At 61.1% G+C, this 115,343-nt stretch carries 100 protein-coding genes, 2 pseudogenes and 1 riboswitch (2 of these 103 cut by a window edge); of the genes and pseudogenes, 48 read left to right on the forward strand and 54 right to left on the reverse strand.

Features of this window, described 5'->3' with window-relative positions:
• Positions 1-319 carry the 5' end (the start) of a thiamine phosphate synthase gene (gene thiE / locus J2857_RS20065; RefSeq protein ID WP_210011875.1) on the reverse strand. 320 nt of this gene lie to the left of the window's left edge, so only the first 319 of its 639 coding nucleotides appear in the window; it begins with the start codon at positions 317-319; its stop codon lies beyond the left edge, outside the window.
• Positions 316-1,116, reverse strand: coding sequence for a hydroxyethylthiazole kinase (gene thiM / locus J2857_RS20070; RefSeq protein ID WP_432420173.1), 801 nt, complete (start codon positions 1,114-1,116; stop codon positions 316-318). The genes thiE and thiM overlap by 4 nt, the downstream gene beginning before the upstream one ends.
• A gap of 50 nt (positions 1,117-1,166) precedes the next feature.
• A riboswitch (TPP riboswitch) is annotated at positions 1,167-1,262 on the reverse strand.
• Positions 1,263-1,374: 112 nt separating this feature from the next.
• Here thiM and J2857_RS20075 point away from each other — a divergent pair.
• The gene (locus J2857_RS20075; protein ID WP_210011877.1) at positions 1,375-3,645 is read left to right on the forward strand and encodes a heavy metal translocating P-type ATPase; all 2,271 of its coding nucleotides are present in this window, start codon (positions 1,375-1,377) and stop codon (positions 3,643-3,645) included.
• Between the two features lie 228 nt (positions 3,646-3,873).
• Here J2857_RS20075 and J2857_RS20080 read toward each other — a convergent pair whose 3' ends face one another.
• Positions 3,874-5,568, reverse strand: a complete 1,695-nt coding sequence (locus tag J2857_RS20080; RefSeq protein ID WP_281068632.1) for a glycoside hydrolase family 13 protein — start codon at positions 5,566-5,568, stop codon at positions 3,874-3,876.
• Between the two features lie 143 nt (positions 5,569-5,711).
• Here J2857_RS20080 and J2857_RS20085 point away from each other — a divergent pair, with 143 nt between their 5' ends.
• Entirely contained in the window at positions 5,712-5,894 is a 183-nt protein-coding gene (locus J2857_RS20085) for a hypothetical protein (protein WP_210011878.1), read from the forward strand.
• 9 nt (positions 5,895-5,903) lie between these two features.
• Positions 5,904-6,131 carry a hypothetical protein gene (locus J2857_RS20090; protein ID WP_210011879.1) on the forward strand — a complete coding sequence of 76 codons (228 nt, stop codon included), beginning with the start codon at positions 5,904-5,906 and terminating at the stop codon, positions 6,129-6,131.
• Between the two features lie 76 nt (positions 6,132-6,207).
• Here J2857_RS20090 and J2857_RS20095 read toward each other — a convergent pair whose 3' ends face one another.
• The 6 genes from J2857_RS20095 to J2857_RS20120 form a co-directional block, all read right to left on the reverse strand.
• Complete coding sequence (locus J2857_RS20095; RefSeq protein WP_210011880.1) at positions 6,208-7,014, reverse strand: class I SAM-dependent methyltransferase; 807 nt, start codon at positions 7,012-7,014, stop codon at positions 6,208-6,210.
• 283 nt (positions 7,015-7,297) lie between these two features.
• Positions 7,298-8,068, reverse strand: coding sequence for a gamma-glutamyl-gamma-aminobutyrate hydrolase family protein (locus tag J2857_RS20100; RefSeq protein ID WP_210011881.1), 771 nt, complete (start codon positions 8,066-8,068; stop codon positions 7,298-7,300).
• A 77-nt stretch (positions 8,069-8,145) separates the two neighbouring features.
• Complete coding sequence (locus J2857_RS20105) at positions 8,146-8,475, reverse strand: DUF6665 family protein (protein ID WP_210011882.1); 330 nt, start codon at positions 8,473-8,475, stop codon at positions 8,146-8,148.
• 460 nt (positions 8,476-8,935) lie between these two features.
• Positions 8,936-10,009, reverse strand: a complete 1,074-nt coding sequence (locus J2857_RS20110) for an HlyD family secretion protein (protein ID WP_210011883.1) — start codon at positions 10,007-10,009, stop codon at positions 8,936-8,938.
• Between the two features lie 46 nt (positions 10,010-10,055).
• Entirely contained in the window at positions 10,056-11,807 is a 1,752-nt protein-coding gene (locus tag J2857_RS20115; protein ID WP_210011884.1) for an MFS transporter, read from the reverse strand.
• Complete coding sequence (locus tag J2857_RS20120; RefSeq protein WP_210011885.1) at positions 11,794-12,249, reverse strand: MarR family winged helix-turn-helix transcriptional regulator; 456 nt, start codon at positions 12,247-12,249, stop codon at positions 11,794-11,796. Before J2857_RS20120 ends, J2857_RS20115 begins: the two co-directional genes overlap by 14 nt.
• A gap of 267 nt (positions 12,250-12,516) precedes the next feature.
• Between J2857_RS20120 and J2857_RS20125 the strand changes: the two genes are divergently transcribed.
• Positions 12,517-12,720, forward strand: coding sequence for a hypothetical protein (locus J2857_RS20125; protein ID WP_046635934.1), 204 nt, complete (start codon positions 12,517-12,519; stop codon positions 12,718-12,720).
• A gap of 205 nt (positions 12,721-12,925) precedes the next feature.
• Here the strand turns inward: J2857_RS20125 and J2857_RS20130 are convergent, their stop codons facing one another.
• Positions 12,926-14,344 (reverse strand): DHA2 family efflux MFS transporter permease subunit, encoded by a 1,419-nt coding sequence (locus J2857_RS20130; RefSeq protein ID WP_210011886.1) that lies wholly within the window; start codon positions 14,342-14,344, stop codon positions 12,926-12,928.
• A 248-nt stretch (positions 14,345-14,592) separates the two neighbouring features.
• Between J2857_RS20130 and J2857_RS20135 the strand changes: the two genes are divergently transcribed.
• From J2857_RS20135 to pepT, 5 genes are all read left to right on the forward strand, one after another.
• A complete protein-coding gene (locus tag J2857_RS20135) occupies positions 14,593-15,402 on the forward strand; it encodes an IclR family transcriptional regulator (protein ID WP_245363611.1) in 810 nt (269 codons plus the stop codon).
• 239 nt (positions 15,403-15,641) lie between these two features.
• On the forward strand, positions 15,642-16,304 hold the full coding sequence (locus J2857_RS20140; RefSeq protein ID WP_245363612.1) for a gluconate 2-dehydrogenase subunit 3 family protein: 663 nt from the start codon (positions 15,642-15,644) through the stop codon (positions 16,302-16,304).
• A gap of 12 nt (positions 16,305-16,316) precedes the next feature.
• Complete coding sequence (locus J2857_RS20145) at positions 16,317-18,083, forward strand: GMC family oxidoreductase (RefSeq protein WP_210011889.1); 1,767 nt, start codon at positions 16,317-16,319, stop codon at positions 18,081-18,083.
• Positions 18,080-19,291, forward strand: coding sequence for a c-type cytochrome (locus J2857_RS20150; protein ID WP_210011890.1), 1,212 nt, complete (start codon positions 18,080-18,082; stop codon positions 19,289-19,291). Before J2857_RS20145 ends, J2857_RS20150 begins: the two co-directional genes overlap by 4 nt.
• 289 nt (positions 19,292-19,580) lie before the next feature.
• Positions 19,581-20,816 carry a peptidase T gene (pepT, locus tag J2857_RS20155; protein WP_210011891.1) on the forward strand — a complete coding sequence of 412 codons (1,236 nt, stop codon included), beginning with the start codon at positions 19,581-19,583 and terminating at the stop codon, positions 20,814-20,816.
• Positions 20,817-21,154: 338 nt separating this feature from the next.
• On the opposite strand, the gene J2857_RS20160 is transcribed toward pepT, so the two are convergent.
• Both J2857_RS20160 and J2857_RS20165 read right to left on the reverse strand, forming a co-directional pair.
• Positions 21,155-21,691, reverse strand: coding sequence for a flavin reductase family protein (locus J2857_RS20160; protein WP_210011892.1), 537 nt, complete (start codon positions 21,689-21,691; stop codon positions 21,155-21,157).
• A 49-nt stretch (positions 21,692-21,740) separates the two neighbouring features.
• The gene (locus tag J2857_RS20165) at positions 21,741-22,433 is read right to left on the reverse strand and encodes a FadR/GntR family transcriptional regulator (RefSeq protein WP_210011893.1); all 693 of its coding nucleotides are present in this window, start codon (positions 22,431-22,433) and stop codon (positions 21,741-21,743) included.
• 601 nt (positions 22,434-23,034) lie between these two features.
• Here J2857_RS20165 and J2857_RS20170 point away from each other — a divergent pair.
• From J2857_RS20170 to J2857_RS20230, 13 genes are all read left to right on the forward strand, one after another.
• Entirely contained in the window at positions 23,035-24,510 is a 1,476-nt protein-coding gene (locus tag J2857_RS20170) for a 4-hydroxyphenylacetate 3-hydroxylase N-terminal domain-containing protein (protein ID WP_210011894.1), read from the forward strand.
• A gap of 13 nt (positions 24,511-24,523) precedes the next feature.
• A complete protein-coding gene (locus tag J2857_RS20175; protein ID WP_210011895.1) occupies positions 24,524-25,558 on the forward strand; it encodes a leucyl aminopeptidase in 1,035 nt (344 codons plus the stop codon).
• A 65-nt stretch (positions 25,559-25,623) separates the two neighbouring features.
• Positions 25,624-26,553, forward strand: coding sequence for an ABC transporter permease (locus J2857_RS20180; RefSeq protein WP_210011896.1), 930 nt, complete (start codon positions 25,624-25,626; stop codon positions 26,551-26,553).
• Positions 26,550-28,580, forward strand: a complete 2,031-nt coding sequence (locus tag J2857_RS20185; RefSeq protein WP_210011897.1) for an ATP-binding cassette domain-containing protein — start codon at positions 26,550-26,552, stop codon at positions 28,578-28,580. Before J2857_RS20180 ends, J2857_RS20185 begins: the two co-directional genes overlap by 4 nt.
• A 103-nt stretch (positions 28,581-28,683) precedes the next feature.
• On the forward strand, positions 28,684-29,754 hold the full coding sequence (locus J2857_RS20190; RefSeq protein WP_210011898.1) for an ABC transporter substrate-binding protein: 1,071 nt from the start codon (positions 28,684-28,686) through the stop codon (positions 29,752-29,754).
• A gap of 116 nt (positions 29,755-29,870) precedes the next feature.
• Positions 29,871-31,004, forward strand: a complete 1,134-nt coding sequence (locus tag J2857_RS20195; protein WP_210011899.1) for an ABC transporter substrate-binding protein — start codon at positions 29,871-29,873, stop codon at positions 31,002-31,004.
• A gap of 82 nt (positions 31,005-31,086) precedes the next feature.
• Positions 31,087-31,749: an isochorismatase family protein gene (locus J2857_RS20200; protein WP_210011900.1), complete on the forward strand. Its 663-nt coding sequence runs from the start codon at positions 31,087-31,089 to the stop codon at positions 31,747-31,749.
• A complete protein-coding gene (locus tag J2857_RS20205; RefSeq protein WP_210011901.1) occupies positions 31,733-32,605 on the forward strand; it encodes a hypothetical protein in 873 nt (290 codons plus the stop codon). Before J2857_RS20200 ends, J2857_RS20205 begins: the two co-directional genes overlap by 17 nt.
• A complete protein-coding gene (locus J2857_RS20210; RefSeq protein ID WP_210011902.1) occupies positions 32,595-33,992 on the forward strand; it encodes an amidase in 1,398 nt (465 codons plus the stop codon). The genes J2857_RS20205 and J2857_RS20210 overlap by 11 nt, the downstream gene beginning before the upstream one ends.
• A complete protein-coding gene (locus J2857_RS20215) occupies positions 33,989-35,308 on the forward strand; it encodes an amidase (protein ID WP_210011903.1) in 1,320 nt (439 codons plus the stop codon). Before J2857_RS20210 ends, J2857_RS20215 begins: the two co-directional genes overlap by 4 nt.
• Positions 35,309-35,322: 14 nt before the next feature.
• Positions 35,323-36,366, forward strand: coding sequence for an AbrB family transcriptional regulator (locus J2857_RS20220; RefSeq protein ID WP_245363613.1), 1,044 nt, complete (start codon positions 35,323-35,325; stop codon positions 36,364-36,366).
• Positions 36,367-36,393: 27 nt separating this feature from the next.
• On the forward strand, positions 36,394-36,831 hold the full coding sequence (locus tag J2857_RS20225; protein WP_210011905.1) for a RidA family protein: 438 nt from the start codon (positions 36,394-36,396) through the stop codon (positions 36,829-36,831).
• A 25-nt stretch (positions 36,832-36,856) separates the two neighbouring features.
• Positions 36,857-38,440, forward strand: a complete 1,584-nt coding sequence (locus J2857_RS20230) for a gamma-glutamyltransferase (protein ID WP_210011906.1) — start codon at positions 36,857-36,859, stop codon at positions 38,438-38,440.
• Positions 38,441-38,503: 63 nt separating this feature from the next.
• Here J2857_RS20230 and J2857_RS20235 read toward each other — a convergent pair whose 3' ends face one another.
• The 4 genes from J2857_RS20235 to J2857_RS20250 form a co-directional block, all read right to left on the reverse strand.
• Positions 38,504-39,166 (reverse strand): SH3 domain-containing protein, encoded by a 663-nt coding sequence (locus J2857_RS20235; protein ID WP_210011907.1) that lies wholly within the window; start codon positions 39,164-39,166, stop codon positions 38,504-38,506.
• Between the two features lie 24 nt (positions 39,167-39,190).
• The gene (locus tag J2857_RS20240) at positions 39,191-39,454 is read right to left on the reverse strand and encodes a cysteine rich repeat-containing protein (RefSeq protein ID WP_210011908.1); all 264 of its coding nucleotides are present in this window, start codon (positions 39,452-39,454) and stop codon (positions 39,191-39,193) included.
• The gene (locus J2857_RS20245; RefSeq protein WP_210011909.1) at positions 39,451-40,377 is read right to left on the reverse strand and encodes a sterol desaturase family protein; all 927 of its coding nucleotides are present in this window, start codon (positions 40,375-40,377) and stop codon (positions 39,451-39,453) included. Before J2857_RS20245 ends, J2857_RS20240 begins: the two co-directional genes overlap by 4 nt.
• 80 nt (positions 40,378-40,457) lie before the next feature.
• Entirely contained in the window at positions 40,458-40,763 is a 306-nt protein-coding gene (locus J2857_RS20250) for a hypothetical protein (protein ID WP_245363614.1), read from the reverse strand.
• Between the two features lie 205 nt (positions 40,764-40,968).
• Here J2857_RS20250 and J2857_RS20255 point away from each other — a divergent pair, with 205 nt between their 5' ends.
• Both J2857_RS20255 and J2857_RS20260 read left to right on the forward strand, forming a co-directional pair.
• On the forward strand, positions 40,969-41,685 hold the full coding sequence (locus J2857_RS20255; protein ID WP_210011910.1) for a response regulator transcription factor: 717 nt from the start codon (positions 40,969-40,971) through the stop codon (positions 41,683-41,685).
• 188 nt (positions 41,686-41,873) lie between these two features.
• Positions 41,874-43,049 carry an ATP-binding protein gene (locus tag J2857_RS20260; protein ID WP_245363617.1) on the forward strand — a complete coding sequence of 392 codons (1,176 nt, stop codon included), beginning with the start codon at positions 41,874-41,876 and terminating at the stop codon, positions 43,047-43,049.
• 145 nt (positions 43,050-43,194) lie between these two features.
• On the opposite strand, the gene J2857_RS20265 is transcribed toward J2857_RS20260, so the two are convergent.
• The 5 genes and pseudogenes from J2857_RS20265 to J2857_RS20285 form a co-directional block, all read right to left on the reverse strand.
• On the reverse strand, positions 43,195-43,356 hold the full coding sequence (locus tag J2857_RS20265; RefSeq protein WP_210011912.1) for a hypothetical protein: 162 nt from the start codon (positions 43,354-43,356) through the stop codon (positions 43,195-43,197).
• Positions 43,353-43,547: a DUF2933 domain-containing protein gene (locus tag J2857_RS20270; protein WP_210011913.1), complete on the reverse strand. Its 195-nt coding sequence runs from the start codon at positions 43,545-43,547 to the stop codon at positions 43,353-43,355. Before J2857_RS20270 ends, J2857_RS20265 begins: the two co-directional genes overlap by 4 nt.
• Positions 43,544-45,760 (reverse strand): copper-transporting P-type ATPase, encoded by a 2,217-nt coding sequence (locus J2857_RS20275; RefSeq protein ID WP_210011914.1) that lies wholly within the window; start codon positions 45,758-45,760, stop codon positions 43,544-43,546. Before J2857_RS20275 ends, J2857_RS20270 begins: the two co-directional genes overlap by 4 nt.
• Positions 45,761-45,774: 14 nt before the next feature.
• Positions 45,775-47,241, reverse strand: a complete 1,467-nt coding sequence (locus J2857_RS20280) for a multicopper oxidase family protein (RefSeq protein WP_210011915.1) — start codon at positions 47,239-47,241, stop codon at positions 45,775-45,777.
• 666 nt (positions 47,242-47,907) lie between these two features.
• A pseudogene (locus J2857_RS20285) lies at positions 47,908-48,186 on the reverse strand (MBL fold metallo-hydrolase); the annotation flags it as partial.
• A 266-nt stretch (positions 48,187-48,452) separates the two neighbouring features.
• Here J2857_RS20285 and J2857_RS31505 point away from each other — a divergent pair.
• The gene (locus tag J2857_RS31505; RefSeq protein ID WP_210011916.1) at positions 48,453-48,677 is read left to right on the forward strand and encodes an exopolysaccharide production repressor protein; all 225 of its coding nucleotides are present in this window, start codon (positions 48,453-48,455) and stop codon (positions 48,675-48,677) included.
• Between the two features lie 256 nt (positions 48,678-48,933).
• On the forward strand, positions 48,934-49,665 hold the full coding sequence (locus J2857_RS20295; protein ID WP_210011917.1) for a hypothetical protein: 732 nt from the start codon (positions 48,934-48,936) through the stop codon (positions 49,663-49,665).
• Positions 49,666-49,687: 22 nt separating this feature from the next.
• Here J2857_RS20295 and J2857_RS20300 read toward each other — a convergent pair whose 3' ends face one another.
• Positions 49,688-50,764 (reverse strand): glycosyltransferase family 4 protein, encoded by a 1,077-nt coding sequence (locus tag J2857_RS20300; protein WP_210011918.1) that lies wholly within the window; start codon positions 50,762-50,764, stop codon positions 49,688-49,690.
• Positions 50,765-50,771: 7 nt separating this feature from the next.
• Entirely contained in the window at positions 50,772-52,190 is a 1,419-nt protein-coding gene (locus tag J2857_RS20305) for an NAD(P)-binding protein (protein WP_210011919.1), read from the reverse strand.
• A gap of 302 nt (positions 52,191-52,492) precedes the next feature.
• Between J2857_RS20305 and J2857_RS20310 the strand changes: the two genes are divergently transcribed.
• Complete coding sequence (locus J2857_RS20310) at positions 52,493-54,457, forward strand: hydrolase (RefSeq protein WP_210011920.1); 1,965 nt, start codon at positions 52,493-52,495, stop codon at positions 54,455-54,457.
• Positions 54,458-54,638: 181 nt separating this feature from the next.
• Positions 54,639-56,075, forward strand: a complete 1,437-nt coding sequence (locus J2857_RS20315; RefSeq protein ID WP_210011921.1) for a lipopolysaccharide biosynthesis protein — start codon at positions 54,639-54,641, stop codon at positions 56,073-56,075.
• A 4-nt stretch (positions 56,076-56,079) separates the two neighbouring features.
• Here J2857_RS20315 and J2857_RS20320 read toward each other — a convergent pair whose 3' ends face one another.
• The 4 genes from J2857_RS20320 to J2857_RS20335 all read right to left on the reverse strand — a co-directional run bounded on the left by J2857_RS20320 (position 56,080) and on the right by J2857_RS20335 (position 61,953).
• Complete coding sequence (locus J2857_RS20320; RefSeq protein WP_210011922.1) at positions 56,080-57,171, reverse strand: glycosyltransferase family 2 protein; 1,092 nt, start codon at positions 57,169-57,171, stop codon at positions 56,080-56,082.
• Positions 57,168-58,838 carry a Wzz/FepE/Etk N-terminal domain-containing protein gene (locus tag J2857_RS20325; RefSeq protein WP_210011923.1) on the reverse strand — a complete coding sequence of 557 codons (1,671 nt, stop codon included), beginning with the start codon at positions 58,836-58,838 and terminating at the stop codon, positions 57,168-57,170. The genes J2857_RS20320 and J2857_RS20325 overlap by 4 nt, the downstream gene beginning before the upstream one ends.
• A complete protein-coding gene (locus tag J2857_RS20330; RefSeq protein WP_348635699.1) occupies positions 58,835-60,865 on the reverse strand; it encodes a glycosyltransferase family 1 protein in 2,031 nt (676 codons plus the stop codon). The genes J2857_RS20325 and J2857_RS20330 overlap by 4 nt, the downstream gene beginning before the upstream one ends.
• Positions 60,866-61,233: 368 nt before the next feature.
• A complete protein-coding gene (locus tag J2857_RS20335; RefSeq protein WP_210011924.1) occupies positions 61,234-61,953 on the reverse strand; it encodes a sugar transferase in 720 nt (239 codons plus the stop codon).
• 286 nt (positions 61,954-62,239) lie between these two features.
• Between J2857_RS20335 and J2857_RS20340 the strand changes: the two genes are divergently transcribed.
• The 3 genes from J2857_RS20340 (at position 62,240) to J2857_RS20350 (ending at position 65,211) form a co-directional block, all read left to right on the forward strand.
• On the forward strand, positions 62,240-63,358 hold the full coding sequence (locus J2857_RS20340) for a glycosyltransferase (RefSeq protein WP_245363619.1): 1,119 nt from the start codon (positions 62,240-62,242) through the stop codon (positions 63,356-63,358).
• 127 nt (positions 63,359-63,485) lie between these two features.
• Entirely contained in the window at positions 63,486-64,718 is a 1,233-nt protein-coding gene (locus J2857_RS20345; RefSeq protein ID WP_245363621.1) for a polysaccharide biosynthesis/export family protein, read from the forward strand.
• A gap of 139 nt (positions 64,719-64,857) precedes the next feature.
• Positions 64,858-65,211 (forward strand): hypothetical protein, encoded by a 354-nt coding sequence (locus tag J2857_RS20350; protein ID WP_210011925.1) that lies wholly within the window; start codon positions 64,858-64,860, stop codon positions 65,209-65,211.
• Here J2857_RS20350 and J2857_RS20355 read toward each other — a convergent pair.
• Both J2857_RS20355 and J2857_RS20360 read right to left on the reverse strand, forming a co-directional pair.
• Positions 65,192-66,208, reverse strand: coding sequence for an NAD-dependent epimerase/dehydratase family protein (locus J2857_RS20355; RefSeq protein WP_245363623.1), 1,017 nt, complete (start codon positions 66,206-66,208; stop codon positions 65,192-65,194). The genes J2857_RS20350 and J2857_RS20355 overlap by 20 nt on opposite strands.
• On the reverse strand, positions 66,192-67,838 hold the full coding sequence (locus J2857_RS20360; protein ID WP_210011926.1) for an FAD-dependent oxidoreductase: 1,647 nt from the start codon (positions 67,836-67,838) through the stop codon (positions 66,192-66,194). The genes J2857_RS20355 and J2857_RS20360 overlap by 17 nt, the downstream gene beginning before the upstream one ends.
• Before the next feature lie 186 nt (positions 67,839-68,024).
• On the opposite strand from J2857_RS20360, the gene J2857_RS20365 reads away from it, so the two are divergent.
• The gene (locus J2857_RS20365) at positions 68,025-69,167 is read left to right on the forward strand and encodes a glycosyltransferase (protein WP_210011927.1); all 1,143 of its coding nucleotides are present in this window, start codon (positions 68,025-68,027) and stop codon (positions 69,165-69,167) included.
• A gap of 40 nt (positions 69,168-69,207) precedes the next feature.
• Positions 69,208-70,137 (forward strand): glycoside hydrolase family 16 protein, encoded by a 930-nt coding sequence (locus tag J2857_RS20370; RefSeq protein ID WP_210011928.1) that lies wholly within the window; start codon positions 69,208-69,210, stop codon positions 70,135-70,137.
• On the opposite strand, the gene J2857_RS20375 is transcribed toward J2857_RS20370, so the two are convergent.
• Positions 70,128-71,564 carry a hypothetical protein gene (locus J2857_RS20375; protein ID WP_210011929.1) on the reverse strand — a complete coding sequence of 479 codons (1,437 nt, stop codon included), beginning with the start codon at positions 71,562-71,564 and terminating at the stop codon, positions 70,128-70,130. The genes J2857_RS20370 and J2857_RS20375 overlap by 10 nt on opposite strands.
• A 28-nt stretch (positions 71,565-71,592) precedes the next feature.
• Positions 71,593-72,510, reverse strand: coding sequence for a sterol desaturase family protein (locus J2857_RS20380; RefSeq protein WP_210011930.1), 918 nt, complete (start codon positions 72,508-72,510; stop codon positions 71,593-71,595).
• 639 nt (positions 72,511-73,149) lie between these two features.
• Here J2857_RS20380 and J2857_RS20385 point away from each other — a divergent pair.
• Entirely contained in the window at positions 73,150-74,133 is a 984-nt protein-coding gene (locus J2857_RS20385) for a substrate-binding domain-containing protein (RefSeq protein WP_210011931.1), read from the forward strand.
• Between the two features lie 76 nt (positions 74,134-74,209).
• On the opposite strand, the gene J2857_RS20390 is transcribed toward J2857_RS20385, so the two are convergent.
• The 5 genes from J2857_RS20390 to J2857_RS20410 are packed head-to-tail and all read right to left on the reverse strand — an operon-like array spanning position 74,210 to position 79,255.
• Positions 74,210-75,475 carry an ABC transporter substrate-binding protein gene (locus J2857_RS20390; RefSeq protein WP_210011932.1) on the reverse strand — a complete coding sequence of 422 codons (1,266 nt, stop codon included), beginning with the start codon at positions 75,473-75,475 and terminating at the stop codon, positions 74,210-74,212.
• A gap of 25 nt (positions 75,476-75,500) precedes the next feature.
• Entirely contained in the window at positions 75,501-76,337 is an 837-nt protein-coding gene (locus J2857_RS20395; RefSeq protein ID WP_210011933.1) for a carbohydrate ABC transporter permease, read from the reverse strand.
• The gene (locus tag J2857_RS20400) at positions 76,334-77,254 is read right to left on the reverse strand and encodes a carbohydrate ABC transporter permease (RefSeq protein ID WP_432420174.1); all 921 of its coding nucleotides are present in this window, start codon (positions 77,252-77,254) and stop codon (positions 76,334-76,336) included. Before J2857_RS20400 ends, J2857_RS20395 begins: the two co-directional genes overlap by 4 nt.
• A 4-nt stretch (positions 77,255-77,258) precedes the next feature.
• Positions 77,259-78,428 carry an ABC transporter ATP-binding protein gene (locus J2857_RS20405; protein ID WP_210011935.1) on the reverse strand — a complete coding sequence of 390 codons (1,170 nt, stop codon included), beginning with the start codon at positions 78,426-78,428 and terminating at the stop codon, positions 77,259-77,261.
• Complete coding sequence (locus tag J2857_RS20410) at positions 78,425-79,255, reverse strand: metallophosphoesterase family protein (RefSeq protein ID WP_210011936.1); 831 nt, start codon at positions 79,253-79,255, stop codon at positions 78,425-78,427. The genes J2857_RS20405 and J2857_RS20410 overlap by 4 nt, the downstream gene beginning before the upstream one ends.
• Before the next feature lie 335 nt (positions 79,256-79,590).
• On the opposite strand from J2857_RS20410, the gene J2857_RS20415 reads away from it, so the two are divergent.
• A complete protein-coding gene (locus J2857_RS20415; protein ID WP_210011937.1) occupies positions 79,591-79,884 on the forward strand; it encodes a DUF982 domain-containing protein in 294 nt (97 codons plus the stop codon).
• A 345-nt stretch (positions 79,885-80,229) separates the two neighbouring features.
• On the opposite strand, the gene J2857_RS20420 is transcribed toward J2857_RS20415, so the two are convergent.
• Positions 80,230-81,303, reverse strand: a complete 1,074-nt coding sequence (locus J2857_RS20420; protein ID WP_210011938.1) for an ABC transporter ATP-binding protein — start codon at positions 81,301-81,303, stop codon at positions 80,230-80,232.
• A gap of 96 nt (positions 81,304-81,399) precedes the next feature.
• Between J2857_RS20420 and J2857_RS20425 the strand changes: the two genes are divergently transcribed.
• The 7 genes from J2857_RS20425 to J2857_RS20455 all read left to right on the forward strand — a co-directional run bounded on the left by J2857_RS20425 (position 81,400) and on the right by J2857_RS20455 (position 88,028).
• Entirely contained in the window at positions 81,400-82,077 is a 678-nt protein-coding gene (locus tag J2857_RS20425; protein ID WP_210011939.1) for a GntR family transcriptional regulator, read from the forward strand.
• Positions 82,074-83,057, forward strand: a complete 984-nt coding sequence (locus J2857_RS20430) for an alpha/beta hydrolase (protein WP_348635701.1) — start codon at positions 82,074-82,076, stop codon at positions 83,055-83,057. Before J2857_RS20425 ends, J2857_RS20430 begins: the two co-directional genes overlap by 4 nt.
• 25 nt (positions 83,058-83,082) lie before the next feature.
• A complete protein-coding gene (locus J2857_RS20435) occupies positions 83,083-84,282 on the forward strand; it encodes an ABC transporter substrate-binding protein (protein WP_210011940.1) in 1,200 nt (399 codons plus the stop codon).
• Positions 84,283-84,348: 66 nt separating this feature from the next.
• Positions 84,349-85,272, forward strand: coding sequence for a carbohydrate ABC transporter permease (locus tag J2857_RS20440; protein WP_210011941.1), 924 nt, complete (start codon positions 84,349-84,351; stop codon positions 85,270-85,272).
• Positions 85,269-86,099 (forward strand): carbohydrate ABC transporter permease, encoded by an 831-nt coding sequence (locus tag J2857_RS20445; protein ID WP_210011942.1) that lies wholly within the window; start codon positions 85,269-85,271, stop codon positions 86,097-86,099. Before J2857_RS20440 ends, J2857_RS20445 begins: the two co-directional genes overlap by 4 nt.
• A 55-nt stretch (positions 86,100-86,154) precedes the next feature.
• Positions 86,155-87,036: a sugar phosphate isomerase/epimerase family protein gene (locus tag J2857_RS20450; protein WP_210011943.1), complete on the forward strand. Its 882-nt coding sequence runs from the start codon at positions 86,155-86,157 to the stop codon at positions 87,034-87,036.
• Positions 87,033-88,028 carry a Gfo/Idh/MocA family protein gene (locus J2857_RS20455; RefSeq protein ID WP_210011944.1) on the forward strand — a complete coding sequence of 332 codons (996 nt, stop codon included), beginning with the start codon at positions 87,033-87,035 and terminating at the stop codon, positions 88,026-88,028. The genes J2857_RS20450 and J2857_RS20455 overlap by 4 nt, the downstream gene beginning before the upstream one ends.
• Positions 88,029-88,220: 192 nt before the next feature.
• Here the strand turns inward: J2857_RS20455 and J2857_RS20460 are convergent.
• The 10 genes and pseudogenes from J2857_RS20460 to J2857_RS20505 form a co-directional block, all read right to left on the reverse strand.
• Positions 88,221-88,571 (reverse strand): annotated as a pseudogene (locus J2857_RS20460) (DUF892 family protein); the annotation flags it as partial.
• Between the two features lie 30 nt (positions 88,572-88,601).
• A complete protein-coding gene (gene acnA, locus J2857_RS20465; RefSeq protein ID WP_210012439.1) occupies positions 88,602-91,241 on the reverse strand; it encodes an aconitate hydratase AcnA in 2,640 nt (879 codons plus the stop codon).
• Between the two features lie 30 nt (positions 91,242-91,271).
• A complete protein-coding gene (locus tag J2857_RS20470; RefSeq protein WP_432420169.1) occupies positions 91,272-92,606 on the reverse strand; it encodes an aspartate aminotransferase family protein in 1,335 nt (444 codons plus the stop codon).
• A gap of 42 nt (positions 92,607-92,648) precedes the next feature.
• A complete protein-coding gene (locus tag J2857_RS20475) occupies positions 92,649-94,088 on the reverse strand; it encodes a M20 family metallopeptidase (protein ID WP_210011945.1) in 1,440 nt (479 codons plus the stop codon).
• An 18-nt stretch (positions 94,089-94,106) separates the two neighbouring features.
• The gene (gene rocD / locus J2857_RS20480; protein WP_210011946.1) at positions 94,107-95,312 is read right to left on the reverse strand and encodes an ornithine--oxo-acid transaminase; all 1,206 of its coding nucleotides are present in this window, start codon (positions 95,310-95,312) and stop codon (positions 94,107-94,109) included.
• Positions 95,313-95,362: 50 nt separating this feature from the next.
• Positions 95,363-96,970, reverse strand: a complete 1,608-nt coding sequence (locus J2857_RS20485; protein WP_210011947.1) for a dipeptide ABC transporter ATP-binding protein — start codon at positions 96,968-96,970, stop codon at positions 95,363-95,365.
• On the reverse strand, positions 96,970-97,785 hold the full coding sequence (locus tag J2857_RS20490) for an ABC transporter permease (RefSeq protein ID WP_210011948.1): 816 nt from the start codon (positions 97,783-97,785) through the stop codon (positions 96,970-96,972). Before J2857_RS20490 ends, J2857_RS20485 begins: the two co-directional genes overlap by 1 nt.
• Positions 97,782-98,735, reverse strand: coding sequence for an ABC transporter permease (locus J2857_RS20495; protein WP_210011949.1), 954 nt, complete (start codon positions 98,733-98,735; stop codon positions 97,782-97,784). The genes J2857_RS20490 and J2857_RS20495 overlap by 4 nt, the downstream gene beginning before the upstream one ends.
• Positions 98,736-98,738: 3 nt before the next feature.
• Positions 98,739-100,310: an ABC transporter substrate-binding protein gene (locus J2857_RS20500; RefSeq protein WP_210011950.1), complete on the reverse strand. Its 1,572-nt coding sequence runs from the start codon at positions 100,308-100,310 to the stop codon at positions 98,739-98,741.
• A gap of 37 nt (positions 100,311-100,347) precedes the next feature.
• Complete coding sequence (locus J2857_RS20505; RefSeq protein ID WP_210011951.1) at positions 100,348-101,508, reverse strand: C45 family autoproteolytic acyltransferase/hydolase; 1,161 nt, start codon at positions 101,506-101,508, stop codon at positions 100,348-100,350.
• 104 nt (positions 101,509-101,612) lie between these two features.
• On the opposite strand from J2857_RS20505, the gene J2857_RS20510 reads away from it, so the two are divergent.
• Positions 101,613-102,488, forward strand: coding sequence for a GntR family transcriptional regulator (locus J2857_RS20510; protein ID WP_210011952.1), 876 nt, complete (start codon positions 101,613-101,615; stop codon positions 102,486-102,488).
• Between the two features lie 67 nt (positions 102,489-102,555).
• On the opposite strand, the gene J2857_RS20515 is transcribed toward J2857_RS20510, so the two are convergent.
• From J2857_RS20515 to J2857_RS20545, 7 genes are all read right to left on the reverse strand, one after another.
• Positions 102,556-103,434 carry an aldose 1-epimerase gene (locus tag J2857_RS20515; RefSeq protein ID WP_210011953.1) on the reverse strand — a complete coding sequence of 293 codons (879 nt, stop codon included), beginning with the start codon at positions 103,432-103,434 and terminating at the stop codon, positions 102,556-102,558.
• Positions 103,421-104,608: a galactarate dehydratase gene (locus tag J2857_RS20520; protein WP_037086004.1), complete on the reverse strand. Its 1,188-nt coding sequence runs from the start codon at positions 104,606-104,608 to the stop codon at positions 103,421-103,423. The genes J2857_RS20515 and J2857_RS20520 overlap by 14 nt, the downstream gene beginning before the upstream one ends.
• Before the next feature lie 11 nt (positions 104,609-104,619).
• Positions 104,620-105,852 (reverse strand): mandelate racemase/muconate lactonizing enzyme family protein, encoded by a 1,233-nt coding sequence (locus J2857_RS20525; protein ID WP_210011954.1) that lies wholly within the window; start codon positions 105,850-105,852, stop codon positions 104,620-104,622.
• Positions 105,849-107,609, reverse strand: a complete 1,761-nt coding sequence (locus J2857_RS20530) for an ABC transporter ATP-binding protein (protein WP_210011955.1) — start codon at positions 107,607-107,609, stop codon at positions 105,849-105,851. The genes J2857_RS20525 and J2857_RS20530 overlap by 4 nt, the downstream gene beginning before the upstream one ends.
• A gap of 7 nt (positions 107,610-107,616) precedes the next feature.
• Entirely contained in the window at positions 107,617-108,738 is a 1,122-nt protein-coding gene (locus J2857_RS20535; RefSeq protein WP_210011956.1) for an ABC transporter permease, read from the reverse strand.
• A 9-nt stretch (positions 108,739-108,747) separates the two neighbouring features.
• Complete coding sequence (locus J2857_RS20540; RefSeq protein WP_210011957.1) at positions 108,748-109,734, reverse strand: ABC transporter permease; 987 nt, start codon at positions 109,732-109,734, stop codon at positions 108,748-108,750.
• Positions 109,735-109,875: 141 nt separating this feature from the next.
• Positions 109,876-111,825: an ABC transporter substrate-binding protein gene (locus tag J2857_RS20545; RefSeq protein WP_210011958.1), complete on the reverse strand. Its 1,950-nt coding sequence runs from the start codon at positions 111,823-111,825 to the stop codon at positions 109,876-109,878.
• Positions 111,826-112,020: 195 nt separating this feature from the next.
• Here J2857_RS20545 and J2857_RS20550 point away from each other — a divergent pair, with 195 nt between their 5' ends.
• The 5 genes in view from J2857_RS20550 to J2857_RS20570 are tightly spaced (at most 45 nt apart) and all read left to right on the forward strand, a layout consistent with a single transcriptional unit that may run on beyond the window.
• On the forward strand, positions 112,021-112,440 hold the full coding sequence (locus J2857_RS20550) for a hypothetical protein (RefSeq protein ID WP_348635702.1): 420 nt from the start codon (positions 112,021-112,023) through the stop codon (positions 112,438-112,440).
• Positions 112,440-113,159, forward strand: a complete 720-nt coding sequence (locus tag J2857_RS20555) for a FadR/GntR family transcriptional regulator (protein ID WP_210011959.1) — start codon at positions 112,440-112,442, stop codon at positions 113,157-113,159. The genes J2857_RS20550 and J2857_RS20555 overlap by 1 nt, the downstream gene beginning before the upstream one ends.
• A 45-nt stretch (positions 113,160-113,204) precedes the next feature.
• Positions 113,205-114,035, forward strand: coding sequence for an NAD-dependent epimerase/dehydratase family protein (locus J2857_RS20560; protein ID WP_210011960.1), 831 nt, complete (start codon positions 113,205-113,207; stop codon positions 114,033-114,035).
• Complete coding sequence (locus J2857_RS20565; RefSeq protein ID WP_210011961.1) at positions 114,032-114,913, forward strand: SMP-30/gluconolactonase/LRE family protein; 882 nt, start codon at positions 114,032-114,034, stop codon at positions 114,911-114,913. The genes J2857_RS20560 and J2857_RS20565 overlap by 4 nt, the downstream gene beginning before the upstream one ends.
• Positions 114,914-114,923: 10 nt before the next feature.
• Positions 114,924-115,343 carry the start of a dihydrodipicolinate synthase family protein gene (locus tag J2857_RS20570; protein WP_210011962.1) on the forward strand. It continues 507 nt past the right edge of the window, so the window shows 420 of its 927 coding nt (coding positions 1-420); the start codon lies at positions 114,924-114,926; its stop codon lies off the right edge, out of view.

A 115,343-nucleotide genomic window follows, 5' to 3' on the forward strand; every position in this document is an offset into this window, starting at 1 on the left:
GGATCATGCCTTGGCCGGCGCGCTGCCGCGCCATCGCCGCGACCATGTCGCTCTGGCCGACATGCAGGCCTTCGGCGCCGACCGCGATCGCTGCCTCCACGTCGTCATTGATGATGAGAGGCACGCCGGTGCCGGCTAGCACTGCCTTCAGCGCCCGGCCGGTTTCGATCATTTTTGCCGTATCCGCCTGTTTGTCGCGGAGCTGGACGATGGTGGCGCCGCCGGCGACCGCAAGCCTTGTCGTCTCGACCATGCCGAACTCGCGGCAGAGATCCGGGTCGAGGACGAGATAGACGGAAAGGTCGAACATCTTGGTCATGCCGGGACGGTCCTTGCCTGGGCATCGAGCGACTCACCGGTCAAGGCCGCGAGGCGGTCAAGGAAGATGGGGGAGAAGAAGCCGGGGCCGGAGGCGGTAACGGCTGCTTCCTCGCCCGCGACGGCGAACATGGCAAGTGCGGCGACCGTTGCCTCGAAGGGCTTGTCCGTGCTGGCCGCAAAGGCACCGACAAGGCAGGTCAGCGAGCAGCCGAGCGCGGTGACGCGCGGCATCAGGGCCGAACCGCCCAGGATGCGGACCGAGCGGCCGCCATCGGTGACGAAATCCACCTCGCCGGTAACCGCCACCACGCAGGCCTTCCGCTGGGCGATGGCAATGGCCGAGCCTTCGGCCGCGATGACGCTGTCGCCGCTATCGACGCCGTGGCCGCTCGACTGGCTGCCGGCCAGCGCGATGATTTCCGAGGCGTTGCCGCGAATGACCGTGGGCTTCAGTTCCATGAGTTCGTTGAGTGCGGTGCGGCGATAGGCGGTTGCATAGTGGGCGACGGGATCGAGCACCCAGGGTCTGCCTGCATCGGTTGCGGCCGCGGCGGCGGCCTTCATGCCGGCCAGGAAATCCGGCGACAGGGTGCCGATATTGATCGTCAGTGCCGCTGCGATGCGGGCGAATTCGCCGGCCTCTTCCTTTGTGTGCACCATGGCGGGAGAGGCGCCGGCCGCAAGCATCACGTTGGCGGCGATATTCATTGCCACGAAATTGGTGATGTTCTGGACGAGCGGATTTTTGGCGCGCATCGCGGTCAACAGCTGGCCGGGGGTCTGTCCAAGGGGCATTGTCGTGTGCATGTCTGCCTCGTTCGGCGGGGCAGGCGCGGGGCGCAATGGTGAACGCCCGGACGACTCCCTCCGCCAGCATGATCTGGTTCAGGTTCTAAGGGTGCTTCTCAGCCCGGCTTTGCCGGACGCCCCTGTCTTCACCATGGCTTACAGCAAAGATAATGCGCTTCGCCAGTGATTTTTTCTGGATCGGGCCTTGCAGCTCTAGTCGCTAGAGGTTGTAGGGAGGAGGCTCGATCCAACGGGAATGAGACGATGAACGCGACGACACAGGCACGATACAAGGTCGGCGGCATGGATTGCGCCAGCTGCGCGACGAAGATCGATACGGCCGTGCGCCGCATGCCGGGCGTCGAGGAGGTGTCCGTTTCGGTCGCCTCGGGCACGATGATGGTGAAGCACGACGGCACGGGTGATTTCGTCGCGATCGAGAAGAAGGTGACGGGGCTCGGGTATACGCTGAGGGCGCTGGGGCAGAAGGCTGGAGAGGATGCGAGGCGGCGCGGCATGCTCCCTGCGATCTCCCCCCTTGAGGGGGAGATAGGCCAGCGGCGCGACCACCACCATAATCACGATGGCGGGCATGACCACGCACATCACGATCACCACCAGAGCCCGACAGAGATCGACGGCCTGCATGGCCACGATCACGGGTCGATGGAAGGTCCGTGGTGGAAATCGCCCAAGGGCCGGCTGACGATCCTGGCCGGCATTGCGTTGACAGCCGCTTACGGGATCGGTCATCTGGTGCCGGCCTATGACGCCTATATCTTCACGGCTGCAATGCTGATCGGCCTCGTGCCGATCGCGCGCCGCGCCATCATGGCCGCACTCGCCGGCACGCCGTTCTCGATCGAGATGCTGATGACCATCGCCGCTGTTGGCGCGGTCGTCATCGATGCGTCCGAAGAGGCGGCCGCCGTGGTCTTCCTGTTCCTCATAGGCGAATTGCTGGAAGGGATCGCGGCCGCCAAGGCACGGCAGAGCATCCGGAGCCTGACGGCACTGGTGCCGAAGAACGCGCTTCTCGAAGAGAATGGCCAGGCCCGCGAAGTGCCGGCGGAAAGCCTTGGCGTCGGTGCAATCATCCTCGTTCGTCCCGGCGATCGTATTTCCGCTGACGGCGTGATCGTGGCCGGCGAAAGCGCGATCGACGAAGCGCCGGTGACGGGCGAAAGCACGCCGGTCTCCAAGGGCATCGACGACACGGTATTTGCCGGCACGATCAACGGCGATGGCGCCCTGCGGGTTCGCGTGACGGCGGCGGCCGAAGACAATACCATCGCCCGCGTGGTGCGGCTGGTCGAGGAGGCGCAGGAGAGCAAGGCTCCGACCGAACGGTTCATCGACCGTTTCTCGCGCTATTACACGCCGGGTGTCGTTGCGGTGGCCGCTCTGGTCGCCATCCTGCCGCCGCTTGTCGCTGGCGCATCCTGGAGCGAGTGGGTCTACAAGGGCCTGGCGATCCTGCTGATCGGCTGCCCCTGTGCGCTGGTCATCTCGACGCCGGCGGCGATCGCCGCCTCTCTGTCGTCAGGCGCCCGCCGCGGCCTGCTGATGAAGGGCGGCGCGGTGCTCGAAACGCTCGGCAAGATCACCGCCGTCGCGCTGGACAAGACCGGCACGCTGACAGCGGGTAAGCCCCAGGTGACAGACGTCATCGCCTTCGGCCGCAACGCGGAGGACGTGCTGCGCTTTTCCGCAGCGCTCGAAACCGGCTCCAGCCATCCGCTGGCCGTCGCGATCCTTGCCCAGGCTGCCGATGACGAGGTGGAGGTTCCTGCCGCGATCGATGCCAGGGCGCTTGGCGGCAAGGGCGTCACGGCAGTCGTCGAAGGCCAGGAGGTTTTTCTCGGTTCGCCCAAGGCCGCAGCCGAGCGGGTGTCGCTGCCGATGGCCCATTCCCGGCGGATCACCGGCCTCAACGACGAGGGCAAGACCGTCTCGGTGCTGATCGTCGGCGAGGTTCTGGCCGGCGCCATCGCCATGCGCGATGAGCCGCGTCCCGACGCCAGGGCCGGCCTCAAGGCGCTGACCGATGCCGGCATCAGGACCGTCATGCTGACCGGTGACAATGCCCGCACCGCAACCGCGATCGGCAAGGATCTCGGCATCGAAGTACGCGCCGAGCTGATGCCGGAAGACAAGAGCCGCATCGTCGGCGAGCTGAAGCGCGAGGGTTACGTCGTCGGCAAGGTCGGCGACGGCATCAACGACGCCCCGGCGCTCGCCGCGGCCGATGTCGGAATCGCGATGGGGGGCGGCACCGACGTCGCGCTGGAAACAGCAGACGCCGCAGCGCTGCATGGCCGGGTCGGTGATATCGCGGCAATGATCGAGCTGTCGAAGCGGACGATGCGCAACATCTACCAGAACATCTCGATCGCGCTCGGCCTGAAGGCGGTCTTCCTGGTGACCACCATTATCGGCCTCACGGGATTGTGGCCGGCGATCCTCGCGGATACCGGGGCAACGGTGCTGGTGACGATTAATGCGCTGAGATTGCTGCGGGTGAGGAGGAGCTAGTCACCAGCCTGCCGGAGGCTGTGCAAGACACTGTCGTGTTGCAAGATAAGGCAGCGTAAATGGATAGGCTGACATGCGCACCAACAAATCCATCACCCTGACGCTCGGCAAACAGCAACAGGGTCTCGATGCCATGATGGAATCGGGGGACTACGAGTCCGCCAGCGAGGCGGTACGCGGGGCATGGATTTTCCCTCTGACTGGTCCGCGGATGACTGACGCGCCTTTTCAAGGCTCCCGCGCCAGAACCGCAAAAGCCTCATAGGGCTTCAGCGTCAGGTATTCGCCCAGCGCATCCACCAGTTCATAGTTCGAGATCAAGCACTCGCCCGACATCCTCAGTTCACCCGGCAGCTCGATCGTCACGTCGCGGGCCGCGAAATTGGCCACCACCACCAAGCGTTCCTTGTCGAGCGTTCGCGAATAGACGAATACATTCGGGTGGCTGTCGAGCCAGCTCTGATAGAGCCCGTAGACGATCACCTGATGGGCTTTGCGGAGTGCGATCAGCTTGCGGTAGTGGTTCCAGATCGACTTTTCGTCGGTCATCCCGCGTTCTGCGTTGATCGTCGAGTAATTGGGGTTCACCTCGATCCAGGGCACGCCTGTCGAGAAGCCGCCGTAAGGGGCGGCGCTCCATTGCATCGGGGTGCGGGCATTGTCGCGGCCGTTCTCGTTGGCGCCCTTGATGAATTCCTCCGGCGACAGGCCGGCCTCGACATGGAGGCGATGCATGTTGAGCGTTTCGATGTCGCGATACTGCTCGATCGTGGTGAACGGCACGTTGGTCATGCCGATCTCCTCGCCCTGGTAGATGAAGGGCGTGCCCTTCATCAGGTGCAGCACGGTCGCCAGCATCTTGGCCGATTCCACCGGATAACCGGTCGCGTCTCCATATTTGGAGACGGCGCGCGGCAGGTCGTGATTGCCCCAGAACAGCGAATTCCAGCCGTCGTCGGAAAGTGCATATTGCCATTTGCCGAGCACCGATTTCAGCTTCACCAGATCGAAGGGTTTCGATCGCCATTTGCCATAGACTTCGTCCCATTGCTGGGTGACGTGCTCGAACTGAAAGATCATCGACAGTTCGTGGCGGTTGCGGCCGGAGTAGAGAAGCGCTGAGCCGGGCGTCGCGCTCCAGGTCTCGCCGACGGTGAGGATATCGCGGTTGCGGAAGGTTTCGCGGTTCATTTCCTGCAGGTAGTCGTGCAGGTGCGGGCCGTCATGGATGATCGCCTGGTCCACCTGCTTGCCGATATAATCGATGACGTCCATGCGGAAACCGGCGATCCCGCGCTCCAGCCACCAGTTCATCATCTTGTAGATCTCGGTGCGGACTTTCTGGTTTTCCCAGTTGAGATCCGGCTGGCGGGTCGAAAACAGGTGCAGGTAATATTCGCCACTTAGGTTATCGAGCGTCCAGGCCGGACCGCCGAAGGAGGACTTGAGGCCGTTGGGCGGCCCGCCATCTTTTGCCGGTTTGCGCCAGATATAGAAGTCGCGGAACGGATTGCCCGGCCCCCTGCGGCTCTCGACGAACCACGGATGTTCGTCCGACGTGTGGTTGACGACGAGGTCGAGCACGAGACCTATGTCGCGCTTTCTCGCCTCCTCCACCAGCATGTCGAAATCGGCAAGCGTGCCGAATTCCGGGGCGATGTCCTGATAATCGGAAATGTCGTAGCCGTTATCGTCCATCGGCGACTTGTAGATCGGCGAGAGCCAGATCACGTCGATGCCAAGCGATTTCAGATAGTCGAGCTTGGAGGTGATGCCTGGTATGTCGCCGATGCCGTCGCCATTCAGGTCGCAAAAACTGCGCGGATAGACCTGATAGACGGTGGCGGTATGCCACCACTTGCGTTCTATCGGCAGCGTGGCCTGCTGCATAACGGCTGCAAGCTGATCCTGAAAGTTGTTCATCGAAAGCCCTCCCTGCCTCTCAACCTGTTCGAACGCGAGAGCGCGGCGCGGGGTTCCTGACCCAAGGTGGCAACTCTTCCGATGGAACATCGGGACTCTCCGTTGGTTAGACCAGTGGCAAACCTGAAGAAAGGAGGCCCTTCATGAGCAGCAGACTTCCCCCGACGCCCTCGGAAAACCTGAGCCACAAAGGCTCCGGCGAACAGACCCATGCGTCCGATATCAAGCGTGGCAGACTTCAGCCGGCGAACGATCCCGGAAAACAGGGCCAGCAGGGCAATACCAAGGTCAACACGACCCATCAGGGTCATCAGCAGGACCGATAGGGAGTTCCCATGTCGACATCGACCAAGACGCCTGCGAGCATCCGCCAGGGCGGGCCGGGCGCATCCCATGAAAATGCCCCCAATGCGAAAAAGGGTGTACCGCTCGAGGTAAAGAAGCCGCCGGCCGACGACGACCAGCGCTCCAGGAGCCGCGTCTCCGGCGGCGGCGGCGAACGCGACAGCCACCACACCCATGATGCGAAAAAGAAGGGCGGACAGAGCCATTCGGCGCACTGAGCCGCCGCATCGGGCTGATGAAGAAGCGCCCTTCCGGTGGAAACGCCGGGAGGGCTGTGTTCGTGCCTCGAGGCGATCAGGCGGCGGGCACGACACCCCGGCAGGCCCAGGCGACGGAGACGAACGAGCGTGGGCCGTCGGGCTTGCCTGCCTCATAGGCTTCCCTCACGGCGGCATCGGTTTTCGAGCGCAAGACCGGTTCGAGCGACGCGACATATTTGCCGAGCGGTCCTTCGCCGGCGGCGATCGGTCCCCAGTAGTCGTCGAAGGACTCGAAATCCATTCGGATCATCAGGGAGACCTCCGCCACATCGACAAGACCCTGCCGGATAAAGCTTTGCTTCATCTCGCCCGGCCGCATCATCGGCTGGAAGAAATGGTGGCTTCGCATCTGGCGGGCATTGTCGTCCAGCATCGACACGGTGTCCCACATCATCCGCATCGCGGGCATGCCGCCGAGATGATCCCAGACGGTGGCGGCGACCACGCCGCCGGGACGGACGACGCGCCGCATTTCGGCCACGGCCTTGTCTGCTTCCGGTACGAAATGCAGGACCAGAAGCGCCATCGCCCGGTCGAAATATCCGTCTTCGAACGGTAGTGCGCAGGCATCCGCCTGGCTGATCGTGATCCTCGGGTCCGTGTTGCGGCGCTTCGCTTCTTCAACGAAAACGGGCGAATAGTCGATCGCGGCGATCTCGGAGAGATTGGCTGCTTTCGGCAGCGCAAATGTCAGGCTTCCGGTGCCGCAGCCGACGTCGAGCACCTTTTCTCCATCTTTAAGACCGGCGAAATCGATGAGCAGTGGTGCCAGCTTCTGGCTCCAGCGTCCCATCAGCTGCTCATAACCGCCCGCGCTGCGGACATTGAAACTCGATGTCATGACGCCCTCCCAAAGCTTCCGGGGTGCAGGCTATCCCTGGCCTTCCCAATTGCCAAGACGGCAGAACGGGCTATGCGGCCCGGTTGAGACACCGCGTCGATGCGGGCGGGATGCAATTGTGCTGCGTGTTTGGCCGTGGCGGATCGGCGGCGGCCTTGTCCACTGTCGTGGCACTGAAGATCAAAGTGATGAGCAACACCGAGCTTCGGAACAAGCAGCTGCGCTACTGCGGGTGGCTGGCGCAGCTCTTCGACGACGGTAATGCGAGGTAGCGATTTTCCGTCTAAGAGCCGGTCCTGCGTGCCCTGACGGCCTCGCCAAAAGCCTCGAAGAGGGCACGGTTGATGGGGTTGATCTGCGGATCATATTCGGCGTGCCATTGCACGCCAAGGGCAAACCCTTGCGCTTCCTTGAACCGGATCGCCTCGATCGTGCCGTCTTCCGCCACTCCCTCGACGACGATGCGGTTTCCCAGTTCGTCTACTCCCTGGCCATGGAGTGAATTGACCCGGATCGTCTCGCGGCCGAGCAGGCGGGCGAACACGCCGTCCGGGATGAGCTGGACGTCATGGCGATCGGCGAAGACGACGGTCATGTCCGGATGGATCTCGCCGTTTTCGAGCCGCGGCATGCGGTGGTTCATGCGTCCGGGCAGTTCACGGATCTCCGGGTGCAGCGAGCCGCCGGCCGCCACGTTCATCTCCTGAAAGCCGCGACAGATGCCGAATACCGGTATGCCGGCGGCCACGCAGGCATTGATCAGCGGTAGGGCCACGGCATCGCGGTTCTGGTCATAGGGCTCGTGGCGGGCATGCGGCTCGGTGTTGAAATGGCTCGGATGGACATTGGCCCGGGCGCCGGTCAACAGGATGCCGTCGACGGTATCGAGCAACGTCGGGATGTCGGTGATGTTCGGATTACCGGCGAACATCAGCGGCAGGGCGCCGGTGACTTCGGCGATTGCCCTCAGGTTCTGCTCGCCGACGAGCTGGGCGGAAAAGCGGTTTTCGACATTATAGGTATTCCCGATCACGCCGATCACGGGTCTGGTCATTGCTTAAATCCATCTTCCAGCCGCAGTGCTTCGATAGAGGCCTGCGGGCATTTTCAAATCTCACTTGCGGCCGGGTTTCACCTGCGGACCGCCCCGACCCTTGAAAGGACCTCGCCCGGGATCGCATAACGCTTGACGATTTCGCGATTGTTTCGAAGCCCGCAGATCTCGCGCTGGATGAACAGCCCCCAGACGGCATCCGCGGCATCGTCGCAAAGGCTCTTGCGCCGTGCGTCGCCGTCTCGTTCCGGGTTCCACGCATTCAACGCGGCGAGTGCCTCTTCCACCTTGAGCCCCGCTCGGCCGAGCGCTGCCGCTCGCTCGGACTGCAACTCGTATTCCAGCACGTTGAAGCCGGTATTGGTGAAGCCTGGCTGATAGAGAGACTGGGGAGGACGGACGCTCATGGAGATACCTAGAGTTTCCGGCAATGTTAGCCAATTGGTGCGGCGCGTCAAATGGGGAATGACGCTCCACGGCCATTTGCAGGCAGTATGGATACGACATCGGGAGGCGTCGCCGGGAATGGGGAGAAGCACCCTGGTCATTTCCGATGCGGGCAGCTGCAAAGCAGGCTCCCCTCGCGCTGCAGTGCTTCGATCAACTTGGGATGCGGACCGTCGCAACACCGGGCGGAGATTGCGTGCAGTGCCAATAACAGCAGCATATTGAAGTTCCGGTATTCACGAGGACCGGAGCACTACAGGCCGAAAAGCGGGTGGCGTCCACCCGTTTCATGCGCCCCGGCCATCAAGATATGGCCGGGACTGAAAAACAAAACGCCCCGCGCCAAAATACTGAACAGGCGCGGGGCGTTCTCCGTCGGATCGCCGAAGGGCGGGATTCGCGGATCGCGGCGGACGGCGATCAGCGAATTTCCGCTGCCTCCACTGGGGCCGCGCCGCCTTGCGCGAGGTCTACGCGTGCGACCACCGACATGCCAGGGACGAGCCTGTCGGTGAGCGGCTGTTGCGGCTCGATGGCGATCCGGACCGGGATGCGCTGGGCAACCTTGGTGAAGTTGCCCGTGGCGTTGTCGGCCTTGATGACCGAGAACTCCGAACCCGTGGCCGGGGCGAAACGCTCGATCCGGCCAGTGAATCTCTCATGGCCGAGGGCATCGACCGTAAAGGTCACTTTCTGGCCCGCGGCCATGCCGCCGAGTTGGGTTTCCTTGAAATTGGCGACCACCCAGACATGCGTAGGCACGATCGAGCCGATCTGGGTGCCGACCGAGACATATTGGCCGATGCGGCCGGCGACCTCGCCGAGCGTGCCGTCCTGCGGGGCTGTGATGCGGGTATTGGCAAGGTCGATCTCGGCGAGTTTTACCGCCGCCTTGGCGCTTTCGACATTGGCTTCGAGTGACTTGCGGCTGACGATGATCGTATTGAGATCCTGTTCGGCGACCAGTTCGGCGGCCTCCGCCTGGTGCACCGCGGCCTGGGCCTGGTTGAAGGCGGCGCGGGTCTTTTCCGCGTCGCTCTGGGTGGCGATGTTCTTTTCGAGGAGGCTCTGGGTGCGGTCGTAGGCGGTCCTTGCGGCATCGAAGGCAGCGTTGGCGCTTTCGACGGCGGCCTCGGCGGACTGGATCTTGGCTTCGGCCGACTTGCGGCTCTGTTCGGAATTGGAGAGCGACGCTTCTGCCGTCGCCAGTGCCGCTTTCGCCTGTTCGAGCTTCTGGGCGTAGATGCGGTCGTCGATCCTGGCGATCAGGTCGCCTTGGTTAACCCGCTGGTAGTCCTGGACCGGCACTTCGGTAAGGTAACCGGCAAGCTGGGGGCTGAGGATCGTCACCTGGCCGCGCACATAGGCGTCGTTGGTGGTCTCGACCGAGCCGTGGAAGGGCGGCAGGTTCCAGGCATAGAGCACGACGACGATGCCCGCGGCGCCGATGGCGAGAGCCACATAGGTGGCGATGAAGCGGAAGATCTTGGACATGGCAGTTTCGTTTCTTGTTTTTCGTTCCGGGGATCTGCTCTGGGCATCAAGCGGCGGCAGGCATCGGATTGCGGGTTGGCGAAAGCCGGTGACGGTTGCGCCAGGCCACGTGGAGGAGAAGGAGGCCAAGCGCTGCGAGCGAGGCCCAGGCGGTGAGCAGGAAGGAGTCGTTGTAAGCGAGCGCATAGGCCTGTTGTTGCACTTGCTTGGTGAACAGGGCGGCACCTTGGACCACCTGCTGGTTCGGGTCGGTCAGCACCTTGCCATAGGCGCCGCCGAGCTGTTTCAGGCGGGTTGCGACCAGCGGATCGGTGGAGGCAAGCTGCGAGACCAGGCGGAAGGAGTGGAACTGCTCGCGCCATTGTACGAAAGTGCCGTAGAGCGCGCTGCCGAGATAGCCGCCGATCTTCTGGGTGGCGAGAAAAACGACGATGAAGGACAAGATGTAGCTCGGGCCGCGCTTCATCGCCGCTCCCAGGCCGATCGTCAGCGCCGGCGGCAGGAAAAGACCGCCCGCGAAGCTGACCAGGAACTGGCTGAGATACATCTGTTCCGGGCGGGTGAGGATGGTCGACTGGCTGTCCATATAGCTGCCCGCCGCGACAAGCAGCAGCGAGACCGCGTGGATCAGCGGCTCGCGGCCAGGCTTCATGATCATGGCGCAGACGACCCCGGAAATCACGGCCCCGGCGAGGATGACCCAGTAGAGCCCGGCCATCTGCTCGTTGAGCATGCCGGCATTGCGCAGGAAATTGACGGCGCCGCTGGTCTGTTCGGACAGCACGAGGCGGGAGACCATCAGCGCACCTGTGAAATGCAGGATTTCCCGGGAGGTCAGCCAACGGATGTCGACCAGGTGGTTCTTACGGTTGAGTTCGATCGCCGCAAAGATCGCCGAGGCGGCGATGCCGGCAATGATCATCCAGGCGAGCCAGTCGACCGCCGTCCACCAGTAAAGCTTGCCGACCGTGAGCACCACGGCAAAACAGCCGAGCCCGATGGCGAGGAAGATGTAGCTGACGACATCGAGGCTGCTGATCACTTTCGCACGCGGCGGGGAGGCGAGCGGCAGCACGTAGACGAGGCCGAGCGAGACCATGGCCAGCCCCATCTCGACGAGATAGAACGCGTGATAACCGCCGATATCCAGGAGATAAGGCGAGATGATGCCGGTCACCGGCGTGGGAAGGGCAAGCGCCGTCAGCGAGGCGCAGAGGCCGACGCTCATCTTCTTTGCCGGGGAGACCGGCTCGAGAATGTAGAGGAAGCCGAGCGATGTCATCGGCGCGGCGGCAACGCCCGCGAAGAAGCGCAGCGCCAGCGCGCTCTCGTAGCTGTCGACCCAGAAATGCGCCAGGCACACCAGCACATAGACGACGATCGCTACCTCGGCGAAGTTGCGCAGGCCATATTGGGCCCGCACCTTGAAGAGCAGCAGCGTCAGGCTGGCATTCGGGAAGAGATAGGCCGCCATCAGCCAGGTGGCTTCCGTCTGGGTGAGGTCCATCGGGCCTGCGATCTGCTGCTGGTTGGTGGAGATGAAGCTCATGCCGAGCCCTTGCGTCAGGGCGATCAGCGTGCCGGCCAGCATATAGGCGGCGATCATCATACGTGACTTGGGGATGAAGACCGGCGGCGCGGCCGGAGCAGGCGTGGAGGGGGCAGGCGCGGAGGGAGATGAGGGTTCGGGCGGCGCCTTGACGGCCTCAACGGTTTCGGCCGGCTCCGCGTTTTTGCGGAAATCCGGCCGAATGATCGTTGCGTCCTCCTGCCTTGCTACCGCGTCACGCGAGGACATCGACGTCCTCCAGCTCGCCGATATTGGCGGTGATGCGCTCGAACAGCGCCATGGCGACATGCACCTGACCGGGATCGATATCCTGGAAGATCTGCTCGCGCATGCGGTCGGCGATCGAGCGGACGAGGCCGGCCTGTTCCTCGCCGTGGGCGGTCAGGAACAGAAGCTTGACGCGGCGGTCGTTGGGGTCCGACCGGCGTTCGATCAGGCCGTTCTCCTCCATCCGGTCCAGCAGACGCACCATGGTCGCCTGTTCGAGCTCCAGCTCGCAGGCAAGCTCGCTCTGCGTCATGTTCTGCTTCTTGGCGAGGCGGAACAGGGCGCGGGCGCGCGGATAGGTCAACCCATGCGCCGTCACCTGCTGATTGAAGGCCGTGCGAATCTTACGGCTGACCTTGGTCAGCGCTTCGAAGAATTCGGATGTGATCGGATCAGGTCTCATCGTGAGCTTAAAGTTAGCGTGCTAAGCTTTGCGATTATTAGTTAGTGCACGAACTAATTTGTTTCAAGGGGTGGCGATGTGCCTGGCGCAGATTTCGCAGAGGGCGACGAAGGGAGGCTGCAAGGGCGTGGGGTAATCGGTGAGCGTCGTACGCCCTCAATCCGCGATACTTTGCCGTCCATGATGGAATTAACGTCCCATTAACCATGGGTGGCTAGAAATGTTGGGGCGCGAATGACCTGCGCGCCTAACCTCTATGGGATCAACATGTACGTTGTATCGGTGCTCGACAATGGCGACCAACGGACCTTCGTGTCCGAAAGCCTGAAAATATTAGACCGGATCGTCTACGCCACCATCTGTGGGTCTCCAAAGCAGTTCCTGCTTTCGGAGGTCGTTGACATCGTCCCGGTCGACGCAAAGCCCACCAAAGCTCCAACGACACGCAACGTCGCCTCGCTGATCCAATAGTCCCTTGGGACTGGACTGACCGAGGAGCGAAACACTTTCGTAACCGTGAACCGCCCACAGGCGCGTCCGTGACCATGAAACATGGACGGGCTGCCCACGCGCGCCTGCTCACGTTGGCTGCAACCGATCACACACGGGTCTCAGCCACGGAGGGCTCGCCGGCCAATGTCGGCGAGCTTTAACCCTGTTACAACGGCCCGCCTCGTTACTCCGCCGCGTCGGCCCGTTCGGCCGCGATCGTCTCCTTTGCGTCCTTCATGCGGCCCGCGAGCACGTCGCCGGCGGTCTCGGACAGGCGCAAGAAGGAGAAGCACGAAGATCCGGAAATGATCGCGATCATGATGAAAGACATCGCGAAGGCGAAGTTGGTCAGCGTTTCGGAGCCGCCAGAAAAATAGTGCAAGAGCATCGCCGACATCGCCACCCCGGTACTCTGGGCGATGCGCTGCGCCATCTGCGACAGCGACGTCGCGTGACTCATCTCCGGGTCTTCGGTTTCCGCAAATGTCAGCGTGTTCAGCGACGTGAACTGCAAGGCCCGGAAGAAGCCGCCGAGCAGAATGATGACCACCATAACGGTCGGTGCCGTGCCGGGCGTGAAAGTGGCGAGCAGCGCCATCGAGGTGCTGGCGATCAATGCGTTCCAGAAGAGCACGCTGCGGAAGCCGAAACGACGCAGGATGCGCCTCGTCATGGTTCGCATGCCGAAGGCGCCGATCGTCGAGACGAAGGTAATAGCCCCGGATTGCAGCGGCGTGTAGTGGAAAATCTCCTGCATCAGCAGCGGCAGCATGAAAGGTAGGGCGCCCATGCTGATCCTAAACAGCGAGCCGCCTGTGACGCTCGATCGGAATGTGGGATACCGAAAAAGTTTGAGGTCGAGAATGGCATCCGGCGTTTTGCGCGCATGGCGGATGTAGAGGCCGAGCAGGGAGAAGCCGACCACAGCCAGGACCAACGCGCTGGAATTCATGCCGCGGGCGAAGGAATCGAAGCCGAAGATGACCGCGCCGATGCCGGCGCCGGTGAGGATGAAGCCCGGAAAATCGAAGGACGTGCGTTCTGTCGGCGGGATTTTCTCGATGAGCGCAAGCGTCAGGATGATCGCCACAATGCCGATCGGGAGGTTGATCCAGAAGATCCAGTGCCACGAGCTGATGCCGGTGATGAACCCGCCGAGCAGCGGCCCGATCGCCGGTCCGACGACGGCCGGCATGCTCATCAGCACCATGGCGGAAACCAGTTCCTCTCGAGGTACCGAGCGCACCAGGATCAGCCTTGCCGTCGGCAGCATCAGTGCACCGCCGAAGCCCTGGAGGGCGCGGGCCGATATCAGCATGGTGAGGCTGGTCGCGGCGGCGCAGAGCAGCGAGGCGAAGGTGAACAGCGCGATCGCCGAGCAGAACACCAGACGGGCGCCGAAACGATCCGCGAGCCAGCCGCTCAGGGGCAGAAATACACCGAGCGACAGCATGTAGACGGTGATCGTCGAATGCAGCGCAAGCGGCGGTTCGCCAAGTGCGTCGGCAATCGTCGGCAGCGCCGTGGCGATCGCCGTCGAATCGATCTGCTGCATGATGAGGGCCGATGCGACGATCAGCGGCACGGTCTTGCGGGTGTCCAATTTGGTAGCTTTCGGTTCAAGTCTTTGTTTCGTAAGGCCGGTTCCTGGCGGGCCACCAAGCCGCGCGGTCACCGGTGGTGTTTCCGCTTGCTTCCGTCGTCGTCGTGTGTTCTTCTATACGGAACATCGGTCCAAATAGAGTAATCCCTTGGACATTGAGCTGTCAACGGCGCTTTTGCAGTCGCCTTGTCGATGGCGTTGTGTGATCCGGATGTGTGCCGCGAGCTGTCATGGGAGCGACAACCGAAATGAAGGCCACTGGCATCGAAGAGGACAGGCAGAAGAGTAGGCTCTCCTCGGTTTCGATGGCGATCCGCATCCTCAAAGCCTTCGAAGGCGACGATGCGGAGATCGGGATCACCGAACTCGCCCGCCGTCTCGGCATTGCCAAAAGCACCGTCCATCGCCTGGTAGTGACGCTGATGGCGGAGGATTTCCTCGAGCAGAATCATGACACCGGCCGGTATCGGCTGGGGCTCGGGCTTTTCGGTCTCGGCTCGCTGGTGCGCAATCGAATGGACCTTTCGACCGAAGCGCGCACGCTTTTGATCGACCTGAGGCAGGAGACGGACGAGACGGTGCTGCTTGCTGTGCCGGCCGGGCCGGAGATCATGTATATCCGCGTCCAGCCGTCCCGGCAGGCGGTGCGCATCAGCGCTGAGATCGGCATGCGCGCGCCCTATCATTCGACGGCAGCCGGCCGGGCGATGCTCGCCTTCCAGCCGGAAAGCCGCATTGCTGCGCTCACTAGGGCCCTCTTGCTGCCGCGAACCCCGAAAACCATCACTGATCCCGACAAGTTGCAGAAACTGCTCGGCAATATCCGTCGACTTGGCTACGCGGTGGAAGACGAGGAGAATGAACTTGGCATGCGCGCCATTGCGGCACCCATCCACGACGCCCAGTCGGAAGTGGTCGGCGCCGTTGCAGTCGCCGGTCCTGTCCAGCGCCTGTCGCTGAAAAATCTCAACGGTTTTGCCGAACCGCTGCTGGTCGCGGCACGCGCCATCTCCGCCCGCCTCGGGCATCGCGGCTCGCTCGGATCAGGCGATTCCTGACGCGCGGCAGCCGTGACGATTTAATGTTCCAGAAGGGTTGCCGCAGATTGGGTGCGCTCTAGGTGAATCGTTGAACCGTTCGGTTCGATCTCATCGGCGCACGTCGTTCTGGCGCGTCACCGACCTTTTCTCTCCGGGGAGGTCTTCCTATGGAAACCCACTGTCTTAAGCGCCCCACGCGGCGCCAATTCCTTTCTTCCGTCGCTTTTACCATTTTGGCCGGCAGCGCGGCTCCCGTGATGGCGCGCAGCATTTCCGGCAGCCTGCCCTGGGAGGCACGTTCCGCCGATCCGCCGGTGCAGGTGAAGCCGGGAGGCTGGCTGTTCTTCACGCCGGAAGAGGCGCAGACCATGGAAGCGGTCGCCGACCGGCTGGTGCCGGCCGACGAGCTTTCGCTCGGTGGCAAGGATGCCGGCTGCGTTCTCTATCTCGACCGGCAGCTGGTGGGATCCTACGGCACGTCGAGCCGGCTCTATACCAAAGGCCCGTTCATGCCCGGCCTTGCGACGCAAGGCTATCAGGCGCCTGACACGCCGGCTCAGCGCTACCGATCCGGGATTGCCGCGCTGAACGCGTTCACCCGCGAAACCAAGGGTGGCAAGCGCTTCGCCGAGCTTGCGCCCGCCGATCAGGACGCGGTCCTCACGGATCTCGAAGCCGGCAAGATCACCCTGCCGAACAAGGTGGATGCCAAGTCCTTTTTCAACCTGATGCTCGCCAACGTGATGGAAGGCTTTTTCGCCGACCCGATCTATGGCGGCAACAAGGACATGGCCTCGTGGAAGATGCTGGGTTTTCCCGGCGCGCGATACGACTACCGCGACCACGTTTCCAAACACAACCAACCCTATCCCCTGCCTCCGGTCTCGATCGCAGGCTCGATGGAATGGATGACCAGGTAGGGACTGAAAAATATGACCACTATTCTACCCCGCAAGGACGTCGTGATCGTCGGCCTTGGCTGGACAGGCGCGATCCTGGCCCACGAATTGACCGAGGACGGGCTCGATGTCGTTGCGATCGAACGCGGTCCGTGGCGTGATACGGCGACCGATTTCAACATCGGTTATGCCCAAGACGAGCTCCGTTACGGCATCCGCCGCGATCTCTTCCTGCAGCCGGCCGTCGAAGCGATGACGATGCGCAACAACACCTCGCAGACGGCGTTGCCGATGCGCGACTACGGCTCCTTCCTGCCCGGCAACGGGGTGGGCGGCGCCGGCGTTCACTGGAACGGCCATACCTGGCGGTTCTGGGACAGCGACTTCCAGATCGCCGACCACCTGAGGGATCGTTACGGCGCAGCACGGATCCAGGAGCTGCAATTGCAGAACTGGGGCGTGACGGGCGCCGAGATGGAAAAATCCTTCGACCGTTTCGAATATCTCGCCGGCATTTCCGGCAAGGCGGGCAATATCAACGGCCAGATTCAGGAGGGCGGTAATCCGTTCGAGGATCCGCGCTCGCGCGACTATCCGCTGCCGCCATTGCAGATGACCTATGCGCCGACGCTGTTTGCCGAGGTGACGAAGTCGCTGAACCTGCACCCGTTCCCAACGCCGGCTGCCAACCTTTCCAAGGACTATATCAACCCGCTCGGCATCGCCATGGGCCAGTGCACCATGTGCGGTTTCTGCGAACGGTTCGGCTGCGCCAACTATTCGAAATCCTCGGCCCAGACGACCATCCTGCCGGTGCTGATGAAAAAGAAGAATTTCGAGGTCCGCACGGAGTCGGAAGTCCTGCATGTCGACCTCGACGTCTCGAAGAAACATGCCCGCGGCGTCACCTATGTGAATACGTCGGGCGAAGAATTCTTCCAGCCGGCCGACATGGTGCTGCTCTGCGCTTATGGCCTCCACAATGTCCGGCTGATGATGCTATCGGGCATCGGCCAGATCTACGATCCGAATACCGGTGAAGGGACTGTCGGCCGCAATTACTGCTACCAGACCAATGCCGGTGCGCAGGTGTTCTTCGACGACAAGAACTTCAATCCGTTCGTCGCCGCCGGCGCGCTCGGCCAGACGGTGGACGATTTTAACGGCGATGCCTTCGACCACGGGCCGCTCGATTTCGTTGGCGGTGCCGGCATCAACTGCATCCCCTCCAACGGCCGGCCGATCCAGACCCGCCCGACCCCGCCCGGCACGCCGCGCTGGGGCAGCGACTGGAAGAAGGCGACCGTCAAGTCCTACAAGTCGACGCTCGGCTTTTCCTCGCAAGGCTCGAGCTATCCGACCCGCGGCAACTATCTGGACCTCGATCCGACCTATACGGACCGGTTCGGGCGGCCGCTGCTGCGCTTCACCTTCGATTTCCCGGATAACGACATCCGCATGTCGAACTGGGTTTCCGACCGGATGGAGGACATCGCCAAGGCCTTTGGCGGCCGGCAATACACCAATACCCGCCGTAAGAAGGGCTGGGATTCGGTGCCCTACCAAAGCACCCACAATACCGGCGGGGCGATCATGGGCACCGACCCGAAGACCAGCGCCGTCAACAAATACCTGCAGAGCTGGGATGTCGCCAACGTCTTCGTCATCGGTGCCTCCGCCTTCGCGCACAATGCCGGCAAGAACCCGACCGGCACGGTGGGGGCGCTCGCGTTCCATGCGGCGGACGCCATCCGCCAGCAATATCTCCGCAACCCGGGCCAACCGCTGGTGTCGGCATGAGCAAGATCCTTTTCTCCCTCACCCTTGCGGCTACGACGTTTTCGGCAGGTCTCGCGCTTGCCCAGGCTCCCGACCAGGCGGACGAGATCATCCGCGGCCGTTACCAGGCTATCCTCGGTGATTGCGCCGCCTGTCACACCGCGCCGGGGGCAAAACCGCTCTCCGGCGGGCTGCCGCTCGAAACCCCCTTCGGCCAGATCATCCCGCCGAACATCACGCCCGACAAGGCGTCCGGTATCGGCAACTGGACGGAGGCGGATTTCCGCAGCGCCCTGAAGACCGGTATCGGCCATGACGGCAAGCGGCTATACCCCGCCATGCCCTATCCGGCCTATACCAGGATGACCGACAGGGACATCGGCAATCTCTGGTCTTATCTCAGGACCGTCGATCCGGTCTTCAACCCGGTCGAATCCAACCAACTGCCGTTCCCGTTCAACATCCGCCTGTCGATGATGGGCTGGAACATGCTGAATTTTGCGCCCGGCGAATTCCGGCCCGATCCGTCGAAATCGGCAGAATGGAACCGCGGCGCCTATATCGTCCAGGGGCCGGGTCATTGCGGCACCTGCCATTCGCCGAAAACCGTGCTCGGCGCCGATGAGACCAGCGAAGCACTGCAGGGTGGTTCGCTGCAGGGATGGTATGCGCCCAACATCACCGGCAACTCCTATATCGGGATCGGCAGCTGGAGCGAGGACGAGATCGTCCAGTACCTGAAGACCGGCACCAACGGGCATACGATCGCCTCGGGGCCGATGGCGGAGGCGATCCAGGCCTCGACCTCCCTCATGGCCGACGAGGACGTCAAGGCGATCGCCACCTATCTCAAGAGCACCGAAGGCGGACCGGCACAAAAACCGCAGCCGATCCCCGCGAGCGATGCGCGCATGAAGGTAGGGGCGGCGATCTATCACGACACCTGTTCCGCCTGCCATGGCGGCGACGGCAAAGGGGCGAGCCAGCTCTTCCCGGCCCTTGCCGGCAGCTCGATCGTGCAACAGCCGAGTTCGGAGACGCTGACACGCCTGGTGCTGCAGGGCAGCCAGGCGGTGCATACGCCGCAGGCGAAGACCACCCCCTCCATGCCCTCGCTCGGTTGGAAGCTCTCGGATGAGCAGGTAGCGGCGGTGCTCACCTATGTCCGCAACAGCTGGGGCAACGCTGCGCCTTCGGTAGGGGCATCGGATATCGGAGCGCAGCGATAGAGGTTGCGGGCTTTCACCGGCTCTCCCGTCCCTTGGGCGGCGCGACAGCGCCCGCTGATCTCCCCCCTTGTGGGGGAGATGTCACCGAAGGTGACAGAGGGGGGTGGTGCCGCAAATTCAATTGCCGAAGAGTGTGCCGCAGCGCGCCCCTCTACCCCGCCGGGCAAGAGGGGCATCCTGGCTGGGCGCGTGATGATATCCAACCGCCCACCTTCATTTCCCGCCTTCACGGGCCCACGTCCACCCGCTACAACTCCATTTTTCCGTTCGCAATTTTGGATTTTCCCCCATGGCCGATAGCGTTACCGATCGTTTCCTCCGTTACGTCGTCATCGACACCCAGTCCGACGCCAAATCACCTTCCCAGCCCTCCACGATGAAACAGAAGGATCTCGGCCGGCTGCTGGTCGAGGAAATGCTGGCGATCGGCATTACCGATGCGCATCTCGACGAGCACGGCTATATCTACGGAACGATTCCGGCGACGACTTCGAAGAACAATGTGCCCGTCATCTGCTTCTGCGCTCATATGGACACCGCGCCGGATTTCTCCGGCACCAACGTCAGGCCGCAGATCGTCAGAAACTACCAGGGCGGCGATATCCAGCTCGTCGGCGATCCGAACCAGGTGATCCGGGTATCCGAACATCCGGTGCTGAAGGACCAGATCGGCAATGATATCGTCACCTCGGACGGCACAACGCTTTTAGGCGCCGACGACAAGGCGGGCATTGCCGAGATCATGGCGGCCGCCGAATTCTTCATCAACAACCCGGACGTCAAGCACGGTGCGATCCGCATCCTGTTCACCACCGACGAGGAGATCGGCCGCGGCGTCGACAAGGTGGACCTGAAGAAGCTCGGTGCCGATTTCGGCTATACGCTGGACGGCGAGACGGCCGGCACGATCGAGGACGAGACGTTTTCGGCCGACGCGGTGGAGATCGCCATCAAGGGCGTCGCCATGCATCCGGGCTTTGCCTTCGGCAAGATGGAGAACGCCATCAAGATCGCCGGCGGCATCATCGCCAGGCTACCGAAGGACATGACGCCGGAAACCACCAGAGGCCGCGATGGTTTCATCCACCCGACCGGCATGTCCGGCGTGATGGAAAAGGCGAACCTCTCCTTCATCATCCGCGATTTCACGGAAAGTGGACTGAAGACCAAGGAGACCCTGCTCGAAGACATCACCAGGCAAGTGATCGCCGACTATCCCGGCTCGTCCTACACCTTCACTGTCAAGGAACAGTACCGCAACATGAAAGTGGTGCTCGACCAGCATCCGGGCATTGTCGACTACGCGGTCGAGGCGATCAGCCGGGCCGGCATGACCCCGGTGCGCGGCAGCATCCGCGGCGGTACGGATGGTTCGCGCCTATCCTTCATGGGCCTGCCCTGCGCCAACCTCTTCGCCGGCGGCCACGCCTTCCATTCTCCGCTGGAATTCGTCAGCAGCCAGGACATGGAACTGGCGGTAAAGACGGTGGTGGAGCTTGCGAAACTGTGGGAGGAGCGGGCGTAAGGGCATCTGTGGTAACCGTGACATGCCTCTGATTTCGCCTGCCGGGACCTTCTCCCCGCAATTGAGAGGGTAAGTAAGGGTACAGAGCCAAGCATGCCCTGATGTGCATCGCCGCATCGAGCATCGATGATCGAACCTTGCCGGCGGCCGGTATGCCAGATGCCGAGAACCGGGCGGAGAGCGGGGCTACAAGAACCAGGCCGCGGTGCCTTGACGCGGTCCTCTCCGACAGCCAGTTCTCCGAAACGTCGTTTGCCGATATGGATCACGTCGTCGGTCGTTCAAAACGCTCCAAGGGCAAACTTAAATACTGGATTAGTGACCCGCCAGAGCTTCGTTCAAAGCGGCGTCGGGGAGCCGAACCGGCCACCGGAATAAATAAGCGCCCGAGTCGAGCCCTCCTTGACGATCGCTTCCACCCGTCCGACGAGAACGGCATGGGTGGATGACTCGTATTCACATTCCAGCCGGCAGTCGAACACGCTTAAGGCGTCCGCCAATATCGGCGCGCCGGTGGCAAGCGTGCTCCATTTACCGAAGTTAAACCGATCGGAGCCGTAGATCTTCGTCACTCCCGCAAAACATTGGGCGAGTTCCACATGGCCTTCGTCGAGGAAATTCGCAGAGAAGTAGCCGTTGGCGCGCAGATGCGGAAGGATGGCGCTGTTGCGGTTGACGCATGCCAGGATCATCGGTGGTTGATCGCTGAGCGAACAAACTGCCGAGGCTGTCATTCCGTGGCGCAGGTCGCCATCGCCTGTGGCAATGATCGTCACCGGCGTTGCGACCTTTTTCATCGCCGCCCTGAATATCTCGGCGTCGATCGGCGGCGCATCCGTCTGCTCGGCAATATTCATCGCGTTCGGTATCATCATGCACCTGCCTTTCGACGCTCGTTTCGGGATTGGTGGGGAGGTCGGTTCTCTATTTTGCCGACGGTGTCGACGGGGCGCCGCCGTTCAGCCATTTCAGGATCGCAACCAGATGCTCGTGCATCGCCTGTTGAGCTTCGGCGGCCCTGCGGCCACGAATGGCGTCGACGATGATTTCATGGTGCCGCCAGCCGGTTTCGTTCGTGTAGGCCGGCAGCCGGGTTCGGATCGTCTCCTCCCATGTCAGATCCATCACCTGCTCGAGCAGATAGGCGGCTAGGATGTTGTGGCTCGCGACCGCGATCGCCCGGTGGAACAGGTTGTCATTGCCGCGATCGAAAACCGTCGGCTCCGCCAGTGAATGGGCGGCAACGATATCGTCGATCTCGGTCGGGGTGCCGCGGATCGCAGCCAGACGCGCGATCTCCGGCTCCAGAAGCAGGCGGACTTCCCACAATTCCGCCGGGCTCGTCCTGCTTGCGATATTGGCGCGGGTAGCGATCGCCTGCTTTGCGCTGCGAGGCTTGCCTTTGGATGGTTGCGCGTTGCGGGACTGGGTTTCCGGAATCCTGTTGTCGTCGCGCAGCGTCGAAAGCGCCTTGCGCAGCATATGGCGGCTGACGCCAATCTGTTCGGCAAGCTGTCGTTCGGGGGGGAAGTCGCCGTTTTCCGCAAGGCCGAGAATGGCCTGGGTAACCTCCTCTATCGAATTGGGCGGGTTTTTCACGTCGATGCCTGCGTTCATGGTGCTCCTCCAGATTTCTCGAAATGACACAAGCCGGATATGGTTTCCGGCTTTCATCCGAAAAACTGTGCCTGTTGTTCGGCAGCCCCTGCGGGGTCGCCGTTTTGGTTTTTATGCGACCCAATGTATATGGTTGATGCAACCAAATGTCCATATTGTATTTGGTTGAATATTGGTTGCCGGTTGAATTGCTTGGTTGTGCACATAAAATAGCCGATTATGGCGGTGCTCAAATTTTTTTCACGAAGCGCGCGCTGTAAAATAACTGAATAATTACAAATAGTTGTACGCATAGAGCTTGGGAATTTCCATGCTGCGACTGCGAAATTTCACGAAACCCGTGAAAATTATTGCTTGCAACGCCCTCAACCAAAGTCTAGCTTTCGATAAAGGATATGTTGTGGTTGTGCATTTGGTTGTGCCGATCCGTTGCATCAACCAAATGCGACCGAATTCATCCCTGGAAATCGATCCAGCGCGAATGCTGCGAAAACAGCCCGACGCTTTTGCCCGATCCGGCCCTCCGGATCGCAGGAAACCTATGCGCCCATTCTGCCCAATCAACCTTGGGGCCGGACCCGGAAGAAGACGGAAGTCAGATATGAACACGATGACGACAATCATTCCCAAGCATGCGCTGAAAACCGGCGAGGAGTTCAAGGCCTCGCTCGATGACGGCCGCCAACTCTGGGTGAATGGCAACAAGATCGCCAAGGTAATGGACGAACCGGCGCTTGCTGCCGGTATCGACCTGATGGCGTCGATGTTCGACGACCAGTTCAGCGAGGAATATGCCGAGGCGACCACGGTTCTCGACAAGAAGTCCGGTCTTGTCACCGGTCGTTCCTGGCAGGTGCCGGAGACGAAGGACGAAATGATCGGCCGGCGAATGATGATGGAATATACATCCCGCAAGACGGTCGGCACTTTCGGTAGGCCGCCGGATCTCGGTCCGACACTCGCCGTCGGCATCCTGGCGCATCTGCATCTGTTCAAGGATTTCAAGTCCGCCTTTCCGGAATGCCAGCCGGATTTCGTCGAAAACGTCCAGCGTTATGTCGAATTCGGCCGGATGAACTCGATCACATGCGCCGAAAGCCTGACAGGCCCGCAGAATGATCGTTCGTCTCCGCTCGCCCAGGCCGCCTCGTTGCTGCGCGTCAAGCGGGTTGAGAAGGACGGTGTTTATATTTCCGGCGCGAAGTCGGTCGGCTCGATTGCGGCGCAGGCCAACGAGATCTTCTTCTCCAATCTCGCCTATCCCGGCACGCCGGCGGAAGCAGCCATCTGGGGTGCGGTTCCGATCAATTCAGAGGGCATCAAGCTTGTCAGCCGTGAGATGTTGTCCAATCCAGGTGCCGATCCCTTCGATCATCCGCTCGGTTACAAGGGCGAGGAAGCCGACCAGCTAGTCATCTTCAAGGATGTTTTCGTTCCGAAGGACCGTATCTTCAATCTGGGCAACGAACATGTTTCGGCGATCTCGGGCAAGGCGACGCTGTTTGCCCATTACCATGTGCTGACCCGTCTGAAGGTGAAGTCGGAAGTCTTCGCCGCCTGCGCCAAGATGGTGACCGAAGTGCTCGGCACCGGCCAGATCCAGGGTGTCCGTTCAATGCTTGCCGAGATCATCGAATATAACCGCACGCTCGAAGCCTTCATCCTCGCCGCCGAGGCCAATGCCGAGATCAACGAGAGCGGTGTGATGTGCCCGGACGTGATGATGATCACCACCGGCCGTCTCTACGCCATCCGCAACTATCCACATATCATCCATGTGCTTCAGGAAATGTGTGGCCAGGGCCTCGTTATGCGCTTCGGCAAGGCCGCCTTCGCCAATCCCGACATTGGCCCGGATCTTGCAGAGCTCCTCCCAGGCAAGGGCGTGACCGGCATGCAGAAGGAGAAGCTGATGAACTTCATCTGGGATCTGACCTGCTCGTCGCTCGCCGGCCGCGTGGCGCTCTTCGAGAACGTCAATGCCAGCCCGGCGCCCCGCATGCGCGAGCGTCTCGTCGCTGAATTCGATACGTCCGCGATGGTTGCGGACCTCAAGAAGATTGCCGAGCTGGACTGAAGGATTTCAAACCATGCCTACTCAACACGAAATGGTGAAATTGTTCACTGAGCAGCTGAAGCTCTGCGCGATGAAACCCGAAGAGACGGTCATCATCCTCTGCGAGGACGATATCCGCGCGGATTATGCACAGGCTTTCATGCTGGCGGCGCGTGATCTGGGTGCCACGCCCTTCCAGATCACCGTGCCGCTGCGCGAAAAGCGCTCGGCCCGGCAGACGACAGGCAAGACCGCGATCGCAGGCAACCGGCCGGTGATCGAGGCCTTGAAGAAGGCCGACCTGATCATCGATGTCATGGGCACACTGTTTTCACCAGAACAGGACGAGATCTGCGCTGCCGGTGCCCGCATGCTGTTCGTTCGCGAGCCTTATGACGTGCTTGCCCAGAACTTCCCGAATACCGATCTGCGCCGCCGCATCGAATACGGGGAAAAGCTTCTGGAAAAGGCAAAGACGCTTCGGATCTGGTCTGATGTCGGCACCGACGTCACCTATGAAATGGGCGGCTACCGGGTGATGACCCAGTATGGTTACACCGATATCCCCGGCCGTTGGGACCACATGGGTACCGGCCAGGTGCTGAGCCAGGCTCATGACGGCAAGGTCAACGGGACGGTCATGATCATGCCGGGCGACACCGTCACCGCCTTCCAGCGGATGATAGAAAGCCCGGTCAAGCTCACCATCAAGGACGGTTTCGTCACCGATATCGAAGGGGACGGAATGGATGCGCCGCTGCTGCGCGATTACATGGAGAGCTTCAAGGACCCGCGCGCCTACGCGATCAGCCATATCGGCTGGGGCCTGCTCAACACCGCGACCTGGTTCCACCGGGCAATCACTCGCACCCGAACCCAGGAAATCAGCGTCAACTCGCTGAGCTATTACGGTAATGTTCTGTTTTCGACGGGGCCGAATACCGAGCTTGGCGGCACGAACGACACGATGTGCCATATGGATATCCCGCTGCGCAAAACCTCGCTGTCGCTCGACAATCTCACGATCGTCGATAAGGGCCGCATCGCCATTCCCGAAATGGCCGTCTGAACCGGATCGGTCCCCATGCCGGGGGCCAATCCCATGCCTGACCGGCGGAGAATACAGGAGAAGCGATGACTCCGATCGATGCATCCGAGCCTGCGGAAAAGGCCAACAGGCTGTTGCCTGACGCGCCGACTGTGACACTCACTGCCTGGCAGAGGCAGCAGCGGGGCCTGACGGTTTCGCTGATGGCGCTGCCGACCGTCGCCATGATCGGGGTTTTCGTCATGCCCCTGCTGGTCCTGCTGTGGATGAGCTTTGGTGGGGGGACGAAAACCGGTTTTTCGGTTCAGGGCTATATCGACCTGATGCAGCCGGTCTATCTGAAGCTGCTGATGTTTACGCTTCAGCTCGCGTTCTTCACAACCTTGCTCTGCGCGCTGTTCGCCTATCCGCTCGCCTACCTGATGGTCAACGTCAGCTCGCGCTTTGCCGCCTGGATGGGCGTCGTGCTGTTCATCACGCTGTGGCTGAGCTTTCTGGCAAGGACCTTTGCCTGGATCATCATCCTGCAGCGGCGCGGCATCATCAACAATCTCCTGGTCGGCATCGGTGTCATCGATAGTCCGCTGGAACTCGTCTACAATAAGCTCGGCGCCTATATCGGAATGGTCCATATCCTTTTGCCGTTCATGGTGCTGACTCTGATCCCGGCCATGAAGGCGATCGATCCGGCCTATGTTCGGGCAGGCCTCAGCCTCGGAGCAAGCCCGGCGCGGGTATTCCGCGACATCTACATGCCGCTCAGCCTTCCAGGTCTTGTTGCCGGATCGATGCTGGTCTTCACGCTCGCCTTCGGGTTCTTCATCACGCCGGCCATTCTCGGCGGTGGCCGCGCGCCGACCATCGTCATGGCGATACGCGACCAGATCCAGCAACTCGGCAACCTTCAGCTTGCGGCGGCCACATCCATGGTCCTGCTCGTCTTCTGCCTCGGACTGCTTTTCCTTTACGACCGCATCGCCGGTATCGACCGCATCTACGACAAGGGAGGGAAATGATGGAACTCCTCGTCCAGGGCAACGCCGCCCGTACCTTGAAGGCCTATGGCTGGGTGATGCTCGTCATCATCATCCTGCCGGTTATCATGATCGTGCCGATCAGTTTTGGCGCGGGTAGCGCCATCGTCTTTCCGCCGAAGGAACTGTCGCTCGAATGGTATTATAACCTGATCGACGACCCCCGCTGGGGCCGGGACGCGCTCCTGTCGCTGCAGGTGGCTGGTCTGGCGACGCTTCTTGCTACCATCACCGGCACAGCTGCGGCGATCGGCATGTCGCGCGTCGAGAACAAGGCGCTCGCCAAGTTCCTCAAGTTGTTCTTCATCGCACCGATGATAGTGCCGCTGATGGTGATTTCGGTCGGCCTTTATATCGTCTTTGCCCGCAACGGTCTGCTCGGTTCGATGTGGGCGCTGGCGATCGCCCATGCCATCGTCGTTCTGCCCTTTGTCGTCATGCCGGTCATGTCACGGCTCGCGAGCCTCGATCCGGCTTATGAACGGGCTTCCGCCTCCCTCGGCGCCACCCAGATCCGCACGCTTTTCGAAGTGATCCTGCCGTTGCTCGTACCGGCAATCATCGCCGCGGCGATCTTCTCCTTCGTTTTCTCCTTCGATGAAGTCGTGCTCGCGCAGTTTCTCTCGAGCCCGCGTTTCGAGACCCTGCCTAGAAAAGTTTGGGACGGGCTCAGCCAGAATGGCCTCGACAAGACTATTACCTCGATCGCATCCGTCCAGCTTTTCCTTGTGGTTGTCGCCTTTGCAGGCTGGAACATCTGGAAAGTCGCCCGGACCGGTGTTCTCGTCGGCCGTGCAAAAACTGCTGCCGCTGCTGCCGCGAATTCGCAAGTCTCACCCGCCGTTGACCTCCCTGCCAATGGATACCAGACCATGAACGTCGCACTCAAAACTGCACCTCCCCTTGGCACACCAGCCATCCTCCCTGCCGCTGAAGCCGGCGGTGCCAAAACCGGAGAGCAACATGGTTATGGCATCGATTTCCAGCACATGAGCAAGTTCTACGGCGATAAGGTCGTCGTGGAGGAAGCGAACTTCTCGGTCAAGCCCGGCGAGTTCCTGACCATTCTCGGCCCTTCGGGTTCGGGCAAGACCACGCTTCTCATGCTGGTCGCCGGTTTCATCACGCCTGATGCAGGTCGCCTGATGCTTGGTAAGCGGGACATTTCCCGCGTGCCGCCGCACCAGCGCGATATCGGCGTGGTCTTCCAGTCCTATGCACTCTTCCCGCATATGACCGTGGCGCAGAACGTAGCCTATCCGCTGCGCGCCCGCGGCGTCTCGAAAACCGAGCAGCAGGCCAAGGTGAAATGGGCGCTGGAACGAGTCCACATGCAGGACTTCGCGGAACGCCGGATCGCTCAGCTTTCCGGCGGCCAGCAGCAGCGCATTGCGCTTGCCCGCGCCATCTCCTTCGGCCCACGTGCGCTGCTGATGGACGAGCCGCTTTCGGCGCTCGACCGGAACCTGCGCGTCGATATGCAGCGCGAGATCCGCAGCCTGCAGCAGAGCCTCGGCCAGACGGTGATCTTCGTCACCCATGACCAGGAAGAGGCGCTCAACATGTCCGATCGTGTTGCGGTCATCAACGAAGGCCGCGTCCAGCAGGTCGCCACGCCGCGCGATCTCTATCTGAAGCCGCAGAACAGTTTCGTTGCCAATTTCTTCGGCGAATCCAACCTCTTTCACGGTATGGCCGAAGGCGGCAGTCTAGTCTGCGGCGACCGGGCATTTCCGCTTGCAGAAGCCCGAGCGGGCGAGGCGATCCTCTGCGTCAGGCCCGAGACGGTGCGTCTCGCCGGCCAGAACCAGTCGTCGCCGGAATGGGCGATCGAGGGCACGCTGACCAATGCTCGTTTCCTCGGCAGTCTGCTGCATATGCAGTTCGCGACCGCGTACGGCACGCTTGTGGTGACGCGGCCGCTGGATGGCACGATCGACACTCCCGAACAGGGCGCCGTCCGCCGGCTTTTCTGGGTTCCCGAAACAGCACATGTCATGCCCCATTGAGGGACTGAAAGCCGCCTCGATCAAACAGGCAGAAAATTTGACCCAACCGCCCTGAATGCCTCCCAAGCACTCCAAAGGGCCAACCTTCCAACAGGAGAGACCGATGAAATCTAGATTTGGATTGTCCGCCCTCGTGGCTCTCGCGATGTCATTGCCGATCGGCCTCCATGCTCAGGAAGTACCTGCTGAATTCAAGGGAACCGGCAAGCTGGTGGTCAACAACTGGGGCGGCCCGACCGTCGAGAAGATGCATGCCGCCTGGTATGGCGATTTCCCCAAGGCGACAGGCATCGACGTCACCTTCACCTCCATCCCTGACGTTGCCAAGCTGAAGATCATGAGCCAGGTCGGCAATGTCGAATGGGACGTGGTCGATTTCGAAGGTGCCCAGATGCTGCAGGCCATGAAGGGCGACCTGCTGGAGCCGATCGATTACGACCTGATGTACAAGCTGGTGCCGAAGGACCAACTCGATCCGGCGCAGATGACGAAATACGGTATCGGTTCGATCGCTTTCGGCACCATCATGGCCTGGAATACCGAGACAGTGGGCAAGACAGGCCCGTCCAGCTGGACCGAATTTTTCGATACCAGCAAGTTCAAGGGCCGCCGCGCGCTTTACGCACGTCCGAAGCCGACGCTGGAAATCATGCTGATGGCCGATGGCGTGGCCCCGAAGGATGTCTATCCCATCGATATCGATCGGGCGTTCAAGGCTCTCGAAAAGTTCGGCCCCAAGGTCGATCTTTGGGTGGAGAAGACCTCGCAATGGGACGTGCTGATCCAGAACAAGGAAGTCGATCTTATGGGATCGAGTCTGGCGCGCACGATGGCGCAGGTGGAGAAGGGGGAGCCGATGGCGATCGGCTTCAATCAGAGCGTCATGGAACAATCCTATTGGACCATTCCGAAAGGAGCTCCGAACGTCAAGGATGCCCAGAAGCTCGTCGCCTGGATGATGCGTGGGGAAGGACAGCGAGCGTCGCTGAAACTCCTGCCTTACTACAGCATGGTCAACAAGGCCGCGCTTGACGGCCTGCCGAAGGAAACACTCGCCAAATTGCCCGGTGCGCCGGAAAACTCCGCCAACAGCCTCACCATCAACGCCGGCTGGTGGCTGGAAAACGATGCCAAGGTCCAGACCCGCTGGCTGGACTGGCTGAGCCGCCGCTAAGTCGATCCATCACTCTATAAAGCGCAATTTCTACCTTTTGCCGGCGCGGGTTTCGCGCCGGCCAGGGGCACGGCATGCCGAATGTTGTCTCGTCCATCCCACCCGGAGATCATCCAATGATGAAAGAGAATGACGCATCCAATCCTGCCGGCCCGTCGGAAAATGTTGGCATCGAACTCGATCGCCGGAATTTTCTCGCCGGAATGGGAGCCGCAGGCCTTGCGCTTGCAGCCGGTATCAAGCCCGCCCTCGCACAGGACATGTCGCTGCTGAAGGGCTCGGGCGACGTCGTCGTCTGCACCTGGGGCGGTGCCTCCACCGACGCCATGAAGGAGGTCTGGTTCAGGCCGTTTGCCGAGGTGAGCGGCGTCAACGTCTCGACCGCCTCCGTGCCTGACATCGCCAAGCTCGAAGTCATGGAAAATGTCGGCAATGTCGAATGGGACCTGATGGATGCCGAGGGCACCCAGATGGAGCTTGCGATGAAGAAGGGCCTTCTGCAGAAGATCGACTATGACCTGATCTTCAAGATCGTGCCGAAGGACCAGATCGATCCAAAGGTGATCAAGGAATACGGCGTCGGTTCGGTGGGTTTCTCGACCGTCATCGCCTGGAATACGACGCTGTTCGGCAAGAATGGCCCGAAAGACTGGAAGGAATGGGCCGATACGACCCGCTTCAAGGGTCGCCGTGCGCTTTATGCGCAGCCCCGGCCTTCCTTCGAGATCGCCCTGATGGCCGCCGGCGTGCCGCCGGAGAAGATCTATCCGATCAATATCGACGACGCGTTCAAGGCGCTCGACGAGTTGCGTCCGAAGATCAATCTTTGGGTCGAAAAGACGTCCCAGTGGGGCGTCCTGATGCAGAATGGCGAGGTCGACCTGATGGGGTCGAGCTTGTCGCGCACGCTTGATGAAAAGAAACGGACCGGCAAGGTGGATTTCACCTTCAACCAGAGCATCGTCGAACAGGATTACTGGGTCATCCCGAAATCGGCACCTGGCAGCGCCAATGCACAGAAGCTGATCGCCTACGCATTGATGGCCAAGGGCTCTCTCGGTTTTGCGACGAAAATGCCCTTCAGCCTGGCGAATACGTCGATCTATGGCGACATCCCGGAGAACATGAAGCAGCAGCTTCCCGGCTATCCGGAAAATTCGGCCCGCAACGTGCAGATCGACCAGGCATGGTGGGTGGCAAACGCAGACCAGGTACGTCTTCGCTGGCTCGACTGGATGAGCAGGGGCTGAGGTAAGAGCTTCCCCCGAAAGAAGGCGAGGCCGGCACCCGAGGCCTCGCCACCAAGATTGCAGTGCAGCCGCAGGAGCCGACATGGAACTGTCCGATATGACCGCCCGCCAGATGTTCGAACATCTGAGCAAGAACCCCACGCGTCCGCGTTACGGCTTCGGCATCCGGCCGATGCTGGTCAATGTCGATCTGCAATGCGCCTATACCCAGCCGGACGTCTACAAGACGGCTTACGAGACGGATCCGCGGCAGGTGGAATATGTCAACAAACTTGCTGAGGAGACGCGCCGGCTCGGCCTGCCGGTCATCTGGACCTATGTGGCCTTTTCGGAAACCGGCGACGATTGCGGCGTCTTCGGTTCCCGCACCGATACGCCGGACAGTTTGCAGAACATCAAGGAGGGGTCGCCGCGCGCAGCTCTCGACCCGCGCCTCGATGTGGTCAAGGGCGACGTCATTCTCAACAAGAAGATGCCGTCCGCCTTTTTCGAGACGCATGTCGCTTCGCTCGCCACCTATCACAAGGTCGATACGGTGATCGTCACCGGCGGTTCGACCTCGGGCTGCGTGCGGGCAACCGTGGTTGATAGCCTGTCGCGCGGTTACCGGACGATCGTGCCGATCGAATGCGTCGCCGACCTGCATGAGAGCCCGCATTTCGCCAATCTCTACGACATGCACAAGAAATATGCCGACTGCATTCCCGTATCAGAAGTGATCGACTGGTATGCGACACTCGGCTGACATGGTTGCCATGGAGCAGGACGGCTTCGTTTCACAAGCCCCGGTCGTCCATGACGGCGCCGGTGTCTTGCCGGACGAATTGCGTGGTTCGGTTATGCTGCTTGGCAATTTCGACGGGCTGCATCTCGGCCACAGGGCGCTGCTCGCTCTGGCCTCGCGGCGGTCGAGGAAGATGGGGTGCCCCTTGGCAATCCTGCAGTTCGATCCGCATCCGCGGCATCATTTCCGGGGAGAGCAGGGGTTCCTGATCTCGGGCAATGCAGTGCAGAGGCGGCTTCTGACCGAGGCGGGGATCGATCTGATCTACGCGCCTGCCTTCGATGCGCAATTCGCCGCCCAGCCTGCGGAGAGCTTCGTGCTCGATCATCTCGTCGCCCGGCTCGGCATCTCGGCCGTGGTGACCGGCGCGGATTTCCGCTTCGGCCAGTTCCGTACGGGAGACGTACCGCTATTGCAGGCGATGGGCCGGGTCTGCGGTTTTGCGACCCACGTGGTCGGGGAATGCAGGGATCAGGAGCGCGAGGGAATACGGATCTCTTCCAGCCAGGTTCGCCAGTTCATCTGGAGTGGTCGGCTGGACGAAGCCGAGCGCCTGCTTGGCCGTCCTTTCGAAACGGCGATCGAAGCCGGGCCGATGGGCTGGCAATTTGATCCGATGCAGATCCTGCCACCGGACGGAGTTTTTATGGTTGAGGCACGAGGAGCCGCCGGCCGGCGGCTGGGCCGAAGGATGCTTGTCCTGAAAGGACGACGTCTTGAAGCCCGACTGCCGGCCGGAACATCGATCCTTCTCTGGCACGCGGCCGCGACCGTAGGAACGGAAACAGGACTTGAAAGGACAAACCATGGACTATGACAGTCTTGATGCCCTGGCCATGGCGGACCTGGTCCGACGTGGCGCGGTAGCGGCAGATCACTTCGTCAAGGAAGCGAGGACCCGGATTGCGGCACTGAACCCCAGCCTGAACGCTGTCGTGCATCATTTTCCCGAAGAGACATCCTACGCCACGGAAGGTGTCTTCGCAGGCGTGCCGCTGCTGCTGAAGGATACCGGTGTGTCGTTGAAAGACATGCCGATCACCTCGGGCACGCGGCTTCACGAGAATGTCGTAAGCCCGGCTGATAACACCCTCGGCAGCCGTTTGCGAAAGGCGGGTTTTGCGTTTCTCGGCCGCACCAACACGCCCGAACTGGCGCTGAGTTTCACCACCGAAGGCACGTTCCACGGGCCTGCCCGGAACCCCTGGGATCTGACGCGCACGCCGGGCGGCTCTTCCGGTGGGGCGGCTGCGGCAGTCGCGGCCGGCATCCTGCCGATGACGCAATGCTCGGACGGCGCGGGTTCGATCCGCGTCCCCGCTGCCCACTGCGGCGTCTTCGGCCTGAAACCGTCACGCCTGCGCAACCCTTCCGGGCCGTCCGTTGCCGAGGGCATCGGTGGCATGGGGACGCTGCATGCGATCAGCCGTTCGGTGCGTGACAGCGCGGCGATGCTGGATGTCACCCATGGCGCCGATATCGGCGATCCCTGGGGTTCGCCGCCCGTCGAAGGCAGTTTCCTCGACGCTGTCTCGCGCCCGCCGCGCTCGCTCAGGATCGGAATGGAAATAACCGGCGATGCCGATTGCCGTGCAGCCGTTGAAGCGGCGGCTGCGCTCTGCGAAAAACTCGGCCACAAGGTCGAGCTGGCTGAACCGAAATACGATCGCGAAGCCATCAAGCGCGCTTGGCTGACGGTCTCGGCCGTGAACGTCGCCCGCGGCACGCGCAGCCTTGCCAAGGCAAAAAACATCGCCGACCCGCTGGCGCTGCTTGAACCCGTCAATGCCGAATGGGTGAGGATGGGTGACGCAATATACGGCACAGATTATCTCGGCGCGATCGACGCGCTGCACCAGTCGAGCCGGGCGATGGGTCGCTATTTTTCCGATTACGACATCTATCTCTCGCCGACGACGGCAGAAGTTGCTCCGAAACTTGGCCATCTCTCGGGCGCGGGCCTTGGCGTCGAGGAATTCTTTCAGCGCTTCTGGAACCACGCGCCGCTGACGGCGGTGTTCAACGCCTCCGGCTGCCCCGCCATGAGCGTGCCGCTCTACTGGACCGAGGCGGGTATTCCTGTCGGCGTGCATTTCGGTGCGGCTTTTGGTGCCGAGGCACTGCTTTTCAGTCTGGCCGGCCAGCTTGAAGCCGCCAGCCCATGGGCGATGCGTCGCCCGAACATGTCCGAGGTGACAGCATGACCATCAGTTCTTCAAAAACCGCTTCTGCCGACATCGCCGCGATGAGCGCCCGCGCCATCGCCAAGGCCGTCGCCTCCGGCACGCTGAGCGCCGAGGCGGTGACCGAGGTCTGGCTAGATCGCATCGCCGCGGTCGAGCCGTCGCTGCATGCGTTCATCCACCACGCGCCTGAAAAGACCCGTGCACTTGCAGCGATAGCGCCGGAAGGCCCGCTTGCCGGTGTTCCTTTCGGCATCAAGGACGTCATCGAAACCCGCGACATGCCGACGGAATATGGTTCTGCCGCTTATCCCGGCTGGCAGCCCTGCCGGGATGCACCGGTCGTCCATCTCGCCCGCCAGGCCGGCGCCGTCATCATGGGCAAGACAGTCTCGACGGAGTTTGCAACCGCATCGCCCGGCGCCACCGTCAATCCGTTCGATCCGAAACGTACGCCCGGAGGCTCTTCCAGCGGCACGGCGGCCGCGCTCGGCGCGGGGCTGATCTTGCTCGGACTTGGCACGCAGACCTCCGGCTCCACCATCCGCCCGGCCGCCTATTGCGGCGTCGCGGCAATGAAACCATCGCCAAAACTGATCGAGACCTTTGGCGTCAAGCCGCTGTCGCAGACGCTCGACATCGTCGGGCCCATGGCGCGCGACATCCGCGATCTGGCGCTGCTCGTCTCGGTCTGCATGCGGCGTTCGGAGCTTGCACCGGATATTCTCACCCCTGAAAGCACTTTGCCGCTTTCGAAGATGGGTCTTTTCATGCCGGTTCATGATCCTGTCGCCGATTTCGCACCGCTCGAACGGGCCGCATCCGCGCTTGGTGACGTGTCCGCACAGGCGGTGCCGGACTGGTTCGAAGCGCTCGGGCCGGCACAGGACGGTGTCTTCGGCTGGGAAGCTTCGGTCTCGCTCAGCACCGACCGCGACCTTCATTGGGACAAGCTGAGACCGGACACCCATGCTTTCATGGAGCGGCAGGCGAAGAGCTCCTTTGCAGGCTGGCAGGCCGGGCTTGCAGCGCGTGACCACGCACTTTCCAATCTTGACGCCCTGTTCGGCGATGCGGACTTCCTCGTCACTCCGTCCGCACCCGGGGAGGCACCGCTTGGCCTCGAAAGGACCGGGCCTGCGACCTACAATATCCGCTGGACCCTGCTCGGCTGCCCGAGCGTCACCATTCCGGCCGGTTTCGGTCCGGCAGGCCTGCCCGTCGGTCTGCAACTGGTTGCCCGCCCCGGACAGGATCCGGCCCTGCTGCGGCAGGCCGCTGCCGTCGAAGATCGCTTGCGCGCAGCAGGCATCGAGGCGCGGCCGCAAAAGTCGTGAGGAAAGTCTTGACATTGGCAGCGCCGTTGCAGTGGCTGCTTCTGCTGGTGCCGGGCCTCGCTCTTGGACAGGTCCTGCAACTACTGTCGCTTCCCGCCGCGCTGATGCTCGGCCCGATGGTGGTCGGCATCGTCATGGCGCGGGGCGGCTGCGAGGTCCGCATTCCCGGTGTGCTTCACCGCATGGCGCAGGGTGTCGCCGGGTGCCTAATCGCCGCCCATCTCGATTCCGCGCTGCTGGTGCGGATGGGCGAGATCTGGCCGATCGTCATCGTTTTCGTGGCGCTGACCTTTCTCGCCTCCTGCTTTGCCGGCTGGTTTTCGGCACGGACGTCGGGGATCGACGGCGAGGTGGCGATCTGGGGATTTCTGCCGGGAATGGCGGGCACCGTGATCGCCATGGCGCACGAGCATGGGCTCGACAGCCGTCTTGTGGCGCTGATCCAGACGGTGCGGCTGATGGTGGTTATCGCCACAATGGTCGTCGCGGCGCTCTTTATCGTCGGTGCGGCAGTTGTGCATCCAGCTGCCGGGTCTGCGCCGGATCTCGTCTCGATTTCGGTCGTGCTGGGTCTGGCAATCGTCGGCGCGCTCAGCGCTCGTTATCTGCGCTTTATTCCATCGGCTGCATCGCTTGTGCCCTTAACCCTCGGCGGGGCGCTGCAGGTTACCGGCGCCAATCTCGCCGTGCCGGCCTGGCTGGTGGCGCTCGCCTATCTCGCCTTCGGTGCGCATATCGGTCTTCGGATGACGCCGGATATCTTGCGCGCCGGTGCCCGCGCACTGCCGTCGCTTGTCGGCGCCGCATTCCTGCTGATGCTGCTTTGCGGCGTTTCCGGCGCTGTGCTTTCGGTCGTCGCCGGCATCGATCTGATGAGCGCGCTTCTGGCGACGGTGCCGGGCAGCATCGATTCTATCGCGCTGATCGCCGTCAATGCCGGCGCCGACATGACCTTCGTCATGACGTTGCAGACGCTGCGCCTTTTCGCCGTTTCGATCTTCGGCCCCTTCGTGGCGCGCAGCATGGTCCACATGCTGCATCGCTGGAAGCCGAGCTAAAGCCAATACCAACAGGGAGACAATTCAATGCACAAGCAGATCATCAAGGCGGACGTGCCGGAAAATGGCGGCGCCTATAATCTCTGCGTCCGCTACGGCGATATGCTCTATCTTTCGGGGCTAGCGCCCTTCGACGCGGCGTTTTGCGCTGTGGTTGCCGCCGCACGTGCTGCTGGCACCAAGGTTCCACCGATGCCCGACACGCCGTTTTCGAGGCAGGTCGAGATCGTCATGGAGAATATCAAGAAACTGGTCGAGGCGGCGGGCTCCAACATGGATTGCTTGCTGAAGACGAATGTCTGGCTGCGTGACCAGACCCAGGCGGAAGAATTCGAGAAGGTCTACATAAAATATTTCTCCAGCCACGAGGCGCTGCCTGCCCGCGCCCGCATGCAGGCCGGCCGCACGCCCATGGATTGCGGGCTGGAAATCGAGGTCATTGCCTACGTGCCGAACGACAACTGACATCCGCATCTGCGAGGACGGCCCGATGAGCAATTTTTCGAAGACGCAGCGCATCACCAAGAACGTCGTCTGGACCGATGGCGGGTTGGTTGCCGCGCATCATCGGACGGCAGCCGAGGTCGGTGCGAAAGTCTTGGCCGAAGGCGGCGATGCGATGGATGCGGCGATAGCCACTTCCTTCGCGCTCGGCGTCGTCGAACCGTGGATGAGCGGACCGATGGGCGGCGGGATGATGACGCTCTGGCGGGCCGGCGAGACGCGTGCCGAGACGATTGAGTTTGGCATGCGCGCACCGGTCGGGCTAAAGCTTTCGGATTATCCGCTGGTCGAAAGCGGCGGCGTGTCGGATCTTTTTACCTGGGCGCGGGTCAAGGGCGACCGCAATATCTTTGGGCCCCATTCGATTGCCGTACCCGGCCTGGTGGCCGGTATGGAACTCGCTCATCAGCGTTATGCGACGCGGCCCTGGGCGGAGCTTCTGGCGCCTGCCGTGGCACTGGCCGAAAAGGGCATGCTCGTCGACTGGTATGCCTCGCTGATGATCGCTTCGGTGACGCGCCAGCTGGCGAAGGACAAGGATGCGGCACGACTTTTCCTCGTCGACGGGCAGTGGCCGAACATCGCCGGCTGGACCGATATCAAGGAAAGCCGGCTGGACCAGTCGGCGATGGCTGCCGCGCTACAACGTCTGGCGGAAGCCGGGCCGCGAGATTTCTACCAAGGTCAGCTCGCCGAAGCGCTCGTCTCCGACATGCGCGACAAGGGCAACCCGTTGTCGCACGAGGACCTGAGAGCCTATCGCGCCCGCGTCAACCCAACCCGCACCGTCTCCTACAGGGATGCAACGATCCACGCGCCTTCGGGTCTCAGCGCAGGCAGTGAACTGGTGACGACGCTGCGGCAGATGGAAGGTGAACTCCGGGCCGGCAAAAGCCCCGATTCCGGCAGTTATGCCGCGATGGCCCGTGCCTTGCGGGCGGCCTATCAGGATCGGCTTGAGAATGCCGGCGACGAAAGCGGCGATGCGGATGCCGCACCCTGCACGACATCTTTCAGTATCGTCGACAAGGCCGGCAACATGGTCAATGTCACCCAGACGCTTCTGTCGAAATTCGGCAGTCGGGTCGTATCCCAATCAACCGGCATGCTGATGAACAACGGTATCATGTGGTTTGACCCGGAACCGGGAAAACCCAATTCGCTTGCGCCCGGCAAGGCATGCCTGATGAATGTCTGCCCGACGATCGGCGAACATCGCGGCCGGATGTTTGCGATCGGCGCAGCTGGCGGACGGAAGATCCTGCCGGCCGTCACCAATCTGATCAGCTTCATGGTCGATTTCGGCATGAGCCTGGAAGAGGCTTTCCATCACCCGCGGATTGATGTCAGCAGCCTGTCGCAGATTATTGCAGACGAGGATATGTCGGTGGAGATACAGACAGCACTCGCCAGAATTGCGCCGACTGTTGCCGCCAAGCGCACCGTCCATCCTTATGCATTCGCGGTGCCGGTCGGCGTGATGCGCAGCGAGGGCCGCAATTGCGGCGCCACCGAGATCGTGGCGCCTTGGGGTGATACCAGCCTTGAGGAAAGCTTTAACGCCCGGTAAAACCGGTGGAAACGTTTTCCACGATTGCCAGAACCGCCGCAGGAACCGGGCCGGATGTACCCCTCAACGGTTGAACAAGCGGGTGCGAGAGTTGCCGCGCGGGCCCGTGCGTGTAACAGAGCAGGACTGATCAGGCCGGCTGCAATTGCGGACCCGCGATGTCGTATTGCCGCGCGGGCCGACGAGTTCGCGTGTCGCTGAGCATTCGCCACCGCTGCAGGTACGGGTATGGGTGGCCGAGCCGCCATAGATGCCGGTCGTCGATCGGGTGGCGGTGCAGGCTCCATTTGCGCATTCCACCGACCGGTCGAATGAGTTCACACGCGGCGCCGCGGCCGGTGGGTAATAGCGCCAGGTATGATGCCAGGGATAGCGGACGTAATGGCGGTCCCAATAGGCGCGGTTATAGCCGACCACGACGATGCCGATACGGGGTGCAACGACCGGCGTCAGCACGACTGGCGCGCCGCGATAATCGACCTGAATGTAGTTCGCCGACACCCAACCCCGATAAACACCGAGCGAAATATCGCACCAGCTGTAACCTGCGACGCATCCAAAGGTCGTGATGCGGGCGCCGACCGGCACGACGGTCACGACCGGATAGACGCTCGACGGCCCGGCTCTCAGGTTGACGTTGCCGATTGCGACCGCAGCTGTGGCAGCTGCGGCGACGGATGACATGCCCGCCAGCATTGCCAGTGCGAGAAGCAGTTTCCTGAACATGGTTCTTCCTTTCCGAGCGTTTGGTCAGCGCTGCGCCATGTCTGCGAGCGTCGTACGACAGGGCGAGGAGAGCTTGTCGGCGTTTTGTCTAAGGCAGGCGGCGATACGGCCTTCGCCCCTGTCGACACCGTTGCAATAGGTCGTGAGATCAGCGCGGCAGGCGCGTGCGACCGCAATCGCCTTCTGGCGCATCTCTGGCGAGATCTGAGTCTGGGCGGATGCTGTACCGGCAAGTGTCGCGATGAACAGGGCGAAAAGCGTGGGGGCGAACAGGATCTTTCGGATCATCGGGATAGTCCTTCGGTTTTGGTGATGGAGCTGGTTTCGGACGGCAGACTGTCATTGACGGCCGGCGGCGGTTTGAGCGAGATGCTGGGTGAAGGACCAACCGGCCCGAAAAGCACGCGGAGCTTCTTGCTTATATTTGGCGCCTGGCAGAAATCCCGCCAGAGCATCGCCCATTCGCCGAGAGCGATCCGGCCGGGATGGACTGACGGGGGGCGGCCACGCAGGCCATAACGCAGCGGCTCGGTCGCGGGCGCTTCCGCGAATGTGCCGAACAGGCGATCGAAGACGATCAGGATGCCGCCGAAATTCTTATCGAGGCAGCCGGGATTGGAAGCGTGATGAACGCGGTGATGCGCCGGTGTGTTCAGCACCCATTCGAGCGGCCCGAGGTGGGGCGAAAGCTCGGTATGAATGAAGAACTGATAGGCGAGATTGAGCCCCATCATGGCGACGATCCCGAACGGATGAAAGCCGACAAAGGCAAGCGGCAGGAAGAAGAGGAAATTGCCGGAAATGCTGCCCGTCCAGCCGAGCCGGATCGCAGCCGTCAGGTTGAGCTTCGTCGGTGAATGATGGACTGCATGGGTCGCCCAGAGCCAGCGGATATGATGCGAGGCCCGATGGTGCCAGTAGTAGACGAAATCGACGGCGAGGAAGAGTGCCAGAGCCCCCGCGGCACCGGTGATGTCGATATCGATCAGGCGGTACCGATAGGCGAGCATGAAAGGCGTGGCGACAACCGCTGCTTCCACGGGGCGCAGAATGCTGTGAATGAACGCGACGCCGAAGGAGGCGGCGGATTCCCTCAAGTCATGGGTATCGTGCAGCGCCAACCTGCCGATGAGGTATTCGAGCAGCATGAAGGATGCCGCGACGACAAGGATACCGCCGCGCACGGATGGATCGACGATGCTCTGGAACATGGAAGAACCTCGCTTGGTCAACAGGAACGCCCGGTGGCCTGAGCCAGGGGGTTCGGAATCCGCCGGGCGCCCCGATCAGGTCAGTAACGATGGAAACTGCCTGAGCGGGTAACGGTATTGCCGCGCGGACCGGTTGTGGTGCGCGAACCGGTGCAGGTGCCGCCGTCGCAGGAGGCCGAGCCGTTGCGCGACATGCTGTAGCCATTGGGGCCGGTGCGGGTGACACTGCGCGAGCAGGAGCCGGACGCACAATTGCCATTCGCATGCACAGAGGCGGTTCCGCGCGGGCCACTCACCGAACCGTCGCGGGTCCAGGCATTCGCCTGACCGACCGAAAGAAGCGCGAAAGTGCTGGCAAGCAGGCAGGCGGCGAGTGTCTTGGTCATCTTTCCATCCTCGTATGGTTTGGATCGTCACATCAATCGTCTCAGGGAATCTGCCGGTGATGCGAGGGTAAGAATGGTTTGCTGATGTATGCGGGTTTTGTCGTGCAGTTCTCAAAACGTAAGCTTTTGTTGTTCGCTTGTAGCATTTTGTATCGGCGGTCCCGCGCAGCTTGATTTCGTGAAACCGCTTCGCCATGGTTTCGAAATGAACCGACCCATGGCCACCATTCTGATTGTCGATGACGATGCCGAGATAAGGCAGCTCGTCGGCGATTTCCTGTCGCGAGAGGATTACGCCGTGGAGATGGCGGAGGATGCCCGCGCCATGGATGAAATCTTCCGCCGCCGCGAGCCCGACCTGATGATCCTCGACCTTATGATGCCCGGCGAGGATGGCCTTTCGGTTTGCCGTCGCGTTCGCGCCACGCGGCCGCTGCCGATTTTGATGTTGACAGCGAAAAGCGACGAGACAGATCGTGTCGTGGGTCTGGAACTCGGTGCCGACGATTATCTCGTCAAGCCCTTCGGGCCACGCGAGCTTCTGGCGCGTGTCCGGGCACTTTTACGAAGGGCTTCGCCGCAACCCTTCCAGCCGTCGAGCCGGCGCTTCGTCTTCGACCGTTTCGTCGCCGATCTCGACGCGCGGCAGCTTGAAGTGGAGCCCGGCGGGCTGGTGCCGCTGACCAGCGGCGAATTCGAGCTTCTCTCCTGTTTCGTGCTGAGGCCGCGCCGGGTGCTCTCGCGCGACCAGATCCTCGACTGGACCCATGGCCGCACGGCCGATCCTTTTGACCGGACGGTCGACCTGCTCGTCTCGCGGCTGCGCAGGAAACTGGATGCGGCAAGTCCCGGCAGCAATCTCATCAGTACGGTTCGCAATGGAGGTTACCTGCTGACGGTGCCGGTGCGCCAGGTGACGTGATGTTGCGCTTAAGCCTTTCTCGGAGGTTGATCGCGATTGGCGGCGCCGGCTTGCTAGCCCTGTGGATCGCGCTTATCTCCTTTTATTATCTTGCGAATGGCCTCGGCCGAACGGCTTCCAATCCTCCGCCCGGGCAAATCGCAGCGATTGCCACTCTTCTGAAGAGTGAGCCGGAGGATCGGTGGCCCTTGCTGATCGATGCCGCGAGTTCACCGATCCTTGATATGCGGATCACCGGGACCGACTTGCCGCCCGGAGAGACTACCGATCTATGGGACAATACCGAGTATCGGATCTATCGCGAGGTGCTGGGTAAGGATCTTCTTTCGATCCGCCTCCTCACGCCGGGGCGCCGGATAAGGCGGCCGCTTCTCTTCAAGGGCGTGGTGAACCCCATCCAGTTCCGTGTCCGGCTTTCGCCGGAACGGGTGTTGGTCATGGAGACTCGCACGCCTTTCATCGTCACGTGGTTCGGCCTGCCGGTGGGGCTCGGCGCCGGCCTCATAGGCACGCTTTTCGGGGTCGTGGCCATGATCGCCCTTCACCGTGAGATCCGCCCGCTGACGCGGTTGGCCGCAGCCGTCGACCGGATCGATCCGATCGACACTCCGGTTCCTTTGCCGGAGCTGAAAGGTGCCGCACCCGAAACGCAAGCACTGTTCAAAGCTTTTGAGCGGCTGCAGACACGGCTTCATGCGATCGTCAGGGCAAGGCTCGCTCTGATTGGCGGCATACAGCACGACGTGCGAACCTTTGCGACGCGGCTGCGGCTGCGGCTGGAACATATTCCGGACGAAGGGGTGCGGGAGAAAGCCGTGGCCGACATAAACGACATGATCGAACTGCTCGACAACGCAATGCTTGCCGGTCGCGCCGGTGTCGGTGCATTGGACGAGGAGCTATTCGACATCGTGCCGTTACTGGAGGCAGAGGTAGCCGACCGCCGGGCAGCCGGAGGGCGCGTCACCTTGGCTGTCCTTCCAGCCGAGACGGAACCGAAGGCTGCAACCGAGGCTGCACTTTTGATAGGCGACCGGCTGGCACTCAGGCGCATTTTCGCGAATCTGATTGACAACGCGCTGAAATATGGCAGCGCGGCGCATCTGAGGCTGATTGTTGAAGGGGAATGGCTGAGGCTGACGATTGACGATGAGGGGCCAGGCATTCCGATCGATCAGCGAGAAATCCTGATTGAGCCTTTCATGCGGCTCGAAACATCACGCGCCCGCAAGACCGGTGGAGCCGGCCTTGGCCTTGCAGTGGCCCGCAATTTGGTGGAGGCCCATGGCGGAACATTGGCGATCGACGATGCTCCGGTCCGCGGAGCGAGGATCATTGTGCGTTTGCCGCTGTTTCGGGGCTGAAGCCTGCTTTGGGTATCAAGACCGTGCATTCAGAGTGGCCAGGGGGTGAGGAGCATAAAGGCCCCGCGCCGCCATAAGCTGAACTGCGGCTCGGGGTTTTCTTCGTCGGGTCAGCGGCATGGCAGAGTTCGATTACGGGCAGCGATCAGTCGAGTTCTGCAGCCGAGGCGAGAGCCGTTCTGCCTTGCTCGCCCGACGGTTTCTCCATGTGGGCGCCGAAAACCGTCGGATCATCACGGAACGCGAACACGTCTTCAGGTTGGGCGGACACGATGGTCGTACTGGATGCCGAGCGCTCATGGGTCATGGGGTGCGATCCTTGTGGTCGTGCCCTTCATGCCCGCCATGACCGTGGAAGAGATGCATGAGCGGGCAGGCCAGCAGCAGAAGGTATGGTGCGAGACCGAGGGCATGTGCCCAGTGTTCGCGGAGGATGAAGAAGACGACGATGACGATGAGGGAGGCTGCCGTGAGGAGCCATGCACGGGACGAACTCATAGGCTGATGCTCCTGAGTCTGAGGGAATTGCCGATCACGCTGACAGAAGAAAGCGCCATCGCGGCAGCGGCGATGATAGGGGATAGCAGGATGCCGAAGGCCGGATAGAGAACGCCCGCTGCGACAGGAACGCCCGCTGCGTTGTAAATGAAAGCGAAGAAGAGATTCTGGCGGATGTTTCGCATCGTCATCCGGCTCAACTGCCGCGCCCGTACTATGCCCTGGAGGTCGCCCCTCAGAAGGGTGACGCCTGCGCTCTCGATGGCCACGTCAGTGCCCGTACCCATCGCAACGCCGACATCGGCGGCGGCAAGCGCTGGGGCATCGTTGACGCCATCCCCGGCCATGGCGACGATCCTGCGTTCGCCGCGAAGGCGGGCGACGATCTTGCTCTTGTCCTCGGGAAGGACCTCCGCCTCGACCTCGGTGATGCCGAGCTTTCGCGCAACCGCCTGGGCAGTCGTCTTGTTGTCGCCCGTCAGCATCACCACCCGAACGCCTTCGGCAACGAGCTGCCGCATGGCTTCCGGCGTCGTTGCCTTGATGGGATCGGCGATGGCGAAGAGACCGGCCAGGACGCCATCGGCAGCCATGAAGATCACCGTCGCCCCCTCATTCCTCAGCTCCTCGGCCTTGGCCGCCATGTCGGACACGTCAACATGAGCCTCACCCATGATCCGGTGGCTGCCGAGGATCAGCTTCCTGCCCTCGACGGTACCCGTCACCCCCTTGCCGACCGGACTATCGAAATCCTGGGCATCGCCGAGAGGAACGTTACGTTCATTCGCGGCATTGACGATGGCAAGCGCCAACGGATGCTCGCTTGACCGTTCCAGGGTTGCTGCGAGCCGGAGCAATTCGGTTTCGGCAATGCCCTCGCGTGGTGCGATTGCCGTGACCTTCGGCCGCCCTTCGGTCAGGGTCCCGGTCTTGTCGACGACCAGCGTGTCGATCCTCTCGAAGCGTTCCAGGGCTTCGGCATTCTTGATCAGCACGCCAAGTCTCGCGCCGCGCCCGACGCCGACCATGATCGACATCGGGGTCGCCAGGCCGAGCGCACAGGGGCAGGCGATAATCAGGACGGCGACGGCCGCAACAAGGCCATGAGCAAACCTGGGCTCCGGACCGATCAGCATCCAGGTGATGAAGGACGCCATGGCGATCGCGATCACCACCGGAACGAACCAACCGGACACCGTGTCTGCCAGGCGTTGGATGGGGGCACGGGACCTCTGTGCCTCCGCGACCATCCGGACGATCTGTGACAGCATCGTGTCGCGCCCGACCTTTCCGGCTTCCATGACGAAGCCGCCGGTCTGGTTCATCGTCCCCCCGATCAGCTTCGAGCCGGCTTCCTTGGTTACCGGCATGGATTCCCCGGTGATCATGGATTCGTCGACAGAGCTTCGTCCTTCCAGAAGCGTGCCATCGACCGGCACTTTTTCGCCGGGGCGAACACGCAACCTGTCTCCCACGACCACAGCATCGAGGCCGACGTCCTCGTCGGAACCGTCGGCCTTCACGCGCCGCGCCATTTTGGGAGCCAGGTCGAGAAGGGCACGGATCGCACCGCCTGTCTGTTCGCGGGCTCGCAGTTCGAGGACCTGGCCGAGCAGCACCAGGACGGTGATCACCGCCGCTGCTTCGAAATAGACGGCTACCGCGCCTTCGGCGGAGCGGAACGTCTCCGGAAATATGCCCGGCACGATCGTCGCCACAACGCTGTAAATCCAGGCGACGCCTGTGCCCATGGCGATCAGCGTGAACATGTTGAGGTGGCGCGTCAGAACGGACCGCCAGCCTCGCTCGAAGAACGGCCATCCGGCCCAGAGGACGACTGGTGTCGCCAGGACCATCTGGATCCAGTTCGAGGTTTGCGCACCGAGCAGCATGTGCAGGTTCGTCAGATGGCCACCCATTTCCAGGGCGAGCACCGGAAGGGAGAGCACCAGGCCGATCCAGAAGCGGCGCTGCATGTCGACCAGTTCCGAGCTAGGCCCGGTCTCGACCGCAGGCGTTTCGGGTTCGAGCGTCATGCCGCAGATGGGGCAGTTCCCCGGTCCGATCTGCCTGACCTGCGGGTGCATCGGGCAGGTGTAGATGATCCCGTCTCCGGCGGGAGCTTGGGACGGAGCCTTCACAGGCTCCGTCCCGTTCGTTTCGTGTTGACGATCGTGATCGTGGTGGGCATGTTCATGGTGGTCGTGTGCCATGTCAGGTCTCCTGATCAGATTGCGCCGTCGTAGGCGATGTAAGTCATCATCCCGGTGGCCATGTGGTACAGGTGGTGGCAGTGAAGCGGCCACCGTCCGGGATTGGCGGTATCGAACTCCACCACAACCTCGGCCATCGGCGTCAGCAGGACCGTATCCCGGACGGCTCCGCGGAATTGCCGGCCATTGACGCCGACGACCTGGAAATGATGCCCATGCAAGTGCATCGGGTGCGCCATCATCGACATGTTTCGCATCGTGAGGCGGACCCGCTTGTCTTTGGAAACGTTCAATGGCGCGGGCGGATCGATGCCCCAGGTGTACGCGGCCATGTCACCCGCCAGTGTGATGGCGTACTGATGGTCAGGTGACCGGGCGGAGAGAGGGGTTGCAGCCCGAAGCTGCTGCTCCAGACCCAGACCGAGAACAGGACCGGTCTCCGAGGCTGTTGAACTGATCTTTCCAACGGCAGCATCCTTGGTCGCAAGAATGATGCCGGTCTGTTCCTTCGCGCCTTCGCGAAGCGCGAGGACGGGGTAGGAACCGGAGCCTGCGGGAAGTTCCAGCCGGATGTCGAGGCGCTGTCCCATCGCGATCGGGAAGCGGCTGGTCGAAACGGGCCTTATATCGATGCCGTCCACCGCAACGAGGCTGCCGGCGACGACGCCGGTATCGATGGTGAAGGCGGTGGCGGTTGCACCGTTGATGATGCGCAGGCGTACCCGGCCGCCTTTCTCGATACTGACGACCTCCGGATCATCCAGGGTGCGGTCGTTCGCGAGATAGGCATCGTATTCGATGTCGTTGAGGTCCATGGCGGGCATGCCCATCATCGGCATGCCCGTTGCTGACATACCTTTCATCGGCATCTGATGTCCCTGCATGTTCGACATCATCGACATCATGCTCTGGTGGCCCGGCTGCATGTCGCCATGTCGTGAGCCGCCGCCCTTCAACCCTTCAAGCAACTCCTCCGGAGACTTGAAGGAGAAATCGTGCAGCAGGATCACGACCTCTTGTTCGTCGCGGGCACGGTCTTCCGCCGTGCGGACGATCAGCGGCGCGGCGAGCAGGCTCTGTTCCTGCAGGGTGTGGGCGTGCATCCAGTGGGTGCCGCCAGGGCCGACAGGGAACGTGTAGTCCCGTGTTTCCTTGCCAGTCAGCAAGGCGGCGGGATTGTCCGGTACGCCATCCATGTTCCACGGCGGTGTCAGGCCATGCCAGTGGATGAGCGTGTCTTCGGATGTCTCGTTGAGGAGGCGGATGTTGAAGTCCGTGCCCTCATCCAGCACGAGGCCGGGCTTGCCGCTGCGGCTGCCCAGTCCGAAGACGGACGCAGCCTTGCCATTGATGTCCAGGGTTCGCTTTCCGATGACAAGATCGGTGGGAGTGGGATTTGCAAACGCACGGGTGGAATTGAGGATAGGCGAGACGACTGCCGCACTCACGGCGAGCGTCTTCAGGAATTGACGGCGATACATGATATGCCTCTCGATCTATGTCGGCATGCCGACAGTGCTGATGAAGGGTTGGCCAGCCGATAGGCGGCCGGGTCATCAGGCAGCGGATTGCGGAGGCTTGAAGCCGGGAGAGGGGGCTCTCCCGGTAAGATGATCCTGAAGATCGGAAATACGGGTCAACAAGGTGGCCATGTCCGGTGACGTGGTCGTTGGTGACGGAAGGATCACTATGCAGACAGCACAGATACTGTTGCAGCAGGCCTGATCACCGAGCGCGACCTTTGGCTTTGCATGGTGGTCGCCTTGGTGGGGGTGATCGATCGATGCGCTGTGTTCGGTCGAGCACGGCTGAAGAGTGGCATGGGAAGCCGGCGCGCTGAAGAGAATCGCGACAGCAATCAGCGCGACGCATATCCTCCAAATCAGCGGTTTCCGCTTCCGCGAGTCCATATTGCTCAGCCTATTTCTGCCTTGTGGATAATCTATGGGTTCTCGACGACACCTGCTTTGATCTTCATCAAGCAGGGATCAGAGAAGCGGACCCATGGCATCCTGGATGACCAACCAATTTCTACGAAGAGTGCCCCTTCCGACGATGGGAAGGTCAAGTGCCATTCTGGCGTTCGTCGCTGAGCGCGAGGAGAAGATGCGCCGTCCCGAAGAGGATCGCGCAACAAGCCGATATCGTTCGACGGACTTTCGGCCGCGACGCTCGTTTCTCCGGTTGATCTGCTCAACTTCCATCTCCTGGATATGCCCTGAGTCAGGCAGCATCACAGCGCAGAGATCCATCGTTGCGGGAGTGCAGCAGATGGAACCTGCGAAGCCATCCTTGACAAGTTTCGGAAGGAGGCCGCTGTGATCGATATGGGCATGAGTAAGGATGACGGCATCCAGCGAGGACGGCTGGAATGGAAATGGCCGGTAGTTCAGCTCCTTCTCGGTCTTCGAGCCCTGAAACATCCCGCGAGCAACCTGACATCTCCCACGATTCAACTAGGAGTCCTGATGATTTTATCCGCCGCGAGCGCCGGCATACACCGATAGGCGTAGTGCTATCATCACAATGGTTTCCTTCCTTCCCGATCCGATTTGCTGTTCGCTTCCGAGAGAACCCTTAAACGCAATCATCGCTGGGCCTCTGTAAATCGGCGGCGAAGCGGTGAAGGCTGAATGATTGATTGCCCGCTCGCAGATGAGCGCATCGGAAGGTGGGCGAAGCGAGTACCCACATGAGCTTGTTCTCAAGAAAGTCCGTGAAATTGGCGGCTTCGCCAGCGAGCTTGATTCACATAACCATCGTGTCAATCGTCTTTGGAATAATTACATATTATTATGATCGAGATTTCGGCACCTCGCTTATCTATACATCAGCTTGTTTTCTCCTCCTGCAGTTTGGTTATTTCGCTGGCATCGTCTACATGGCCTGGTTGGAGCACAAGCGGCGATCGCAGTAGTTAATCTCGGAGGCGATAATTTTGCCTGACCAGAATTGAGTGATGACGGACGGCATCATGCACCGGTTGCGCATCGAGTTGTTTAACCTGAAGCCGGCTGAGTTCGTTCTCGTGGGGAGCATCAAGGAGCTATGAGCGGCGCCATCTTCGCTGCCGCGCCGAATGACTACTTTTCCGGATGATCCCGTCGATGTCGCGACTGGGTTAATGTCCGATGCCTTCGAGGACAGAACTACGTTCTCACATGGAGCCTGCCATGCCTTACCTAAGCAATGCAAGATACTGGTTGCGTGGACTGGAGGATGGGGATGTTCGTGGCATCGCTCAACAGATCAACCAAGACGGAATTTCCTGTATTCCCAACTTCCTTACGACCGAAGATCTCGGCCATATGCGAAGTTTTGTTTCCGCCACGATCAAGCGTGCAGGGCAGCAGACGGTTTCGCTGAAAAGCGATGAGCTCGCGGGATCAGGCCTGGATGACCTCGGCAACTCCGCAGAGTTCAAGGCTCTCTTTGCCCGCCTATATTCCATCGGTCTGGGACGACCTGCGCCGGAGGTCAAATTCTATCAGATACTTCGCTGCCTCACGGGAAAAAGCGTGGCAGACCACTCTTTGATATTTCACTATGATTCCTACGCGATCACCGCACTTATACCGGTGGAGATCCCGGAATCTGGGCGACGAGGCGACTTCTTGATAATCCCGAATACCAGAGGGATTCGATCGAGTTACCTCTTCAACCTCGCCGACAAAGCGATCCTCGACAATGCGCTCACTCAGCGCGTCCTGAGGAGGCGCGCTTCCGGGGGAAAGGGTATGAAACACGTGTCCATGGTTCCGGGCAGTCTCTATCTCTTCTGGGGCTATCGCAGCATTCACACCAACGAGCCCATCGATGAAGGTGCGGTGCGGGCAACGGCGCTGTTTCACTATGCCGATCCGCACGCTGACAGCTACCTGAAGCGCCAACTCGGCCGCGGTTGATGTCGGTCGTTCCGGTAGCTTCCTAAGCAGAGACGGTCTCGGCTCCCGGCGACCTGACGGACTTGTAAATGCTGAGCGTTTCGCGGGCGACGCGCTCTATCGTCAGATTGTTGATATGCAGCTGGCTTCTTGCCTTCCACATATCCAGTTTCCCGGGATCCGCTAACAGTTCGCAAAGAACCGCTGCCAAGGTTTGTGGATCGCGCGGCGGGACGAGAATACCGGCCTCGCCGAAGCCGAGCAGTTGCGGGATTCCATCCACGCTGGTGCCAATCACGGCACAAGCTGCTTCTCGTGCTTCCGACAGCACGAGTGGAGCGGGATCGGCATGGGATGGCAGGACGAAAATGTCGGCCGCCAGCATGTAGGGAAAAGGTTCATCGATCGCGCCGACAAACGTGATGGCATTTGCACAGCCCGTTTCCGTAGCCAATTGCAGGTAGGCGGCTTCGAAAGGCCCGCCGCCGGCGATATATAGATGGCTCTCTGGGTATTTCTCATGTGCCACGCGGAAGGCTTCCAGGAGATCTGGTAGCCCCTTTCTGGGGTGAAGCCCACCCACGAAAAGAATGCTTCGCCCCCGAAGTGATGCGGGCGTCCTGTCGCGCCCCTCGAACCGGGCCGATCCGATTGTGCCGTTGAGAACAACGTGCAGTTTTGATGCCGAGATACCACGCTGCTGCATCGACTTCCCGACGGCTTCGCTGACGGCAATCACACGAGTGCCAAGCCCCATCAGGACTGCGCTTTTTTCGAATGCATTGTGAACGGTGGTAATCAGCGGCGTCGATGATAACCGACATATCGGGGCCGAAAGAACGGCACTCGTCATCATATGCGCGTGCACGATATCCGGCTTCCAGTCCCGGATGAGCCGTCGTAAGGTCCAAAGGGATTTGAGCAGGGCAAGCGGCTTTCTCTCTTGGTCGAGGAACGCCACTTCGACAGCGTTGCGAGCAAGCAATCTGTCGAAGTCACCTCCGCCGCTTGCCATGCAGACATTGTGGCCAAGCTTCACCTGAGCACAAGCGAGATCGACAGCAGCATGCACATTGCCGTTTAACCGTCGGGTGTGGTTGAGAATATGCAAGATCCGCACGGTGCGCTCATGGGGTTGTCGGAGAGGATATCAGGAGCGGTGAAGCTGCCCGCTCATTTGGAGGAGAAACCTCGACCGCTTCAGGTGGCTGAGAAACTTTCCGTTCAAACCCGAGAGCAGTTTCTGCATCGAGGGTGGAGACGCGTGCCGTCGGCTGGTAGTTGAATCCGCCGTGGCGTCCGTAGGACTGTATCCCTAAGGCGTACAGTTCAGCGATGGCTTCTTCTGCCTGGCGGGCGGCGCCCCGGCTGTAGACCGGATAGGCGTTGGTCAGGACTTGGCTGCCCTCGAGTTTCAAATCCCCTCGAAACAGACCATTCGCCGAGGCGTGCGCGCGAAAATCCGCTTCCGCCATTTCGGTCGAGTAACCGGGCTGTTCGGCGACGACTTCGACGCCGAAATATTCGCGCCCGTGGGCCGGACCGTAGAAGTCGGAATAGACTGTCAGCCGTTTCCAGGCGCCTTCGTGCGAGAAATTGTAGACGATCGGCTGGTGGAAGCCACGGTTTCCGCTGAAGCTGAAATAGAGGCCGATGAGCGTGGTGGTATTGAGGGTAGGCTTCCGCTCCATGGCGCACAAAGCCTGTACCTTTTCGATCGGGATCGTCGAAAACAGCCGGGCTGCGGTAACCGCCCCGTCCGCCAGTCTCAACCGGAAGCCGTTTTCCAACCGGTCGATGGCGACCGGTTTGACGCCGAGCGCGAATTGCACGCCTCGTTTCTCCAGGTTTTGTTGAGCAAGCCGGTATAGAGGCGCAAATCCGGCTTTCGGGCGCGCAAGCTGTTTATTTGTTGATCCCCGGCGCTTGGGCCAAAGAAGGCGGCGAACAAGGTTGCCCAGCGAGGCATGTTCGCTGATCCACAACATCCTTTTCGTCGCCAGTTCGATATCGATCTGATCGAGGGCGATCCCGTAGAACCTCCGCATATAGGACTCCAGACCGGAGCGCCGGAGAAGCTCGGCTCCGATCCAGTAGCGGGAAAACTCTCTTGCGTTGTTCATTTCGCGCTGGAACAGGCGGGCATAGAACACTGAGCCGAAGATCCGCATCATCCCCCTGGCGCCGGCTCGCAAAATGTCGTCCCGCAACGAAATCGGATAATCGGTAACAATTTTCTGAGGGGTCAACCGACCCCACCGAGGCTCAATCGGCACATAGAGAGGGAGCAGCTCGGGGAAATGCGTCAGCAAGGGGGAATCGTCCTGGAAAATCAGGCTTCCAATGTCGAATGTGTATCCGTTCGCGGACCAGTCCATGTGGTTCCCGCCGATGTGTTCGTATTCATCGACGACCAGGATTTTCTGGCATCCTTGTTTGACCAGGACGGAAGCTGAAACGAGACCGCTAACACCCGATCCCAGAACAATGGCGTCATATTCTATGTCCGTCGCCCGATCCGGTGTGGAGAAGTGGGCCTCATTCATGCAAATCTCCATCGTTTGATCTAGTACATTCGGGCGGCGCGGTTGAGATAAATGTAGATATGCCTCTTTAAGTCTGGTGTCTGCTTAAATATGTGAAAGTATGACTATATTTTCAGCAGGTATACTGATTGATATATAATAATTTAACTTGAAGGCGTTTGTCCATGTCTGTTACACTCCCTTATCGACGTGGAGGCCTCCTCTCTTTTGGGGAGGCGCTCGGGGAAAATTCCATCTGTGATTTGGGTTCGTGCTCTGCCGTCAAGGCGCGCTGATTTCGATGATTTGCGAGGGAATGTTGGATGCCGCGCCGTAGCCTCGATGATTTCAATCGACCACTGCATTCCGTGGATCTGATTGCCACGGATGTGTTTGATACGCTTTTGATGCGCAATGGTCTGTCGCAGCGATCACGCATCATCGCGGGTGAAAAGATGTTCGCCCGTTTTCTGAAAAGTCAGGGTTTGACCTTGCCCTCCGATGAACTCATCCAGGCCAGACTGCTTGCTGAAAAGATGGCTTATCGGGCCTTGAATATGGGAGGCGGTCGAGGCGAGGTGCGCCTTTGCGATGTCATCTGCCGCCAGCTGACTATTCTCGGGCTGCCTCAATCCCTGATCGAGAAGCGGATCGCCGTCGAGGTAGAAATCGAAAAGCGGGCCCTTTTTGCGAATGGCGATTTTGCCATGCTGTTGAGACGGCATCGCCAAAACGGCGTCAGGGTGGTGGCGATCACAGATACGGGGTTGTCCGGTGAAAAAGTCGGCGAACTCATCGACCATTTTCACGGCCCGGGCCTTCTGGACAAGATCTATTCAAGCGCGGATCTGAGGGCCAGCAAGCGACAGGGCGACCTGTTCTCCCTTGTCTTGCAGGCTGAAAGAGTGGACGCCTCCCGCGCCTTGCACATAGGTGACGACCTGCTTGCCGACTGTCTCGTGCCGAAGAGCATGGGTATACAGACCATCCATATGCCGAAGAAGCGGATCAGACGGCTCGTCTCACAGGGCAATGCAGCCCTGGCAGAAGGAATGCGGCACGTCAAAAGTGGATTGGGCTCCCGCGAGGCCATCCCGTCGATCAGCGATCAGGCTCAATTCGGTGAACATGTGTTCGGCCCGATCGTCGCTGAATTCTGTCTCTTTTTATGGCTGTATAGCCAGCAAGCGAGTTTGAAGGGCGATGCTGCAATGCTCTTTTGCGCGCGCGGGGGACTTGGCATACGGGAGGCTTTCGAACGCCTCCAATCCGTGCTCGGCTTACCTCTTTCATTGAAGCGCGAGAACATCCTGATTTCGCGCCTCGTTGCCGCCCGTACAGCTGTGGCGGCCAGAAACCCGGCTGTCCTCGATGAGCTGGCGCGCGAATTCGAAGGCTCAAGTTTCGCTGCCGTGGCATATGCGCTTGGCGGTCGTTCTTTCCATCTACCCGCCCAATGGCAGCAGGCCTTCGATGCGAGCGGCTTCTTCGACCTGTTGGATACGGCCGGCGGCGGCGCTGTCGCCCAGGAGATCGATCGTCAGAATGATTATTTCAAGATTCATATCGAACAGATCATAGGTGATGCCAAACGCATTATACTCTGCGACACCGGGCTTTATGGCAGTACGCAGAGGCTTCTGTCCGCCGGGCTGCCGGAGCGTCGCTTTGAAACGGTGCAGTTTGCCCGATGTAACTACAAGGGGCTCAGCGAAGACCATTTCCCCAATGTGGCTGGTCTGGTGGTCGAGGATCGCTTCTACAATCCCTTCAAGACGAGGACGGTGGTCTTGCGGTACTGGCATATCATAGAGAGCCTCTTTGAGCCGGTGGTACCTTCCGTCAAAACATTGAGCATAGGGCAAGACGGCACCGTGACCGGGAACTCGGGAGATATTCGTTTCGGTTGTCTCGATCCATCAAACGGCAATCCGCTCCTCACCGGCGCGTTGCGGTATATCGACGGCCTATCCAGTGGCGCGCAGGTTCTTCGCGACGCGGATCGGGCCTGGCTGAGGCTTAAACAGGCGATCACCAACCCGTCCAAGGCGGATATGATTGCGCTGGGTGTCAGTCCCCGTTCGGTTGATTTCGGGCGAAATGATTTTATCGCGACGCTTGCACCAACAACGAGGGCGGGCATGGCACGCAAGTTGATCGCCATGAAATCTGAATTATGGCGCGAAGGAGCGATTGCCCAGGAGTTTCCGCGGCTAAAACCCGCCTTGCTCCGGGCAGTGGGTCTGGCGCACGTCCTTCGAGGCTTCTCAGCCAAGCTGAACCGCTGAAGCCGTCCGGGAGAATGCAACAAACGGAACTTGTCTGACCATCGACGTCTCGGACAGCGCAGCACGATCCTGGCACTGCCTTTGAGCCAGCCCAAGGTCTTTCAACGAAGCGAGAGGGGTTCGTCGTTCATGAAGCCCACACTTCGACAATGACGGCAGTGAGACAGAGGCGTGGTGAAGAATGCTTGCGTTCGCAACTCTCAAAGGTGCCGGTTGGCTTGTCTTCTCCCGCTTCGTCGGGCGGTTTATCGATTTTTTCAACGTACTCATTCTCGCGCGCCTGCTGTCTCCCGCGGAATTCGGACTGGCGGCGCTCGCAATGGCGCTGGTTGTGGTTATCGATACGGTTCTGGAGGTGCCGGTCACGCAGGCACTGGTGCGACTTCAGGTGCTCGATAAGAGCCACCTTGATACCGGCTTCACTCTCGGCGTCTTGAGAAGTTTGGCGATCGCCGTGATCTTCCTCATTGCGACCTGGCCATATTCGCTGATCAATGGAAATCCCTGGCTCGTTCCGGTCATTGCGGCCATGGCGCTCGGCCCGATCGTGAAGGGGTTCATGAGCCCCGCCATGGTGCATTTTGCCCGCGCCCTCGAATTCCGTCCGACATTTGCGGTCGAGACGATCAGCAAACTGTGCGCTTTTGTGGCCGCCATCATCACCGTGGCTGCCGGTGGCGGCTACTGGGCGATCGTCGTCAATTTCGTGACTACGGCATTTGTGGCCACCATCGCCTCTTACCTGGTGGCGCCCTATCGGCCTGCGTTCTCGCTGAAGCGGCTCTCGGATTTCGCGGGCTTTATCGGCTGGTTCAGTTCGGCGCAACTTGTGTCCGCCTTGAACTGGCAGTTTGATCGTTTTCTGATCGGCTCTGCCGGCAACAACGCCATGCTCGGGCGTTATGCCGTCGCAAGTGACATCGCCGTCATCCCGACCCAGAGCATCATCGGCCCGGCCCTGCAGCCGGTCATGGCAGCGTTTTCGCAGATAAGTTCGAATGCGGACCGGATGAGGATGGCTTTCCTCAAGGCAAGCCGTTTCGCGATGCTGGTTTCGCTTCCCATTTGTGTCGGCATCTCCCTGACGGCAGACCTCGTGACCGATATTCTGCTGGGAGAGCAATGGAGCGACGCGGCGCCCTATCTTAGCCTGCTTGCCCTTTCGGTTATTCCCATACCCTATTTCCAGACGCTTTATTCCGCGAGCCTTGCTCTTGATCGTCCCTCTGTCATTTTCAGGCTCAATACGATCGACCTGTGCTTCCGGGTTCTTCTCATTTCCATCGGCTTCTACCTGTTTGCCGCCCATGGGGCGAGCATTGCCCGAATCCTGGTCGCATCCGTGATGGCTGTTTTCTACGTTGCCGAGGCTCGCCAATTGTTCGGGCTGGGGCCATGGAGGCAGCTCCAGAACAATTGGAAAGTTCTGGTTTCCGCTGCCGTCATGGCAATTGTCGTCACGTGGTGGCGGACGGAAATGCCGGTATCGGATCTGCCTGTCGTCATACAGCTTGCCACGGCGGCGAGCGTGGGCGCGGCAACCTATTTCGGGACATTGTTCGGTCTGGGTATGCGGATTGCCCGCACGGCCGGAAGGCCCGAGCTGGTCGACCGGTAATCTGTCAGATCAGAGCCCGAATGAGGCCGCGTGTCGAGCGGGTGCACGCACCCAGGCGATAGGCAAGCGCTCTACGGGCGCGTTCTCTGGGAAGCAGACTGAGGGCCGTGAAAAAGAGTGTCATGGAGACCTTCATCCGCAGCGGATTTTTGTCACGCCACAGCTGCCACACCAGTCCGGAGAGGCTTGCCAGGGAAATGCGTTTATCCTCCGCCACCGAAAGATAGAGGCGCCGCTCACGATAGAAATAAGCATGCTCAGCGGGTATCAGGCCGGATCGATAGCCATAGCCCGGCAGGATCCGGCGCAGATGCTCGGTTCTCTTGACGAACCTCTCAAGATCCCGGCGCAACGCCTGCGTATTCAGTTTGTCACCGAAACCGGAATCGTTGCGGTCATGGACCCGGTAAAGACCGAGCGTTTGCGGCAGACTGACCACATCGCCGATAAATGGAGCTGCGAACAGGATAATTCCATCAACCGCCCGATCGTAGTCTGCGTCCTTCAGGAGCTCGCAAACGTCGCGTCTAAAGACGTTTCCTGAGGTCGGAGGTGTCGCATACGCACCGGTGCGCAATACCCTCCCTGCCAGCTCACGCCCTCTGGACGCCTTAAGTTCGGGCATTGGGCCGCTGATGACATTGCCGTCGCCATCGATCCGCTTCAATGGAAACTGGAGTTTTGCGACGCCATCGTCCAGGTTGGCGACGATCACTTCCAGCGCCCCGGGAAGAAGTTCATCATCGGCATCGAGGAACAGGACGAAGGGTGTCCGTGTCTGCTCCAGGCCAAAAAGGCAGGCCTTGCGCTGGCCGCCATTCGCAAGACGAAACGCGCGAACTCCCAGGCCGCAGATCACCTCCCATGAATCATCGGTGGAGCCATCGTCGATCACGAGGACTTGGCACTGGCTGCACCTTTGCGAGAGGACGCTTTCAACAGCGCGCCTGATATACCGGGAATAGTTGAAGCAGGTGATGATGATCGCGAGCTTGAAGATGGGGGCGTTCTGATCGTCCGCGTGTCGGTCGGATCCGGAGGTATCCCACACCTGGGAAGCCGCCTGCGGTAAGGCTGCGGTGTCCCGGGCGGTCATGACCTTGCCCGATTGATTATGGTACCGATCACCGGCGCCCCGGCGCGCCGCAGTTGGTTGTGAACGTCTTTGACTTCGTCGATGGTCGTGCGACCGCTCTTTGCGACGATCAGCACGGCATCGGCATGAAATGCCAATGCAAGTGCGTCCATGGACGTATCAAGCGCGGGAAGATCGAATATCACGTCCCCCTTCAGCCGAGCGGTTTCCAGGACCCGCAGAACGCCAGGATGACGGAAATCGGCGAAAATATTGGTATGAAGGTCCTTCGAGTGGATCGGGAGGGTCGCAATGCCGTCGAGATCGCCGAACGACAACTGATCCGCCTTCAGACCGGAGATGGCCACATCGGCCATGGAGGTTGACGAACTGGACGTTTCTTCGACCATCGACGGCAGCCCCGAATAGAAGAACGTCACATAACGGCCGCCTCGGCTTAGAAGCTGGGCCATACTGAGGGACAGGGTCGAAACGCCGCTCTCAGTCGTTGCAGCCACGAGTGCGACGACGATGTTTCTTTCCCGGCGTTGCGAGCAGGCGACATCGATCGAGATTTTCAGATCACGGATGACGCTGGCATAGCGCTGCAGCGCCGGACTATCGATATGCCAGGAAATACCTGTCGTTTTCCCGGTGTCCGGAACGGTTGCCAGACATGGAATGCCGGTTTCCTGTGAGAGTTCCCTGGCGTTGCGCACGCGGCGATCAAAGGCCACGTTGATGGCTATGGTCGACATGCTGATCAGAAATCCCAAAAGCCCACCCAAAGCGGCGATGAGTTTCGTGCGCGGGCCGGAGGGATCAAGGGGTGGAAGTGCGGCGCCAATGATCCGGGCATCGGCATCCGGTGTGGCAAGAGCGGGTAGCGTGCCGTTTCTCATTGCCTCCCTGGCGGCATTGACCTGTGCGGCCAGCGCATCCAGTCGCCCCTGCAGCGTGTCCGTGCCAGCTCGTGCCATCTGCTCTTTGGAGGCAATCGATTGGAGAATGTATCCCGACACCATCGCATTTGCGACGCGGGCAGGAAGCGTCTGATTATATGACCAGAATTCGATCTCGACGACGTAAGATTGCCCCACGCGTCGCGCGCTCAGCCGCTTGACGAAATTCGCAAATGCAATGCGGCGGGCGTTCTCGCGGGGATCCGCGGTCGGGTCCAATGCGTCTTCAGCCCGCCTTGACGTCTTTCCAAGCGTTTTTAATCCACTATCGACGAGCGTCGACATCGTGTCCTGCATCTGTACCGCCAAGCCTCTGAACTCTTCCGGTGGCCGCGGACCAAGTTCGGCGTCGCCTTGAAGGACAAGGCTATCGAAGACGGCAGAGAGAAGCCGCTCCGAACGGATGATCTGCAGTTCGCTCTCGGCGTTGTTCAGGTCCAGGTTCTGCTGCGCATTGATATCGCGGCCGATGTAGGCAAATTGCCGGGGCTCCAGCAGAAGCGTGGCAGTCGCGTTATAGACCCGAGGGAGAGAGTTTGCATAAAGGAAGGCGAGCAGGAACCCCGCGGCCGTACATGCGATGAGCCGTATCTTGTTGCGCCAGGCAAGGGCAATCACCAGACGCAATAGGGCGAGGGGACCTTCGCCCGCATCGCCTATCGGCGTGCGATCCGTGCGCCAGAGGCGGGACGCTCCCTCCAGAGGACCAGGTCTGTTGATTGTCATCTGGCCTTGCCTCCGGATCTCAGCGGAAGAGGGTTGAAAACTGACAACTGAGCAGCGCGCTCAGGGTCCAGGCGTCCTCTTAGAACATCCGCAACGCCCATGAGGTTGCCTTTGACCCTCCCGCGTCGATCGATAAATGGCTCCGCCCACAACATCCGGCCGAAATTGCTGACGATGTTGCGCAGGACCTGGTCGGTAACCTGTGCAAGCGTCATGGTACCCTTGCGCATCATGTAGAGCGGGTTAACGATCTGTGAATACCCGAGCCGCTCACCGCTCACGCGACCGCTCTTGACGCCCATGTGTACGCCGGAAACCTCGTCCGATTTTACGAACCGTCCGCCCTGCTTGGCAAGGGCGGCAGCGAAGTCGCGATCCTCCAGCCACCCGTACAGAACCAGTCGCTCGTCGAACCTTGTATCGCCGATGGCAGACACGCGGAAGGCCATGTTACAGCCATAGGGACTGTAAGGCTCATGCCACCTGGAACCAGGCGGCGGTGCGGTATCCAGAAGGCGAAGAGCCTCGTCGAAGGGGATGCCGGGTCCTTTGATTCCATCGGCTACGACGTGGCCCGTTAGACCCACGAGGCGACTCTCATCGCGAAAGGCGCAGGCCGCGGACGCCAGCCAGTTTCTATGGGCGACGAAATCGTCATCGAAGAAGACGACCACGTCCGTTTCGGGAGGCAAGTTGGCGAGCGCCAGGTTGCGTTGGGCCGCAAGGCCAGGCCTCCCCGTCACGATCGTCACTCTCGGATCGGAAACCAGGTCGCCGGCGTCACTTACGTCTGTACAGGACACGACCAACGTGTCCGGACGAACCGTCTGGGTCGCGAGAAGATGGCGCACGGTTGCGCTGACGACGGCCGGACGGCCGCGGGTCGCAATCACAACCGCGACGCTCGGTGCAGTCGAGCTACGTGACCTGTGCTGAGCGAGGCCTCTCGCGGGGTCTTGAAGCAGTTCCCGATAACCCGCGGCGGTGTTCGTCCAAGAGAAATTGCGCACCTGTTCCAAGCCCCGACCACGCAACTCGCCTTTGAGCAGATCGGACCGCTTTAAGGCTTCGATATGGCCGATCCACTCATCCGGGCGAAAGGGAGAGGCCATCAGCGCCGCCTTACCGCATACTTCCGGCATGCTGGCGCAATCGGACGCCACGACGGGGCAGCCCAAGGCCATGGCTTCGACAATAGGCAGCCCAAAACCTTCGGTCGTGGAGGGAAACACCAGACAGAGTGCGTGTTTCAGGAAATAGGCAAGGTCGTCGTCCGAAACCCGCCCGACGAGGAGAACGTTCGGCAGCTTTTCGAGAAGCTCGGAAGCAAAAATCCCGTCGCTCCCTCCGGCAACGACGATGTCGATATGCAGGCCATCCAGAGCTTCTGCGGCCTTCGTCAACAAGCCAAGGTTCTTGTGCTTGGCACGCGAGGCAAGCGCCAGAACGAATTGGCGGTCCCGCTTACCTATGGCGCCGACGACTTGTGGCGCGGTCTCCGCCCGCCCGGCGTCCCATTCGAGAGCGTGTTCATGTCCATTGGGAAGGACGGCGATGTCCTCCCGCCGGACAGGCAGGTAGCGCGCAAGCTGCCGGGCTGATGCATGAGAAACCGTAGCAATGCGGGCGGCGCGTCGAACCAGAAGCGGCTGCAATCGAGAATAAGCCATGCGGAAGGCGGGGCTATAACTTTCCGGGGCGGCGAAAATGTTGGCATCATGGATGCAGACGATCTGATCCTTTTTGAAGGCCGGCGCCGAATTGCAAAGATTGAGCAGCGGCCCATGGCCAGTCCGGGCAAGCACGATCTGCTCCCACGCATGCCCCCCGAACGAACCGGACATGACCAGCGGAAGTCGGACAAAGCCCGGATCCGTGGTGCCGGTGGGCGCGATCATCGGCAGGCGCTCGTCATTACCCAAGGTGCGATCGAGCGCCTTGACGACGTTCATCGCGTAGCGTTGAACGCCCGTCGCATTTTGTGTCAGGAACCGCCCGTTGATGGCGCAATGCTCAATTGAGCTCACGATCGCTCTCCGTCATGGTTCGCCCGCTCCCCGGGACGATGGAGAGGAGATATCGCGAACGGTGAGCGGGAAGGGGACGCAGCCTTGGTCGGCGAATAACGAGACCATAGCGACACGTAGACTGCGGTCTCTTTTTGGTGAGAGTTTCTGCTGAAGATTCCAGAACTGGCTTGCAAGATGTGCTGATCCCTTGATGCTGCTGCATTGTGTTTGCCGTATGCCCTAGATCCCTTCCACCGGCCGCCACGAGCCGAACTGCCGCGCTGGATCAGGAGGAGCCTGCAGCCGAATCTATCTCGCTGGGAAGCGTGAGAAGATGTTCGCCGTTCGGCAGGCCTGGCTGCCACCGGCGCCTATCCCCGAGATATTCAATAGCTTCCCTGCGCCCTTAGGACCGCAGGAACGGTTTTGGCCATTATGACGATATCGCCCCAGATGCTTTGTTCGCGGACATAGCGCATGTCGAGTTCGACGCGTGCATTGTAGCTGATGTCATTGCGGCCACTAATTTGCCAGAGCCCGGTCAGACCTGGCCGAACCCGGATGTAGTCCACGAAGTAGCGACCATAGAATTCCGCCTCACTCGATACGATCGGGCGCGGGCCGACGATGCTCATATGCCCTAGCACGACGTTGAAGAGCTGCGGGATTTCGTCGACACTGCTTTTGCGCAACAGGGCGCCAAGCGGCGTAATCCTGGGGTCGTTCTTCAGTTTGTGCGTGGCTGCCCATTCGGCCCGCTCCGACGGATTGGCGGCAAGATGCCGAAGCAGGGCCTCCTCGGCATTTGGGACCATGGTCCTGAACTTGAGGCAAGGGAACATAACCCCGTTCTTGCCAACCCGGCGGTGCCTAACGAAAATTGGGCGACCCTGGACGGCATAAAGCAGGGCGATCAGCATCACGATCATCGGCATGAGGACGATAAGTCCCACAAGGGACATTGCCGTGTCGAGAGCGCGTTTGAGAGGGATCGAGAGGCGATGCGACGCTTCATTTCCGATCTTCGAGAAAGCGAATTGTTCAGGTGCGTGGAGATGCGCGCTGTTTACCGCATTCAAATTACCACTGACATTCATGTCATTCATCTGCGTGCTCCGTGCTCCAGAAAAGACGAAAGGATGTGGGCAGATAATTTAGAGCGGCATCCAGACTCAGGTTAGCTCGTGGTATTTCATTTGACAATACTTTTATTGCGGCGCACTATTTAGAACAATTAGGGTACATATGCCTATATTTACCGATATATAGAATGGTTAAACTGAATGAAAGGGGGTAGATAATTGTGTTTACTTCTTTCGATCTATAAGGCGACCTAAATTGCTACAGTGGCTGCGCAATTCGGCACTGTACTTGATCATAGGGGAGACTTCCATGCGGGTGGCAATTGTCCATTACTGGTTGGTCGGAATGCGGGGTGGAGAAAAGGTCCTGGAGGCCCTCTGCCGGATCTATCCGGGCGCCGACATCTACACGCATGTTTATGATCCTACTGCGATTTCCCCGGAAATTCGGAAGCATCGCATCCATACGACCTTCATCGATTCCCTGCCCTACGCGAAGCGGCTGTACAAAAAATACCTGCCGCTGATGCCCATGGCCTTGGAGCAACTGGACCTCAGCGCGTACGACCTAGTCATTAGTAGCGAGTCAGGACCTTCAAAAGGAGTAATACCTACCTCCCCGGCCATCCATATTTGTTACTGTCACTCGCCGATGCGATACATTTGGAACATGTACAACAAGTACTATGAAACCTCCGGCAGGCTGACGCGGATCATGATGCCACCGCTGGCGCATTATTTGCGGACCTGGGACGTCGCGACGGCCAGCCGCGTCGATGAGTTCATCGCCAACTCCACGACGGTGGCGCAGCGGGTGAAGAGCTATTACCGCAGGGATGCTCAGATCATCCATCCGCCGGTCGATACCCAGGCGTTTAGACCGGTCGCCGCCCGTGACCTCGAGGATTATTATCTCATGGCTGGGGAACTGGTGAGTTACAAACGCCCGGATCTCGCCGTGGAAGCGTTCAACCGGATGAAGGCGAAGCTGGTGGTGATCGGCGGCGGCGAGATGTTGGATCGCCTGCGCAAGATCGCCGGGCCCACCGTGACGGTCATGGGGGCTCAGTCTTTCGAGGTTCTTCAACACCATTATGCGCGCTGCAGGGCGCTCGTTTTCCCGGGGGAGGAAGATTTCGGCATCGTGCCGGTTGAAGCGATGGCGAGTGGCCGGCCCGTGATCGCCTATGGGCGGGGCGGGGCGACGGAAACCGTCATTGCCGGCAAGACCGGCGTGTTTTTCTTCACCCAATCGGTTGAGGCAGTCATCGATGCCGTGGAACGCCTCGACAGAATGGATCTCAATCCCGCCGATGCCGTTGCGCGAGCGCAGGATTTCAGGACGGCGGTGTTCATCGACAAGTTCAGGTCCTACGCCAATCACCTCACCGGTCAGGCGCCGATCTGGGATGACGTACGGATAGCCTAGCCAGCCTGGGCAAAGGAGTGACCGGATGCAGCAACTGAGCTTTTTACAACGCCCGTTTACCATGCGTGTCAGGTCGTCGGCCGCATCAGCGTTTCGGCCGTATTGCTTGGCCAGGCTCCTCCTGCTTTTGGCGATTTGGTTTGCGGCATTTTTTCCGGGCATGCCGGCAAGGGCGGCCGACTATACGCTCGGCCCGCAGGACGTTCTCAAAATTCGCGTTTTCGAATGGCGGCCGAATGCCGGGGTGGCATTCGAGTGGGTGCCATTGACGGGTGAATTCGCCGTCTCCGCAGCAGGCACATTATCGCTCCCTATCATCGGCACGGTTTCGGTCGCCGGCAAGACGTTGGATGACGTATCAAGCTTGATCGGAGAGCAGCTCCAGAGACAGGTCGGCTTGCAGAAGCGCCCCAATGCTTCCGTGGAGGTCTCGGTCTATCGACCATTCTTTGTGACGGGCTTGGTGTCCAAGCCAGGGAAATACGGCTACGTTCCCGGCTTGACCGTGATCCAGGCAATCAGCATGGCGGGCGGGCTGGGAGGGGCCGATCCCGAGATGATCGGTCTCCAGCGCGACGCGCTCGTTACTCAGGGAGACCTCGGCCAGTTGGAAATAGAGCATTATGGCCTTCTGGCACGCCAGGCTCGTGTCGAGGCGCTTCTCGGCGGAGCAGCCACGGTCTCGTTCTCACAGGAACTGACATCGCAAGCCACGCGGCCGGCCCTGGCGCGCATGATGCAGGACGAACAGGCTTTGTTCGAAACCCGGCTGCATCTGATGAACACGGAACTCGACAGGCTTGGCCAGGCGAAAATTCTGGCAACGAACCAGCTCGAAACACTGCGGCTCAAGGAAGTCTCGCTCGCCAGGCAGACCGAGATGGCGACCAAGGACCTCACTTCGATCAACAAGATGGTGTCCCAGGGGCTGACTGTATCGTCTCGTCAGCTGGGTGCAAACCAGGGGCTTGCGGATCTCGAAAGCCGCAGCCTGGATGTCTCGCTCGCAATTCTCAAGACGCAGCAGGATCTCGCCAAGCTCGATCAGGAAATGGGTGATTTCCGCCAGAAATACCGAGGTGACGCGCTTGCCGAGGCTGTTGACCTGCGCGACCGGTTGGCGGCCAATTCTGAAAAGGCGAAAACGGCACGGGCCCTTCTGGCAAATATCGAACTGCGCGCTCCCGCAGTCCTCGCCGCGCTGGAATCCGACGGCAAACCCGCCTTTATGACAATGGTGAACCGGACGATCAACGGTGCGATGCAGACCTTGGTCGTGAGCGACAATGATGAAGTGGCCCCAGGCGACGTCGTGCGGGTGGAGAGACGTGTGAAAGACATTCGCCCGAAGAATTTCTGAAATTCGGCCAGGACCGACAGCACAAAACCGTCAACCAGCTCGGTGCCGGAAGCTAGCCAATTCCTCCTTGCTTGGAACATTCCGCACATGGTAGGATAAAATTCTAAAATACCGGAGATGAAGCTGGTAAAGGACGCTGATGACTTGGGATTTGGTCATTGCATTCATCATCGGTCTGCTTTGCGCGGTCCGATTGCCAATTTTGATCTTTACGCTTGTCGTTCTGGTGGTCATCGTCGTTTTGACGGTAACGGCAATTGTTCTTGGTAATTCGCTCTTCGAGGCGCTGACCTGGGCGTTCCTCGTTGCGGCGGCGCTTGAGGCGGGATGCGTAGCCATGAACGGGATATTCTATCTGCTTTATGTCCGAAGGCACGTAAACGAGCGGAAGCAATCCCCGTTGGAAGTGAATTCGAAATTTTCTGGTACGAGAGAGCTCACGGCTTCGCGCCCGAGTGCATTCATGCGGCGCCTCATCGCTCGGCTTCTCTAATTCCGGCACTCTTTTCGAGGGTGGAAAGCGCAAGCCGTTGAGCATCTGCCATACCGTAGCGAAAGCGATAGCCGGCCTCCTTGAGGCGCTGGTTGGAAAAGCGCATTCGCCATAAAGGGTTTCTCAAGGGCAGGGTTCTAAATCTCAGGAAGTCGTGGAGCCAGTCGGCAATTGCCGGTATCGGCACGCTTTTGTAGCGTCGGTCGTGGCTGACGGAAAACGCCTTTCGCATGAAATCGATGTGCCGGGGATCGGGGCAATCATCTTCCGCGAGGTTATAGACTTCAACCTCGCCCGGGAGGCCGCGGCCTGCCAGGCCACGCACGATAAACCAGATCATCGCATCGGAAACATCGCCAACATAGATGTGATGCGCATGACGATGCGCGGCAAGCAGCCGTTTGATTGGGCTCCAGTCACGGATTCCGATCAACTGGTTGATATCGACGACCACGGCGGGACGCAGGATCGTAAAGCGGGTCCGTTTTGCCACCGCGCGCAGCGCAAGTTCGCCCGCAAGTTTGGTCCGCCCGTACATCCGAACATAGTCGAGAGCCCAATATTGCGAGGCGATATCCCGATCGACAGTCAACACCGGCGAAGTCTCGTCGATCAGACGCTGTCGCCCGCTCCCATAAACCGAAACGGTGCTGGCATAACAGAAAGCGGCGATGCCTTGACGCTCGGCGGCCTTGGCAAGTTGTCGCGTCGCTTCCACGTTGACCCGCTGCATGCGCTCCATCTTGCCGAGTTCGGCGGCAAGGTGCAGGACCGCGCAGCAGCCGTTGACGAGGCCGTCCCAGTCATCATCCACCATGAAGTCGAACCGCCGCCACTCAAGGAGACTGTCAACCTCGCCTCCATCCGCTGCCAGTGGCTTCGACGTCGTGGCTCGTACGGCATAACCCCGTTCAATCAGATCCGCGACGACGACCTTGCCGATCCTGCCGGTCGCACCAGTCACCAGAACGGGCTTGGCCTCAGGCAAATCTGGCATGGGCCGCCGCCGGGACTGGTTCTCGATATTGGTGTTCGATCTTGATGTGATCGGCGAGGCGGACGGCCAGTGCGACGATCATTTGCGTCGGATTGCAATGCCCCGCCGTCGGGAAGATCGAGCTGCCCAGCACGAAGAGACCGCTGACGCCATGCACTTCGCAATTGACATCGACGACGCCGCGGCCGGGCTCCTCGGACATGCGCGTCGTTCCGGTCGGATGGGCGACGTCTACAAATGTCGAGGGAATTTCGGCGCCATCCTTGACCCATTCCTCAAGCTTCGGTGCAGGCAGGCCGGCTTTCGGCAGTTCCTCGACAGCCAATTCCGCCATTCTGCGCATGGTGCGGGACTCGTCGCTATGGCTGCGCCAATCCACGCGTGGCAACCGTATGCCCAGGCGATCACGTCGTTCCGAAAGGGTCACGCGGCTATCGGGATTAGGCACCTGTTCGCACATGCATTGCAGGTTGAGTTCGGTCAGCTTGCGCGGCACGCCGTTCTTCGCGCCTAAAAAGTCCTTCAATCCCCTGACGAGCAAATTGCTGTTCGCAATGATACTGAATATGTCCTGCGGCAGCTTCGGAACGCGTCCCGCTATACGCCGCAAGGCATCCCAAGGGTCATCCGCCGCCAGCACCTCGCCGAGCCAGCCGGCGCAGTTGAGCAGCTCTTCGCGTCGTTGAATATCCGGGCTCAGCCGAAATCCGGCGCGAAAGAAATGGCGGCTGACATTGTATCGGCCAAAGCGTTTTTGAAGCGCATCGGAGCCTGCGAGGGAAAATGTCGCCACTGAACCCCGCAAATGATCCATGAGGTAACGTCCCACCTGGTCATGGTCGTTTCCCACGCCATGAGGTTTTGTCTCGTTGGAGTTCAAAAGCGTGCGTGCGTTTTCGATGCCTCCGCAGCACAGGACCACGACGGGAGCGGTCAGGACAGCCTGGCTGCCGTCGGCTGTCGCAAATCGTACGCTGCGAACGGCGCCTCCCGAATCCGATACCTGGACGCTCTGCACCGTCGCCCCGGTGACGAGCGTCACGTTGGGGCCGATCCGCTTGGCCAGGTGGCGACCGAAGCGCATATATTCGTACGGATAAGCCTCTTCAGCGTCCCGACTGAATTGCCAGAAGAAAGGTATCAGAACATCCGGATCGAGATCCGGCGTTGGCCGCTCGCGACCGGCAATAGACCAGAATCGCTCATCGTTATAGCCGTTGCCAAGAGCCAAGCCGAGATGGGTGGTGGTGCGCGCCAGATAGGGTTCGAGGTCTGCGCCGTCGATCGGCCAGCCGGAATGGGGAACCCAAGGCCGCTCCTCGTAGTCGATCGGGTCGAAGGGGCCGCAACGTCCACCCCAGGTATGGGAGCTTCCGCCAACGACTCGATTGCGAACGGACCATTGATCGCTCGCGCGCGCACGCCCGACATTGTCGATCTCGTCAAGCGCATCCGCCCGCGGATCACGGGCCATGCCGCCGCTTTCCAGAAGTGTGACGCGCAGGTTTGTGTTCGACAATTCCTGGGCAATTGTCGTGCCGGCCGGTCCTGAGCCCACAATGCAGATGTCACAGCGCGACAGGGGAAGTACAGTTTCTCCCGGTATTGAATTTAATTCAATGATTGACATCCAGGAAACCTTTACTGTTGCAATTTGTTCGACAATAGCTCAATCTTATTGAACTTGCGGCGAGAGGTTTTCTTGCTTGTCGCCGCGTTTTGACTTGTCGCTCCAGCAGGGATGTTTCCGACGTTTTTTATGGGAGGTTGCTCTTTACTGTACAATGTCTGCTGACAAATTCAAAGAGGTAGTTGTATGCAAACAGCAACCGTGCCCTACTCCGAAAGACTTAGTGGCCATACACCTTTGAAGATTCTCTACGTCCAACCGGGTACGGGGGCTTTCGCCGGTATCGAGAGGGTCGTGGATACGATCTGTTCCGGCCTGATCGATCAGTATGGAAACGACTTCGAAGTGGACGTGCTCTACACCGCGGTTCACAAGAACCGCCCCACGGAAGACAGGAAATATACCATTATCGACCGGGTGGCTTCGAGCCGGATCGAGCTGATGCGCAACTTCCGCAACGTCATCGGAGCCAAGGATTATGACCTGATCGTCGTGCCCCAGATCGAGCCGACGGTGATCTGTATGGCCTCCTGCATCGGTATCCGGCGGCGGTTTGCGGTCCATCTCCACGGCAATCCCAAACTGGAGTGCAGTCACATCAAGGCCAAGCTACTTTTCCTGTTGATGAAGACGCTTTTCCTGCCGAAGATAGCGTCGGTTTTCGGAACCTCGCCGCGGCAGCTCAAGTCATTTAATGCGATGTTCAAGAGCAAGCGTCCGCATTACTGGGTGCCCAACCCGGTGCGAAAATTCGACCTCTCCCATGTCGACCACGCCCGCACGGACGACACCGTGACTTTTGTCAATGTCGGCCGCTTCTCGTTCCAGAAAGGCCAGGACATTCTGCTTGCCGCGTTTTCCGAACTGCGGAAGAAACGCAGCAACGTCCTGCTGAAAATCGTCGGTTTTGGCGACGGGGAGGCGGCCCTGCGCGCCGAGATCGACCGCCGCGACCTCGGGAATGCGGTCAGCCTGGAGCATCATCCCGACAATCCTCAGCCCGCGCTGGCGGCAAGCGACGTCTATGTCTCCACATCGCGCTGGGAGGGCTGGTCGCTCGCCATATGCGAGGCGTTGCGGTTCGGTTTGCCCGTCATCGCGACCGATTGTGAATTCGGCCCGAGCGACATTCTCGTTGATAGCAGGCTGGGCCTGCTTGTGCCGGTGGATCGTCGCGAGGAGCTCGTGAACGCGATGGTTTATTATTGCGACAATCTGCGCGCCGAGCAGGCCCATGCCGGCTTCCGGCAGGAGTTTATTGACTGTTACAGCCCGGAGCGGGTGGTCGAGGTGCATGCCAACGCGTTGCGGAGCGCGGCAGCGGCCTAGGTGCTTATACGAGCCCGACGAAAGTGACGTGAGGTGTATCATGACGAGGTTGCTGTCCCGCCGCTCATTCGCCATAGGCTCGCTGGCCTCGGCCGGTCTCGTCGGCGGTCTCGCCTGGCGATCGAAGGCCGCCGCCCCACTGGAGGATCCAACAAGCGGACGAACTGTGATATTCGAGGACAAATTCACCGCACTCGATTGGTCGACATGGAACGCCGGGCCGAAGCCGACCACTTCCGACCCGGGTTTTTACGGCCGTTCGGCCTTCGCCAGAGACAGCGGTGAAGAGGGTTTCAATCCCTATGCGATTGTTGATGACCCGAACGCAAGCGATGGAAGGGCATTGGAGGTGACCGCAAAGTACATCGGCCGGCCGATGGAGGTCCCGCATTATTACGGTAATGGATTTGCCGAGTTTCAGTGGATATCGGGCAACATTCAGACGGCTCGTCGCGACGGCACGATCTTGAAAGGTTGGCGGCGCGGTTATTTCGAGGCGCGGATGCTGTTTCCGAGACACCCGCTGAGCTGGCCGGCTTTCTGGATGATGAACGGCCGCAGCGTCTTGCATCCTCAGACGAGCATCGAAATCGACGTCGTCGAGCATAAGGGCTGGGAACCCACGCTCTACGGGGCCTATCTGCACGAGTGGGGGCAACCCGGTGAACATCACGAAGGAACCGGTGTGCCGACCCCGATCGATATGACAGCCGGTTACTGCCGATACGGGGTGCTCGTCACCGATACGGAATGCACGATCTACTTCGAACGACAGCCTATCATTGATACCAAGACTGGAATGCCGGCGATCTGGACGATCACCCGCTCCGCCGAACTCGACACCAATCAGGACGTGTTCTGGCCAGTCCTCACGCTTGCCCTGCGTTCGGATGTCCCCTATCCGCAACCGCTCTTACCCGCCGACACGATCACCCATATGCGGGTCGACTATTTCCGGGTCTACGCCTGACGGAAAGGCTTTGGGCGCGTCGTGAATTCACCTTCACCGGAATGCAACGGCGGCGAGGGAACCGCCATGGCTTCGTGCTCCGGTTCAGCGCTCGAAAGACCAGCCAGGATGAAGAACACAGGGCCGAGATCGACTGTCGGTCCCGCAACCATGGCGCCGATCATCAGGCAGGCGCAGCCGTTGCGCGCGGCAAGCCGGACATCCGAGGTGACGGTACGGGGCGTCCCGCGCCGTTTCGAAAATGCCGAAATCGCAAAGAGCATAAACATGATCGTTCCGGGTATCCCGACGTTCGAGAGCAAGGCGAACAGAAAGCTTGACGTGCGAGAGGTGCCGAGGCCAACGCCGAGACCATAGGAATCGAGAAAATTCTGGTACCCGTACGTGTTCCAGGAGCCGCGTTCGACCGCGGAATGCGAGGTGGATTTGCTGAAGATAAGCAGGTCAAAATAGTTGTAGAGCTGTCGGAAAAGCTCGTCGTTGAGGGCTATCGCCAACGCGACGAGGCAAATCAGAGGCGGCGCGAACAGAACGATCGCCGAGCTGTTCCGGGTTCCAGACCGTCCGCCGCAGCGGAAGAAGGCTGTGATGTACAAGATCAGGAAGCACAGCGGCAAAGCCAACAGTCCCGCCGAAGACGTGGAGCGTATTACCAGCAGCGTCGTGACGAGAAAAAGTGCCCCGCTCCACCTCAGGTCGCGTCCGCAGAGCCACAGCGTGCCCGTAAACCCGATGGAGGCGAGACTGATGCCGGCGAATGCCGACGCCTCCGGCCATGAGCCGACGATACGCTTGACACCGGCTACGACGTCATCGTCGTGAAATGTGTATTGGGCGTTGCGGATATAAAGAAAGAGATCCTGCGCTCCCGTGCCATAGGTCACGAGGTCGAGGAGAGCGAAGAAGGCATTCGCCCCGGCGAATACCAGAACGCCGACGGTGATCGCCCGGAAGCCGGCAAGAGTGGATCCGATTGCCAGGATCAGTACATAGGCAAGAAGATCCGCGGAAACATAGACCGCCTGGGTAAAATTGCTGGAGACCGGCCCCAAAGGGACGGTGCTTCCGGTGGATGGATATTCGGTGACGCCGAGTGGAATGATGTCTGTCATGCGGGCGAGCAAGCGCGGCGCAAAAAAACCCAGCACCGTTCCGTAGATCAGCATGCAGGCCAACCAGAACCCCGGCCTGGGAAAGGACAGCGCCTTGACCGCGATGCTGAACTTGTTTCGGTAGGTCAGGACGCTAAGGGCAAGGAATGCGAGGAAGAGGTGCGCTGGCTGGATGTTTGCAGATCCCATCAGGATCGCGGCAGCCGCCCCGAAAACGGATAGGCCGATGAAAACGACGATGCTGGCGTGGTAGCCCGCAAACAGACAGTAGATACCCAGAACGAACGTAAATATCCCGATCGGTTCCAAACTCATCCGCGATACCCGTTGCTGCCGGCGCGCATCAGCCAATCGGCCCGGTATTTGATGCCGCCGAAGGAGATGCCGTGCCGAGGGAAGTCGCAGCCGAGTTTCCCGCCTGGGCGCCTTGCTCGATCCTCCTCTGCTTTTCGACGACGAAAGTCGGCGGATCTCGCTCGGCGCCTGGCTTGGCACCGACACCAGGGCGCAGCAGCGTGACGATCGCCTTCCAGCTCCTCAGCATCGGGTCCAGATAGGCGCCCTTGATCGTATTGAATTTCTGTAACGAAGCATCGCTGTAGCCGGAGATACCGAATATCGCCTTCTCTCCTTTTTCGGGCCTGTAGCCGGTTCCAAACATCCAGTCGAAGATCGAAAGATTGGTTCCGAAATTCTTGTCCCAATGACGCTCGACCTTGCTGTGGTGAATCTGGTGCATGTGGGGGCTGATCAGGAAGTGATCGAACCATCCGAGACTGATTGGAAGATGCGAATGCTTGAGGGGGTCGAGCGTCCAGAGGGTGAATATCTTGCTGGCAACGGCCCGTAGCGCAACGGCCTCTATCAGGCTGATGCCGAACAGGAACATGAATATCCCGGCAACCATGCCGGTGATCACGCCCGCTACCATGCCGCCATATACCAGCGGGAGCGAGTGGCCGCGCCTGGATGTCAGCGGATTGAGGAAATCGGCGGAATGGTGAACCTTGTGCAGTTCCCATAAGGCGGGCACCTTGTGTTCGAGGTAGTGCACCAGATAATCGGCGAACTCGGCGGCGATCAGCATCAGGATCGTGCATGAGACCGTGACCAGGTAATTTATGCCGAGCGGCGAAAAATCGGAAAAGACTGATCGCAGGCCAAAGTCGATCGCGCTGGAAATCAACGCCGTGGCCGCGAGGCCTGGAGCGACGAAGAGGAAGTCTGTCAACTTTCTCCAGACATAGATGATGACATCCATGTGGAAACTCTTCGATGTGAGTACATTGAAGGGAACGCAGTGCTCGAACATCTCCTTGAATGAAAAGTCCGAACTGTTACGCCATAGCGAGAAGAAGAAGGTCACCAAGCCCGCTCCAAAGAAGATTCCCCATGTAATGGCGAACTGCGGAAAATTGAGAAAATATGACTGCAGATTTTCCATCTCGTTCCCTTTCACTCGCTCCGTGGAGCCGAACTTGCTTCACGTCTGCACGCATGGGGGGACTGTCTATGGTCGATATGTATGACAACGCATGGAATGCAGTGACGGATGTGCTCGTCGCAAACTATCGTTAGGGCAAAACGTAAGGCGCGGACGTCTTGTTGGACCGAGTTCTACGTAATCAAAGTATCGCAACCAGATTTTACGGTTTTGAAACACGCTGGCAACCGGATCAAAAGGTTTAAGCCCTGCGACCTCCCAATGGCGTTTCGTCGGGAAACGACCTGTCCCAGAGATGCGCCGCAGATCTGATTTCCGAAACAGTCCCGCTGAACGACCTGTCCCACGCCCCAGAGGCACGGAATTCTTCATTGCTGACATAAAACTCTTACATGTCGGGAGGAAATCTGCTGCCGGCAGGCCCCGAGGTCTGGAAAACAGAAGAGGGCATTTCTGATGACGACATTGCAGCAGGTGGCGATAAGAGCCGGATGCTCTCTGGCGACCGCGAGCCGGGCGCTCAATCGCAATGGCAATGTCAGCGACCGTATGGCCCGCAGGGTTCGCCGTGCGGCGGCGGAACTCGGCTATCGGCCCCTAACTTCCGCGGCGGGCAGACTGGGGCAACGGCCAGTGATCGGCGTGTTGATCCCCAGCATTACCAATCCCGTCTTCGCCTCGTCGCTTTCCAGTATCCAGAACCGCATGCTGGTCGCTGGCCATGGCGTGCTGATTGCCCAGTCGAACTACGACCCTGCACGCGAGGCGGACGCAGTCGCTTCGCTTCTCAACGACCGGCCGACCGGCCTGATCCTGACCGTCTGCGATCCCGATACGAGTGTTGCCCTCACGTCCTCGCTGCCGCCAACCGTGCTTCTCAACAACCTGCCGACCCCGCTGTTTCCTGCTGCCGTCACGGTTGACAATCGCGGTGCCAGTCGTGAACTGACGCAGATGCTGATCGGTCTCGGCCATCGACGCATCCTGTTCCTCTCCGGAAATTTCGCGGCCTCCGACCGCGCGCGTCGCCGGCATGAGGGTTATCGCGATGCGATGATCAAGAACGGCATTGCACCGTTGGAAGCGGTCGAGATTTCCTTCCTCGACGGTTACGACCAGCTTGATCTCAGCGCGGCGCTCGCGACCGCGTCGCCAACCGCGATCATCGCCTCCAACGATCTTCTTGCGCTGGGTGTCATCAGTGCGCTGCGGCGCGAAGGACTTTCTGTACCGCGTGATATTTCTGTCGCCGGTTTCGACGGGATCGCCATCGGACGGCTGATGGACCCACCGCTGACAACGGTGGAGATGCCGGATGCGAGCATGGGGGCGGCGGCGGCCTCGCTGCTGCTGGACATGGCCGAGAATGCGGCGCCTGCCCGGCATCTCGACGTCGCTTATATGCTGCGACGGGGCGGCACGGTGCGGGCAATCCGGTAACGCTTCGTCAAAAAAGGAAAACCGCCGCTTCCGATCGGAAGCGACGGCTCGTGGTGCGGTTAGGCCGGATTGGAGTTTAGCTGCGCGGCAGCAGGCCCTTCACTTCGGAAGCAGCATCTTCCAGCGCTTCCTTCGGGGTGGCCTGCTGTTCGACGATGCGCGACAGGTTCTCGACGATCGCCTGGGTGACCTTGACGCCGTTGGTGCCCGGGAAGGCGTACCAGGGAACCATTCGATCCATCTGGTTGAGGCCGGCGACGAAGAGCGGGTTTTCCTTGTAGAAATTGCCGAGATAGTCTGGCGACTTGGCGGCAAGCTCGTTGTTCGGAACGTAGCCGGTGCCCGGGACGACGACCGAGGCGCCATAGGGACCGGCGGCGAACTTGGCGAACCTCCAGGCGGCCTGCTGCTTCTCGGCATTGCGGGCGAGGATGACGACGGCGTTGCCGCCGGTCGGCAGCTTGCCCTTGACCGGGTCGATCAGCGGGATCTGCGCGGTGCGCAGGTCGAACTTGTCGCCGACGCTCTTGATCGTGTTGCGCAGCGCGCCGGTCGTCTTGAACTCGATGCCGACCTTGCCGGCGAAGAAGGCCTGTTCACCGGCCTGGGCCGTGAAGACCGGCAGGCCACCCTTCTTGACCATCTGGTCGAGAACGTTGACGGCCTTTTCGCCTTCCGGACCCGCGAAAGCGACGGACTTTTCGTCGGCACTCAGCATCTGGCCGCCGGCGCCGAACAGGAGTGCCGAGAACATCCAGTCGTCACCCTGCCAGCGGAAGTCGATGCCTTCGACACCATTGCCGAGCGCCTTGATCTTGGCACCGAGCGCGATGACTTCGTCCCAGGTCTTCGGGGGAACGTCCGGGTTGCCGCCAGCCGCCTTCACCAGGTCGGCATTGTAGTACATGATCGGGTTCGACGTCGCGAAAGCGAGGCCGACCTGCTTGCCCTTGACCTGGGCGAGCTTCAGGATGTTGTCGGAGAAGCCGAGCTTGCCCATATCGCCTTCCTTGGCGATGAAGGGAGCGAGGTCGACGGGCAGGTCGCGCTCCTGAACCATGCGCAGGCGGTTGAGGCCGATGAAGGTCAGGTCCGGCATTTCCGCCGTGCCGGCCTGGCGCATGATGAGCTGGATGCCCTCTTCATAGGTCGCGGACGGGTTGGCGAACTGGATCTTGATGTCCGGATTTTCTTCCATGAACTTCTTCGAGATCGTGTCCATCACGTCCTTGAAAAAACCGGGCATGGGATAATGCACGGTCAATGTCGTTTCGGCATGGGCCGGAAGCGACACCGTCATGGCAATCGCCGCGGCAGCGAGGATGTTGGTGAGATGCTTCATCGCATGGTCTCCTGGTTGATGCCGGTCAGCCTTTGAGACCGGTCATGGTGATGCCCTCGACGAAGCGCTTCTGTGCCAGAAGGAAAGCCGCAACGAGGGGAGTGGTGATGATCAATGTGGCGGCCATGAGCGCGCCGTAGTCGTCGCCGGCCTCGGCGGCGCGGAAATAGAGGAGGCCGAGCGGTGGTGTCGCATAGGTCTGGTTGGAAACGACGATCAACGGCCAGTAGAGGTCGTTCCAGTGGGCGACGACCGAGAAGATCGCAAATGCGGTGACCGCCGGCCAGGCGTTCGGCACGATCACGCGGCCGATAATGCCGAGTTCCGACATGCCGTCGAGCCGGGCGGCATGTATCAGGTCGTCCGGTATCGCGCGGAAGAACTGCAGGAACAGGAAGATGCCGAAGACGGAGATGGTGAAGGGGGCAACCAGTGCAAAATAGCTGTTGAGCACTGCCAAGCGGTCGAAGGCGACATAGAGGGGCAGGGCAGTCGCGTGGATCGGCACCAACAGGCCGAGCATGACCAGCATCATCATCAGCCTTGCGGCGCGGAACTTCAGTTTCGCCATGGCATAGGCGCAGGGAATGGCGATCATCACCTGGAAAACGAAAATCAGCGCGCAGACCGCGACGCCGTTGAAAAGCAGCCGCGTCATCGATACGCGTGTCAGCGCCTTGGCGAAGTTCTGGACGTAGGACCAGTGCTGCGGGATGAGCGACAGCGACGAGGAGAAGATGTCGCTCTGCGCCTTGCCGGCGGTCGAAATCATGAAGACGTAGGGAGCGAGAAAGATCGCCGCCCCGAAGATCAGGACCGACAGGCGGACGGCGCGCCCCAGGGTGAAGGTTTGGGCGTTCATGAGTAATGCACCTGCTTGTCCTGGACGCGGTATTGAAGGAACATCAGCACCACCAGGATCGCCAGGAACACGACCGTCATCGCCGAGGCGTAACCAACCTTCAGGTAGACGAAACCTTCCTGGTAGATGGTGAAGAGCAGCACTTCGGACGCCTTGTTCGGACCACCTTCGGTCAAGGTCTTGACGGTTTCGAAGACCTTGACCGCGTTGATGATGCTGATCGTGGTGACAAAAAGCGTCGTTGGCCCGAGCATCGGCCAGGTGACCAGCCGGCACCGGTCGAAGGCCGAGCGGGCGCCATCGACATGCGCCGCCTGATAGAGTTCGCGGGGGATCGCCGTAAGGCCGGCGAGGAACAGCACGAGATTGAAGCCGACCGATTGCCAGATGCCGATGATCGACAGGCTGTAGAGGACGGACATGGAAGCGCCGAGCCAGTTCGGACCCGGCAGACCGCCGAGCGCCAGAAGCGCGTTGATCGGGCCGATGGTCGGGTGGAACAGATATTGCCAGACGGTCGCCATGGCGACGAGGAGCGAAGCGACCGGCAGGAAATAGGCGGTTCGAAAGAAGGAACGGCCGATATTCTCGCTTTCGATCAGCATCGCAAGGCCGAGCGCCATGAAGATCGAGATCGGCGCGACGATCGCGGTATAGACCGTCGTGTTCCACAGCGAGCGGCGGAAGGTGCGGTCGGTGAAGAGTTCTGTGTAATTGTCGAAGCCGACAAAACGGAAACCCGCATAGCCAAGCTCGTAATCGGTAAATCCGAACAGGATCACCACCGCCACCGGCAGCAGGATGAAGACGAACAGAAGAACCATTGCCGGCAGCGACAGCACGAGTGCCGCGCGTGCCTCCTGCCGTTCGGCGGCCGAGCGGGCAGGTTTTCTGACGACGGGGAGTGCAGCAGCGATCGCGTCAGCCACGGGCCGTCTCCAAGCTGATCGCAGCATCGACCGGTGTCGAGGGCAGGCGGCGGCCGTCCTCCGCGAAGACGAAAAGCTGGTCGGCGGAGAATTCCAGGCGCACCGGCATGCCGGCCGCAAGCCCGGCGCCTTCTGCCGGCGAAAGTTTGGCGACGACCGTTTCGCCGATGGCATCGAGCCGGCAATAGAGGATGATCTCTGAACCCAGGAACTCGACGCGGCCGATGCGGGCTGGCAGGCCCTGCTGGCCGCTGCGGGAGACGCTGACGAATTCTGGTCGGATGCCGATCGTCACCGATGTGCCGGCCGCAACAGTTTCACGGGGCAGCCCGACCCGGATATCGCCGAGAGCGATCGTACCATCGGCCCCAACCTGGGAGGGAAAAAGGTTGATGCGCGGCTGGCCGATGAAACGGGCCACCTCGATATGCGCCGGATCGTCGTAGATCACCTGCGGCGAGGCGAGCTGCAGCATCGAACCGCCGATCATCACCGCGACGCGGTCGGCCATGGAAAGCGCTTCGGCCTGGTCATGGGTGACGTAGAGCGTCGGCACGCCGGCGCGGCGGTGCAGCTCGACGATCTCGCCGCGGGCATGGACGCGCAGGTTGGCGTCGAGGTTGGAAAGCGGTTCGTCCATCAGAAAGACGGAGGGGCGGCGCACCATGGCGCGGCCGAGCGCGACGCGCTGGCGCTGACCGCCGGACATCTGTCCGGGTTTGCGATCGAGCAGATGGTCGATCTTCAGCGACACGGCCATCTCGCGCACGTCGCGCTTGATCGCCGCCACCGCCTTGCGCTGGCTGGGCATCAGCGGGCCGATCAGCGGCAGGCGTTGTGCCCGCGTAAGTTTGCGCATGATGAGCGGTACGGCGATGTTCTGCGCCGCCGTCAGGTGCGGATAAAGCGCGTAGGACTGGAACACCATGGCGATGTTGCGGTCGGCCGCCGGCATCGGCGACAGATCGCGGTCGCCCAGCATGATTTCGCCGGCATCGGCGCTCTCCAGGCCGGCGAGGATGCGCAGCAACGTGCTCTTGCCGCAGCCGGAAGGGCCGACGAGGGCGATGAACTCGCCCGGACCGGCATCGAGGCTGACCCCCTTGAGGATCGGATTGCCGGAGAAGGATTTTTCGATGCCGCGAAGCGAAAGGGCGGTCATTCGGCGCTCTCCACTTCCTTGGCGTTGGTCGGATAGACCTCCTCGATGACGTCGTCGAGGACATAGGCCGTCATTCCGGGCACGGCGACGATATCGCTTTCAACGTCGTCGCCGAATTCATGCACGACCGCGCCGACCAGCCGTTCGCCCGGCATTTCGCGAACGAGCTTGCCGAGGATGAAGGCAGCCGACGGACCCCAGGTGAGGGCGGTGTTCGCGAAACGGCCTTGCCAGGCCCAGTGCAGATGGCCGCTCGCGAAAAGCGCAACGTCATGAGCGGCGATCAGGTCGTAAAGACGCTTGCGTTGTGTCGGGCGGACGCTCCAGTACCCCGTGTCGCCCTCATGCGGTTCGTCGACGAACAGCGGCTTGTGGGCAAACAGCGCGACGCGGCGGCCGCGACGCTCCTCGAGGGTTTCTCGCAGCCATTCGAATTGGGATTCTTCTTCATCGTTTTCATGGCCGAGCAGGAGCGAATTGAGGCCGATGAAACGCCAGCCGGCAGTGTCCTCGAACCAACGATCCTCTCCGACGAGTTCCCGCCAGCGGGCAAGGCGCTCGGCATTGACCGGCTGCTCGGAACCCGGGAGATGCCCGACATCGTGATTGCCCGGCAGGATCAGCATCGGGATCGAAGTCTGCCGCATCAGGTTCATGCAGAACGTGATGTCGCCCGGCTTATCGGCGCCGTCGACGGTCAGATCCCCGGTATGGATGATAAGATCGGCCCGGGTATCCTGGATCCAGGTCAGCAGCGGCGCCCAATTGCCGTTGAAATGCGACTTCTCCGGGCTGAAATGGGTATCGGTAATCTGGATGATCTTCACGGCAGCTCTCCGGTCCCGCAAGTGCCTTCCGCAGGTGCGAAGGCGTTCACGGTTCCTTAGAGCGCTATCGTGTCAGGCCGGTTACAGAGTTTTCCAGCTTTCTTTCATTTCTGTCACAGGACTGTAAAACGGCGCGTTTTCCGCGAGGTGCGACGAGTATCGGGCGGCTCTGTCGCGTGACTGCTAAGGGTGGATAGGATGACGCTTCGGGCAAACTGTAAGGGCCTTTCTAAAGGCCGCTGATGATCGGCCCGGAGTTGACCTCGCTGTCTTGAACCCACGGCGTCATTTCCTAAATCAATCTCCACCATGGCGATTGAGGAAAGGAGGTAGCGATGGCCAACACGTTGTTCGACAAACCGCTGTTTGCGAAAACATCTCGCTATGTTCAGGAGCTTGCCAGCCTGGAAGATGTCTTTGACTTTCTCGACGAGTGGCCGATCGAAAAAAGAAGCGACACCTACGAGGTATTATCGAAGGCCTGTCGAATGGCCGCTCAAGGCATTTTCCCCTTGCCAGCAATCAGGGAGAATGTCCGCCGATTCCTGCTGAAGGAGCGCGTGTTGGCGAACATCGAGGAGGTACCTCTGTTCGCACGGCGCACGAACGACCGCAACCTCGGCTCGTGAGGCGCTTTTACGTCTCACGTCGTGTGTCTCGCACGAGGCGGATTTCTAAATGACGAACGCTCGGTAGGAACACAGAAAACCCCACAGCCTGTGAGGGCAACGGGACTTGCAGCAGGGAGCTTGATCAGCAGGAGTTTGCTTGGTTGACGGGGCTGTTTGCGCTGGAGGTGGAGGCGTTGTTTCCGCCCGCTCCCGCAGTCGTCCGGCTCTTGCCGCAGTTGGCGTTGCTGCTGCCGGCCGTATCAGCGCCCTGCGTGTTGGTGTTACCCGTCGCTGACGTGCCGCGCGAAGGCGCGACCGTCATTCTTGCTGTGCGGCCACCAACTGCTTTGACTGGTTCCAGACTCAGTTCAGCCTTTTGCCGGTCTCGGTGTCGAACAGGTGCACCTTCTCGGGATTGCCCTTCACATGTATCGTTTCGCCGACCGCGATATTACGGTCCCGGGGGAACTCGACGGTCAGCATTTTGGAATGGCCGACTTCGACATAGCCGTAGGTCTGGCTGCCGAGTCGTTCGGCCACCATCAGTTCGCCACTGAACCAGGCCTGTTCGGGGGAACAGGAGGTCAGTTCTTCAGGCCGAATTCCGAGCGTGATGTCCTGGCCGGCAAGCGCCCTTGCGCCGGAAATGCTGCCGGTTGCGGTTTTTCCCAAAAGCTTCAGGCTCTCCCCATCGGAGGTGATCTTCGCCGGCAGGGTATTCATGGTCGGGCTGCCGATGAAGCGGGCGACGAACAGGCTCGACGGGTTGTGATAGAGATCGAGCGGCTCGCCGATCTGCTCCACCACGCCACCGTTCATCACCACAATGCGGTCGGCCAGCGTCATGGCCTCCACCTGATCGTGCGTGACATAGACCGTGGTCGCCTTCATGCGGTTGTGCAGTTTGGCGATTTCCAGGCGCATCTCGACGCGCAGCGCCGCGTCGAGATTGGAAAGTGGTTCGTCGAACAGGAAGGCCGCCGGCTCGCGGACAATGGCACGGCCCATGGCGACGCGCTGGCGCTGGCCGCCTGACAATTGTGCCGGCCGGCGATCGAGATAATCCCTGATCTTGAGGACGTCGGCAGCCTGACCGACGCGGCTTTCGATTTCCCGGTCGTCGCCGCCGCGCATCTTGAGGCCGAACGACATGTTTTCCCGCACGCTCATATGCGGATAGAGAGCGTAGTCCTGAAAGACCATGGCGATGTTGCGCTCCGCGGGCGGAAGCAGGTTGACCGTGCGGCCTTCGATATCCAGTTCGCCGCTGGAAATCTCCTCCAGCCCGGCGATCATGCGCAGAAGCGTCGATTTCCCGCATCCGGAAGGGCCGACGAGAACCAGAAACTCGCCGCTCCGGATCTCGATATCGATGTCATGGATCACCTGCAGGGCGCCATACGACTTCCGGATCTTCTTCAACGCTATGCCAGCCACGAGGTCCTCCCGAACATTTTCAAGCTTGACGTCAGTTATCGATATCAATATCGATAATGATAGTTCCTGGAATGCGCAACCCGCTGGATAAGTGAGATGGCCTATTTTTCCGCTAGATCGACATCGATCAGATCGCCCAAGGCGGGCGCCGCCTTCAATGCGTTGAAGCGCGACATCATGCTCGGAACGCTTGCGCCAGGGACCGGTCTGACGGAACTGGAGCTGGCGGCTCATTTCCAGTGCAGCCAGGGCACCGTCCGCGAGGCGCTCCTGCAGCTTCAGGAAGAAGGGCTGGTCCGCCGCCGGGGGCATCGTGGGACGCAGGTTTCCGAGTGCACGGAAGACGAGGCAATCGAAATGTTCCGGTTGCGTCAGCAGATAGAGGGCAACGGCATGGCACGGGTCATGCGCGCTCGCAGCCGTACGCTGGTCAAGGAGCTCGATAGCCTCCTCGACAAGATGCTGCTTGCAGCGGCGGCGGGTGACGAGTTGGAGCTTGCGGCTTTCGACCGCGATTTCCATCGGCGCATTTTCGAAGATGCCAACCTGCCCGCGCTCGATCCGGTCCTTCATCGCTGCCTCGTGCATAATCACCGGTTCAAGATTTCCCGCAGCCCGATGGCGCGGGATCTCGAGGCGACGGCATTGCGGCATCGCAGCATCATCGACGCGATCGAAAGCGGTGACACAGGGCGGGCGACCGCCGCAATGCGCCATCATATCGCGACCATCGTCGATCTCGGGCCTGAAGTTTTCCCGGAGGCGACACAGTGAACGATCTCTCTCAACTGTCGGACACGCTTTCGGACGAAATGCTGGCGCTGACGCAGCGGGTTGCGGCGGAACTCGGACCTCTGCCGGATCCGACGACCCTTCCGCCGGCGGAAGGTCGTGCACAGACGCTTGCCGCCAATGTGCGATGGAATGTCAATCTGCCGGCCATGGCGGGCCTCGGGGAGGTCTGGGTAGCGGAAGATACGCGCCTTGGTTCAGCTCGCTGCCGCCTTAGGGTGCTTGTGCCGCCGGATGCCGCGGATGGCGCGATCCTGTTCGTGCATGGTGGCGGCTTTGCCTTCTGCTCGCCGGAAACCCACGAGCGTTGCGCCCGGGTTCTTGCGCTGGAAAGCGGCATGCCGGTCGTGATGCCGGATTATCGGCTGGCGCCGGAATCCCCTTATCCGGCCGGGCTCATGGATGTCGTTGCAACGCTCCGAGGTCTTTTTGAGGTGACTGCCGGCGAAGGCGTCCGCCCTGGTCCGCTGGTCATCTCCGGCGACTCGGCGGGAGCCAACATTGCTCTCGCAACGACACTGCATGAACATGCGGAGGGCAGACGGCTGCCGGATGCGGCACTGCTCTTTTACGGCACTTATGCGCATTCTTTCGAAACGGCATCTTACGTCCGTTTCGCTGAAGGCCCGGGACTCACGCGCGGGAAGATGCAACGCTACTGGTCGTTTTATGCCGGTGAGCGCGCAATTGAGGGCGATCCGCTTGCCTGCCCGCTCATGGCTTCCGATGCGGCCTTGGTCGCGCTGCCGCCCCTTTATCTGATGGCGGCGGCCGTGGATCCGCTGCTTTCCGACACCTTGGGCCTGAGCCAGCGTCTCAAGGCTCTCGGCCGCAACGACGAACTGCACGTCGTGCCAGGAGTCATCCACGGTTTCCTGCAGAACACGAATGAACTTTCGGCCGCACGGGAGGCGTTGGCGGCCGCAGGCAGTGCAGCAAGGCGACTGACACAACGTCGATGACGTGAACGATCAAGAGGAGGAGACTATGAAAATTCTGAAGACAATCGCGCTTAGCGCCGCTCTTGCGGCTTCGGCCGCGTTCGGTCAGGCGAGGGCGGAAACCGTCCGCTTCTGGTACCATTTCGACAACCCGGCGAACCCGATGTCGGACCTGGTCAAGAAGTTCGAGACAGCCAATCCCGGCATCAAGATCGAAGCCGAGAACGTGCCGTGGAACAGCTATTACGACAATCTTTATACCGCGCTGGTCGGCGGCAATGCGCCTGATGCGGCAATGGTGAAGCTCTTCGCCCAGCCCCGGCTTGCCGAAATGGGCGCGCTGGAGCCGATCGGCAAGCAACTCGACGCGTGGAAAGGCAAGGCCGACCTGCTGGACAACCTGCTCGACCTGAACAAGGGGCCGGACGGAAAGCAGTATTACCTGCCCATCCAGTACGTGGTCCTTTATCTCTATTACCGGACCGATCTCTTCCAGGCGGCCGGTCTGCAACCGCCCAAGACCTGCGAAGATTTCCGCAATGCGGCGATCAAGCTCACCAATGCGCCGCAGACCTACGGTTTCGGCCTGCGCGGCGGCAAGGGCGGCTGGGACCAGTGGGGCGCCTTCGTCCTGTCCCAGGGCGCCGAACTGAAGCCGGGGGGCCTGACCAAGCCCGAGGCGGTGGCCGCCAACCAATGGCTGGTCGATCTTTTCCAGAAGGACAAGGTCATTCCGCCGTCCGCACCGAATGACGGGTTCCAGGAAATCGTTGCCGCGTTCAAATCCGGCAAGACAGCCATGACCATCCACCATATCGGTTCGTCCAAGGATCTCGTTGCTGCTCTCGGCGACAAGGTCTCCGCCGTGCCGGTTCCGAAATGCGGCAATGGCCAATGGACGTCGTATGGTGACGAGTCGCTTGCGATCTTCTCATCGTCCTCGGTCAAGGACGCTGCCTGGAAGTGGATCTCCTTCCTTGCCGAAGGGCAGAACAACGTTGCCTTCAACGGCGCGACAGGCCAGCTGACCGTCACGAAGAGCGGCTCTGCCGACTGGAAGCTCCACGAGCGTCGTTTCGTCGATGCCACCGTCCAGTCTCTGCCCTTCGCCAGGGTGTTGCCGCAGACCTCCGCGGTCTCGGAATTCGTCAACACAGCCTGGCAGACCAACATGCAGCGAGCACTGACCGGCCAGATCACGCCCAAGCAGATGATGGAACAGTTGCAGACGCTGTTTGCGCAATAAGAGTCGCCTTCGGTCCCGGCACGTCCTGTGTCGGGACCTCTTTCCCCGCCTCGAGGCTGGATCCGCATGTCCCGACCGAACCATTCTCCCGTGGAGCGCCGCACGCAGTTCCGCTGGCATTCAGAGCGGCTCCTGCCGTACTGGCTGCTTGCACCGGCTGTCGTGGTGACCGTCGTCATCGTCTTCATGCCGATGGTGCAGGCTGTCTTCACGAGCTTCTATGACCTGATCCTCTTTCGCCCCAATGCCAGCAAGTTCGTCGGCTTCGGCAACTACGTTAAGCTGTTCAACGATCCCGTCTTCTGGACGGCGTTGTGGAACACCATCATCTGGATTGGATTGACGGTACCATTGCAGATGGGGCTCGGGCTTGTCGCTGCTTTGCTTCTCAATCGTGAGTTTCCCTGGCGCGGTCTGGCGCGGGCGCTCATCATCATCCCCTGGGCGCTGCCGAGCGTTGTCATCGCGCTGATGTGGCGTTGGATCTACGATCCGAATACGGGCGTGCTCAACGATATCCTCATCTACCTGTCGATTGTCCAGTCCGCAGTTCCGTGGCTCGCCGATCCCGAAGTGGCGATCTACGCGATTATCGCCACCCTGACCTGGCAGGGGTTCCCCTTCTTCGCGGTGATGATCCTTGCCGGTCTTCAGGGTATTCCGCGCAGTCAATATGAAGCGGCATCGATCGATGGCGCTTCCACCTGGCGGCAATTCGTCCATGTCACGCTGCCGGGTATCGCGCCGGTGCTGGCGACCGCCGGTTTGCTGCGGGTAATCTGGGTCGCCAATTCCATGGACGTCATCTTCGTCATGACCGGAGGCGGTCCGGGTTACGCCACGCACACCCTGCCGCTCTATGCCTTCATCAAGGCGCGCCAGAACCTCGATTTCGGATATGGCACTGCGATCGCCGTCACCTTCACCATCCTGCTCGGCGCCTTCGTGGTGCTTTATCTCTCCCGTACGATGCGTGAGGTGGAACGATGAAACAGAGCGCCCTTCGCCGGATCATCACCACCGACCTTCCGGTCCTGCTGATTGTCCTCTTCGCCATGGCGCCCTTCGCCTGGATGATACTGACATCACTGACGCCGACCGCAGTATTGAGTGCTACGGGAGTGTCGCTTTCGCCGCTCGGATGGAGCCTCGACAATTACGTGCGGCTCATCGAGCAGACATCCTTCCTCAAGAACATGCTGGACAGCCTGATCATCGCCGCCGGCACAGTTGTCGTCGGCCTGATCGTCTCCGTCACGGCGGCCTATGCCTTCTCGCGCTTCCGTTTTCCGGGCCGCAAGCTGTTGATGCTGCAGTTCCTTCTGATCAACATGTTCCCGATCGTGCTGCTCATCCTGCCCCTCTTCGTGCTGATGCGCCGCTTCAACATCCTCGACACCCATTTCGGCCTGATCCTCGCCAACGCGACGGTGGCGATCCCCTTCGCGGTGTGGATGCTGACAAGCTATATCGGCGCCATTCCGAAAAGCCTCGACGAAGCGGCGATGACCGACGGATGTTCGCGCCTGACGGCGCTGCGCAAGATAGTCCTGCCACTGACCATGCCGGGCATCATCTCGACCGGCATCTACATCTTCATCACCGCCTGGAACGAATATCTCTATGCGCTGACGCTCGGCGGGCGGAACGTGCGCCCGGTCACGGTCGCGATCCAGACGCTGATCGGCGAATACCAGATCGAATGGGGCCTGCTGGCGGCAGGCGCAGTGGTCGGCGCAATGCCCGCGACCATTCTTTTCCTTCTCGTGCAGCGACGGCTGATTGGCGGGCTGACCCAGGGCGCGGTCAAGGGATGAGGGCAAGGAATGATCGGCGTAGCCGACGAAACGGAATGTAAAAGAGGACGATACGATGAACCCCATCGGGTTGATTTCCATGCAGTATGCCAGGCCCTTCACGGCCGAGCATTTTCCGCTGTTTGCAAAGATGCGTCAGCACGGTTTTGACTTCGTGGAGCTTCTGGTCCCGGAAGCTGGCGAACTCGACATCAGGGAAACGAAGAAAGCGCTCGACGATGCCGGTCTCGGCGTCGTGCTCGCAGCCCGCGTCAACCTCCAGCGTAACCTTGCGTCGGCCGATGGCGAAGCCCATCGCGCTGGTGTCGAATACCTGAAATACACCGCCGATTGCGCGGCAGGCCTCGGTTCGAAGATCGTCGGCGGGCCGCTGACAGGCAATCCTCTCGTGTTTGCCGGCCGTGCCCCGCAGCCGGTCGACGAGGCCGAACGGCTGGCCCGCAAGGAGCGTTGCGTCAAAGGCCTGAGGCAAGCCGGAGACCACGCCGCCAAAATGGGTGTTTTGCTGGCCGTCGAGCCGCTCAACCGCTTCGAAAGCGACGTTCTCTGCACCACGCAGCAAGCAATAGAACTGCTGGATGCCGTCGATCACCCAGCCGTCAAGCTGATGCTCGACACCTTTCACATGCACATGGAGGAAAGCTCGATCGCCGAGGCCATCCGGCTCGCCGGTGACCGGCTGGTGCATTTCCAGGCCAATGAAAACCACCGCGGCTTCCCAGGCACGGGTTCCACCGATTGGGTCGATGTCTGCAGGGCGTTGCACGAGATCGGCTACAAGGGGCCGGTTTCGCTGGAACCGTTCCGGCGCAATGACGACCGCTTCGGGGTACCGTTTGCCCAATGGCGTCCGCCGCACGAGGATGAGAGCGATCGCCTCGCGGCTTCGAGTGCATTCATGAAATCCCACCTCCTGCTTACGGAATATCGTCGATGACCTTGAAAATCGGTTGGATCGGTTGCGGCGTTCACGCAACCCAAATGCTGCTTCCCCAACTCGTGCGCCATGACGTCGAAATCGTTGCGCTGTGCGATATCGACGGCAAACGCCTGAAGGACGCCGGCCGGCAATTCGGCGTTGCCAACCTGACGACGGACGCGCAAACCCTGCTTTCGACCCGCGGCATCGATGCGGTCGGGATGGCCGTCGGCCCGGATCAGCATCTCGCCTTCGGCAAGGCGGCGCTCGAACGGGGCTTGTCTGTCTTCATGGAAAAGCCACCATCGGGTTCCGCCGCCGGGGCGCGGGAGCTTCTGGCCGCTTCGGAAAAGGCGAAGAAGCCGCTGCTGCTCGGCTTCATGAAGCGCTATTCGATCGGCAACCGCATGGCGGCGAATATCGTGAAGTCCGGCCGCTTCGGGGACGTGCTCGGGCTGACCGGTTATTATATGACGGCACCGGGCTATTTTGCCGGCAATGTCGATTACACCGGCTTTTTCCTGCATCACTGCGTTCACTACATGGATTTGGCGTCCTTCCTCGTGTCGCCAGTTCGTTCGATCTCGACGCGCAAGGTGGAAAAAACTCCGGGCCGGTTGCTCTTCCATGTCGCCTTTGAGTTCGAATGCGGAGCGATCGGCAACATCGCCATGGGTACGATCCAGTCGCGCGGCACGCCGGTCGAGCGGATCGAGCTGATGGGCGACCATCAGCGTATCGAGGTGGAGGACGTGATCGAAATCCGCTGGCATCGCAATCCGCCCTTCAAGATTGATGACCTGGGTGCAACGCTGAAGGAGGACTGCGACACGCTGGCGTGGAAGCCGAACTTCACCGCTGCAGCCAACGAGGATCCGAAGGGTTACCATTCGTTGCTGGCCGATGTGGTACCCGCGCTCGCGGGGGCGACGACACCCGCGCCGTCGATTACCGATGGCGTTGTTGCCATGGAACGCCTGGAAACGCTCCGGCGCGAACTCGCCCTCTGAGAAATCCGGCCCCGGCCAACGCCTGTGAAGGAAGTCGGAGTCGCCAGACTGGCAGCCGTCCAGAGGATACGTCGGTCCCGGTTTGCCGTCGCCAGGCATGTTTTCCGCTACTTCATGAATACTGGCAGTCATGGCGCAATCTGGATCCTGCGGGCTTGCCCGCAGGATCCACTGGTCAACGAACGGCCTTGGTCAGATTTTTGCGCGTTCGCCCGCTTCCTTGAGCGAGGCGAACTTCATCGTCACGCTATGCAGATTGTCGTCCAGCCATTTGGCCATGGCGATCTCTTCCTCGAGATTGCTTTTCAGCGCCGGCGCCAGTCCCGGAAAGCCGCCATGTTCGGCGATGGTGATAAGCGACTTGTAGGCGGCGATCTCGTAATTCTCGAAAGCGAAGTTGGCCAGCGAGTTCTTGATGATTTCGTCGCCGGCGATGCTGTGTCCCATCGCCGCCAGGCTGCCGGTGAGGGACAATGCCATGTCCTTCAAGCTCGAATGATCTTCCGCAAGGCTCTTGAGAACGTCCTCGATCCTGGCGATCTGACCCTGCGTCGGGCGATGGTTCCAGGGCGCTCAGGCCCGGAGAGCATCCGGGGATCCTCCGGCACCGGGTGCAGACTTGGCAAGGTAACGCCTAAGGATGAGCGGAAGGATGCCGCCAGCGCGCAGCAGTTCGACCTCGGCATTTGTTTCAATTGCAGCCGACGCATTGAATGTCCTGGAAGAGCCGTCGGTTCGCCTGACGGATACCGACACATCGCAGCGCGGAGAAATCATGTCCGGTTCAGCCTGGACGGTCAGGACATCGCCGGGGCGGAGTTCGAGCGTCTCCGGCGCCTGATCATGCGCAAGGCGCAGAGGAAGGATGCCCATGCCGATCAGGTTCCAGCGGTGAATGCGCTCGAAACTGGAGGCCAGAACCGCCCGCACGCCGAGGAGCGCCGCACCCTTGGCTGCCCAGTCGCGGGACGAGCCCATTCCGTATCGCGCGCCAGCGACTATGACGACGGACCTGCCTTCGGCCTTGTAGCGCTGCGCCGCATCCCACAACGGCAGGGATTCCCCCGATCCGGCATGGATCGTGAAGCCTGGCGCGATATCCGGCGCCAGAAGGTTGCGCACCGCCTTGTTGGTGAACAGGCCGCGGATCATGACCTCCCAGTTTCCGCGCCGCGAGGAAAAGACGTTGAGATCGCCGGGGTTTTCGCCACGCTCGATGAGATGTCGCCCGGCCTCTGACCGTGCCGGGATCGCACCGGCCGGCGAAATATGGTCGGTCGTCATGTCGTCGCCGAAAACAAGGATCGGATGGGCCTCGTAGGTGCCGAGCTGGGTCCCTTCGCCGAAGCTCGCAAACGGCGGGCGCCTTATATAGGTGGAGTTTTCATCCCACGGGAACAGGATGCTCGACGGGGCGGCAAGGTCTTTCCAGGCCGGGCTCGCCTCCGCCGCCTCGTAGGCCGGAGCGAAGTCGCCGACACTCGAAGCCTTTGCGAAAAGTCGGTCGATTTCCGCGGCGCTGGGCCAGAGCATCGCGAGCGTCACGGGCGTGCCATCGGCGCAAACGCCGATCGGATCGTGGAGGATGTCGATCTCGACGGTTCCGGCGAGCGCGAAAGCTACGACCATCGGCGGCGAGGCGAGGAACCCGGCTTCCAACTGCGCATGAACTCGCCCTGGGAAGTTCCGGTTCCCGGACAAGACAGCGACGGCGAGTATATTGCGTTCAGCCATCGCGTCTGCGACGGCCTGTGTCAGAGGACCGGAATTGCCGATACAGGTCGTGCAGCCGTAACCGACGATGCCGAAGCCGACCGCTTCCAGGTCCTCGAGCAGGCCGGCGCGGACGAGGTAGCGCTCGGCGGTTGGCGATCCCGGAGCAAGCGAGGTCTTGACCCAATGCGGCGGCCGCAGGCCATAGGCGCGAGCCTTGCGGGCAAGAAGACCGGCGGCCACGAGAAGCCGCGGGTCGGAGGTGTTCGTGCAGCTGGTGATCGAAGCGATCGCCACCGCTCCGTCGTTTGGTTTACCTTCAACGGCAAGATTTTCCCCGGTCCCCTTTATTTTGCGGATGGCTGCGCGCGTTTCGCCGACGGCGATCCTGTCCTGCGGGCGGCGGGGGCCTGCAAGGCTGGCTTCAACGCGGCCGAGATTCAACTCGAGCGTCGAACTGTAGCGGGGATTGGCCTCGGGATCGAACCAGATGCCGGCGCGTTTCGCGTAACATTCGACAAGCCGCGCGTGCGCGTTGCTGCGACCGGTTTGCAAGAGATAGTCGATCGATCGGCGATCGACCGGGAAATAGCCACTATTGGCACCGAACTCGGGCGCCATATTGGCCACGACCGCGCGGTCGCCGGCGGACAGATTGGTGACGCCAGGCCCATAGAATTCGACGAACTTGTCCTGGAGATCGATCTGACGCAGCAGATGCGTCACCACGAGCGCGAGGTCGGTGGCCAGAACCCCTTCCTTCAGCTTTCCGGTCAGGCGAACGCCGACGACGTCGGGCACACGCAGCGTGACCGGCATGGCGAATAGGACGCTCTCCGCTTCAAGGCCACCCACACCCCATGCCAGAACGCCGATCCCGTTGATCATCGGGGTGTGGCTGTCGGTTCCGATCAAGGTGTCCGGGATGGCCCAAAGCCGGCCATCCCGTTGGTGCGCCGACACGACGGTCGCCAGGCGTTCGAGATTGAGCGTGTGCATGATGCCGGTGCCCGGCGGGTGAGCGCAAAAACCGGTGAGCGTATTCGTCGCCCATTTCATGAAGCTGTAGCGCTCGGCATTGCGCTCATATTCCCGCTTCATATTGTGTTCTGTGGCTCCGGTTGTCCCAAAAGCATCGACCGCCAGCGAGTGATCGGTGGAAACGTCGACCGCGACGACGGGATTGAGCAGCGCCGGATCGCCTCCGGCTTCCGCCAGTGCGGAACGCATGCCGGCGATATCGACCAGCGCCGGGCCGCACGTCGTGTCATGCATCAGGACGCGGTTCGGCAGGAACGGGATTTCGACGTCGCTCCGGCCCGTCTTCAGCCATGCGGCGATGGCGGCCTTGGCCCGTGGTGCATCGTCGCCGGCCGTCCTTAGAACGTTCTCCAGCAATATCCTATGGATATACGGCATGCGTGCGAGATCGCCCCCTGCCTCGGCCGGCAGGTCGATCAGATCATAGCTCAGGCCGTCGATCTCGATTTTCGCACGCATACCGGTCAGCAATGCCACCCGCCGTCGCCGTTACAACGTCTTCAAACCGGCGGCGATGGCTGAAAACAGCATATCGATTTCCGTCTCCGAAATGACGAGGGGAGGAGAAAGAACGATGGTGTTCGCCACCGGCCGTACCATCACGCCGCGCTCGAAGCAGAATTCGTAGACCTTTTTCGCCATGACCTTGCCGCTGGCGACATCTTCGCCGAGTTCGATGCCGGCAAGCAGTCCGAGATTGCGGATATCCACCACGCCAGGCAGACCCTTGAGCGAATGGGCCTGCTCCTGCCAGACCGGCTCGATCGTCGCTGCCTTCTCGAACACGCCTTCGTCGAGATAGACGTTCAGCGTCGCCAGTCCCGCCGCGCAAGCCAGCGGATGACCGGAATAGGTATATCCATGCGAGAACTCCACGGCACCTTGCGGGGCGATTTCCATCAACGTCTCGTAGATTTTGTTGGAACTGATGACGCCGCCCATCGGCACCGCACCGTTTGTCATGCCCTTGGCGATGGCGATGAGATCGGGAGTAACGCCGAAACGGTCGGCGGCGAACGGCCGGCCGAGGCGGCCGAAGCCGGTGACCACTTCGTCGAAGATCAGCAGAATGCCGTGGCGCGTGCAGATTTTCCTCAGCCGTTCGAGGTAGCCAACCGGCGGGATCAGCACGCCCGTCGAGGCGGCAATCGGCTCGACGATCACCGCCGCGACCGTCGATGGATCGAAGGTCTGCAACATCTGTTCGAGCGCGTCGGCGATCTCCGCGCCGTGGTCCGGCTGGCCGCGGCTGAAGGCATTGCGGGCGGGATCATGCGTATGGGGCATGTGGGCCGCACCCGGCAAAAGCATGCCGAACTGCTTCTTGTGCGGTCCCATTCCTGCCGCTGAAAGCCCTCCGAAACCGACGCCGTGATAACCGCGCTGGCGACCGACGATGCGCTGCCGCTGTCCTTCCCCGCGCGCATGATGATAGGCGAGGGCAAGCTTGAGCGCCGTATCGGTGGCCTCCGACCCGGAATTGGTGAAGAAGACGTGATCCAGCCCTTCGGGCGCGACGGCTGTCAGCCGGCTGGCATATTCGAAGGCGAGAGGATGACCGAGCCCGAACGAGGAGGCGAAATCAAGCTGCGCGGCCTGTTTCTGGATCGCCTCGACGATTTTTGGATGCCCATGCCCTGCGTTCACGCACCAGAGGCCGGCGATCCCGTCCAGAAGGCGGTGGCCGTCGCTCATGTGGTAGTACATGCCCGACGCGCCGGTGATGATCTGCGGCTTCTTCTTGAAGTCCCGGTTGACCGTGAAAGGCATCCAGTAGGATTCGAGCGAATTGGCGTTGAGCTGCTGCATGTGCATTGCTTTCATTCTTCGATCAGATGAAGTCGGTCTTCTTGAGGATCTGCGCAGTCACTGCGCCGCGTCCAGCCCGTCGACGGAGAGTGGTATCGGCGGCATGACGTCGTCCGGGATGGGATTGACGAAGGGATTGCCATCGAGCCGGTCCCGAAGATCCGCCTTGGCCGCTTCGACGAGCGCCGGATTGCGGATGAGTTCGATGGCGGTGCCCGCCATGACCTTTGCGGCATGCGCCATGCCCTTGTGGGCGGCGGGCAACTTGCCCTGGGCGACGAGCTGCCAGGAATGGCCGGGCGTACCGATCGCGTAGGTCGCTCCGCGCATCTGAACGGTCGGCACCACCCAGCTCACGCTGCCGACATCGGTCGATCCGACCATCGATCCATCGCCTGCATAGAGCGGAACAATGAGATCGCAGAGCGGTTCGTCCTTCTTCGGTCTGAGCTGGAAGCGGGCGTATGACGAGGCGATCTCCTCCGGCGTGAAGGTTGCCTGGAACTTCCGGGCGGTCGCCTTGTCGGCTTCGTCGAATACAGGGGCACCCAGGCGCTCGAGCTGCGCATGCATGCATTCCTCCAGCGGCTCGTTGCCCATCAGGTTGGCATCGCCGGATATGATTTCCTGCCTCATGGTCGTTTCGGTCATCCAGGCGGCGCCTTCGGCTACGCGCTTTACCCGGGCGACGAGCGAAAGAAGCTCGGGAAGCGTTCTCGCCCGCACGAGATAACGAACGGTGGCGTTGGCCTGGACCACATTCGGGGCCGAACCGCCCGCATCGGTAATCGCGTAATGAATACGGGCGGTCGTCGGCATGTGTTCGCGCAGAAAGTTCACGCCGACATTCATCAACTCCACCGCATCGAGTGCGCTGCGTCCGAGATGGGGCGTCGCCGCGGCATGCGAGGCGCGGCCGGAGAAATGAAAGTTCATCTCGCTGCAGGCAAGCGAGATCGGGTTGTTGACGCCGCTGAAGGCCGCGGGGTGCCACGAAATGGCGATGTCGACATCGTCGAAGACGCCGGCACGCACCATGAAACCTTTGGAAGACCCGCCTTCCTCCGCCGGGCAGCCGTAATAGCGGACGCGCCCCTTCAATCCGTGGGCAGCGAGATAGTCCTTCACCGCGGCGGCGGCCAGCATCGAGCCGGCTCCGAGAAGGTTGTGACCGCAGCCATGGCCGTGGCCGTCGGCAACGACTGGCCGCTGTTCGGCGACGCCCGCTTCCTGGCTGAGGCCCGGGAGCGCGTCATATTCCCCGAGAATGGCGATGACCGGACCAGCCTCGCCGGCCTCTCCCATGACGGCGGTCGGAATGCCGGCAATGTTGCGCTCGATCCTGAAGCCCTCGGCCTCGAGAAGCCGCAAATGTTCGGCTGAGGAACGGAACTCCTCGTAATTGATCTCCGGCGTGCCCCAGACGCGGTCGCTGAGATCAAAAAAGGCAGCGCTTTTTTCGTCGACGATTGTCCAGATGGATTGGGAATTCTGCATCGCGTCCTCGTTTCCTGATCAGTGCAGGCCTCTTAGAACCGGCGTCAGCCGTTCCAGCACCCAGTCTATCTGCCCGCGCTCGATCACCAGCGGAGGTGCAAGGCGAATGGTGTGATCATGCGTCTCCTTGGCGAGGATGCCCGACTGGCGGAGTAGCTCGCAGTAACGGCGGGCACCGCCGGCCTGCGGATGCAGTTCCACGGCGAGCATCAGCCCGCGCCCGCGCACGTCCCGAATGAAGTCGCTGCGAATGTCCTTCAGCCCCCGAAGGAAGTAATCGCCCTGCTCGGCGGCATTCTCGATCATGCCTTCGTCGGTCAGTGCCTTCAGCGCCGCCCGTGCGACGGCACAGGCGAGCGGGTTGCCGCCGAAGGTCGAGCCGTGCTGCCCGGGTTTCAGCGTGCCCAGCACCTCGTTGTTGGAAAGCACGGCGGAGACGGGATAGAAACCGCCCGACAATGCCTTGCCAACCAGTGTCACGTCCGCCTCGATCGCCTCATGTTCTTCTGCAAGCAGCTTGCCGGTGCGTCCGAGGCCGGTCTGGATTTCGTCCAGGATCAGCATGACATTGTTTGCCGTGCAGAGTTCGCGGACCCTTGCGAAATAGCCCGCCGGTGGGATCAGCACGCCCGCCTCGCCCTGGATCGGCTCAACCAGGAAGGCGACCGTGTTTTCGTTGATCGCCCCCTCGAATGCCTCGACATCGCCGAACGGCACAACCCGGAAACCGGGCAGGAAGGGGCCGAAATTCTTGCGTGCCATCTCGTCGGTGCTGAAGCTGATGATGCCGAGCGTCCGGCCGTGGAAATTGTTGGAGCAGACGATGATTTCCGCCTGTTCCTCGGGGATGTTCTTGACCTCGTAACCCCACTTGCGCACGGATTTGACGGCGGTTTCGACGGCTTCGGCGCCGCTGTTCATCGGAAGCACCCTGTGCGATTTCGTCAGAGCCGCGAGCTCCCCGTAAAACAGCGCGAGCTGGTCGTTGCGGAATGCCCGGGAGGTCAGCGTCAGCTTGCCTGCCTGCTCCACCATCGCGGCCAGGATCTTGGGGTGGCAATGTCCCTGGTTGACGGCGGAATAGGCGGACAGGCAGTCGAGATAGCGATTTCCGTCCGTATCCCAGACATAGACGCCGGCGCCTCGCGCCAGAACCACGTCGAGCGGCTTGTAGTTGTTTGCGCCGAACCGGCTTTCGATCGCGACGAACTCTTCCGTCAACATCGTGGATTTCTCCTGCCCAGAGAAGCGTTACTCATCGAATTTTGACCTCGTTACGCCGCGACGCCGAGGGTCGGCGTCGCCTCGAGCAGAGCCTGCGTATAGGGGTGCTGCGGGTGGTCCAGGATTTGGCCGACGCTGCCTTCCTCGACGACCAGGCCCTGCTGCATGACGACGATCCGGTCGGCGACGCGGGAGACGGCGCCGAGATCGTGCGAAATGAAAAGGCAAGCGAAGCCGTGGTTTTCCTGCAGTTTGCGGAAGAGATCGAGTACCTGCTTCTGGATGGTCATGTCGAGCGCCGAGACGGGCTCGTCTGCGACGACGAAGGCGGGATTGCGGATGACCGCACGCGCGATCGCCACGCGCTGCCTCTGCCCTCCGGACAGGGCATGCGGATAACGATCGCCAAGTCCGGCAAGGCCGACTTCGTTGAGGATGTCACTCACCCGCTCGGCCTTTTCCGGGCCGCTGAGTTTCGGGCCATGTACGAGCGGCTCGCCGACGATTTCCGCAATCTTCTGCCGCGGGTCGAGGGACGAATAGGGATCCTGGAAGACGAGCTGGCACTGCAGGCGATAATCACGGGCAGCGGCCCGGTCGGCGGATGCCATCGGGCGCCCGCGAAACAGGATGTCTCCGCCCGACAATGGCAGCAGGCCCAGCATTGCCCGTCCGAGCGTGGTCTTGCCGGAACCGGAACCGCCCACAACGGCGACGACTTCGCCGGGGCGCACGCCAAGCGAAACACCCCTCACAGCAAGCTTCTTTTCCGCCGCGCTGAACATATTGCCGGCGCCCGAGAAGGTCACCTCGACACCGCGGGCCTCGATGAGCGGCTCCGCTTGGGCGGGTGGCGTGCGGCCGTGGTCACGTTTCGGCAGGGCGTCGATCAGCGCGCGCGTATATTGCTCCTTCGGCCGATGCAGAACCTCCTCGACCGGACCTGATTCTATCAGTCTGCCCCGCTCCAGAACGAAGACCTTCTTCGCGTATTGGGCGACGAGACCGAGATTGTGGGTGATCAACAGAACCGAGGTGCCGAAGGTGCGCGTCAGATCGACCATGACCTCCATGACCTCGCGCTGGGTCAGCGTATCGAGCGCCGTCGTCGGTTCGTCGGCGATCAACAGCTTCGGCCGAAGCAGCATGACCGAGGCGAGCATGATGCGCTGGCGCATGCCGCCCGAGAACTGATGCGGGAACGCGGCGAGGCAGGCTTCGGGGTTCGGGATTTTCACCCGTTCCAGCATCTCGGACGTACGCGCGCGCGCCGCCTCGACGCCCAGCTTCTCATGCAGCTGCAGCCCCTCGACCAGCTGTGCGCCGATCGTCATCGCCGGATTGAGCGATACCATCGGCTCCTGGAAGACCATGCCGATCTCGGCGCCGCGAACTTTGCGGATCTCGCCGCCTGTCATCTTCAGGACGTCATTGCCTTCGAACAGGATCTTTCCTGAGACGGGCATGATTGCCTTGGGGAGCAGCCGCATGGCTGCGCGTGCGGCGACCGTCTTGCCGCTGCCGCTTTCGCCGACCAGCGCGGCGATGCTGCCCGCCTCGACATCGAACGACACGTCATGGAGGATCGGGTGCCCGTTCGAGGTCGTGACGCGGAGATCGCAAACGTCGAGCAATGGCCGGGAAGTCTCTGGATTCATCACCGTTGCTCCATTCTCGGGTCGAAATGGTCCCGCAGCGCATCTCCGAGCAAATTGATGCCGAGCAGCGTCATCGAGATGCAGATGCCGGGGGCGAGCCCGAGCCACGGGGCCTTTTCGATATAGGTCCGCGCCGCAGATAGCATGTTGCCCCAGGTCGGCGCCGGCGGAGGCACCCCGAGGCCGAGGAAGCTCAGGCCGCTTTCCGCCAGCACCACCCAGCCGAACATCGAGGTAGCGAGCACCACGATCGGCGCGGTGCAATTGGGCAGGACATGGCGAAACATGGTGGCGAATTCGGAATTGCCGATGACGCGCGACGCCTCGACATATTCCCGCTCTCTGGCCGACAGTACGCTTGCCCGCACAACACGCAGCACGGAGGGGGAGTAGGCAATCCCGAGCGCCAGGATGATGCCGTATTTGTTGGGGCCGGAAATCACCATGAGGCCGAGCGCCAGCAGGGTGCCGGGAAAGGCGAGGAGCGCGTCGCTGAAGACCATCAGGATCCGGTCGACCAGCCCTCGCGTGTAGCCTGCGATCAGGCCGGTAATCGTGCCGACCGTGATCGCGAAAGCAACCGTCAGGACGGCGACCGTCATGCTCTGCACCGCCCCGGCCATCAGGCGGGAGACGACATCGCGGCCGAATTCGTCGGTGCCGAGCCAGAATTGCGCCGATGGCGGTTTCAGCTTGGCAACGAGCTTGATCGCCGCCGGCTCGTGGGGCGTCCAGAACAGAGCCAGCAGGGCCATGCCACCGATGAAAATCAGCAGGGCCGAGCCGATGAGGAGGTTTGCGGGCTGCCTGATCATGAGGCGGCGACCCGCGGATCGAACAGCGGATAACACAGATCGACGATCAGATTGACGATCACGTAGATCAAGGCCGTGAACAACAGACATCCCTGTACCACCGGATAGTCGCGAGCGAAGATCGCATCGACGAGAAGGCGCCCGAGGCCGGGCAAGGTGAAGACGGTTTCCAGGACCGCGATGCCACCTAGGAGCCCGCCGAGGACCAGCCCGATCATCGTCCAGGTCGGAGCGAAGGCATTGGGCAGCACGTGGCGAAGCAGGACCTTGCGTTCCGAAAGACCTTTGGCGCGGGCATGCATGACATATTCCAGCCGCAGGATCTCGATGGCGCTGGCGCGCATCATGCGGGTGAGCACGCCGACCTCGATCAGCATCAACGTCACGACCGGCAGGATGATGTAGGTGATGGCGGTCCAGGGCTTTTCGGTGAACGGCACATAACCGACGACCGGCAGCCATCCGAGCTTCAATCCGAAGACCAGCAGAAGGACGAGGCCGAGCCAGAAGCTGGGAACCGACATCAGCAGCGTCGAGGCGGCGACGATGGTGACATCCACATGCTCGTTCTGCCGCCATGCAGCCACGAGGCCCGCCGGAACCGCGATCAGCGTCGCGAGCGCTACGGCGACCAGTACGATTGTGGCGCTGACCTGGAAGCGGTCGAACATCAGGGGCAGGACGGGCGCGCCGTTGGAGATGGAGTGACCGAGATCGCCCCGCAGGACATTGCCGAGCCAATAAAGAAACTGCACTGCCACCGGCCGATCAAGACCGAGATTGGCGCGCAGACTGGCAAGCTCGTCCGGGCTGGCGTTATCGCCGAGGATCAACTGGGCCGGGTCGCCGGGGATCATCCGTACCAGGAAGAACACCATAACGGCCACGATCAGCAGCGTCGGAAGCGTCCATAACAGACGCTTCGCGACATATTTCGAAAGGGCGTGCATCAGCTATTTCCCTTGTGCGAAGGAAACGCCCCACATGCGTGGATAACCGACCGGCCATGTCTTGTATCCTTCCACATTGGCGCGCACGGCGCCAATGCGAGTGCCGGAATAGAGCGGGATCAACGGGACGTCGGCGCGGATCATGCCTTCCAGCTTGTCGAACAGGGCCTGCCGCTCCTTGGCGTCGCCGATCGTTGTGCTCGCGGCGATCAGCTTCAGGCCTTCCGGATTGTCCCACACCTTGTTCGGGCTCTTGTCCTTGCTGCCGCTGACCATGTCGTAGGAGAGCGAGGGATCGAGGCGCGCGGAGTAGGTGAACGACATGGCGGAGTAGTTGCCGGCCGTGTAACGGTCGAGCAGCGTCGCCCAGTCGAGCGTCTCGATCTCGATAGCGATGCCGGCTTCCTGCGCCATCGCCTGGACGAGAACCGCGGCATCGAAGAGCGACGGATAAAACTTCGTCGCCAGCCATTTGATCGGCTGGCCCTTGTAACCCGCATCCGCCAGCAGCTTCTTCGCCTCGTCGAGATTGCGGCCGGGGATTTCCTTCTGCAGCTTGCCGGAATAGGGGCTCGGGACCGGGATGACCGAGAGGTTCGCCGGCGACTGGCCGGTCGTCAAGGCTTCCGAGATCTGCGCGATATCGAGGGAAAGCAGCAGCGCCCTGCGGATACGGACGTCCTTCAGCAGCGGATCGCGGGTCTGAAAAAGAAGACCGGTCAGGCCCATGCTGGCGACCTTGTCCACCTTCAGCTTGTCGCTGCCGGAGAGTTCCTCGACATCGGCGTTGTTGACGTCGCTCAGCACGTCGATGTCTCCGGAATAGAGCGCTGCCTTGGCCGCAGCATCGTCCGGAATGACCATGAAGCGTACGCCCGCGATCGTCGGCGTCTTGTCACCGACATAGCCGGTCCGCTCACCGCCGGGCGAGACGTAGTTGGGATTGGCGGCGAGCTGCACATACTGGCCGCTGCGCCATTCCTGCAGCATGAAGGGACCGGTGCCGACAGGCTTCACCCACTTGCCTTGGGCATCGAACGAGCTTCTGTGGTAGATGCCCGTGCCGCCGCAGTCGGTGCGCGCAATGGTGGCGAGGAAGAGGGCGGTCGGCTTCTCCAGCGTGAAGACGACGGTTGCGGCATCCGGCGCCGCCACGTTGGTGACATTGGCAACGCCGGACCCAGTCACGTCCTTCAGGCACCGCCAGGCGGTCTTGGGATCAACGTAGCGCTGCCAGGAAGCCAGGACATCGGCGGAGGTCAGCGGCTCGCCATTGCTGAACTTCAGCCCGTCCCGCAGCTTGAACGTATAGGTCTTGCCATCGGGGGAAACGTCGACCGACTTTGCCAACAGCGGCGCGATCGAGGCGTCGTCCTTGTACCCGACGAGGCCTTCGACCATGTGCAGGACGATGGCGTCGCTATTGGCATCGCGGTTGACGCCGGGATCGGTCGAGCGGATGTCCGCATTGATGCGCACCCGCATCGTCTTGTCCTGCCCCATGGCCGTGCCCGCGACAGTCGTGGCCAGCAGCGCGACCGCCGCCGTCGTCTTCAACAGACTTTGCATTTTCATTGGAGGCTCCCGTATTTGTTCCCTTATTGATTTTTGGTTAGGCCGCGTTCGTTTGAGCCTTGCGGGGCTCTTCGACGGGCCTGATCCTCATGTCGAGGCTGTAATTCCAGAAGTGCGCCCCAAGCGCCGGCAGCAATGCGACCTCCATGCGGCCTTCGCCTGGCACCATGACAATCATGGCGACTGTTGCGGACTGATTGTTGGACAGCGATTTGCGCGGCGGGCGGCAGACCGACCAGGGACTTTCGAACGTATCGGAAAGTGCGGTCTTGACGGTGTCCACCGTGACCTTGCCGACATGTGGTTCGATCAGCTGGCGGACGCGCAGGTCACGGTAGAGCGAGTCCGGCATGTTGACGACGCCCCTGTCGAGCAGCTTTGACAGCGCAACTTGGCTCTGGAAATGGTTGGCATGCACCAGCACTCCGTTTTCCGGGTGAACCAGAAACGTTTCGTCGGGCGCACATTCAAAATCGATTGCGACGCCATGGGCGTGGCCGATCATCATGTTGTTCGACGCCGACTTGCGGGTTCCGTAAACCGCCTGCATCGACATCGCCAGATGGTCCTGTTCCAGAACCTTGCGGCGGATGATGGCGAGCGGCACGCCGAGTTCCCGGTAGTCCCGGTCGGTTTCGAGGTAGTTGCCGCTGATCGAGATGCCGGCGGAGTTGAAGCCCGTACGCGCAAGGCCGCCGGCTTCGGTGAAGGTGATGATATCGGGCCCGTCGCTGCGCCTGATCTTGAGCACGATCGCCGTTTCGGCGCATTCAGCCTTCCAGTCCCAATTCTGGGCGTGGATGAAGACGTTGTCACGCGTGGCGGAGGGCATGACGAAAACGCCGGTGCAGCCATCCGACTGGATGAAGTCTGCCTGGCCCTTTTCCCGGCGACGCGCCAGCTTGAGGATTTCGGTGCGTGCATTGAGCAGCAGGATTGCAGCCAGATCGGTGTTCACGGCACTGGCGATGCCGCGCATCTCCTCGATATACTGAGGACCGTAATCCTCGATCGCGCTGGCGAAACGCTCGATCATCGCCGCCAGGTCGCTGTCTTTCAGGCCGGAGGAATGGAGCTGGTCCTTGTAGTGCCCGATGCCCTTGAGGATACGCTCTGCGGCCTGTTCGCCATATTGTTGGCCGCGCTCGAATGGCGTACCAGAAATCTCGATCAGCGGGCAGGGAAGAGGCAAGGTCATGATGACGTGTTCCAGATGCTGTATGGCGGCAGGCAGAACGGTTGCCTTCGCCTAAAAAGTATTTCATATAACAAAAACCAAAAAATTGGGAAAGGCAAGCGGAAATGTCGGACGCGTCCACGCCTCTTCAGCAGGACCTGATGCGTCGCATCATCGACGTCATCCATGAGGACAATCTTCAGCCGGGGGCAAGGCTGCGCCAGAACCAGTTGGCGGACCGGCTGCGCGTGTCCCGCACGCCGGTTCGAATGGCGCTCGAATTGCTGGAATCGCAGGGCTTCGTGCAGCACGAGCAGAACAGGGGGATGACGCTTTCGGCAATTCCTCCCCGGGTAGAGACACTGGAGGCGCCGCCCGCCGATGAAGAGCTTCTCGTCGCGATCGCCAAGCTGCGGCGGGAGGGCGAATTGCCGGAGCAGTTCGCGGAACTGGAACTGATGCGGTTGACGGGGCAGGAGCGGACGCCGGTCCGTCAGGCCCTGATCAAGCTGGAAGGCCTCGGCGTGATTCAGCGCCGAAAAGGGTATGGGTGGCAGTTTTTCGACCCGGTTCGCGACGTGCGAGCTCGAGAAGAAAGCTACGATTTTCGGCTGCTTATCGAATGCGCAGCCATCCTGTCGCCGGATTTTTCGCTTTCCGCTGATTGGATCAAGTCGATGCGATCACGGCACGAGGCAATGCTGAGTGCGGCCTGGACCGACGCGTCCAGCGTCACCCTGTTCGAAATGAACGCGGAATTCCACCTCGGCATCAGCGCAGCGTCTGGAAACCGCTATATCGAGGAGGCCATGAACCGCCAGAACCAGCTTCGCCGTCTGTCGAACTACAACTGGCAGCATGGCTCGGATCGCGTGGCCGTTACCTGCCGGGAGCATCTGGAAATACTCGAGCGACTCGAGGCGGGCGACAACGAAGTCGCGGCGGCTCTCATGCGCAAGCATCTGACCGGCGCCCGCGGAACTTCAAAGGCGAGAAATTGAATTTTGTAAGATAAAAACCTTTATAGAAGCTCTTAGGCCGCTACGGTGGCGTCATTGCACCGCTTTTTCAAAGGGCCCTGAAAGAAAAGGTAAAGCTTGCCGAGCGCTGTTCCCCCGCTCGCAGCACGAAAAGACCTGAATCACTGCCAGAAGGAAAGCCGAAGGCGCCGGCAACGTGTGATACGGGTTCGAGGCAGACATAGTCCGCGGTGCGATGAGCCACGAGGTGTTTCAGTTCCGGCCCAGCGGTCAAAGAGGCCTCGACGCCTCCGTTGGTGATAACCGTGGCGCGCTGCCAGCCCGAAAGAAAAAGGGTATGGGCTTCGTTCGGCAGTGTTTTCGTACTCCGAGCTTCAGATCGGGTTCCGTCTGGAACACCCGCGTCACCCGGCGGCCAAATCTTGCCGGCATCGCAGGATGCCGGCCTGCCGAGATTTGCAGCAAAATACGGATGCCAGCCAAATCCACCCGGCATGGAGGCCCGTCCTGTATTGATCATTGCAAGCTCGATATCGAGCCGGTCGTCACCGAGCACCAAGCGCTGTACAGCGCGGAAGTCGAAGGGCCAGTCCGGATCGGCGCGGTAGTCGAGCTCCAGTTCAATCCGATCGGTGCCGAGCGAGGCCACCTGCCAGGCGCGGCGATGGGCAGGGCCATGCTGGGCATCGGTCCGAAGCGCCGGGTGCGGCAGCACTTCATGACGCCTGCCGTCATGCATGAAAGCCGCGCCGAGGAGTTTGTTGTGATAGGGAAACAGCGGATAGGCGCCGGCCTTTGGCCAGTTCAGCGGCTCGAATTCCGGACCGGCGGTGGGCGCGAGGATATCGCCCAGCCGGTCATGGACGAGATGGGTCATCCGGCCGCCGTTTTCGGGCAGGAAACGGGCCTCAAGCGGCCCGCTTCGAATGCCTGGCCAATCCTTACCCGTCATTTCAGGCGAAGGCATAAGACCCGTCCGGCCGCTTCGGCACGCGACGCTGCCAATGGACGTAGCCGTCCTCCTGCATCGCCTTTTCGTCCATCTCTACACCCCAGCCGGGACGATCCGGGCGAAGCTCGAGATAGCCGTCCTTCGGCAGATAAGGGTCGGCGACATAACGCGCCGACGCTTCCCGCGTCTCGACTTCGGTCCCGCCATAGACATAGGCCTGGCCCGTCGGCAGGCGGTATTCGAGGATCTTGAAGTTCTGCTGGGCGGCCGAGAAATGCACGTTGACCGCCGTTGCCAGAGGTCCCATCGGGTTGTGCGGGGCCACGCCGACATAAAAGGCCTCGGCAAGCGTCGCGATGCGGCGCATTTCCGAAAGCCCGCCGACGACGCAGATGTCCGGCTGGATCAGATCCGCACCCTTCACCTGCAGCAGCCGCAGGAACTCGTAGCGACTGTAGAGGCTTTCCCCCGTCGCCAGCGTGCATTCGAGCCCCTGCTTGAGTTCGCCCCATGCCTCGATGTTTTCCGGCCGCAGCGGTTCTTCGTAGAACAGCGGGTCGTAAGGTGCGAGTGCGTTGCCGAGCTGCCGAGCGGCGGCAGGTTCGTAGATCTTGGCATGCGCGTCGAAGGCAATCTCGTAGTCGTCGCGGACCGTCTCGCGGAGCTGGCGGAAATAGTCGGCCGACGCCTTCACCACATTGCCCCAGCGGTTGGTATGCATATCGATCCGCCAGGGGCTGAGCTTGAACGCGGTGAACCCCCAGCCTTCGTTCAGCCGGTCGAATTCGTCGCGCGCCGCCGGTGCGTCCGGCGCGGTGTAGACGCCTGCATAAACCTTGATCTTGTCGCGCACCTCGCCGCCGAGCAGCTTGTAGACGGGCAAGCCCGCAGCTTTCGCGGCCAGGTCCCAGAGGCAATGGTCGAGGCCGGCGATCGCCGCAAGTCCCATGGCGCCGGGAGGAAACCGGCTCTGCTGGATCATCAGATTGACGAGGTAGTCCACCCGCGTCGGGTCCTGCCCGGCAACGAAGCCGTAAAGATAGTCCAGCAGCGGCGGCAGCGCCTTGTCCGGCCCGTGATTGTAGCATTCGCCCCAGCCGGTCAGGCCGTCGTCGGTATCGAGCGCGACGATGACACGCGGGCGGTCCTTGTCGCGGGTCATGAAAACCCGCATGCGGTCGATCTTCATCTTCTGTGTCCTTACTTGCCGAAATACTGCCGACGCGACACACGCGTCTGCACATAGAGATGTTCGCCCCAGGTGCCCGGCGCATAGGCGCCGCTATCCGGCTGAACCTGTACGGAAAGATTGCCCTGGCTCGGGTAGCGGGCGACGAATTCCTCGTCGATATCGCAGCCCAGTCCCGGCGCGTCCGGCACCACGATCAAGCCGTTTTCCTGGACCGGATGCGGCACGATCACGCTCTTGCGTCCCTCCCAGTCGTCGTCGAGGCGTTCCAGGGTCAACGCATTCGGGATCGCGGCCATCAAATGCAGAGCGGCGTATTCGGCGACCGGCCCGAGCGAGCCGGAATGCGGCGCGAACTGGATGTGATGCGCCTCCGCCATGGCGGCAATCTTCTTCATCTGGGTAATTCCGCCGGCACGTCCGGTATCCGGCTGGATGATGTCGACCAGTTCCTTCTCAATCAGCTCGCGCTCACCGAAAATCGTGGCGCTCCGTTCGCCGGCGGCAAGCGGCACATGCGCTGCATCGCGGATGCGGCGGTAGCCGTCTACGTTCTCCGGCGCGATCGGGTCTTCCACCCACATCAGCTCATAAGGCTCAAGCTTGCGCACCAGCCGGCAGGCATCGGCGGGCGTCATCCATGGTGCACCGTGAAGATCGATGGCGATATCCATCTCGTCGCCGACCGCTTCGCGCAACGCGGCGACCTTTCGGACTGGATCGGAAACGCCACCGCATTTGATCGCCTTGATGCCGCGGCTCTTCACGGCAAGCGCCTGTTCCACGGTATTGGCATGCGAATAGATCGGAATATGGTCGCGAACCTTGCCGCCGAGCAGGTTCCAGACTGGCACGCCGAGCGCCTTGCCCTTGATGTCCCACAGTGCCATGTCGATGCCGGTCATGGCACCGCCGCCGACCGTGCCGAGCATGCCGTGGCCCATCATGGCGATCATCATCTTCTGCCACAGCTTTTCGATATGGGTCGGGTCCTCGCCGATCAGGAGCGGCGCGAGGTCCTTGATCGCCGTCTCGATGACGCGCGGCCAGCCGGAGCATTCGCCGATGCCGGTAATCCCCTCGTCGGTATCGATCTTCAGGAACAGCCAGTTGCGGGTGCCGCCGAAATAACCTCGTTCCGACGATCCCTGACCGGAAGAAGCAGGTGCGTCGTCGGACGCCCATTTCGAACGGTGCGGCTGGCCCACATGCATGAGAAAGGTGCGGATTCCCGTGATCTTCATCGCGCAGAACTTCTATTCTTGACGTTGCTGGGATCGATGTGGGGGCTGGGTTCGATGTACCGGAACCGCTTCGAGCGGTCGCGGTCGCGGGGATCCGGCCGGGGAATGGCCGAAATCAATGCCTGCGTGTAGGGGTGATCGGGGTTGTTGCAGACCTTGTCCGCTTCGCCGACTTCGACAAGCCGGCCACGATACATGACGCCGACCCGGTCGCACATGTAGCGAATGACGCCGATGTCGTGACTGATGAAGATGTAGGCGAGCTTGAGTTCGTCCTGCAGCCGCATCAGGAGATCCAGCACCTGGAAGCGCACCGAGACGTCGAGCGCCGAGGTCGCCTCGTCCGCCACGATGATGCGCGGATTGAGCGTGATCGCGCGCGCGATGCCGATGCGCTGGCGCTGGCCGCCGGAAAAGGCGTGCGGGTAGCGTTCCCGCCCTGCCGGATCGAGGCCGACCTGATCCATGAGATGGCAGACCCGTTCGTCGAGTTCCTTGCCCTTCGACAGGCCGTTGACCAGCAGCGGCTCGCCGATCACCTGCGCGACCGTCATGCGTGGGTTGAGCGAGCCGAACGGGTCCTGGAAGACCATGCGCAGCTCGCGACGCGCGGCCTTCAGTTCGCGCCCCTCAAGCCTGGCGAGATCGACCACCCTGCCATCGGCGCGGCGGTAGTGCATCTCGCCGGATGCCGGATCGTAGAGCCGCATGATCGAGCGGCCCAGGGTCGTTTTGCCGGAACCGCTTTCGCCCACGATACCGAGCGTCTCGCCGGGCAGGAGCGCGATCGAGACGTCGTTCAGCGCCTTCATCTCCCCGAAATGCATGGAGAGGTTGCGGATGTCGAGGATCGGTTCGGCGGTCGTGTCGAGCGGCGGCCGTGCGAGGCGGATCTCCGCCTTCTGCTCCAGCTTCAGCACGGAGCCGATAAGCATCTTCGTATAGGGATCCTTCGGCGTATGGAAAATCTGGTCGACCGGCCCGTATTCCTTGATGACGCCGTGATGCATGACCAGCACGTCGTCGGCAATCTGTGCCACCACGCCCATGTCGTGGGTGATGAACAGAACAGCCATTCCGGTCGTCTGCTGCAAGCGCTTGATCAAGTCTAGGATTTCCGCCTGGGTCGTCACGTCGAGCGCGGTGGTCGGTTCGTCGGCGATCAGTAGCTGAGGTTTGCACGCAAGCGCCATGGCAATCATGGCACGTTGGCGCATACCGCCGGAATACTGGAAGGCGTAGCGGTCGAGCGCCTGTTCAGGATTGGGGATTTCCACCTGCCGGAGCAGTTCGGCAGCCTCCTTGCGGGCCTGCGCCTTGCTCATGTTCAAATGCAGCCGCAGCACTTCGGTAATCTGGTCGCCGACGGTGTGCACCGGCGAAAGCGATGACATCGGCTCCTGGAAGATCATCGCGATGTCGCGGCCGCGGACCGCGCGGATCGCCTTGCTGCGCGGATCAAGCCTGGCCAGGTCGACCGAAGTGCCGTCCTGGCGGTTGAGGATGATCGAACCGGAGGCGATGCGGCCGGGCGAGTCGATGATCTGCAAGATCGAGCGGGCGGTGACGGATTTGCCGGAACCGCTTTCGCCGACCACGCACAGGGTCTTGCCGGGCTCGATCGAAAACGAGATGTCGTTGACCGCCTTGAAGATGCCGGTGCGAAGCGGAAACTCCGTCACCAGGTTCTTCACGTCGAGCAGCGTCTTGCCCGCTGCCATCGAAGGACGGGGCGTGATGGACAGGATATCGGTCATCCGCGCCTCACTTGTTGTACGGGTCGGCCGCATCACGCAGACCGTCGCCGAAAAGGTTGAGCGCCATGACGGCGATAACGACCGCGAGCCCCGGCATGAACAGCCATGGCGCGGTGGCGATGGAGCGGATGTTCTGCGCCTCGCGCAGAAGAACGCCCCAGGAGACTGTCGGCGGCTGCAGGCCGAGGCCGAGGAAAGAGAGCGATGTTTCCGCCAGGATCATCGCCGGCACGGCCAAAGTCATCGAGGCGATGATATGGCTCGAGAAGCTCGGCAGCATATGGCGGAAGATGATCCGGCCTTCCGAGACGCCGTCGAGACGAGCAGCGGCGACGAATTCCTCGGTTCGCAGCGACAGGAAGCGGCCGCGCACGACGCGGGCAAGTTGCGCCCAGCCAGTGAACGACAGGATGATGGTGATCATCATGTATTGCAGCGCTGCCGGCCACCCCTGCGGCAGGGCTGCGGCGAGCGCCAGCCAGATCGGAATGGTCGGCAACGACAGCACGAAGTCGATGACACGCTGCATTACGAAGTCGATCCGGCCGCCGTAATATCCGGAAATGCCGCCAAGCACGATGCCGAGCAGCAGCGACAGGAAAACGCCGACCAGGCCGATCGACAGGGAGATCTGCGCACCCTGCACCGTGCGGCTGTAGACGTCGCGTCCGAGACGGTCGGCGCCGAAGAGATAGAGCGGCTTGGTGTTGTCCGTCGTGGCGATGAGGTGGATGTTGGTCTCGAACAGGCCAAGTACCGAATAGGTGTAGCCACGCCCGAAGAACTGGATCGGGATCTTCGTATTGGTATCCTCGACGAAGATCGCGGCTAGCGTGTTCGGGTCCCGCGTCAACTTCATCCCGTAATAATGCGGGCCAAAACTGAACCCGTTTGCCGTATCGAGGAAATGAATGCTCTGCGGCGGATGGAAGGTTGAACGGGCGTTCTGCAGGATCGGGTCGTTGATCGCAAAGAAGCCGGGGAATATCGCCACAATGTACATCGCGACGGTGACGAAAAGTGCGGCCATGGCGAGCTTGTGCCGTTTGAAGGCCCACCAGATCAGCTGCCATTGCGCCGCGACGGCGACGCGATCGGGGCGATCGTTGAGGATGGTTGCATCGACCATTCGGGCCTCCTATTCGAGCCGGATGCGCGGATCGACCAGCGCAAGCAGGATGTCGCTGATCAGCGAGCCGATCAGCGTGAGAGCGCAGATCAGGAGCACGAAGGCGCCTGCGAGATACATGTCCTGCGCCATCAGCGCCTGGAGAAGCAGGGGCGCCGCTGTCGGCAGGTTGAGCACGATCGCCACGACGACCGAGCCGGAGATCAGGTTGGGCAGAAGCCAGGCGATCGTCGAGATGAACGGGTTGAGCGCGATGCGCAGCGGGTATTTGATCAGCAGCCGGAACTCCGAGAGCCCCTTGGCACGAGCAGTCGTGACGTAGGGTTTGGGCAGCTCGTCCAGCATGTTGGCGCGCATGACGCGGATCAGGCTCGCAGTGGAAGACACCGCGAGAATCGCTACCGGCAGCCACAGACGCGACAGAAGGTCGAGCATCTTGGCAATGCTCCAGGGGGCCGTCTCGAATTCAGGCGAGAAAAGGCCGCCCACATCCGCGCCGAACTCGACGGCGGCGATATACATCAGCACCAGCGCCAACAGGAAAGACGGGATCGACAGGCCGAAGAACGTGAAGGCCGTGAATGCATAGTCACCGATCGAATATTTCTTCACCGCGGAATAGACACCGATCGGCAGCGCGATCGCCCAGGTGGCGATCAGGCTGGCGAGCGCGAGGACCAGGGTCAGCGCCATGCGCTCCCAGATAAGGCCGGAGACCGGTTGCTGCCATTCAAAGGAGATTCCGAAATCGCCGCGGGAGAGAATTCCCCAGATCCATTTCAGATATTGCACCAGCATGGACTGATCGAGGCCGAACCGCTCGCGTAGTGCGGCCGCGGTGTTCTGATCGACCACTTCGTTGGACGAGGCGAGCGTCGCGATATAGGTGGTCACGAAGTCGCCTGGCGGAAGCTGGATCAGCACGAAGGCTAGAAAGCTCACCGCAAACAGCGACGGGATCATCCATAGCAGACGTTTGATGATAAATTTCAGCATGCAAAGCTCGCAATTCGGATTGCACGGCGTGCCGATACGAAAGCCTTCGACCGTCGTTCGGGCAGTTGATGCAATGGGACCGGAAGGGTGCCGCCGCCGGTCGGGCGGCGGCACGGTCGAAGCAAATCAGCTCGTGCCCAATCAGCTCGTGAACGTGAACTGCTGCGGCAGGGCAGGGCCGGGGTTTGGCCAGGACCAGCTGTCCGGCTGTTTTTCCGGAACGTTGCGCAGATTGTTGCGGATCACGCCGAAGCCACCGACGGCGAGGCAGATCCCCATGACTTCGAATTCTTCCGCAGTGATATCGAAGAGCTGCTTCATGATCGCGCCGCGCTTGTTGACATCGGCCGTGGAACGAGCCTCGTCATAGAGCTTGAAACGCTTCTTCTGGCTTTCCGGCGGCTCTTCGCCCTTGGCGCCGTTGGACGTGTACCAGAGCGTCCACGGAATGGCGTAGCGCGATCCCTGCGGATGGAATGCAAAGAAGTCGCGTGGGTCGAGCATCGGGTCGAGGCCGCCGGGACCTGGCCAGACCTGCGCGTCGTGAGCATTGTCGTCGCCTCTCGTATAATAGAGAGCGCGTTCGATGGTGTTGACCTTCATGCTCACCCCGATCTTGGCCCAATGCGCCTTCACCAATTCCAGCACGTCGACGAGGTCGGGATAGAGTGTCGGGATGACGTCGACCGCGAAGAAGAGCGGCTGGCCGTCAGGCCGAAGACGGATGCCGTTGGCATTCTTCTTGTCTAGACCGGCCTTGTCGAGCATCGCATTGGCCTTGTCCGTCGCAAATTCGGTGAACTGCCGAGCCAGCTTCTCGTGATACCAAGGATGGCCGGGACGGGGTCCGGTCTGGTAGCCCTCGCTCTGCCCGAAGTAGACGATGTCGATGATTTCCTGGCGGTTGATGCCCATCGACAGCGCCTGGCGGACCGATTTGTCCGCAAAAATCTTCCGCAGCACCGGATCCTTATGGGTCATGTTGAGGTAAAGCGAGCACTGCTGCGCCGCGGACGGTACAAGCGACAGCAGGCGGTAATCGCCCTTCTTCATGTTCTGCGACAGCGTCGGCTTGTTCGCGAGCGAGTTGATATGACGCTCCTGAATGTCGATCTTGCCGGAGATGACGTTGAGCATCAGCGACTCGACATCCTGTGAAATGCCGAAATTCAGTTCGTCGACATAGGGCAGCTGGTTGCCCTCGGTATCGACCTGCCAGAAGTAGGGATTGCGAACCATCAGCACGCGGGTCGCTCCGCCGGAATAGGCCTCCTTGATCATCCAGGGATCGAGCACCGGCTTCTCGGCATTGCCCCAGCGCTGCGGAATTTCGATGTCGCCGCACTTGGCACGGAAGAGATCCGGCCAGCTCGACGAACCGGCCGCCTTCACGTCCGCGTCGAGGTTCGGGTTGTATTTCGGCAGGTACTTGCTGCAGTAGTGCTTGGCGAACAGCGTCGGATGCTGGCCGAGCGGGGTCGCAAGGTTTTCCAGATAAAGCGCGTTGGCTGCGGCGAAGGTGAACTTGACGGTGTAGTCGTCGATCTTTTCGACAACGACCGGCTTGCCGGCCACGGAAATCTGCGCCGGCGTCGAGCTGTAGAGATCCTTGTTCTTGACGACATCCTCGATGGCGAACACCACGTCGTCGGCCGTGAACGGATGGCCGTCGGACCACTTCACGCCCTTCAAAAGGTAGAAGGTGAACTGGGAAGCATCTGCATTGACATCCCACCTCTCCGCGAGATTCGGCAGAGTTTCGGTGAAGTCCATGTTCCAGCGCACCAGTCCCTGGTTGCCGACCATGCGCAGGATGCCGTTATGGTCGGACGAGCCGCGAAGGCCGCGCCGTAGCGTGCCGCCGTAAGTGCCTATTTTTTCCCAAGGCTTCACCACCATCGGGTTCTTCGGAAGACGTTCGGCAAGCGGCGGAAGCTTGCCATCCTTGACGAGAGCCGCAAGCTGCGGCGCCTCCTTGGTCGCGGCCGCGCTGGCGGTGCCGCCCGCAACCGACAGGGCAACGGCCCCGCCAACGCCTGCGAGGAACGTCCGGCGGGTAACGCCGGAAGACATGATTTCGTCGTCGCGCATTAATTTCCTCCCAAATGAACCGCCGACCTGAAAGGCGATCGATAGCGGGTTCCCAACCGCCACGACCGCCGAGGACCTCCATCCCATCGGCTGAAACGACCATAAGCAGGTTTTCAGATGATTACAAGTATTGACAGATTTTTACAGGTTAAATACTGCTGGTTTAAAAGAGCCATGTCGACAGGGAGGAGACGCATGACTTTCCGCGAAGACTCGCGCCAAAAGCTGACGCGTCTCGACGGCCACGCTTACGTCGGTGCTTGTGAAGCACGGCCGGCGGCACGTCTTCATTCGCAACGTGCACAAGATCAACAAGGGCGCTCCGCGCCTCGTCGCGCCTGCCTGCACACTGCGCCGTATTCGGGCGCGCGAGGACATCGATCATCCGGGCGTTTTGGTCGGCCGACGTCATCCGCAGCGACGGGCGACGAAGGCGTGGTTGTCATTCCGGCTGCGATGGCTGAAGAGGTGGCCGACGAAGCCTTCGAGCAGACCGTTTTCGAGGATTTCGTCGAAGAACGCGTGAGAGCGAGCGAGGGTATTTTCGGGCTTTATCCGCCGGAAGCCGAAGCCGAGCAGGCTTTTCGCGAATGGAGACGTGAAAAGGGACGTTGATGAACCAATCGGGCGTGATAGCGGCCGCGAAAGCGGAGCCTCGTTTCAGCGACATCATCTACGAGAAGATCGTAGGCATGATCGCGGACGGCCGTTTTCCCATCAACGAGCGCCTTCCCTCCGAGCCGAACCTTGCAGTCATGTTCGGGGCGTCCCGGCCCGTGGTGCGCGAAGCTCTGGAGCGGCTTCGCAGGGATCAGTTGATCGTCTCGCGCAAGGGATCCGGCTCCTATGTGCGGCAGCGGCCGGACTCGTCGGTGCTGAAGCAGGTTCCGGTCGGATCGCTTGCCGACGTGCAGAGGTTCTTCGAGTTTCGCGCCGGGCTTGAGGCGGAAGCGGCAGAACTGGCGGCCCGCAACTGGCAAGCCCATGACAGGATCCGTATTCTATCGGCGCTTGCGGCCCTCGAACACTGTCTCGAGATGGGCGAACTCGGTGCAGAAGAGGACCAGTCCCTGCACGATGCCATCGCCGCCGCGACCGGCAACCAGTTCCACGTCACCGTCCGCGATTGGTTCAGGCCACATTTTTCGATCGGCATGTCGGTGACCCGCAGCCTCAGCCTGAAGCGGACGCCGCTGCACGTGCGGCACGTGCAGGACGAGCATCAGGCGATTGTTGAGGCGATCCTGGCGCGCCGTGAAACGGCGGCCCATGACGCTATGAAGAACCATATACTGAATGCGCGCGCCCGCATGTTCCAGGGCGTGGGAGGCTAGGAGGCCTTCGATTTCATGCGATGCGAGGCATCGCGAGGAGGGGCATTGAAACGGATCGCGATAACGGGTGGTGCGGGCAATATCGCCACGCAGCTTAGGGGATTTCTACGCCCCGAGGCGGAGCATATCAGGCTGATCGACATCAGGCCGGCGAAAGAACTGGCGTCGAACGAAAGCTTCTTCGAGGGCGATCTCGCGGATGCAAACGCAATGCGTGCCGCACTCGAGGGCATGGACGGCGTCATTCATCTTGGCGGGCTCCCCCGCGAGGCCGAGATCGGCGACATGCTGCAGAGCAATATTCTTGGCACCTACAATCTGTACGATGCCGCCCGCGCCAACGGCACGAACCGCGTCGTTTTTGCGTCCAGCAACCATGCGACCGGGTTCTATCCCCGTTCCCAGACGATCACGCCCCTCGACGTGCCGCGTCCCGACACGCGCTACGGCCTGTCGAAATGCTGGGGCGAGATGGTTGCCGGGTTTTATTACGACAAGGCGGGCATCCGCACGCTGTCGATCCGCATCGGCAATGCCGGTCCCTATCCGAACAGCGAACGGGCGGCGGCGATCTGGATCAGCCCGCGCGACCTGTTTCAGCTTGTGAAGATCGGCCTCACCCATCCCGACATCGCTGCGGCCGTCGTCTATGGCATGTCGCGCAATGATGCCGGCTGGTGGAAGGATGAACTCGCCGAGCGGCTAGGCTACCGGCCACAGGATTTCACGCGCGATCATCTTCGCCTGGAACCCGTGGACGAAAGCCTAGTCGCGGCATTCTTCCAAGGGGGCGGTTTCTGCGATTCGCAACACGACGGAACGATCCGGCTCCGCGACGAGAACGGACTGATCGTACTCACGGAGGCTGCACGATGAGCGAAACAAAGATCATTACACCGAAGGTTCGCCGCGTCATCGACTTTCCCTTGAAGGTCGGAGAGTCCCCCACCTGGGACGACCGCACCGGCGCTCTCTGGTTCGTCGACATCCTCGCGCCCGCGGCAATCCGCCTGCGGGCCGGCGGCGGCATCGACCGGTTCGAGATGCCGGCGAAGATCGGCTGCCTGGCACTTTGTGAAAATGGCGACGTCGCGGCGGCGCTGGAAAGCGGCGTATATCTGCTGAACCCTCAAACAGGTTCGATGAAACTGCTCTGCGATCCGGACGGCGGCCGGCCGAACAGTCGGCTTAACGATGGAAAGGCCGGGCCGGACGGCTGCTTCTGGGTCGGCACCCGCGACGAGGCAATACCGCAGACGGGCAACGGCCGCCTTTATCGGGTGAAGCCGGACGGGTCGTTCGAAACAATCATCGATGGCGACCTGATGACCTCCAACGGTATCGGCTGGAGCCCGGACGGACGGACGATGTACCATTCCGACAGTAGCCAACTCTACGCGCAGATCTTCGATTTCGATCCTGCGCACGGCGTCACAGGTCCGCCTCGCCTCCTGCATAACTTCACAGTGGAGGAAGGACGGCCAGACGGTGCCGCCGTGGATGCCGAAGGATTCTATTGGATCGCCGGCCAGCAAGGGGGACGGCTCAACCGCATCTCGCCGGACGGAAAGGTTGTCGAGGCCTATCTGATGCCCGCCAAGGGGCCGAGCATGCCCTGCTTCGGCGGACCCGATCTCGCTACTCTCTACGTGACCACGCTCTCGACCGACAACAACGGCACTTTCGAAGACGGCACGATCTACGCCTTCGAGCCGGGGGTCCGCGGCACGCCTGTTCATCGCTTCGCAATCTGAGGAAACGCTTATGGATATCCAGACATTCCGCGAAATCCTGACCGGCATTTCCGGTGTACCGATCACCGCCTATGGAGCGGATGGCGAGGTCGACATCGGTGTCACCCGTGCGATTTACGCGCGAGTGGCGAAAGCTGGCATCCACAACATCGTCGCGGCCGGCAATACCGGTGAGTTTTATGCGCTCACTCCGGCGGAAATCACGGTCGTCACCGAAGCGGCCGTGGCGGGTGTCGACGGCAAGGCGCCGGTGACGGCTGCCGTAGGGCGCTCGTTGCGAGAGGCGATCGCCATGGCAAGAACAGCCAAGACGATCGGTGCGTCCGCCGTCATGTCGCATCAGCCGGTCGATCCTTTCGCAGCGCCCGCCGCCCAGATCGATTATTTCCGCAATCTCGCCGATGCCTCCCTGCTGCCGATGGTCGCTTAC

Source organism: Neorhizobium galegae, assembly GCF_017877055.1.
Classification (GTDB): Bacteria; Pseudomonadota; Alphaproteobacteria; order Rhizobiales; family Rhizobiaceae; genus Neorhizobium; species Neorhizobium galegae_D.

Bases quoted from the DNA above. Each gene is read 5' to 3' on its own strand.
- J2857_RS20170 (WP_210011894.1), top strand. From the start codon at position 23,035: ATGAACACGATGACGACAATCATTCCCAAGCATGCGCTGAAAACCGGC.
- J2857_RS20470 (WP_432420169.1), bottom strand. From the start codon at position 92,606: ATGAAAGCAATGCACATGCAGCAGCTCAACGCCAATTCGCTCGAATCC.
- J2857_RS20380 (WP_210011930.1), bottom strand. From the start codon at position 72,510: ATGGATGTCATCATCTATGTCTGGAGAAAGTTGACAGACTTCCTCTTC.
- J2857_RS20325 (WP_210011923.1), bottom strand. From the start codon at position 58,838: ATGACAATCAACAGACCTGGTCCTCTGGAGGGAGCGTCCCGCCTCTGG.
- J2857_RS20150 (WP_210011890.1), top strand. From the start codon at position 18,080: ATGAGCAAGATCCTTTTCTCCCTCACCCTTGCGGCTACGACGTTTTCG.
- J2857_RS20240 (WP_210011908.1), bottom strand. From the start codon at position 39,454: ATGATCCGAAAGATCCTGTTCGCCCCCACGCTTTTCGCCCTGTTCATC.
- J2857_RS20120 (WP_210011885.1), bottom strand. From the start codon at position 12,249: ATGAGACCTGATCCGATCACATCCGAATTCTTCGAAGCGCTGACCAAG.
- J2857_RS20350 (WP_210011925.1), top strand. From the start codon at position 64,858: ATGACTTGGGATTTGGTCATTGCATTCATCATCGGTCTGCTTTGCGCG.
- J2857_RS20540 (WP_210011957.1), bottom strand. From the start codon at position 109,734: ATGCTGAAATTTATCATCAAACGTCTGCTATGGATGATCCCGTCGCTG.
- J2857_RS20545 (WP_210011958.1), bottom strand. From the start codon at position 111,825: ATGCGCGACGACGAAATCATGTCTTCCGGCGTTACCCGCCGGACGTTC.
- J2857_RS20390 (WP_210011932.1), bottom strand. From the start codon at position 75,475: ATGAAGCATCTCACCAACATCCTCGCTGCCGCGGCGATTGCCATGACG.
- J2857_RS20360 (WP_210011926.1), bottom strand. From the start codon at position 67,838: ATGTCAATCATTGAATTAAATTCAATACCGGGAGAAACTGTACTTCCC.
- J2857_RS20080 (WP_281068632.1), bottom strand. From the start codon at position 5,568: ATGAACAACTTTCAGGATCAGCTTGCAGCCGTTATGCAGCAGGCCACG.
- acnA (WP_210012439.1), bottom strand. From the start codon at position 91,241: ATGCGTGCGAAAATCGAGATCGACGGCCTGAGCTATGATCTGATCGAC.
- J2857_RS20255 (WP_210011910.1), top strand. From the start codon at position 40,969: ATGAACCGACCCATGGCCACCATTCTGATTGTCGATGACGATGCCGAG.
- J2857_RS20225 (WP_210011905.1), top strand. From the start codon at position 36,394: ATGCACAAGCAGATCATCAAGGCGGACGTGCCGGAAAATGGCGGCGCC.
- J2857_RS20205 (WP_210011901.1), top strand. From the start codon at position 31,733: ATGCGACACTCGGCTGACATGGTTGCCATGGAGCAGGACGGCTTCGTT.
- J2857_RS20425 (WP_210011939.1), top strand. From the start codon at position 81,400: ATGGCCTATTTTTCCGCTAGATCGACATCGATCAGATCGCCCAAGGCG.
- J2857_RS20275 (WP_210011914.1), bottom strand. From the start codon at position 45,760: ATGGCACACGACCACCATGAACATGCCCACCACGATCACGATCGTCAA.
- J2857_RS20530 (WP_210011955.1), bottom strand. From the start codon at position 107,609: ATGACCGATATCCTGTCCATCACGCCCCGTCCTTCGATGGCAGCGGGC.
- J2857_RS20135 (WP_245363611.1), top strand. From the start codon at position 14,593: ATGAAGGCCACTGGCATCGAAGAGGACAGGCAGAAGAGTAGGCTCTCC.
- J2857_RS20100 (WP_210011881.1), bottom strand. From the start codon at position 8,068: ATGACCAGACCCGTGATCGGCGTGATCGGGAATACCTATAATGTCGAA.
- J2857_RS20090 (WP_210011879.1), top strand. From the start codon at position 5,904: ATGTCGACATCGACCAAGACGCCTGCGAGCATCCGCCAGGGCGGGCCG.
- J2857_RS20365 (WP_210011927.1), top strand. From the start codon at position 68,025: ATGCAAACAGCAACCGTGCCCTACTCCGAAAGACTTAGTGGCCATACA.
- J2857_RS20110 (WP_210011883.1), bottom strand. From the start codon at position 10,009: ATGTCCAAGATCTTCCGCTTCATCGCCACCTATGTGGCTCTCGCCATC.
- J2857_RS20280 (WP_210011915.1), bottom strand. From the start codon at position 47,241: ATGTATCGCCGTCAATTCCTGAAGACGCTCGCCGTGAGTGCGGCAGTC.
- J2857_RS20435 (WP_210011940.1), top strand. From the start codon at position 83,083: ATGAAAATTCTGAAGACAATCGCGCTTAGCGCCGCTCTTGCGGCTTCG.
- J2857_RS20105 (WP_210011882.1), bottom strand. From the start codon at position 8,475: ATGAGCGTCCGTCCTCCCCAGTCTCTCTATCAGCCAGGCTTCACCAAT.
- pepT (WP_210011891.1), top strand. From the start codon at position 19,581: ATGGCCGATAGCGTTACCGATCGTTTCCTCCGTTACGTCGTCATCGAC.
- J2857_RS20535 (WP_210011956.1), bottom strand. From the start codon at position 108,738: ATGGTCGATGCAACCATCCTCAACGATCGCCCCGATCGCGTCGCCGTC.
- J2857_RS20375 (WP_210011929.1), bottom strand. From the start codon at position 71,564: ATGAGTTTGGAACCGATCGGGATATTTACGTTCGTTCTGGGTATCTAC.
- J2857_RS20550 (WP_348635702.1), top strand. From the start codon at position 112,021: ATGACTTTCCGCGAAGACTCGCGCCAAAAGCTGACGCGTCTCGACGGC.
- J2857_RS20095 (WP_210011880.1), bottom strand. From the start codon at position 7,014: ATGACATCGAGTTTCAATGTCCGCAGCGCGGGCGGTTATGAGCAGCTG.
- J2857_RS20230 (WP_210011906.1), top strand. From the start codon at position 36,857: ATGAGCAATTTTTCGAAGACGCAGCGCATCACCAAGAACGTCGTCTGG.
- J2857_RS20140 (WP_245363612.1), top strand. From the start codon at position 15,642: ATGGCGCGCAGCATTTCCGGCAGCCTGCCCTGGGAGGCACGTTCCGCC.
- J2857_RS20415 (WP_210011937.1), top strand. From the start codon at position 79,591: ATGGCCAACACGTTGTTCGACAAACCGCTGTTTGCGAAAACATCTCGC.
- J2857_RS20200 (WP_210011900.1), top strand. From the start codon at position 31,087: ATGGAACTGTCCGATATGACCGCCCGCCAGATGTTCGAACATCTGAGC.
- J2857_RS20445 (WP_210011942.1), top strand. From the start codon at position 85,269: ATGAAACAGAGCGCCCTTCGCCGGATCATCACCACCGACCTTCCGGTC.
- J2857_RS20085 (WP_210011878.1), top strand. From the start codon at position 5,712: ATGAGCAGCAGACTTCCCCCGACGCCCTCGGAAAACCTGAGCCACAAA.
- J2857_RS20450 (WP_210011943.1), top strand. From the start codon at position 86,155: ATGAACCCCATCGGGTTGATTTCCATGCAGTATGCCAGGCCCTTCACG.
- J2857_RS20165 (WP_210011893.1), bottom strand. From the start codon at position 22,433: ATGAACGCAGGCATCGACGTGAAAAACCCGCCCAATTCGATAGAGGAG.
- J2857_RS20490 (WP_210011948.1), bottom strand. From the start codon at position 97,785: ATGATCAGGCAGCCCGCAAACCTCCTCATCGGCTCGGCCCTGCTGATT.
- J2857_RS20215 (WP_210011903.1), top strand. From the start codon at position 33,989: ATGACCATCAGTTCTTCAAAAACCGCTTCTGCCGACATCGCCGCGATG.
- J2857_RS20515 (WP_210011953.1), bottom strand. From the start codon at position 103,434: ATGCCTTCGCCTGAAATGACGGGTAAGGATTGGCCAGGCATTCGAAGC.
- J2857_RS20455 (WP_210011944.1), top strand. From the start codon at position 87,033: ATGACCTTGAAAATCGGTTGGATCGGTTGCGGCGTTCACGCAACCCAA.
- thiM (WP_432420173.1), bottom strand. From the start codon at position 1,116: ATGCCCCTTGGACAGACCCCCGGCCAGCTGTTGACCGCGATGCGCGCC.
- J2857_RS20075 (WP_210011877.1), top strand. From the start codon at position 1,375: ATGAACGCGACGACACAGGCACGATACAAGGTCGGCGGCATGGATTGC.
- J2857_RS20245 (WP_210011909.1), bottom strand. From the start codon at position 40,377: ATGTTCCAGAGCATCGTCGATCCATCCGTGCGCGGCGGTATCCTTGTC.
- J2857_RS20185 (WP_210011897.1), top strand. From the start codon at position 26,550: ATGATGGAACTCCTCGTCCAGGGCAACGCCGCCCGTACCTTGAAGGCC.
- J2857_RS20145 (WP_210011889.1), top strand. From the start codon at position 16,317: ATGACCACTATTCTACCCCGCAAGGACGTCGTGATCGTCGGCCTTGGC.
- J2857_RS20250 (WP_245363614.1), bottom strand. From the start codon at position 40,763: ATGACCAAGACACTCGCCGCCTGCCTGCTTGCCAGCACTTTCGCGCTT.
- J2857_RS31505 (WP_210011916.1), top strand. From the start codon at position 48,453: ATGAGCTTGTTCTCAAGAAAGTCCGTGAAATTGGCGGCTTCGCCAGCG.
- J2857_RS20525 (WP_210011954.1), bottom strand. From the start codon at position 105,852: ATGAAGATCACGGGAATCCGCACCTTTCTCATGCATGTGGGCCAGCCG.
- J2857_RS20195 (WP_210011899.1), top strand. From the start codon at position 29,871: ATGATGAAAGAGAATGACGCATCCAATCCTGCCGGCCCGTCGGAAAAT.
- J2857_RS20125 (WP_046635934.1), top strand. From the start codon at position 12,517: ATGTACGTTGTATCGGTGCTCGACAATGGCGACCAACGGACCTTCGTG.
- J2857_RS20495 (WP_210011949.1), bottom strand. From the start codon at position 98,735: ATGCACGCCCTTTCGAAATATGTCGCGAAGCGTCTGTTATGGACGCTT.
- J2857_RS20395 (WP_210011933.1), bottom strand. From the start codon at position 76,337: ATGAACGCCCAAACCTTCACCCTGGGGCGCGCCGTCCGCCTGTCGGTC.
- J2857_RS20440 (WP_210011941.1), top strand. From the start codon at position 84,349: ATGTCCCGACCGAACCATTCTCCCGTGGAGCGCCGCACGCAGTTCCGC.
- J2857_RS20370 (WP_210011928.1), top strand. From the start codon at position 69,208: ATGACGAGGTTGCTGTCCCGCCGCTCATTCGCCATAGGCTCGCTGGCC.
- J2857_RS20270 (WP_210011913.1), bottom strand. From the start codon at position 43,547: ATGAGTTCGTCCCGTGCATGGCTCCTCACGGCAGCCTCCCTCATCGTC.
- J2857_RS20520 (WP_037086004.1), bottom strand. From the start codon at position 104,608: ATGAAGATCGACCGCATGCGGGTTTTCATGACCCGCGACAAGGACCGC.
- J2857_RS20565 (WP_210011961.1), top strand. From the start codon at position 114,032: ATGAGCGAAACAAAGATCATTACACCGAAGGTTCGCCGCGTCATCGAC.
- J2857_RS20355 (WP_245363623.1), bottom strand. From the start codon at position 66,208: ATGCCAGATTTGCCTGAGGCCAAGCCCGTTCTGGTGACTGGTGCGACC.
- J2857_RS20340 (WP_245363619.1), top strand. From the start codon at position 62,240: ATGCGGGTGGCAATTGTCCATTACTGGTTGGTCGGAATGCGGGGTGGA.
- J2857_RS20505 (WP_210011951.1), bottom strand. From the start codon at position 101,508: ATGACCTTGCCTCTTCCCTGCCCGCTGATCGAGATTTCTGGTACGCCA.
- J2857_RS20310 (WP_210011920.1), top strand. From the start codon at position 52,493: ATGCCGCGCCGTAGCCTCGATGATTTCAATCGACCACTGCATTCCGTG.
- J2857_RS20160 (WP_210011892.1), bottom strand. From the start codon at position 21,691: ATGATGATACCGAACGCGATGAATATTGCCGAGCAGACGGATGCGCCG.
- J2857_RS20510 (WP_210011952.1), top strand. From the start codon at position 101,613: ATGTCGGACGCGTCCACGCCTCTTCAGCAGGACCTGATGCGTCGCATC.
- J2857_RS20210 (WP_210011902.1), top strand. From the start codon at position 32,595: ATGGACTATGACAGTCTTGATGCCCTGGCCATGGCGGACCTGGTCCGA.
- J2857_RS20475 (WP_210011945.1), bottom strand. From the start codon at position 94,088: ATGCAGAATTCCCAATCCATCTGGACAATCGTCGACGAAAAAAGCGCT.
- J2857_RS20180 (WP_210011896.1), top strand. From the start codon at position 25,624: ATGACTCCGATCGATGCATCCGAGCCTGCGGAAAAGGCCAACAGGCTG.
- J2857_RS20190 (WP_210011898.1), top strand. From the start codon at position 28,684: ATGAAATCTAGATTTGGATTGTCCGCCCTCGTGGCTCTCGCGATGTCA.
- J2857_RS20320 (WP_210011922.1), bottom strand. From the start codon at position 57,171: ATGACCGCCCGGGACACCGCAGCCTTACCGCAGGCGGCTTCCCAGGTG.
- J2857_RS20385 (WP_210011931.1), top strand. From the start codon at position 73,150: ATGACGACATTGCAGCAGGTGGCGATAAGAGCCGGATGCTCTCTGGCG.
- J2857_RS20335 (WP_210011924.1), bottom strand. From the start codon at position 61,953: ATGAATGACATGAATGTCAGTGGTAATTTGAATGCGGTAAACAGCGCG.
- J2857_RS20405 (WP_210011935.1), bottom strand. From the start codon at position 78,428: ATGACCGCCCTTTCGCTTCGCGGCATCGAAAAATCCTTCTCCGGCAAT.
- J2857_RS20235 (WP_210011907.1), bottom strand. From the start codon at position 39,166: ATGTTCAGGAAACTGCTTCTCGCACTGGCAATGCTGGCGGGCATGTCA.
- rocD (WP_210011946.1), bottom strand. From the start codon at position 95,312: ATGTTGACGGAAGAGTTCGTCGCGATCGAAAGCCGGTTCGGCGCAAAC.
- J2857_RS20175 (WP_210011895.1), top strand. From the start codon at position 24,524: ATGCCTACTCAACACGAAATGGTGAAATTGTTCACTGAGCAGCTGAAG.
- J2857_RS20485 (WP_210011947.1), bottom strand. From the start codon at position 96,970: ATGAATCCAGAGACTTCCCGGCCATTGCTCGACGTTTGCGATCTCCGC.
- J2857_RS20305 (WP_210011919.1), bottom strand. From the start codon at position 52,190: ATGAATGAGGCCCACTTCTCCACACCGGATCGGGCGACGGACATAGAA.
- J2857_RS20295 (WP_210011917.1), top strand. From the start codon at position 48,934: ATGCCTTACCTAAGCAATGCAAGATACTGGTTGCGTGGACTGGAGGAT.
- J2857_RS20500 (WP_210011950.1), bottom strand. From the start codon at position 100,310: ATGAAAATGCAAAGTCTGTTGAAGACGACGGCGGCGGTCGCGCTGCTG.
- J2857_RS20555 (WP_210011959.1), top strand. From the start codon at position 112,440: ATGAACCAATCGGGCGTGATAGCGGCCGCGAAAGCGGAGCCTCGTTTC.
- J2857_RS20115 (WP_210011884.1), bottom strand. From the start codon at position 11,807: ATGTCCTCGCGTGACGCGGTAGCAAGGCAGGAGGACGCAACGATCATT.
- J2857_RS20265 (WP_210011912.1), bottom strand. From the start codon at position 43,356: ATGACCCATGAGCGCTCGGCATCCAGTACGACCATCGTGTCCGCCCAA.
- J2857_RS20315 (WP_210011921.1), top strand. From the start codon at position 54,639: ATGCTTGCGTTCGCAACTCTCAAAGGTGCCGGTTGGCTTGTCTTCTCC.